The organism is Marinobacterium nitratireducens, from assembly GCF_014645375.1.
Taxonomy (GTDB): Bacteria; Pseudomonadota; Gammaproteobacteria; order Pseudomonadales; family Balneatricaceae; genus Marinobacterium_A; species Marinobacterium_A nitratireducens.
Genome location: NZ_BMLT01000010.1, coordinates 1 through 112615, shown reverse-complemented (window position 1 = coordinate 112615; position 112615 = coordinate 1). Strand labels below are relative to the sequence as shown.

Here is a 112615-nt window from a genome sequence, read left to right as displayed (position 1 = left end):
AGGAGACTTGCGCGAGTTGTTGTCAGCACCCTAAAGTACATCGATGACAGTTGGCATCTAGATGAATTTCGAGAAAAGCTGCTTCGTCATGATCTAGATGAACTTGAGGGACTACATGGATTGCCGTCTTTAGAACAACGTCAGCCCTTTCATGTTTGTGTGCGGGTATATACCACAAACCCTAATCCACTTCTCGTCGATATAGCAGCAATACAGGCAGATCTCACTGCTCACTACTTTAATAACGACTGCTCTTTCGACTTGCGAGTTTTGCTCGTAAGGGAAGTAGGTGTAGTTGACGCATTTTTATTTCCGTGGGCCGTCTTTTCGGGCGCGAATACGAACTGGACCCTAAATATCAACGCCGAGCAATACAGAGCTGCCATACCAAATGACATTAGGCCAGAGGATCTACGTCATGTGTAAGGCTAACAAGGCCGTGAACGAACAGGCACTTCGTGCCTTGGACCTCGCTTCGCGAGGCCCGTTACGGCAGCGTTCGGCCGGACACTAGGAGATCACGATGGAGTTACAAGCCGGAGTAAGAAAAAGATACAGCAAGAACTTTGTCCTAGATGCAATGAGTAACGGGTCAGGTCTTGTCTTTTGACTTTGCTTCTAAACTGAAAGGCAAAAATAAAGACCTGACCCCGTTAACTTTTTCGTAGTCGAAAAGTAATTCTCCCGGTTACTTTTTGGTTGTTTTAAATGGGGGCATTGGAGCTCATTATGATGAGAATATTCATGGTATTTCTTTGTGCCTTATTTGTCACCTCTTGCTCGAGCATAAAATCAATTGAAGACCCAAAGGCTGAGGATGTTGATGGCTTGACATATTACATGCCTAAAAAAGACTTTGTCGTTACGGTTAATGTAGAAAGCAATAAAATAACAAGAGTATCTTTTGGAACAACACCTGCGTATCCTGACTTGTCTAAACAATATGTCTTGAATCATGGGAGTAACTTATTAGGTAAAAATACGTTAGATGTTGCCGTAAACGAAAAAGGATTATTAACTTCTAGCAAGTCAACTACTGTAAGTAACGTAACAGATGCATTTAAAAATTTAGCTACTACATATGGGCAGTTACGAACTTATAGCTTAGTAGGGCAACCTGCGCCAGCAGGAAACTGTACTACTGATGGGGAGCATATTTTTACATACTCCAATACAGGGTCGTATAATCCCTGTCGCTTGATAGTTACTATTAGCAAAGCTGCGTTGGCCAATGGAACTAAGGCTCATGCTAAAAAGCCAGAAGAATCATACTCAGGCATCTTTTATCGTCAAAATGAGCCATATAAAGTGGCTGCTACTGGCCTGGGCTTGAATGTGTCCTCAATAGTCTTTTCACCGTCAGAATCAAGAATTCTATTTCTTCCTGTTTCCAAAACATTTTTTGCTAACAACGAAGCAGACTTTGCATTTGTGGACGGTGTCCCAACAAAATACAAGCAAGACACTGATGGCGAGGCTATAGCCTTGTTGAAGCTCCCTGCTGATATTCTGGGTGCTTATTTTAGTGCTGTTGGCAATATTTTCGAGAGCTTTAAGTCTAATGATACTAGTGAAGCTGAAGCGCTGAATAGCTCTCTTTCGCTTGAACTTGCGAAAAAGAAATATGCTGCTTGTATTGAAGCAATAGAGACGGAAGATGAAGATCTAATCAAGGAGCTAGAGTGTAAATAGCTTAACAAAATGCTGCTGCAGCAGACCTACGCTACGCTTAGGTTTGCCCCAGCGCATGATGACGTTAACTTTCGAAGGAGGAACCAACGGGTTCAAACCAACGGGGTCATGTCTTTGATCCCATTGCTTCGGAAATAATTATACTGCCACAAGGCTCCCCATGAGCCTTATAAACTACCATAACAGCTTGAATCGGAAAGGAGATTAATTTGAGAATATCATTACGTACCGGAATTTCTGTTTTATTCGTGGTTCTCTTGTCAGGTTGTGGAATTATGCCAGCAAACTGGGGGAAACTTGAAGGGCGTGCTTGGTGCGATGTTCGTTATCTTGATGTAGTTAAAAAGTATCAAGACTACAATACAGCAGGTCCGAAATTTAGAAAGAGGCTGCAGCTTTCTAAATCAGGCTATATCTATGCTATAGCAGCTGTATTACCACTTCAAAGAGCTAATAAAGAGCTAGATTTTCATTTTGACAAACCTGAAAGGCTAAAGGAAGTAGTGGAGTTGCGAGAAAATCTGGAGAATGGCTTTGATGCAATGACTTTTGTTCTGCATGACGAATTTGGGACTCCAATTAATATAATAATATCTTTTGGTGGATCTAATCAGTTTAGGGACTATTTATTGCACAATTTTTGGATATTTCCAGTTCAGTTTGATGATGCTCGCGCTTATGTTGATAAAGTCAAACAGAGTGCAATTGCAGAGCGACTCCCCATCATTGCGGTAGGCGCATCCCTTGGGGGCGGGCTTGCGGTGCATGTTAAAAATCACGACGATACTAAGAAAGTTATTGCTGAGGCATGGGCATTTAATCCTAGCCCTCGCATAGGTGTAGAACACAAAGACGACGATAACAAAATATTTATGCTTGCAAATAAATATGAAATACTTAATTACTTTAGGCGCGATAATCTAGGTGCATTAGAAAAGAACGTGGCTAAAGATTATAAACTAATTAAATCAAGCTCAATTTATGCTCACTACCGATGGGTTCTAACTAGGCAGGTTTTACATTTTGCTGACTTGGCCTTATATTTTGAGTCTGGAAAGTCAAGAAAACTTACAGAGCCAATGAGAATTCTAAAGTCCCAGAATATTTCCTCGAAAATTTGCACAGATGAAATGAAGAAAGGGATAATTAAAGATAGAAGTAAAACTCAAAGTATGAATATTATTTAAAAATAGAAAAAGGGTTTAGGTCTTGCCTTTTGCTCATTAAGTAGAGGCGAAAATAAAGACCTGTTCTTTCTGCTAAGCTGTGCTCCTGATTTGCCGCAGATCGCGGCATTATGTGTTACTGCCAAGGGGATAATGTCATTGCCTGAATTGAAAACAGTTGGTCTTTTCCTGGTGACCGCATTGGCAGAGATCGTTGGTTGTTACTTGCCTTACCTCTGGCTTCGTGAGGGCAAAACTATCTGGCTTCTGGTGCCAGGCGCGTTGAGTCTTGCAGCATTTGCATGGTTACTGTCGCTGCATCCAACTGCTGCTGGCAGAGTCTATGCTGCGTACGGTGGTGTGTATATTTTCATGGCGATCATTTGGCTTTGGATCGTTGATGGTATTCGGCCAACTGTGTGGGATTTGGCTGGTTCGGCCGTCGCGTTGTTGGGTATGGCAATCATCATGTTTGCACCGCGCACCGCATAACCAACTGTTGTCGTTCGTTCCTGGCTAAAGAGGTCACCCATTACGTAAGCGTATCACTGTCAGCAGTTGGTTACCTCTCGCCGCTCAACCATCGGAATTTCGGGGACAGTATACCTAACTCTGCATTATTCTGTCCAAGAGAGTCATTGGGTGTGTGCGAATAGGGTATTTTCTTCCGGTTTTCCCGGTTGAAAGCTCACAGTCCTGCGCTACGCTTGGCGTTATGGCTCACAAGGCGAGTGTTTACTGAAAACTGAGGAAAGTTATATTGAATTTAAGGTATAATGCGCAAATTGACCAATTAGTAGTTGCTCATGAATATACCAATTAAAAGCTCTTCTTCCTCAGACATATCTTGTTCAAACTGCAAAGCCTGTTGTTGCCGTCTTGAAGTTCTGATTATTTCAGACACAGGCGTTCCAGAAGAGTTTATCGAACGTGACCAGTACGGCGGTGAGACAATGTTGCGATTAAGCGATGGTTGGTGTGCTGCCTTGGATAGAGAAACATTCATGTGCACAATCTACGAAAACCGGCCTTGGGTATGTCGCGAGTTCGAAATGGGTTCTTATGAATGCATGGATGAGCGAGTGAAATTTATATAAAACAAGGCGGACGGGATTTCCGTGGACAGTATACCGAACTCGAGTGGCTGGCGGATCCTGTCTCTTTCCCCTGTTTCTAAAAGTCGTCTGAGGTGGGTCTTGTATAACTTCTATACTTTATTATCTATACCAGGTAACAAACCCGCTACCGCCAGACCCTGACGGCGGGTGACAGGTGTAAGGTGAATGACTGTTACCCCTCAGCATGACCTCCACAGTTCACTTTTTCAGATATGTGCTAGATTGATCATTTCGAGGAGGGCAAAAGCATGATTCGAAATAACAGTTGGTTGCTGGGCATTTGTGCGCTGTTACTGACGGCTTGCAGTAACCTGGAGACTCCTATGGCTGAACAGTCGCAGAAGCCTGACAACTCGCTCATGCGCGTCATCAGCGGTGACGTCTGGTACCGCGAGCGCATTGCCTTGCCGCCGGGCGCCGAAGTTTTGGTGACGCTGGAAGATCAGTCGCGTATGGATGCGCCTGCCACCGTCATTACCAGGTACACCCATATCGTTGATGGGCCGGGACCCTATTCATTCAGACTGGTGTACGATCCGGCGGCCATCGACGAGCGCATGCGCTACGGGCTGAGGGCTCGAATCGAGCACAACGGTGAGCTGCTGTTCACTAGTACCGAGCATATAGATCCCTTCGCTCTTGAGCCTGGTGAGCCTGTGCGCATTATGGTGGTACGACAATAAGCAGGCATATGGGTGCGGGGTCAGATCTTGTTCCTCACTGGTCTCTCTCGAGCGAATAACAAATAGCAAGATCTGCCCCGGTTACTTGAAGCCGTTACTGTTCATGTCAGAAAAGACAGTCAATGACCAAGCACCTCCTGCCGTATCTCCCCGCCAGTGGGTCAGGTTGGTTATCGCATATCTCCTGATCCCGCTGGTTTTATTTCTCTGCGGTGGGGACCTGGTTTGGTGGCCGGCGTGGCTTTACTCCGTGCTGATTCTGGCCGCCGGTATTGGTGGGCGTATCTGGGCGGAACAACGGCATCCCGGGTTAATCTCTGAAAGACAAAATAGAAAGAATTTTCAGAACGCAAAAGCCTGGGACAAGGTGCTGGCTCCGCTGATGGCGCTGAGCATCGGCTTTCCTGTGGTCATCGTGGCGGGGCTGGATCACCGCTATCGCTGGAGCCCCGAATTTGAGCTGTGGCTCGTCGTTGTCGGCTTCGTTCTGATTGCGTTCGGATACGCTTTCGCTGCCTGGGCGTTGGCGGAGAACCGCTTTTTCTCCAGCGTGGTAAGGATTCAGACGGATCGCGGCCATGCGGTGTGTGACAGTGGCCCGTATCGGTTTGTCCGCCATCCGGGGTATGCCGGAAATATTTTGGCTCTGTTCGGTATTGTTCTTGCACTCGGGTCGGTATGGACGCTGATTCCTGCAGCGGTGGCAACCATCATCGGGGTGATCCGAACCGCGCTGGAGGACCGGACGTTACAGCTGGAGTTGCCGGGCTATCGGGACTACGCAAGACGTGTGCGTTATCGCTTGATTCCCGGAATATACTGAGAGACCGGAATTCCCGGGTTAAAAACAGAGCCTCCAACAGCAGATGTGCCATTGAAAAGTTCAGAACAATTCTGGGACGGGATCGCGTCCCGCTACGCCGGCATGGCGGTGAAGGACGAAGAGAGTTACCGGAAGAAGCTGGAGGTCACGCGGCGCTATTTCCGGCCCGACTGGGAGGTACTGGAGTTCGGGTGTGGCACCGGGGGCACGGCAATTGTCCACGCCCCCCACGTCAAACATATACTCGCAATCGATATCTCGGCCAGGATGCTGGAGTTCGCAAGGTCTAAGGCAGGGCAGGCCGGTGTCCAAAACATCTGCTTCCAGCAGGGCACGCTGGACAGCCTGCAGTGCAATGCCGAAAGCTTTGATGCCGTGCTGGGGCTGAACATTTTGCATTTGCTCGAGGATGTCGATGCGGCCGTTACCCGGGTGTACGAGCTGCTGAAGCCGGGAGGAATCTTCGTATCGAGTACCGCACTGATTGCCGACGCCAAGCTCCACTGGCGGCTACTGATACCGATTATGCAGTGCCTGGGGTTCGCGCCCTACGTCAACCGCTTCGACAAACCGCAACTGCTCGCCATGCTGACCGGCGCCGGTTTCCGTATCGACTACGAATGGCAACCGTCACGGGAGTCGGTTTTCATCGTTGCGAAGAAGGGGGATGCAAACGGTGTCAGCGATTAGCCCGGTTCGGGCTGATGGGTGACCCCGTCCGTGGCAGAAGCTGAGAAACTGCCGCTGGAGCCGGTATCCTGGGCATTCTCGCGGCGGAACGCCCTTGGCGAGTGGCCGGTGTGGCGGCGGAAGAAGCGGGTGAAGTAGGCCGGGTCGGAAAAGCCCAGCTCATAGGCGATTTCACTGACGCGCAGGGCGGTGTAGATGAGGCTGCGCCGGGCCTCGATGACCAGGCGTTCATGTATGATCTGCAGCGCATTGCGGCCGGTCAGTTCACGGCATAGCTGGTTCAGGTAAGGGGCGGTGATCCCCAGCTCTTCGGCGTAGCTTTCCACGGTGCGCTGCTGCACATAATCCCGGTTTACCCCATCCAGAAAACGCTTGAGGTGCAGTTGGCCGCGATGCTGGCGGTCCTTGCCATGGCGTTCCTCTTCAAGTCTTTCCTGCTCCAGCCGATCCACTCGCACCGCAAGCAGGTTCACGAACGCCTGCAGGGCGCCATCACGGGCGCTGTCCGGTGGCCGGCGATATTCTGCAAGCAGCATCTCGAACAGCAGGTCCAGTTCCCGGTCCTGCTGCTTCAGCCTGACCAATGACGTGTGCGACAGAGGCGCGGGGTCGTCCTGGGAGCGGCGTGCTCGTTCAAGTCGCGCCGTGGCTACCGACAGCACCGTGCCGGAGACATCGGCGGACCAGGCAAAGTCATGCACGGTCATGGGGGAAATCAGAATCAGCGAGGGCGCCCTGACCTCCAGCCGGCGGCCGTCGATCTTGGCGTCGCCCTGCCCTCGACGCAGATGAAACACCTGGGTGATGCCCGGGTGGCGGTGCGGACGTATCTGAAAGCGGTGCTCCCGGGAACGGGTGATCAAGGGTTCGCAGTGAAGGTAATCGGGCGTCTGCTGCCAGATCTCTTCCCCGTAGAGCTGCACGGTAGGGATGTTCTGCGGCATGGGGTTCTCCAGTTCTCCGGGCGCTTTTCGCGACACTGTGGATCTTCGAAATGTACAAGTTTTTCCGTTAAATGTCCCTTCTTGTTATAGGGGTAAAGAGCGACGATGGGCTTCGTTCGATAACGCGATCCCAAAGCGCAAGACCGGTTGATCCGGTCGGCGACCCTATATCCCATAACAAAAGAGAGGAGATTCATCATGGCGTGGCGTCGACACGATTACGATGAGATTCCCGGTACCTATGTCTTCGATGGCAAACGTTCCCACTCCGGCTATGCCCTGAACCGCATGGCGTTTTCTTTCAACTGCGAAGCGAACCGCCGGGAGTTTGCCGCCGACATGGACGCCTACTGCCGCAAATACGGGCTCAGCGATGAGCAGCGGGAAGCTGTGCTCAATGGTGAATTTCTGAAACTTCTGCAGATGGGAGGCAATATCTACTATCTGGCCAAGATTGCCGTCTTCCACGGTATGACCGTGCAGGATGCGGGTGCCGCCTTTCACGGCATCAGCACCGACGAGTTCAAGCAGATCCTGCTGAACAATGCATCCGGTTTTGAAGAGCGACTGAAGCAGGAAGGAGGGTTCTGGCATGGCTAAGATTATCGGTGGCCTGACCACCTCCCATATCCCGGCGATCGGTAACGCCATGCACGGCAAACTGGAGCAGGAGCCGTACTGGAAACGTTTCTTCGACGGTTACGAGCCGGTCAGACAGTGGCTCGATGAGGTGCAGCCGGATCTGGCCATCGTCGTTTACAACGACCACGGCCTGAATTTCTTCCTCAACCAGGTACCGACCTTTGCCCTGGGGTGTGCCGACAGCTACCAGAACGACGATGAAGGCTGGGGTATTCCGGCCAGCGCCGACGTGAAGGGCGACGCCGAACTGTCCTGGCACATCGCCGAAAGCATGATCCGTGACGAGTTCGATATCACCACCTGTCAGGAGATGAAGGTGGATCACGGCTTCATGGTGCCGATGAACCTGTTCTGGCGCGACAAGCCGGCGGCTAACTGGCCGAAAGCGATTCCGCTGGCGGTGAACACCGTGCAGCACCCGCTGACCAGCGCCAAACGCTGCTACGACCTGGGCAAGTCCCTGCGCAAGGCGATCGACGCCTACCCGGAGGATATGAAAGTGGTGGTGATCGGCACCGGCGGTCTTTCCCATCAGCTGCAGGGCGAGCGTGCCGGCATCATCGATGTGGATTTCGACCTGCAGTGCATGGACAGGATCATCAACGATCCGAGCTGGATGACCGGCCTGAGCAACGACTACATCATGGAAAAAGCCGGCACCGAAGGGATCGAAGTGATCATGTGGATGGTGATGCGCGGTGCCCTGAACGACAGGGTCAACGTGCTGCACAAGCACTACCACGCGCCGATCTCCAACACCGGTGCAGGTGTGCTGCTGCTGACCGACGCTGAATAGTCGAGTTCGTCGACAACAACAAGCCCGGGACGCAGGTCTCGGGCTTTTTTGTATTCGTTGTTGGGTTTCATGGGCTTTTGTTGCCCTGGCTTCACAGGAAGCCGAAGGTTTTGACGTCGTGCCGGGTCTGAATGTTTTGCCTCTGTCCGAGGGTGTCGATACGGAGGTTGCCCGGGTATGCGAGCGGCTGAAGCCCGGTGGCAGTTTAGTGGACTAAATGAGCATTTTGAGCCTGCTTTTAACGACGCATCCGGCAACGCAGATAGATTTTCAACAGCCTGTTAAACCAGGCCCTTGATCGTCAGGAACACGCCCGAAAACAGCAGTATGCCGAATGCGATGCGCCGCAGCGCCTCGTTCGAAAGCGGCGGCGGAAAGCGGCGGGCCACCAGGGCACCCAGCCACACGACCGGTGCCCCGGTTACGCTCAGGGCGATCATGCTTTCGTTGACGGACCCAATCGCCGCGACAGCGCCGATACGCAGAACGGCGGCGACACTGAACAGGCACAGCAGGGTGGCCCTGATGGCGGCAATCGAGTCCGGCTGGCGGTACATCATGAAACTGATGGGTGGCCCGGCGGTCGAGAACAGGCCGCCCATCAGGCCCGCCAGTACTCCGCTGGCGGCAAAGGCCGTCACCGGCGACGGCCGTTCCAGCTGAGTCACCCGATACATCATCATCAGGCTGCTGCCGACCAGGCTGACCCCGAGGATGATCTGCAGAAGTCCTTTCTGACCGTCGCTCGAGTAGTCGAGCAGCCAGAGGCCGGCAAAGGTTGCCGGGGCCGATCCGAGCAGTATCCAGCCGAAGGCACGTTTGTTCAGTTGTCGCCAGAGGCCGCCCTTGAGTGTTGTGACGGTATTCACCAGGCTGAGTACGCTGATGATAAAAGCCGTCGTTTCGATCGAGGCGAGGCCCAGTGCCGTGACCGAGGCCATGACAATCAGGCCGAAGGCAAAGCCGGTGGTAGCCTGGATATAGCTGGCCAGTGCAAGAAAGAGCAGCAGGGTCAGGTTCAAGTCGCCAAAAGCCATCATCGTTCCTCTGGATTGCCCGGGACGCGCCGTACTCCCGGGCGCAAAGATTGTGCCCGTCATCCGGAGGGGGCTCAAGTCAGTGCGGATTTTCTTCACTACACTTCTGTGAGTCGGTATGGCGGAGATGGCAGATGGCGTTGATCAAGTGTCAGGATTGCGGGCAGGAAATCTCGGACCAGTCCGCCGCCTGTATCGGTTGCGGCCGTCCTGTCGGTGCCGGCAGCGAAAACCCCGGCGCTCTGCAGGGAGTCTGGGGGGCGGTGACGCGCTCGAAAACGCCGATCAATCTTTTCGCCCTGGCGATGATGGCCTGTGCCGCGGTCCTCGGGGTCAGCGCCACGAAAGTGGGGGATACCTGTGCGCTGATTGCCTTCACCTACACCCTCCACACCTTTCTGGCCGTTGCCGGCATGTTCTTCGTCACGCTCCTGTTCTGCCGCCGCGGCATATACCACCCCGACGATCTGGCCAGAGCCCGGCGTGACGGCCTGCCGGACCTGGGGCAGGACAAGCCGCTGATGGCCGCGGCGCTGATCTCCCTGATGTTTCTCGCCTATGGCCTGTATCAGCTGAAACAGGGCGTCGAGGGAGCCTATTCCTGTGGATAACCGGGTACTGCGCAGATGCCGCCAGCCGGCCGCTCGGCGCGCCTGAGGTTGCGGGGAGCGGTCGTTGCTGGCGCGGTTTCTGGCCGATGCGGTGCTGATTCTGCATCTGCTGTTCATTGTCTTCGTGCTCGCCGGCGGTCTGTTGCTGCTGTGGCGGCGTGCGCTGGGACTTTTGCATCTGCCGGCGGTCGTCTGGGCGGTGCTGCTGGAACTCAATGGCTGGATCTGCCCGCTGACCCCGCTGGAAAACCGTTTGCTGCGGGCGGCGGGTGAGGCGGGTTACGAAGGTGGTTTCGTCGAGCGCTATCTGCTGGCGCTGATTTACCCACAGGGACTGACGCCGGAGATCCAGCACTGGCTGGGGATTCTGGTGCTGGCGGTGAATCTGGCGGTTTACGCATGGGTGTTTCTGGGCCGACAGCCGCGTTGATACAGGGACGCCAGAGCCAATGAATGGTAGCGCGCGATGCGTGACAGAACGTAACAGCTATTCGCGGCGAGGAAGTGCCCGTAAGTTTGGGTACGCGGCTTGTACGGGTATCGGGCACCCGTGGGAGCCGCGCCTCGCGGCGAAGCTTTTATGCCGGACGCCAGGCTATTCGCGGCGGGGAAGTGCCCGTAAGTTTGGGTACGCCGCTCCCACTTTTTTCGTAACCCGTAACCCGTAACCCGTAACGCGTGCCACTTGACATACGCCGCTCCTGCGCATCCATGCGCTCGCGGCATGACCGACAGGGACGTCGGAAATACTGATCTTGCAGGAGCAAAAATCAGTGACCGTACATCCTGTACATAAAAAGGCCCGCGATATCGCGGGCCTGTGGGAGTTGATCGCTCGGACTCGGTTTTCGCCGCAGAGGGGGCGCGGCGACTGGCTCGCCCGGGGCGACAACGAAACTCTCTCAGTTGCTCATCTTCAGCTCGATCTGGCGGCGTTCGCGTTCCTCGTCAGCCAGGGTCTTTTGCGGCAGCAACAGGTTGAGCGTGAAGGACACGAAGGCTGCGATCACGATCGGCGAACCGCCTACGACCAGCTGGAACATTTCCGGAAACTTCTCGATCGAGTCCGGCACGGCGTAGATGCCCATGCTCAGGGCCAGCGACAGACTGACGATGGTGACGTTGCGCGACGACATTTCGTCCTTGGTGATCAGCTTGATACCGGTCATGGTGATCATGCCGAAGACGATGATGGTGGCGCCGCCCAGCACCGGGTAGGGGATGGTGGTCATCAGGGCGCCGAATTTGGGGATGAAGCCGGCCACGAGCAGGAACACCGCTGCCAGCGCCAGCACGAAGCGGCTGATCACCCGGGTCATCGCGACGATGCCGACGTTCTGGCTGAAGGATGCGGTCGGCAGGGCGCCGAAGATCGATCCCACTGTGGTGCAGAAGCCGTTGCCCAGCAGGCCGCCGAACAGTTCCCTGTCGCTCAGCTCACGGTTCATGCCGCCGACGGTGGTGGCGGAGAGGTCGCCGATGGTCTGCACCGAGTTGATCACGCAGATGATCACCATCGAGATAATGGCGGCGCCGTGGAACTCCATGCCGAACTCCAGCGGCTTGGGTACGGTGAGCCAGTGAGCATCGCTCACCGCACCGAAGTCGACCATGCCGTAGAACATCGCCAGCAGGTAGCCGACACCGATGCCGCAGATGATCGAGGCCAGCTGCAGGAAACCACGGGCGAACTGGGATACCAGCAGCACCACCGTCAGGGTGACGATGGCGACGGTCCAGTTCTCCACCGAGCCGTGGTCGGGGCTGCCGACACCGCCGGCCATGTAGTTGATGGCGATATCATAGAGTGACAGTCCGATCACCAGCACCACGGTGCCTGCCACCACCGGCGGGAACAGGTGTCGTATGCGCTTGATGAAAAGACCCACCACTATCATCGCGATCCCGCCGATCACCTGTGCGCCCAGAATGCCGGCAATGCCGAACTGGGCGCCAACGGCGGTCAGGGTCGGGACATAGGCGAAGCCGACGCCGAAAATGGTGGGCAGTTTCGCGCCCATCCTGCCGATTGCATACAGTTGCAGCAGAGTCGACAGGGCTGACGCGATCAGCGCGACCTGGATCAGCGCCATTTTTTCATCGAGGGTGGCGTCCACGGCACCCACCACGATGATCGGTACCGTCACGGTACCCATGATCATTGCCAGGATATGTTGCAGGGAAAGCGGCAGGGCCTTCAGCACCGGCGGCCGGCCGTAGAAATCGAATACGGATTTGCTCTGGTTGTTTTTGTTCATCGTTCAGAATCCTGAAATGGCAAGCGATAGGTTTGGCGCCGGGTGGCGCCGCGCAAACGGCTGTCGATTCAGCTTCTGGTCGATTGACGGGCTGTTGTCGTTATCATTTCGATCCTCAGCGACCGTGCAGCGCAGTGCCGGCCGTCATTGTTATTGACCTTGCCGTCGTCGAGACCGGGTTCGCCTCCGGTGCCTCTTGTCCGGAGTTTAATCGGTTTCTTGTGAACGACGCGGGGCTGTATTGTATACATTTTTATTGATGGGTTTTCAAACGGTACATCGAATTTTGTGCGCCTTTCTGCGTTCAGTGTGCTGTCTGGACTGGTAACATTTCGGCAACAGAGCGTTGCCGCGGTTATCCGGTGAACGGGAACAATCTTCATCGGCTGCAGCCTGGTGGAGTGATACAATCCTGAACCCATTTCGGGCGATCCCCGAAACATATCGATCCAGATTCGAGAACGCCATGAATCCGACTGCCAAAAGCGGCGCCCTGTTCGCCATTACGGCCTATAGCCTCTGGGGTGTCGCCCCGGTTTACTTCAAGCTGCTGCAACACGTGCCGGCCACCGAGATTCTGGCGCATCGGGTGGTCTGGTCCTTCGTGCTGACACTGGGGCTGATCGGGCTGTTGCGCCGGCGTGACGAACTGATGACGGCGCTGCGCTCCGGCCGGGTGCGCCTGGCGCTGCTGCTGTCCACCTCCCTGATCGCGCTCAACTGGGGAGTCTTTATCTGGGCGGTGAACAACGACTATATGCTCAGTGCGAGCCTCGGCTATTACATCAACCCGCTGATCAACATCCTGCTCGGGATGATGTTCTTCCGGGAGCGGCTGGATCGGGTCAGCACCATCGCCGCGGCGCTCTGCGTCGCCGCGGTGCTGTTCGAGCTGGTGCAATTCGGGCGTCTGCCCTGGATTGCGCTGGTGCTGGCGACCACCTTCGGTCTGTACGGGCTGGTGCGCAAGAAAATCGGCGTCAGCAGCTTCACCGGCATGGCGCTGGAAACCGGCATTCTGCTGCCGCTGGCGGCAGGCTACCTCTTGTTCAGCAGCAGCCCGGCGGCCGGGCCGGCGGACGACTCTGGCTGGACCCAGCTAATGCTGTTCGCCGCGGGACCGGTGACCATGGTGCCACTGATGTGCTTCGCCGCCGCGGCCAACCGCATCAGCCTTACCGCACTGGGTTTCTTCCAGTACATCGGGCCCAGCGGCATCTTCCTGCTGGCGGTTTTCGCCTATGGCGAACCCCTGAGCCCGGAAAAGCTGGTGACCTTTGGCCTGATCTGGAGTGCGCTGGCGCTGCTGACCCTGGACTCGCTGATCAAGCTGCGCAGGGCCCCGGTGGTTCCCGCGCCCTGAGCCGTCAGGGGGCGGGGTAGCCCCGTTGCGGGATTCTGCTCCGTTGCCGGCAGGCTTTATGGGGCGTTATCACCGCCCGCGCAATACCTTGTAACCCCATGCGTTTGATTTTATTGTGGCTATCGGCTGTTTGCGTATCACATAAGAAGGATGTCGTGCATGGGTTACCTCAAGAATCACCCCAACCGGGAAGGCTACTTCGGTGAGTTCGGCGGAGCCTTTCTGCCGCCGGAGCTGGAGCCGCAGTTCGCCGAGATCAACCGGGCCTATCTCGCCCTCGGCCGCTCCGCGGATTTCCTCAACGAGCTGCGTTATATCCGCAAGCACTACCAGGGGCGACCGACACCTGTCTACTACGCCCACAACCTGAGTCGCGAGGTTGGTGCCCACATCTACCTCAAGCGCGAAGATCTGAACCATTCCGGTGCCCACAAGCTGAACCACTGCATGGCCGAGGCGCTGCTGGCCAAGCACATGGGCAAGACCAGGCTGATCGCCGAAACCGGCGCCGGCCAGCATGGCGTCGCGCTGGCGACCGCCGCGGCCTATTTCGGCATGGAGTGCGAGATCCACATGGGCGAAATCGATATCGCCAAGGAGTCGCCCAACGTCACCCGCATGAAGCTGCTTGGCGCCGAGGTGGTGCCGGTCGGGTTCGGTGGTCGCAGCCTCAAGGAAGCGGTCGACTCGGCGTTCCAGTCCTACCTTGGCCAGGCCGACACGGCGCTGTTCGCCATCGGCTCGGTGGTCGGGCCGCACCCCTTCCCGCTGATGGTGCGCGATTTCCAGTCGGTGGTGGGCTTCGAGGCCAGGGAGCAGTTCCTGGAAATGGTCGGCGAGCTGCCGGACCAGGTCGGTGCCTGCATCGGTGGCGGCTCCAACGCCATGGGCCTGTTCAGCGCCTTCCTGGACGATGAGGGTGTGGGCCTGAACGGCGTCGAGCCGCTGGGCAAGGGCACCAAGCTCGGCGAGCACTCGGCCACCATGACCTTCGGCAAGCCGGGCATGATCCATGGCTTCAAGTGCCTGCTGCTGAGCGATGACGAGGGCAATCCGGCGCCGGTGCACTCCATTGCATCCGGACTCGATTACCCGGGTGTGGGACCCGAGCACTCCTTCCTCAAGACAGAGGGCAAGGTGAACTATCACGCCGTCAGCGACGACGATACCCTGGACGCCTTCTACAAGCTGTCGCGCACGGAAGGCATCATTCCGGCGCTGGAGAGCGCCCATGCCGTCGCCTGGGCGATGCAGTACGGTCGCGACAACCCAGGAGAGACCATTCTGATCAACCTCTCCGGCCGCGGCGACAAGGATATCGATTACGTCACCGAGAACTTCGGCTTCGGGGCGTAGGATGGGTAGAGCGATGCATCCGCAGGGATTTTAACGTCACCCCAATTTGCGGGCATCGCGAAACCCATCATATCGATCGCATTGCAGATCGATTGGCGTCGGGCGGAACGAAAGGTTGTTGGGTTACGTGGCTGCGCCACTTCACCCAACCAATCCGAACGCCATATCGCGAAACCCATCATATCGATCGCATTGCAGATCGATGGGAGTCGGGCGGCACCAAGCGCTGTTGGGTTACGTGGCTGCGCCACTTCACCCAACCTACGAAAAGCCCACAAAAAAGCCCGCACTCCTTTCGGAATGCGGGCTTTTTCGCAAGGAACTGCTTCCAGCGGTGATTGCTGTTGGATCCGCTACTGCGTCGCTACGACCGGCAGGGCAGGAGTCAATGACACCGGAGCCAACACCCGCGGTGACCGGGATCAATCGATCTGTACGGCGATCGATATGATGGGTCCGCGATGCCCGGTTGACGAGGTAGCCGAACCCCCGTGCCAATGCATCGCTTGACCCATCCTACGGTTGATACCGCTTACAGCGCTTCGATCTTGGCGTACTGCTCGGTCAGTTTGGCGTGGGCGGACTGGGCGTCGGCGATCTTTTCGCGCTCCTTGGCGACCACGGCTTCGGGGGCGTTGGCGACGAACTTCTCGTTCGACAGCTTGCCCTCGACGCGCTTGATCTCGCCCTGCAGGCGGTCGAGTTCCTTCTGCAGTCGCGCGAGTTCGGCGTCCTTGTCGATCAGGCCGGCCATCGGCACCAGCACTTCCATCTCCCCGACCAGCTGGGTTGCCGCCATCGGCGCCTCGTCACCCGGGTTGAGCCAGGTGATGGAGCTCAGCTTGGCCAGCTTCTTCAGGAAGGCGGCGTTCTGATCCAGGCAGCGCTTGTCGTCGGCGCCGCCGTTGGCGAACAGCAGGTCGAGATCCTGCGACGGCGGAATCTTCATCTCGCCGCGGATATTGCGCACGCCGTTGATCACGCCCTTGAGCCACTCGATATCCGCTTCCGCCTGGGCATCGATCCTGCTCTCGTCGGCGACCGGGTAGGGCGCGAGCATCAGGGTGTCGCCCTCGATGCCGGCCAGGCCCTTGACCTGCTGCCAGATCTCCTCGGTGATGAACGGCATCAGCGGGTGGGTCAGGCGCAGGACAGCCTCGAGCACGCGCACCAGGGTGCGACGGGTGCCGCGCTTGGCTTCGGCGCTGGCGTTTTCGTCCCACAGCACGGGCTTGGACAGCTCGAGGTACCAGTCGCAGTACTGGTTCCAGATGAAGTCGTAGAGGCTGTGCGCCGCCAGATCGAAACGGTACTCGTCGAGGTGTTTGGTGACGGTCGCCTCGGTGCGCTGCAGCGCGCTGATGATCCAGCGATCCGCCAGCGACAGTTCCACGTCACCACCGTCTTTTTCGGTGGAGAGCTGGCCGCAGTCCTCGCCCTCGGTGTTCATCAGCACGTAGCGGGCGGCGTTCCAGATCTTGTTGCAGAAGTTGCGGTAGCCTTCCAGGCGCTTCATGTCCCAGTTGATGTCGCGGCCGGTGGTGGCCAGCGCCGCCAGGGTGTAGCGCAGGGCATCGGTGCCGTGGGCGGAAATGCCCTCCGGGAACTGCTTCTCGGTACGCTTGCCGATCTTCTCGGCCAGCTGCGGCTGCATCATGTTGCCGCAGCGCTTCTCCAGCAGGTCCGGCAGGCTGATGCCGTCGATCATGTCCAGCGGGTCGAGCACGTTGCCCTTGGACTTCGACATCTTGTCGCCGCTCTCGTCGCGGATCAGGCCGGTGACGTAGACGGTCTTGAAGGGCACCTGCGGCTTGCCGTCTTCGTCCTTCATGAAGTGCATGGTCATCATGATCATGCGCGCGACCCAGAAGAAGATGATGTCGAAGCCGGTGACCAGGGTATCGGTCGGGTGGAAGGTCTTCAGACGCTCGGTGTTCTCGGGCCAGCCCAGGGTGCCGAAGGTCCAGAGCGCGGAGCTGAACCAGGTGTCGAGGACGTCGTCGTCCTGGCGCAGTTCGAGCTCGAGGTCCAGACCGTACTTCTCGCGCGCGGCTTCCGCCGACGCCGCGACATAGACGTTGCCGTCGTTGTCGTACCAGGCCGGGATGCGGTGACCCCACCACAGCTGACGGGAGATGCACCAGTCCTGAATATCGCGCATCCAGGCGAAGTACATGTTTTCGTACTGCTTGGGCACGAACTTGATGTCGCCGTTCTCCACCGCCTCTACCGCGGGCTTGGCCAGGGTCTTGGCGTCGCAGAACCACTGGTCGGTGAGCATCGGCTCGATGACCACGCCGCCACGGTCGCCGTAGGGCACCGTCATGGCGTTTTCCTCGATTTTCTCCAGCAGGCCCAGTGCCTCGAAGTCGGCGATGATCTGCCTGCGCGCGGCGAAGCGTTCCATGCCGCGGTATTTTTCCGGCAGTGTCGGGTCGAGTTCATCGTTGACGCTGCCGTCGGCGTTGAATACCTGGGCCTGTTCGCGGATATCAGCGTTCAGCGTCAGGACGTTGATCATCGGCAGGTTCTGGCGCTTGCCGACTTCGTTGTCGTTGAAGTCGTGGGCCGGGGTGATCTTGACGCAGCCGGTGCCCTTTTCCATGTTGGCGTATTCGTCGGCGACGATCGGAATGCGGCGGCCGACCAGTGGCAGCTCCACGAACTTGCCGATCAGGTCCTGGTAGCGCTCGTCTTCCGGGTTCACCGCCACGCCGGTATCGCCCAGCATGGTTTCCGGGCGGGTGGTGCCGACGATGATATGATCCAGACCGTCGCGGGTTCTGACGCCGTCCGCCAGCGGATAGCGCAGATACCACATCTTGCCCTTGACCTCGCGGTTCTCGACCTCGAGGTCGGAGATCGCGGTGTGCAGCTTCGGATCCCAGTTGACCAGGCGCTTGCCGCGGTAGATCAGGCCCTCGTCATGCAGACGGATAAAGACTTCCTGCACCGCGTGGTAGAAGCCGGAATCCATGGTGAAGCGTTCGGTGTCCCAGTCCACCGAGTTGCCGAGACGGCGCATCTGCTGGGTGATGGTGCCGCCGGACTGCTCCTTCCACTCCCAGACTTTCTCGATGAAGGCGTCGCGACCGAGGTCGTAGCGGCTCTCGCCGGTTTCGGCGGCCAGCTTGCGCTCGACGACCATCTGGGTGGCAATACCGGCGTGGTCGGTGCCGACCTGCCACAGGGTATTGCGGCCCTGCATGCGGCGATAGCGGATCAGCGCGTCCATGATGGTGTGCTGGAAGGCGTGGCCCATGTGCAGGCTGCCGGTGACGTTGGGCGGCGGAATCATGATGCTGTAGGCATCGCCCTGACCCGAGGGCGCGAAGTAGTCGCGCTCTTCCCAGGTCTTGTACCAGGATTTTTCGATTTCGTGCGGCTGGTAAGTCTTGTCCATTAGGGTCGGTGTCTCTGGGGTTTCCGGGCACCTCTGGACAGGGGGCCGGCTTGGCCGCTACCTGTGCACAGGCGCACTGAATCTGAACGAATTGGCAGATTATACAGGTTGACCTGCACGCCCGGTAGGGCAGTGCGTTTGTCCGGAAGGCGATGAGGCCGAGGGCCGCACCGCTCCGAATGACGGCTTGCATAATACGATCTGCGCCAACCGCGACCGCGGTGCCTGCGGTGCCTGCGGGGACTGCGATGGGTTACGCCGCCCGCAGCTTCCTGCCAGGTGGAAAGTGAGTACAGACCGCGGCTCCACCCATCCTACATTTGATAGCTTTCCCGCTTCGGCGCGACGAACCTTTTTTCTGCGAGGTACAGGGACGTATCGAATGCAGTCAATGCAGGAGCAATTTACTGTCTAGACTTGCAGTACTTCAGATAAGGAAGGGGAGGTGAGCGATGACCGAGTGTCTGCGTACCCGTGGCTTTCTGCCCTGCGAGGATCCGGAAACCGAGCTGCGCGTCGGTGCGTCCTTCGCGATGCTCGACGAACTCGGGGCGGAACTGCCGAGCCTGCTGCTCGAGGCCGACTGCAGGGCCTATCTTGCCGGCCGGCAGATTCCGGACTGGCCCTACGAAACCGTCCCGAACCGTCTGCTGGGTCAGGCCCGGCTCTACTATCTGAGGCTGGCTTTTCTGGCGTCCGGTTACATCAACCAGATCGGCCAGCCAGCCTGCCATCTGCTACCGGCCAATATCGCCAGACCCCTGGCACGTATCTGCCATCTGCTGCACCGTCCGCCGATCCTCAGCTACGATGGCTACGCCCTCTACAACTGGAAACGCTTCGACCGCGACCTGCCCGTGGCGCTCGGCAATATCGATACCCTGCAGAACTTCGTGCATCTCTACGACGAGCACTGGTTCATCCTGGTTCACGTCGAGATCGAGGCGATCGCCGCAAATATTCTCGATGCCATCATTGCGCTGGAGGAGAGCGATGGCTTCGCCGACGAGGCCCGGGTCAACGCGGCGCTGAGCCAGATCGCCGAAACGCTGGACCGGTTGCTGGTGGTGCTGAAGCGCATTCCCGAGAAAATGTCGGACGAGCTCTATTTCAGCCGCTTCCGTCCCTACATCGGCATGTTCCATGACGTCGAGTACGAAGGCGTCGACCTGCCGCGACAGGACCACCGCGGGGAAACCGGCGCCCAGAGCTCGATCATGCCGACGCTGATCGGCTTTATGAAAATTCCCCATCAGCCCAACAAGCTGACCCGCCACCTTATCGACATGCGTCAGTACATGCCCGAGTCGCACCGGCGCTGGGTCGAGTACGCCGAGACGCTGCCCGACGTCAAACCGCTGGCCGAGCCCGAGGTCTGGAACCGGGTGCTCGAGGGCATGGCGGCCTTTCGCGAGGTCCACTATCACTGGGCCATCAAGTACATCGCAAGGCGCAGCAACGATCCCCACGGCACCGGCGGCACGCCTTACCTCAAGTGGCTCAAGTATCTGATCGACGAGACACGCGCGCACATGAAGTAGGAGCCCACTCCGTGGGCGAATGGCGGCGGCATCGAGTTTGATCGCCCGCAGAGCGAGCTCCTGCACAAGCCGGAGGCTGCACGATCCGTGGGCGAACCGGTCCGGCACCGCAGTGGATCGCTCGCGGAGCGAGCTCTTAGATAAAAACCCGCGGGTTGCAGGATCCGCGGCGATTCCGTTCTAACCCCGGTGCGCCAGCACCCAGCGGGCGGCGAAGGTTCCCACCACGAAGGCGGCGAAGGTGACGAGGATATCGCTGTTGGCAAAGCTCAGCGAGGTGATGAGAGGACCAGGGCAGTAACCCGCGATTCCCCAGCCGGCGCCGAAGATGATGCCACCGACGATAATGCGCGCATCGATCTGCAGTTTGCCGGGCAGGCGGAAAAACTCGGCAAACAGCGGTTTGTCGCGCTTGAGGATAAACGGCGTCACCAGAGCGTTCACCGCTAGGCCGCCGGCCATGACCAGCGCCAGCGACGGGTCCCAGGTGCCGGTCAGATCGAGAAAGTTCAGCACCTTGGCGGGGTCGATCATCTGGGCGACCGAGAGGCCGAAGCCGAACAGAATACCGGCGAAGAGGGCCGGGAACAGACGGATAAAGGCGCTCACAGGCTGGCTCCAAGCAGATGACGAACGATGTAGACGGTGACAATGGCGCTGCCCATGAAACACAGGGTGGCGACCAGTGAGCGGGGGCTGCGTCGCGCCAGCCCGCAGATGCCGTGTCCGCTGGTGCAGCCGGTGCCGACCTGGGTGCCGATACCGACCAGCAGACCGGCCAGGATCAGCATGGGTTTGCCCACCTGGGCCTGAATCTGCTCGACGCCGGCGCCGAGTCCAAGCCACTGGTAGATGAAGCCGCCGAGCACCAGGCCCGCAATGAACAGTACCCGCCAGCCGATATCGCCGCGCTGCTCGGGATAGATGACGCCTCCCGCAATCCCCGAAATGCCGGCAATACGTCCCTTGGCAAGTAACAGGAAAGCGGCCGCAAGGCCGATCAGGGCGCCGCCGATCAGAGCGGGCACCGGCGTGAAGTTGACGATGGTCATGCGTCTTCTGAACCTCTGGATACAGGCAAAAAACCGGTTTTCCGGGAATGTCGAAACTCTATATTAGTTATAACTTAATTACTATTGGTTCGTTAATTAAAATATTTAGATGTTCTAATATGCGCGTCCTGAACCCGTATTCAATGAGTAACTTTCAAGATGATGCCCAAAACCCGCACAACGCTGACGCTCGCGCTGGCAGCACTGCCGCTGACCGCTCAGGCCACCAATGGTTACTTTATGCATGGCAGCAGCGTGAAGGCACAGGGTATGGCGGGCGTCAGCTTCGCGCTGGCACACGACAGCGTCAAGGCGGCCAGCAACCCCGCGTCCCTGATCGCCCTGGGCAGCCAGTACGATATGGGTCTGACCTGGTTCAAGCCCGAGCGCGACGCGGCGATCGGCGGCAACGGCTTTGGCCTCGATGGTCATTACGATGGCAATGCCGAGCGCGATTTCTGGATGCCGGAAGCGGGGTTCGCCCGCATGCACAACGATCGTCTCGCCTATGGTCTGGCGGTCTACGGCAACGGCGGCATGAACACCTCCTATAAACGAACGCCTTTTGCCGCTTTTGGTTCCAGCGGCCGTGGCGGTGTCGACCTGTCGCAGGTGTTTCTGACCGGTTCCCTGGCCTACAAACTGAACGAGCGCCACAGCCTGGGGCTTGGCGTGACCTACGTCTACCAGCGCTTCAGCGCCGAAGGCATTCAGAGTTTCGCCGGCATGAGCAGTCAGCCGGATGCGGTCAGCAACAACGGCGACGACAGCAGCAGGGGTTGGGGTCTGAAGCTGGGCTGGCAGGGCAGGGTGACGGACTCCCTGAGCCTCGGCGCCAGCTGGTCGTCCCGTATCCATACCGACGAGTTCGATCGTTACAGCGGCCTCTTTGCCGAGCAGGGCGGCTTCGATGTACCGGAAAGCTACGGGCTGGGTTTTGCCTGGAAGCTCGACCCGCGGTGGACGCTGGCCGGTGACTGGGAGCGCATCGAGTACAGCGAAGTGCGATCGGTGGGCAACCCGCTGTCCATGGCGGCTCCTCTGGGCGCAGATCAGGGCGCGGGCTTTGGCTGGGACGATATCGACGTTTACAAGCTCGGGGTGATCTTCCAGGTCAGCCCCCGCCTGACCCTGAGGGCGGGTGTCAGCCACGCCGAGCAGCCGATTCCGGCAAGCCAGACATTTCTCAATATCCTCGCGCCGGGCGTGATCCAGGATCATGCAAGCCTGGGGGCAAGCTGGCAGTTCAGGCCGCAGCAGACCCTCACCGTCTCCTACACCCGCGCGCTGGAAGAAACCCGGAAGGGCAAGAACTCGATCGCGGCTGCCTTTGGCGGTGGCGAGACCGATCTGACGATGTCGCAGGATATCGTCGGTGTCGCCTGGCAGTACCGCTACTGATCCGGTCACTCCTGCTGCAGCGCCGTCACCGGGTCGAGTCCTGCGGCGCGCCAGGCCGGCGAGACGCCTGCCAGCAGGCCGACGATGGCGGCGAGCAGCAGCGACAGCAGCAGATAGAAGGGGCTGAGGCTGATCGGCAGGGCCGGGATCGCCAGTGCCAGTACGCCGAGCATCAGCCCCATCAGCAGCAGTCCGAACAGCCCGCCGGCTATCGCCAGCAGCAGTGCTTCGCCAAGGAACAGCAGCAGAATCTGGCGCTGGGTGGCGCCCAGCGCGCGCAGCAGTCCGATTTCCGCGGTGCGCTCCTGAACCGTCGTCACCATGATGGTGACGATACCGATAGCGCCGACCAGCAGCGATATGCCACCGATGGCGCCGATGGCGACGGTCAGCAGGCCGAGGATGCGGTCCAGCGTCGACAGCATTTCGTCCTGGGTGGTGATGGTAAAGTCCTCGACACCATGTCGCTGCAGCAACCGCTGGCGAATACGCCCGGCCATGGCTTGCGCCTCGATACCGGCACGGTAGGTGACGTCGATTTCCATCAGTCCGGCGCGGTTGAACAGCGCCAGCGCCCGGTCGATGGGGATATAGACGATGTCGTCGAGGTCAAAGCCCAGCATCTGCCCCTTCGGCGCCATGACTCCGATAACACGGTAGCGTTCGCCGCCGACTCGTATGAACTGGCCGAGCGCAGGGGTTTCGCCGAACAGCTCGCGCCTGACCTTGGCGCCGAGTACCGCGAACGGCTGGGAGTTGCCGCTGACCACCGGCAGGAAACGCCCCTGGGCCACCGCGAAACGCCAGGCCGCGGCCATCTCGCCATTGCCGCCGATGATATCGGTGTGCCGGACCCGCCGGCCAAACTCGATGGCGCCAGCTCCCTGAATCACCGGGACCACCTTCTCGACGAACGGCAGGGGTCTCAGGCTTTCGGCGTCGGCCAGCGACAGCGGCCGGGTACTCGACAGCAATCCGCCGATACCGCCGGTCTGAACCTTGCCCGGATTGATGGCGACGATCCGGCTGCCGAACTGGGAAAAATTTTCCAGTACGTAGAGCTGCAGGCCGGTGCCAATGGTGGTCAGCAGGCTCACCGCAGCGATGCCGATGGCGATGCCGAGCACCGTGAGAAAGGTACGCAGCCGTGAGGTCAGCAGCGCCCGGGCGACCAGTCGGGTGGCGTCTGACAGGCGCATCAGTGAAGCTGCCCCTGCAGCGCCAGCACCGGGGGAAGGCCTGCGGCACGCGAGGCAGGTACCCAGGCAAACAGCAGCGCGGTGCCTGTGGCAATGATCAGGGCGGCGACCAGCGCCCAGAACGAGACCACGAACGGCAGAACCGGCCAGAGCCAGTGCCCGAGCGCCAGCAGCCCGTAGCCGGTGACGGCCCCGAGCAGTGATCCCAGCAACGCCAGCTGCAGCGCCTCGCTGATGAACAGCCGTCTGACCGTGGCGGCGCTGGCACCCAGGGCCTTGAGCAGGCCGATTTCGCGGGTGCGCTGGCTGACGCTGATCAGGGTGATGTTCATGATCAGGATGCCGGCGACCAGCAGGCTGATCGCGGCGATGGCGCCGACGCCGAGCGTCAGCAGCTTCAGAATGTCGTCGAAGGCTCCAAGCAGCGCGTCCTGGGTGATCAGCGTAACGTCGCGCTCACCGCCATGGCGCTCCTGCATCAGCGCCAGTATCGCCTCCCGGGTGTGCTCCGTCGGCGTCCCGGTCCCGACCCGCACGAAGACCCGGAACATGCCCTCGACATCGAACACCTGCTGCGCCGAGGCCACCGGTATCAGGATCGCATCGTTCATTTTCATGCCCATGGATTCGCCGCGGTCATCGAGTACGCCGATCACCCGGAACCGGCGGTCGCCGATGCGCAGCCACTCCCCCAGGACCGGCCCTGAGCCGAACAGTTCGTGGCGGGCATCGGTGCCGAGCACGCAGACGGGTTCCGCGCGTTGCAGCGGTATCGCCGGCAACGGCTGTCCCTGCAGCACGCCCAGCCGGCGTATGGCGAAGAATTCGGCACTGGTGCCCAGGGTCAGCAGTTCTCGGCTGCGACCGCCGCTGTGGGTCTGGGCGTTGCCGACGATCAGCGGCGCGACCTGGCGCACCGATGGCAGCCGGCGCAGCGACTCGACGTCCTCCAGGGTGATGTCCCTGGTGCCTTCCCCGGTGAGCGGCGGCATGCCGCCGGTCGTTTCCTTGCGCCCGGGCAGCATGATCAGCACGTCGCTGCCGAGCAGCGAGAACTCGCTGAGCACGAACTGCCGCGCGCCTTCGCCAAGCCCGGTCAGCAGCAGGACCGCGGCGACGCCCACTGCCATCGCCAAAAGACTCATGGCGCTGCGAAAGCGCTGCCGCAGCAACAGCCGCAGGTTGAACTGCAGCAGGTCAGAGATGCGCACGGACACCTCCGCAGTACTTCAAGGTGCGAAGGCGACGCCCACCGGCCTTTATGGCCAACAGACTCATGGCGCGGCGAAAGCGCTGCCGCAGCAACAGCCGCAGGTTGAACTGCAGCAGGTCAGGCAGGCGCATCGCCGGGCTCCGGGCTGCAGTCGTCTGCGGTTATGCAGCCGTCTTCCATGCGCAGGCGCCGGCCGGCGCGCCGGCCGATGTTGGGGTCGTGGGTAACGATCAGCAGCGTGATGCCCTGTGCGTTGAGTTCTTCCAGCAGCCGGATTACCTCGGTGCCTGAATGGCTGTCGAGATTGCCGGTCGGTTCGTCGGCCAGCAGCAGCGCAGGTTTGCGAATCACCGCCCGGGCAATGGCGACGCGCTGGCGCTGCCCGCCCGAGAGCTGGCGCGGCAGATGGTCGGCGCGGTCGGCCAGATCGAGGCGACCGATCATGTCGTCGACCAGCGGGGCGCGCTCCGCCGGCGCCATGCCGGCCAGCACCAGCGGCAGCTCGATATTCTCGCGGGCACTGAGACGGTCGATCAGGTGATAGGCCTGGAACACGAAACCGACATGGCGATTTCGCTCGGCGGCCCGGGCCTCCTCATCGAGCGTCGTCGTCTCGCGCCCGTTCAGTTGGTAGTGGCCGCTGTCGGGGGTGTCCAGCAGGCCGATGACGTTGAGCAGCGTCGACTTGCCGGAGCCCGAGGGACCCATCACCGAAACATAGGCGCCGGCGTCGACCGCGAGGTCAACATGATCGAGCGCCTTCACCGGCTGATCACCGAGCCGGTAGGTGCGGCAGACCGACTCGAGCCGGATCATTCCGGCATCACCCGGGCTCCCGCACTGGCGCCTTCACGGTCGAGCGAGCGCAGAATCGGTGTGCCGGGATCGATACCGCCGCTGACCTCGGTCCAGGTCCAGTTGGCCAGCCCCGTGGACACCGGCGTGTCGATCAGGGTGCCGCTGTCCGGATCGTATCGCAGCACGCGCTCGCCCTCGAGCAGAGTTTCGGTGGGAATGCGGGGCACCTGATCGCGGCGTTCCAGCACCACCTCGATATCGGCGCTGTAGCCGACCAGCAGGCTTGCGTCCGTGGGCACGGGCGTGAACAGGACATCGACGTCGACGGTGCGGGCCTGCTTTTCGACTTCGGACACGAAGGGGGCGATGCGGTTGAGCCGCCCCTCGAAGACGCGGCCGCGAAAGGCGTCGAGCGTGATGCGCGCCGGCTGGCCGACCTTGAGCCGGGCGGCCTCGATTTCGTCGATTGGCGCGCGTACGTAGAGGCAGCTGTCATCGATCAGGTCGACCGCCGGTGGCGTCGGTATGCCCGGCGGGGAGGGTGTGACGAATTCGCCGCGCTCGCCGTTGATCTCCGCCACGATGCCGGCGAAAGGGGCGCGCAGACGCGTATCGTCGAGCAGCACCCGTTCCAGTTTCAGCGCCGCGGCCGCCTGGTCGCTCTGGGCGCTGGCTTCATCGCAGCTCAGCGCCGCGAGCCGGGCTTCGGTGCGGCGCTGGTCCAGCTGCTCGTCCGATGCCAGTCGGCGCGCCGCCAGCGATTCGGTACGGTGGAAATCCCGCTGGGCAAGCTCGGCGTTGTCGCAGGCCCGGTTCTGCTCGATCTGACGCCCCCGCAGCGTCGCCTCGGCCTGCTCCACGCGCACTTTGCGGTCGTCGCTCCAGAGTTCGAGCAGCACCTGCCCGGCCTTGACGCGATCGCCTTCCTCGACCAGCAGCTGCTCGACGCGTCCACCCTGGGGCATCGACAGCCGCGAACGCCGGCAGGCGCGGATCGAACCGGCGCGGCTGTTGGCGGCGATCAGCTCGACCGGCCCGCGGCCGACCTCGGTGAGCGTCACCGGCACAGGTTCCTCCCGTTGCAGCCAGTAAATGCCCGCGGCAACAAGCAGTGCGGCCGGAATCAGCAGCAGGCTTTTGTTCATCTCGGCGTTACGCTCCCTGTTCGGTGATGTAGGCTGTACTGAGCGAAGCAACCGCCATGGATGGCGGGAAGCCTGGCGTTGCAGGAGCCTTCGTCAGCGAACTGCACCGGAATTAGCAAGTTTCGCCGATATTGGCTGCTGCAATACCCATGGTCCCGCCCTTCATGGCGTTTGCACGCTCAAGGTGCTCTACGAGCCTCTCAGTATAGGAACCATAAAAGCAGGGAACGGCGTGCTCGGTGTTGATCTGGGGCAGGTTGGGGGATGGGTGTAGCGATGCGCCGGCGGTATATTCACCGGTTTCAGTGTGTGTTGGGCATCGCGAAACCCGTCAAATCGATCGTAGGAATGTAGGATGGGTGGAGCCGCCATTGGCAGATTCGTGCCGTGTGGCATAGTGTCTATGGCGGCGTAACCCATCACAGGCGCCGCAGGCGTATTGGTTGCGGTTGGCACGGGCTCAAGTGCCGGCACCGTAAAATCCATTGACGGGTTACGGTGCGCGCCAAACGCGGCAGGGGCCGAAACCTGGGGCTGAGCGCACCTCCACCCATCCTGCCCGCGAAGGTGCTGGGCAGGACGTGGGAGCGGCGCCTCGCCGCGAATAGCCAAGGTGCCGGCAATCTTCGCGGCGGGGAAGTGTCCGTAAGTTTGGGTGCGCCACTCCTACGGGTTACCCCCGCATATCGGTGCGGTGCATTTCCAGGCCGTGCTGCTGGCACAGTCGCCAGTTGTGGCGGCTGGCGTCGAGCAGGTCCTGCTGCTGCACCACGATCTCGACGATGCGCTGGAAATCGAGCGCTTCGGCGGGGAGGTTAAGACCGAGATTGACGAACACCTCACGATGTTCCGGCAGGGCGTCGCCCCAGCCGATGGTGATGGGAGCCTCGGGTGTCTGGCCCATCAGGGCGTGGGGCACGAAGCTGTCCGGGCGCCAGGACCAGAGCCGCTCGTCGAGACGGGCGGCGCCGGTTTCGTCCGGCACCCGCACGAATACCTTCAGGCCCATGGCGAGAATCTTCTCGCTCAGCCGGCAGAGGAAGTGCTGGCGACTGTCCTCGTCGGGAGCCGCCAGTATATAGAAGTCCGCCCGACTCAATGGTCGTGTTCGCTCTCTTCCACCTGGTCCAGCAGGTACTGGCTCAGCAGCGGCACGCAGCGGCCGGAAGCGCCCTTGTCCTTGCCCTTGCTGTTCCAGGCGACGCCGGCAATGTCCAGATGCGCCCAGGGGTACTTCTTGGTGAAGCGCGACAGGAAGCAGGCGGCGGTGATGGTGCCGGCGGGCGGTCCGCCGATATTGGCGATATCGGCGAAGTTGGAGTCCAGCTGTTCCTGGTACTCGTCCCAGAGCGGCAGACGCCAGGCGCGATCGGCGGCGAACTCGCCGGCTTCCAGCAGTTCGCCGGCCAGACTGTCGTCGTTGGCGAGCAGGCCGGAGGCGTGGTTGCCCAGTGCGACGATACAGGCGCCGGTCAGGGTAGCGATGTCGACCACGGATTTGGGGTTGAAGCGTTCGGCGTAGGTTAGGGCGTCGCACAGCACCAGACGGCCTTCGGCGTCGGTGTTGAGAACCTCGACCGTCTGGCCGGACATGGTGGTGACGATATCCCCCGGCTTGGTGGCGCGCCCGCTGGGCATGTTCTCCGCCGCGGCGATGATACCGACGACGTTGATCGGCAGCGCCATTTCGGCCACCGCGTTGAGTGTGCCGAGCACGCTGGCGGCGCCGCACATGTCGAACTTCATTTCGTCCATGCCGGCGCCCGGCTTGAGGCTGATGCCGCCGGTGTCGAAGGTAATGCCCTTGCCGACCAGCACGAATGGCTGTTCGTCGGTCGCTTCGCTGCCGTTGTACTGCATGACGATCAGTTTCGACGGCTGGTCGGAGCCGTTGCCGACGCAGAGCAGCGAGTGCATGCCGAGCTTTTCCATCTCGCTTTCGTCGAGTACCTGGGTGCTGATGGCGTCGTATTCGTCGCCCAGGCGAATGGCCTGCTGCGCCAGGTAGGTCGGGGTGCAGATATTGCCCGGCAGGTTGCCGACGTCGCGCGCCACCGATACGCCGTTGGCGATGGCAACGCCGTCGACCAGGGCATGCTCGCCGGTCTCGACATCGTCTTCGGGCAGCAGGATATGGACGTGGGCCAGCTGCAGCGGATCGGCCTTCTTGCTTTTGGTTTCGTCGTACTGATAGAGCTCGGCGGTGCCCCATTCGACCAGCATGCGGGTCTGGCGGTAGAGGTCGTCATCGGCGATGCAGGGCACGTCCAGTGCGAACAGCGCGCTGCCGGCCCGAATGCTCTTGATGGCGGCGAAGGCGGTCTTGATCAGCTTGCGGTAATTGCGGTCGTGGCGCTCGTCGGCCTTGCCGAGTCCCAGCAGCAGCACGCGTCGGGCCTTGATGTTGGGAACCCGGTGCAGCATCAGGCTTTCGGCGACCTTGCCCTGGATGTCGCCACCGCCGAGGATGTCGGACAGGTAGCCGTTGCTGGCGCTGTCGAGCGTGCGCGCCGCGGGTGTCAGGTTGCCATCGGCCTCGACACCGACGATGAGCAGTTCCGTTTCGAGCGCCTCTATGGCGCCGCTTACTATTTCAAAATCCATGATGGCTCCAGGCAAGACTTTAATTCCACTTTCGGCGATAATGCCGCATCCCGAGTGCCATGCACTATAAACTATTCCAGAGCCTCTGAATAAGTCCCGGTCGAGGTGAATGCCCGAGGGCACGACGCTTTCGCTGCGCGGGACGTTTTCATGGACGCCAATTCGACAGGGTAGTGCGACTTGATCGTTTTCCGATACCTGACCCGCGAGGTACTGATCAGCACGGCCGCCGTCAGCGGCATTCTGCTGATGATCATCGTCAGCGGGCGCTTTATCAAATACCTCGGCAATGCCGCCGCCGGCAAACTGGATCCGGACCTTTTAGCGCAGATGCTGCTGTTCAGGCTGCCGGGATTTCTCGAACTGATCCTGCCGCTGGGGCTGTTTCTCGGCATTCTGCTTTCGTTCGGCCGGCTCTATCTCGAGAGCGAGATGGTGGTGCTGCGAGCCTGCGGTTTCAGCCAGCGACGCCTGGTGCTCTACGCACTGGGGCCTGCGCTGCTGGTAGCGGTACTGGTGGGTTTGCTGAGTACCTGGGTGTCGCCGCTGGGTGCCCGGATGATCGACCGGGCTTACGAAAGCCAGCAGGGCGTGAGTGAGTTCGACACCCTTCTGCCGGGGCGCTTCCAGCCGCTGCCTGGCGGAAACAGGGTGTCCTACACCGAGGGCCAGGGGAACAGCCAGGGCAGCCTGGAAAACCTGTTCATTTCCGACAGCACCGGCAACGGCCGGCCGGTCGTGGTGCTGGCGGAGCAGGGCTATCGCTACGACAGCGACAACCGCAACCGTTACCTGGTGCTGCGCAACGGCGTGCGCTACGAGGGCATTCCCGGTCAGGCCGACTACCGGCGCATCGACTACGGCGAATACGGCGTGCGCCTGCCGGCCTCGAGCGAAACCCGCGACGACGACAACCCGGAGTCCTACAGTACCCTCAGGCTGCTGTCCGATGCCCGCCCCGAGGCCAAGGCGCAGTTGCACTGGCGGCTGTCGCTGCCGGTGCTGGCGCTGGTGGTGGCGCTGATCGCGGTGCCGATGAGCCGTACCAACCCCCGCCAGGGGCGCTTCGCCAAGCTGATTCCCTCGATTCTGCTTTACCTGGCGTACCTGACGCTGCTTGGGGCGGCGCGTACCCGGGTCGAGGATGCCCAGGCCCCGGTCGCGCTGATCTGGCTGGTGCACGGCGCCTTCCTGCTGCTGGCGGCCAATCTGGTATTTGCCGAGCATTTCTGGGAGCGGCTGTTTGCACGTCTGCCGTCGCTGCCGGGCCGGAAAAGGACGGGATGATGAACAAGCTGGATATCTACATCGGCAAGCATGTGCTGGGCGCCATCCTGGTGGTGATGCTGATCGTGGTCGGCCTGGACCTGCTGTTCTCGCTGATCGACGAGCTGGACTCGGTCAACGAGCGCTACGACCTCTTCGAAGTGGTGATTTATCTCGCCATGACCACGCCGCGCCGCCTTTACGAGTTCCTGCCGCTGAGCTGTCTGGTGGGATGCCTGGTGGGGCTCGGCATGCTGGCCTCCCACAGCGAGCTGACGGTGATGCGGGCCGCCGGGGTGTCCACCCGCCGTATCGTCGGCGGCGTCATGAAACCGGTTCTGGTGCTGGTGATCGGCGCGCTGCTGCTGGGCGAGTTCGTGGTACCCCAGACCGAGCAGGTCGCCCAGAGCCGTCGCGCGCTGGTGCAGTCCGGTGGCGAGGCGCTGAAATCGCGCCACGGTGTCTGGCACCGCGAGGGCGATACCTTCATTCATATCAATGCCGTGCAACCGGACGGCCGGGTATTCGGCGTTACCCGCTATCGTGTGGATGGCGCACGCGACCTGCAATCGGCCAGCTACGCCCGCGAGGGGAAATTCCGCGACGGCGCCTGGCAGCTCTCGGAGATCAGCGAAACGCTGTTTCACGGTGACCGGACCGAGGTCGTGCATCGGCAGAGCGAAGTCTGGCATTCCGGATTGACGCCAACGCTGCTGTCGGTGGTGGTGGTTGAGCCGGTGGACCTTTCGATCAGCGGTCTGCGGGCCTTCTCGCAGTATCTGGCAGAGCAGGGGCTCGACAACGTCAGCTATCAGCTGGCGTTCTGGAAGAAGCTGCTGCAGCCGCTGGGGATACTGGCGCTGGTGCTGATCGGCATTTCCTTCATTTTCGGGCCGCTGCGCAGCGTCACGGTCGGCCAGCGGCTGATCGTCGGCATCATGGTCGGCCTGGTGTTCAAGTTCGCCCAGGACATGCTGGGGCCGGCCAGCAGCGTGTACGGTTTCACGCCACTGCTGGCGGTGCTGCTGCCGATTGTGGTCTGCTTTCTGGTTGGCGGCTGGATGCTCAAGCGGGCGAAGTGACATTGCAGGAGCGGCGCCTCGCCGCGAATCTGCTGCGGTGAATAAAAGCTTCGCCGCGGGGAAGCGCCCTTAAGTTTGGCTGCGCGGCTCCCACGACAGGTGGCAAGTGCCGGGATTCGCAGGAGCCCGCTCCGCCGGCGAATGATCTTTGGTGCCAGACCGGTTCGCCCACAGAGTGGGCTCCTACGAACAGAAGTCTTGGATTCTCGCAGGAGCCCGCGCAGCGGGCTCTACGCCTTCTTTTTCTTTTCCAGCTGCACGATGCGGGTGCCGGAAGCCCGGTCGCCCCAGGTGAGCTTCTCGTCGCCGAGCAGCATCCACCAGTAGCCGAGGCCGGCCAGGGCCAGCGAGGGGCCGGCGACGATAAAGCGGATCAGGCTCTGGGTCCAGCTGATATGGCCACCGGCGGTGCTTTGCACCCGAAGGTTCCAGGCCAGCATGCCGAGGGTCTGTCCCGAGCGCGTCCAGAAATAGGCGAAAAACAGATAGGTTGCGACGAACAGCAGCGTTTTCCACTGCGGCCCGGTGACCGCTTCGCCGCCGTTCAGGCCAACGGCAACAGCGCCCAGTACCATCCAGAGGGCGACTACCAGGAGGGTGTCGTAGATCATCGCCAGCAGGCGCCGGGCCAGGCTGGCCGGGCGCAGCACCCGCGGGCTGTCGGGGAAAGGTATATGCATGGTGATGAGTGAACGGTTATAAGTTGACAGGTAACAGTTAACAGCCGACAGGTCGCGGAGTGCGGTTTGCGCTGTCGTCTGTTAACTGTTTGCTGTGGTCTGTTATTTAAAGGGTGTGACGTACTTGGCGAGATAGTCGGCTGCCAGCGCTTCGGCGGCTGTCGTTTTCTCCGGGTCCAGCTTCATCAGCAAACGCTTTTCGATCGCGGCGGCGGTGGGGTTGCCGAGCTGCGCCGAGTTGTGCATCCAGGCGTAGGCGATGACATCGGCGTCGGCGCTGTTGTCGCTGCCGTGGTGGTTGGAATACAGGGTGCCGAGAAAGAACATCGCGTCCATATGTCCCTGCTCCGCGGCGCGGCGATACCAGCGCTCGGCTTCACTGTAGTCCTGCTCGACGCCGGTGCCGAAATTGTAGCAGCGGCCGATGTTGTGCATCGCGCTCACCAGTCCCTGATCGGCGGCCCGGCGATACCAGTTGTAGGCCTCCAGCGGGTTGCGATCGACGCCATAGCCGAATTCGTACATTTCACCCAGACGATTCTGGGCGCGGGCGTCTCCCTCGCTGGCGCGGGGCTCGACCGTCTCGAGTTCCTTGCGGTACTCGACGTTTTTCATCCGGCGCAGGTTGTTCACGCTCTCGAGGTGTCCCTGGTTGGCGCCGCGCTTGTAGAGCTCCATCGCCCGCGCTTTATCCTCGGAAACCCCCCAGCCATTCTCGTACATCTGGCCGAGCATGTTCAGGGCGTCGGGATTGCCCTCACGGCTCAGGGACTCCAGTTCATCGAGCGCAGCCTTGTAGTCCTTGCCTTCGAAAGCCCGGGTTGCCTTGCCGAGATCGGCGGCCAGCAGCGGGGCTGTATGCAGGCTCATCAGCAGGCCGGCAGTCGCCAGCAGTACTTTCTTGCTCATCGGATCGGATGCTCCCTTGCGCCTTTGTGTGGGCTCGTCTGAGTTCGGTTCGGCGCCCATTATAGCGGTGTGGCCAGGGTGAGAAAACGCAACGGAGCGAACCCCGGTGAAAGGGGGGCTCCGTCAGATCGCCTGGTGTCAGTCGTTGCGGGTCTTGTCGAGCAGCTCGATCATGTAGCCGTCCGGGTCCTTGACGAAGGCCAGTACGGTGGTGCCGCCCTTCATCGGGCCGGCTTCCCGGACGACCTGGCCACCCTTGGTCTTGATGGTGTCGCAGGCCTGATAGACATCGTCGACCTCGATGGCGATATGGCCATAGCCGTTGCCGAGATCGTAGCTGGAGGTGTCCCAGTTGTGGGTCAGCTCCAGCACGGCGTCTTCCGATTCCTCGCCGTATCCGAGGAACGCCAGGGTGAAGCGGCCTTCCGGGTAGTCCTTGCGGCGCAACAGGCGCATCCCCAACAGGTCGGTGTAGAAGGAAATCGACTTCTGCAGGTCCGAGACCCGCAGCATGGTGTGCAGAATACGCATAATCGCAGCTCCGTAAGCATTGATACTGGTCAGCGATTGGGCACGGCGACCTTGCCCAAACTCGATTAGAGTGCTGTATTATAGGGACTTATCGCAGAGGGTGAGCGTCATGTTTCAAGAGTTTTCCAAACAGTTCTCCAAGCAGTTCGGCGATTCCATGGAGCCTTTCAAGGATCTGGTCAACATCCAGACCAAAATGCTCGAGGAATTGACCCGGCAGCAGATGGAGTGCACCAAGTCCTGCGTCGAAGCGACGATTCAGCAAACCCGCGAACTGCAGAAATGCAACAGCCCGAGCGACCTGATGGAACTGCAGAAAGCGTACGCCAAGGAGCTCGAGGAAACCCTGCGGCAGGCCGGCGAGCAGAACATGAAAGCGCTGCAGGAGGCCAGGGCAGCCATCGAGAAGATTACCCAGGATCAGTTCGACGCCTTCAACAAGAAGTAATCGCCCGCCTCAATACTGGTGCCGGAGCCGTCCGCTCCGGCCTCGTTTTTCCCCTGTTTTTCGATTCCGAGCACTATGACCGCCCCTATTGGCCTTTTCTTCGGATCGACCACCGGCAATACCGCCGATGTGGCCGAACGCATCGCCCGCGTCATCGGATCCGACCTTGTCGACCTGCACGACATCATCGACAGCGGTCCCGCCGCAATGACGGGCTATGACTGCCTGATCGTCGGCATACCCACCTGGGATTTCGGTGAGCAGCAGGAAGACTGGCTCGAAGTCTGGCCCGAGCTCGACGACCTGCAGCTGAGCGGGCGCTTTGCGCTGTTCGGCCTGGGCGATCAGATCGGTTACGGGGAGTGGTATCTGGATGCGATGGGAATGCTGCACGACAAGCTGCGTGACGCCGGCGCCGAGCCTGTGGGTTACTGGCCGGTGGACGGGTACGACTTCGAGTCATCCCGGGCGCTGACGGCGGATCGCCGTCATTTCGTTGGCCTGGCGCTGGATGAAGACAGCCAGCGCGCTGAAACCGACGGCCGGATCGCGATCTGGGTGCCTCAGGTGCTGGACGCCTTCGGTCTTAGCTGAGTACGCAGCGCACTCAGGCCGTACCAGGCGAGACCGCTGGCGGGAATCAGGGCCGCCAGCGCGAAGGCCACCCGGTAAGCCTCGGCCGGGTAGCGGCCGGTGCTGTCAGGAGGCCACAGCTCGACGATACCACCCAGTCCCCACTGTATCAGGAATGCGGACACGAAAATGCCGAGGTTCAGGCTGGTGCTGACGCGGCCGCTCTGGTGACGGGGGAACTGCTGCGCGAGGCTGGCGAACATCAGCGAGCCCGAGGTGCTGAAGAAGCCCAGCATGGCCCAGAGCAACGGGCTCGGGGTGCCGCTGTCGAACTGCAGCAGCACCAGCAGCGCGACGAAGGCCAGGATTCCGGCCAGGCTCAGGGCTCTGGGAGGAATGCCCAGGTGCTGCAGCCGGTCGGCGATCATGCCCATCAGCAGAAAGCCGGAAGTGACGCCGCAGGCACAGACGAACAGCATGTCCGCCGCGGCGGACGGGGACAGTTGCATCACCTGCCGCAGCCAGTCGCCGGCCCAGAGCGACTGCACCGATATAAAGGTGGAACTTTGCAACAGGCTGGCGGGCGCCACCCGATAGAAGCGAGGGTCGCGAACGATGGTGAAAACGGTGCGTAGCGGGTGCTCCGGCGTCCCTGGATGGGGCTCGACAGCGCGCCGCGGGACCATGAACCACTGCAGCAGCGCGGCCAGCGCACAGAGAACGGCCGTTGCCATGAACAGTCCGCGCCAGTCGGTGACGCCGAGGGCCAGTTCCACCGGCTTGGTTGCCAGCAGGGCGCCTAAACCGCCGGAAGCGAGCTGGATGCCGTTGACCAGCGGCAGGCGCGCGGGCTCGAGCCAGATCACGTAGGCCTTGAAGGCGCCCATCAGGCAGGCAGAGACCCCGACGCCGATCAGCACGCGACCGAGCAGCAGCTCCGATGCCGTCCCGGCAAAGGCAAAGACGAGGCTGCCGGCCCCGGCGATGAGCAGCAGTATCGCGTTCAGCTTGCGGGCTTCAATGCGGTCCAGCAGTACGCCAAGCGGCAGCTGGCAGGCGGCAAAGGCGAGGAAGTAGCTGCTCGAGATCAGACCCAGGGTGGCGGCGCTCAGGCCCAGTTCGTCGACCAGCGCCGGCGATACCACGGCACCGACCACGCGAAACAGGTACGACAGCATGTAGCCGAAGGCGAATGGCAGGATCAGGCGCAGCAGCACGCTCATCGGTGTCGGGAGGCTGCAGCGGCGGTGGAGGCCGGCAGATGGTTATCGTGGCGCTGCATCCCTGCACTCATGCTGTTCACTACCCAAGCTATTATTTAAAGCCACGGGCGGATCGGTTAAAATACCGCCCTTTTTCTAATTTGCGAGGCCCGACGCCAGCGATGGAAATCAACCCGATCATCAACGCCCTCAAGGACATCGGCGAGCGCGCCGGTACCCTGCGCGTGTACCTCGATTATGACGGCAAGAAAGAGCGTCTGGAAGAGGTCGAACGCGAACTCGAATCCCCCTCCGTCTGGGACGATCCGGACAATGCCCAGAAACTGGGTCGCGAGCGCGCCCAGCTCGAAGAGGTGGTCAGCACGCTGGAGGCGCTGGAGAGCGGAGCGGCCGACGCGCGCGAACTGCTCGACATGGCGGTCGAGGAAGACGATGCCGATACCGTCGCCGAGGTCGAAAAGGAAGTCGAAGGACTGACCGGCCGGCTCGAGAAGCTGGAGTTCCGCCGCATGTTCGCCGGCGAAGCCGATCCCAACAACGCCTTTCTCGACATTCAGGCCGGTTCCGGCGGTACCGAGGCGCAGGACTGGGCCAACATGATGCTGCGCATGTATCTGCGCTGGGGCGAGGACAAGGGTTTCAAGACCGAGCTGGTGGAAGTCTCCGAGGGTGAAGTCGCCGGCATCAAGAGTGCGACCATCCGTTTCGAGGGCGACTACGCCTTCGGCTGGCTGCGCACGGAAACCGGCGTGCACCGCCTGGTGCGCAAGTCGCCGTTCGACTCCGGTGGTCGTCGTCACACCTCCTTCGCGTCGGTCTTCGTGTCGCCCGAAATCGACGATAACGTCGAGATCGAGATCAACCCGGCGGACCTGCGTATCGACGTTTACCGCGCCTCCGGCGCCGGCGGTCAGCACGTCAACCGGACCGAGTCGGCGGTGCGTATCACCCACGTACCGACCAATACCGTGGTGCAGTGCCAGAGCCAGCGTTCGCAGCATCAGAACAAGGACTTCTGTATGAAGCAGCTGCGCTCCAAACTGTACGAGCTGGAAATGCTCAAGCGCAGCGAGGCGGCGCAGAAGCTGGAAGACTCCAAGGCCGATATCGGCTGGGGCAGCCAGATCCGCTCCTACGTGCTCGACGACAGTCGCATCAAGGATCTGCGCACCAATGTCCAGACCTCCAACTGCGACCGTGTGCTGGACGGCGATCTGGACATGTTTATCGAGGCCAGCCTCAAGGCCGGCCTCTGATCCGGCGCCGCTGTCCGGCGCTCTGAACCAAGCGAGCCCTTGAGCATCAAGGGGTTATACGAAATTCTGCCCCCCGGTGGTGGGGGCGACGCGCAGCCGTGTGGCTGCGCTGCCAGGTAAAAGGTTATCCGATGTCCGACAACATCCAGCAGCCGCAAGACGAAAACCGCCTGATCGCCGAACGGCGCGAGAAGCTCAGTGCGCTGCGCGAGCAGGGCAATGCCTTCCCCAACAGCTTCCGGCGCGACAGCTATGCCGCCGATCTGGTCGCCGCCCACGGCGACAAGAGCAAGGAAGAGCTGGCCGAGGCCGCTATCGAGGTCGCGGTCGCGGGCAGGCTGATGCTCAACCGCGGCGCCTTCATGGTGCTGCAGGACATGAGCGGCCGCATCCAGCTGTACGTCAACAAGGAAGCGCGCGCCTTCGCCAAGTCGCTGGATCTCGGTGACATCATCGCGGTTCGCGGCAAGCTGCAGAAATCCGGCAAGGGCGACCTCTACGTCGACATGGCGCAGTTCGAGCTGCTGACCAAGAGCCTGCGCCCGCTGCCGGACAAGCACAAGGGGCTGCAGGACACCGAGATGCGTTATCGCCAGCGCTACGTTGACCTGATCACCAACGAAGACTCGCGCAGGGTGTTCGAGGTGCGCTCCGGCATCGTTTCGGCGATCCGCCGCTACCTCGCCGAGCGTCGCTTCCTCGAGGTCGAAACGCCGATGCTGCAGGCGATTCCGGGCGGCGCCTCGGCGCGTCCGTTCGTCACTCACCACAATGCGCTGGATATCGACATGTACCTGCGCATCGCGCCCGAGCTCTATCTCAAGCGCCTGGTGGTGGGCGGTTTCGAGCGCGTGTTCGAGATCAACCGCAACTTCCGCAACGAAGGGTTGTCGACGCGTCACAACCCCGAGTTCACCATGATCGAGTTCTACCAGGCCTACGCGGACTACCGTGACCTGATGGACCTGACCGAGGATATGCTGCGCACCGTGGCGCGGGAAGTGCTGGGCACCACCACCATCGTCAATACCGTGCGCAACGAAGAGGGTGAGGTGCTGGAGCGCTTCGAGTACGACCTGTCCCAGCCGTTCCAGCGCCTGTCGGTGTTCGACTCCATCCTCAAGTACAACCCGGACATCAGCGCCCAGGCGCTGGCCGACGAGCACGCCGCGCGCCAGATCGCCGAGCGTCTGGATATCGAACTCAAGGATGGCTGGGGCCTTGGCAAGGTGCAGATCGAGATCTTCGAGAAGACCGTCGAGCACCGTCTCGATCAGCCGACCTTCATCACCGAGTACCCGACCGAGGTCAGCCCGCTGGCGCGCCGCAGCGACGACAATCCCTTCGTCACCGACCGCTTCGAGTTCTTCGTCGGCGGCCGCGAGCTGGCCAACGGCTTCTCCGAGCTCAACGATGCCGAAGATCAGGCCGAGCGTTTCCGTCAGCAGGTAGCCGAGAAGGAAGCCGGTGACGACGAGGCGATGCACTACGATGCCGACTTCGTCAACGCGCTGGAGTACGGTCTGCCGCCGACGGCCGGCGAGGGCATCGGCATCGACCGTCTGGTGATGCTGTTCACCGACTCGCCGTCGATCCGCGACGTTATCCTGTTCCCGGCGATGCGGCCGCGCGTCTGAGCCGCTTGAGCGACCGGGATAAAGAGCGCCGGGGACTCCCGGCGCTGCTGTTTCCGGCATCGTCGCGCCGGGTGCCGGGCAAGCGTGGTATCAATCTGGCGCTGCGCAGCCTGCATCTGGTCGGTATTGCGGGCCTGGCTGGCCACTTTCTCTACCGGCTTCCGCCCGAGCACTGGCTGGGGTTTCTGTGGCTTGGCTTTGGCGCGGGGCTGGCGATGGTACTGCTCGAGCTGTACTGCGACGGTGTCTGGCTGCTGCAGCTGCGCGGGCAGGCCATCCTCGGCAAACTGGTGCTGCTGGGGCTGGTGATTCCATTTCCGCAGTTACTGGCGCCGATGTTCGTGCTGGCGATTCTGATTTCCGGGTTCTTCGCCCACGCCCCGGGCCGGGTCCGGTATTATTCGCTCTACCACGGACGGGTGGTGAAGGCGTTGCGTGACGCCGACGGCGGCATAAAGAACTCGGGGCAGCCATAAAGCAGACTGAGTCGAGCACGCAGCGTCGGATGGGTGCAGCGATTCACCGCAGCGGGCTGTACGCTGACTGCGGATCACGGGCATCGCGAAACCCGTCATATCGATCGTCGTGCAGATCGATCGGTTTCAACCGGCATCAGCGGGTGTTGTCGCCGAATGACAGCTTGCAGTTTGGACGTTTCAAAGGAGTATGCAGACGATGGCACTGGATCAGGCCCCCAGCTGGCAGCCGGCGCTGGCCGGCGAGTTCGAGCAGCCTTATATGCAGGCACTGAAGCAGTTCCTGCGGGATGAGAAAGACAGTCAGAAGACCATTTATCCTCACTCCAGTCACTGGTTTCATGCCCTCGAAGCGACCCCGCTGGATCAGGTGCGGGTGGTGATTCTGGGGCAGGACCCCTACCATCAGCCGGATCAGGCCCATGGCCTGTGCTTTTCGGTACGGCCCGGCGTGCGGGTGCCGCCGTCGCTCAGGAATATCTACAAGGAGCTGCAAAGCGATCTCGGCATCGAGCCGGTGCAGCACGGATACCTCGAGAGCTGGACGCGCCAGGGCGTACTGCTGCTCAACAGTGTGCTGACGGTCGAACAGAGCCGCGCCGGTTCGCACCAGGGCAAGGGCTGGGAGCAGTTCACCGACCGCGTGATTCACGCCGTCAACGACCGTTGCGAGCACGTGGTGTTCCTGCTCTGGGGCAGTTACGCCCAGAAGAAGGGCGCCTTCATCGATCGTCAGCGCCACCTGGTGCTGCAGGCGCCGCATCCGTCGCCGCTGGCGGCGCACCGCGGCTTTTTCGGCTGCCGGCATTTCAGTCAGGCCAACGCCTACCTCGAGGCCCATGGCCGCGGGGCCATCGACTGGCAGTTGCCGGCACAGCCTTAACAGCGCCGTAGGGCATGGCTGCAACATTGCGCGATGCCCTATAATTGGGCGTTGTTAATGATTTCGGTGACCCGATGGTTGCCATTGTCCGCCGCGCTATGATCCGGGTGCGGCTTTTGGCCCGCAGAAGGAAACGATGACCAAGACCAAGCGCAAACCCAGCGATGACGAGGTGTACAATCGCATCTGGAGCGCCATTATGGAGCGCAAGCTGCAGCCGGGGACCCGCCTCAAGGAGGAGGACCTGTGCGAGGTATTCGAGACCAGTCGCGGCGGTATCCGCAAGGTGTTGCAGCGCCTTGCGCACCACAACCTGATCAATCTGGTGCCCAACAGCGGCGCCTATGTCGCCAAGGCGACGGTCAAGGAGGCGCGGGAAGTGTTCCAGGCCCGACGGCTGATCGAGACCGAACTGGTGCGGGAGCTCGTCCGTACCTTCACGCCAGCGAAGAGGCAGGCGCTCGAGGAGCATGTGGCCCTGGAGGAGCAGGCTCATCGCGATGGCGACCTCAACCGCCGCATACGCCTGTCGGGCGAGTTTCACCTGAAGATCGGCGAGCTGGCCGACAAGCAGGTGCTGACTCATTTTCTGCGCGAAATCGTCTCCCGCACCTCGCTGATCATCGCCCAGTATCAGCTGGCCAGCGCCCGTCACGCCGAGGAAACGGCGGCCCATCCCTGCTGCGAGCATCGTGGCCTGATCGAGGCTTTCGAGAAACGAGATGCCGACGGGGCGATCAGCCTGATGATGGAGCACCTCTGCCATCTCGAGGAGCAGCTGGATCTGGCGTCCGGCATCAACGGTGCCATCGACCTCAAGTCTATCTTCTCCTGATGCCCCTGGGTTGCTCGCCTTCGCGGGGGCGAGCCGCCCGGACCCTGTTCACGTCACTTAAGCCCACCTTTGTGTGGGCTTTTTCATTATGGACCGCCAGGCGCGACGGTGATCGGTTGTTATCGGACAGGTACTCTGAATTAAATAATATTGAATTATAAATTCAGTCGTGACAGTATCGATAAAAACACCCCCAGAAGGGCCGCTCAATGAAAATACTGCTTCTGAACCCCAATACCTCCGAAGTGATTACCGACCAGCTGGCCGAGGTGGCGCGCAGGTACGCAGCAGCCGGCACCGAAATCATTCCGGCTACCGGGGCTTTCGGGGTTCCCTACATAGCCAACCGTGCCGAAGCCGTGATCGGCGCCAGTGCGGCACTCGAGATACTGGCGGCGCAGCACCGTAACGTCGATGGCGCCATTCTGGCGGCCTTCGGCGATCCGGGGCTCGGGGCCGCGCGGGAGCTTTTCGATATTCCGATCGTCGGTCTTGCCGAAGCCGGCATGCTGACCGCATGCATGCTGGGCAAGAAGTTCGCGATCGTGACCTTTTCCACCGCACTCGGCGCCTGGTACCAGGAATGCGTCGAGTGGAATCAGCTGCAGGACCGCTGCTGCGCCATCCGCATGCTGGATCAGTCTTTCCAGTCCATCGGCTCGGTGCGCGACGAGAAAGAGGAACTGCTGGCGGAGCTTGCTCTGACCGCAGTCAACGAGGATGGCGCCGACGTCATCGTGCTGGCGGGCGCACCGTTGTCGGGACTGGCCGACCGTATCCGCGATCGGGTGCCGGTACCGATGATCGATTGCGCGGCGGCCGCCACGAAGCAGATCGAGGGTCTGGTATCGCTGGGACTGAAAACGCCGGAGGTGGGTACGTTCCGCCGTCCGGTGGCCAAGCCGACGACCGGCGTCAGCGAGGTGCTGGCCGCGCGTATCGAGCACCGCAGCTGAACTGTCCAGTCACCTGGTCTGCAGTTTGCATCTATAAATGCATCAGCACCCGGTGGTGCAAGGGCCTCAATGCAGAACCCGAAAGGGAGGACTCATGGGCGAGATCAAGCGAACCCTGGCGGAGATGGATCTGATAACCCTCCGCGATGCCATTGCCGGCGGGGATCTCGGTATTGCCGAGGTGGCCGCGAGTTTTATCGAGGTGGTAGCCGAACGCAATCCGCAACTCAATGCCATCGTTCGCTTCGATGAGCACTGGGTGCAGGCGCAGGTGCGGGAGCTGGAGCAGCGCCGGCGTGCAGGCGAAACCCTGCCGTTGCTCGGTGTTCCCTTTACGGTCAAGGACACCCTCTGGATAAAGGGGCGCACTGCGACCCAGGGCTCCCGGCTGTTCGCGGATTTCGTGGCGCCGGAGGATGCCGTGGCGGTGCAGCGACTGAAGCAGGCGGGCGCTCTGATTCTCGGCCACAGCAACAGCTCGGAGTTCGCCTGCAAGGGGGTGACGACCAACCGGTTGTACGGTGCCACCCGCAACCCCTGGAACCTTGAGATGACCCCGGGCGGCTCCTCGGGCGGTGCGGCGGCGGCGGTTTCGGCGGGACTCGGCGCCTTTGCGCTCTGTACCGATGGCGGCGGCTCCACCCGGCGTCCCGCGGCCCATAGCGGTGTCGTCGGCCTGAAGCCTTCCTGCGGATTGATTCCCCATCCGACCGGTTTTCAGGAACCGCTGTTCGGTAACGGCGTGATCGGACTGATGACACGCCGAATCGCCGATCTCGAGCCGCTGCTGGCTACGCTGGCGGGAGCCCATCCCTGCGATGCCGATACCCCGGTGGGGCTGGCGCGGGAGTCGGATCCCATCGCCTCGGTGGCCGGTGCCCGGATTGCTTTCAGCCCCCGTTTCGGACTCGATGTGCCGGTCGAAGAAGACCAGCTCGAGGCGATCGCTGGGGTGGCCAGTGCGCTCGAGCATGCCGGCGCCATCGTCGAGCCGCGCGATCCGGTGTGGCCGCAGGGCGCCGGGGAGGCGGCTTTCGCGACGCTGCAGTTCGCCGGACTCGCGGCGCTCTACGGCGACGCGTTCCAGCGGGATGCCGGCCCGTTCGACCCCGATATCGCTGCGCAGATAGAAAAGGGGCTGGGGCTCAGTGGCGCGGACGTCGCGCGCGCCTATTTCGACCGCGCCGAGCTTTACCGCGCCATGGCGGATCTGTTCAGCCACTGCGATGCGGTACTGACGCCGACAACGCCGTGCACCGCCTGGCCCCACTCTGAGCTGGGGCCGGCGACGATCGCAGGCCAGCCGGTATCGCCACGCGGACACGCGGTTTTTACCCCGATCATCAATCACAGCTTCCACGCGGCGGTTTCGGTGCCTTGCGGTATCGCATCGAACGGCCTGCCGATGGGCGCGCAGATCATCGTGCCTCGATTCAGGGATGCGCGGGCGCTGAAAATAGGGCGGGTCGTCGAAGAGACATTCGGTGCCCCGTTCGCCCGGCCAAGATGGCCACTGACCTGAACGGGTGGCGGTTGCCGCCGGATTGCAGTACCCACTCAAACTCTGATGGAGTGAACCATGAAGAATAGAATGAAGACGCTGCTGGCATCCGCTGTCATAACCGCGGGCCTTGTCGCCGGTACCGCCGGCGCCGATACCATTCGGCTCAGCACCACCGTTTCCGACTCGTCCAACTGGGTCAAGGCCGCGAACAGGTTCAAGGAGCTGGTCGAGGAGCGAAGCGAAGGCGGTCACAAGGTCGAGGTGTACGCGAACGGCACCCTGGTCAGCGGCAACGACCGCGTCGAGCTGGAAATGGCCCAGGCCGGTGCCGTCGACATCATCATGAAATCGACGCCCTGGCTGAGCCAGATGAACCCGGATTTCATCGTCGTCTCGATGCCCTGGATCTTCCCGGATGCCGACGCCGCGATGGCGGTGATGGACGGCCCGGTGGGGGACGAGCTGGGCGCCAAGCTGGAATCCCAGGGCATCCGCCCGCTGGCCTGGGGCTCGGGCGGCTTCTTCCAGCTTTACAGCAACCCGGGACCGATCGATACGGTCGACGATATCTCCGGTGTCAAGATTCGCACCCCGGGCCTGGAACTCTACCTGGATTCCTGGAAGTCGGTTGGCGCCGTACCGGTGGCAATGAGCTTCGCCGAGGTGTTCAGCGCACTGCAGGCCGGCGCCATCGACGGCGGTATCTCGCCCATTCCGCTGATCTATTCGTCGCGCTTCTACGAGGTCAGCAAGAACATTGCCAAGGTCAACTTCTCCTTCGAGGCGGTCGGCATGCTGGCGAGCAATGTGTTCTGGGGGCGTCTCTCCGACGAGGACAAGGCGCTGGTTGCCCAGGCCGCGAAGGACGCCATGATCTATCAGCGTGAAGTCGCCGCCGGCGAGGAAGCGGAGCTGGCGAAAAAGATGGAAGAAGCCGGCGTGACTATCCAGGTGCCTTCCGAGGAAGCGCTCGAGGGCTTCAAGTCCAGGGTGTCGCCGGTCTACGCCGAGTACAAGAGCAAGGTTGGCGAGGAACTGGTCACCAAGGTGGAAGACGCCGTTGCCGCGTTGAACAACTGAACCCCGGTCCCTTTCCCTGGCGCCGGTGAGAATCCCGGCCGCCAGGCGGACCGGAGGAGAGCCATCATGCGTAATGTCACCGCCGCATCGGGAGGGGGGACGGGATCATGAGAAAGATCGCAGTCAAGGCGCTGCTCTGGCTTGACCGGCTGGAGAAGATCACGGTGGTCAGCTTATGCGGTTCCATCGTCCTGCTGGTGTTCATGGGAGTGCTCTCGCGCTATCTGTTTCACTACTCGATCGCCTGGTCCGAGGAGCTCGCCCGCTTCATGTTTCTCTGGGGCGCGCTGTTTGGCGCCGCCTCCGCCTGCAAGACCGGGCAGCACGGCGGCATCCCGCTGCTGGTCGACAAGTTCCCGCCCTGGCTGCAACGGGCGACCGAGGTCTTTATCGGCGTTTGCATGCTGACTTTCATCGGTTATCTCGCCTGGCAGGCCTATGGCACCACCATGCGCGCCATGGCCTCGGGGCAGTCGAGCATGACCACCGGCATACCGGTCTGGGTCATCAATTTCGGCATGTTCCTGTCCTTCTGTCTGGCGATATTCCGCACCATTCAGGGATTCCTGATCGGGTCCTACCGTATCGACAAGCCAGTGGTGGAATAAGTTATGACACTTCTCGCTAATCCGGCCGTGATCGGGCTGCTGGTGTTCTTTGCGTTTCTCGCTATGAACGTACCGGTATTCGTCTCCATCGGCCTGGCGGGCCTCATGGCCTTCGTGGTATTCGAGATCGCGCCACTGAGCGTGATTCCCTATGTCTTTTCCGGCTCGCTGGACTCCTTTCCTCTGCTGGCGACGCCGTTGTTCATCATCGCCGGCAACTTCATTACCCGAACAGGGATCGCCACCCGGCTGGTGCGGCTGGCGGAGCTGATCCTGGGACCGGTACCCGGGGGGCTTGCGCTGACCGTGCTGGTCACCGGTGCGGTGCTGGGCTCGATGTCCGGCTCCAATATCGCCACCGTGGCGGCGCTGAGCTTCCTGGTGCAACCGATGGTGGATCGCGGCTATGACCGCGGCTTTGCGGTTGCCGTGGTGGCGGCCGGCTGCACCTTCGGCGTGGTCATTCCGCCGAGTATCGGTTTCATCATCTACGGCGTCATTACCGAATCGTCGATTCCGAAGCTGTTCGCCGCGGGCATCGGCCCGGGACTGACCATGCTTCTGCTGCTCGGTGGCTATACCCTCTATATCTCGAAAAAGCGCGGCTACCGGGGGGCTGATCCCGAGGCGCGAAACTGGGCGACGCTGTTCGCGGCCTTCAAGGACGCCTTCTGGGGCCTGATGGCGCCGGTGATCATTCTGGGCGGAATCTACTCCGGAGTTTTCACGGCCACCGAGGCCGCGGCGGTGGCGGTGGTTTACCTGTTCGTGATCGATCGGCTGGTCTACAAGCAGATCTCCTTCGCACAGCTGCCGGACGTGATCTTCGATTCCGGCCGGACCATCGGTGTCATCGTGCTGATCATCGCCACCTCGGCGGTATACGGCTGGGTGATGCAGACCCAGGGACTGGCGAGCATGCTGAACGACTTCATTCTGGATATCAGTGGCGGCAATGCCATCCTGATCCTGCTGTTCTTCAATATCGTGCTGCTGGTGGCCGGCGCTTTCCTCGAGCCGATCGCGGCCATGTACCTGCTGGTGCCGCTGTTCAAGCCTACGCTCGAGGCGATCGGTTTCGACCTGGTGCACTTCGGTGCGGTGCTGACGGTGAACCTGTCGATGGCGCACCTGACACCGCCGGTGGGCGTGGGCCTGTTTCTGGCCTCGCAGCTGGGCAAGGTGCCGTTCGCCACCGCGGCGCGCTTTGCCATCCCGTTCGTGATCTGCGAGATCATCGCCATACTGCTGGTGACCTACGTCAAGCCGATCGCGATGTTCCTGCCGTCGCTGCTGGGTTAGGATCCGCATCCGGCCGGCCCGAATCCATCAAGCCCTCAGGTTTATGCCGGGGGCTTTTTTGTGGTTTAAGCGGGAAAGCTATCAATCGATGGGTGGGGCCGCTGACCGTACTCACCTGCCACCTGGCAGGAGGCTGTGGGCGGCGTAACCCATCGCTGTTCCCGCAAGCGCCTTGGTCGCGTTTGGCGCAGACGGTATTCGGAGCTGTGCGGACCTTGGCGAAGCGATAATGATGTACCGAGGAAGCCGTAGCTGCTTCAGGCGAAAGCTGTACTTTCGGGTCACGATAACGCTGACTCCACACGAATGAGACCCGGTGCGCTTCGTTGCACTCAGGGCACCCTACATGCGCTTCCCGCCAATCTGCGAAGAACCTTTTTTGGGTGCGCAGGTTGGCGTGAAGGTGAGAAAAAACTGGATCGGAGCGCGGCGCAATCCGGGACCGGGGCCTGTGGGGGATAGGCCCGGGTCTATGGGGGACTGTAACCGAAGGTGGGGGTTATTTCGCCTTGTGGATCGTTCCGCCGGTCTTGAGCACGTGGTCGCGCATGATGCGCCCGGCGAGCTGGCTGTCCCGGTCTTTGAGTGCCTGGAGCAGGGCGCGGTGTTCGTGGACCGAGCCTTCCCAGTGGGTATGGGTGTGGGTGGTGAGGTAACGACCGCGCCGGGTTCTTCCGCTGAGGCGTCGGTGCACCTGCTGCAGCTCGCGATTGCCGCAAAGGTCGATGATCCACTGGTGCGCCCGCTGATTGAGCTCGAAGTAGGCCTGGGGTTCGGCGTTGCGATAGTGCCGTTCCATTTGCTCGTGGAGTGCTTCGAACTCCGCCAGCTCCTCGTCACTGGCCGTCAGCGCGGTCATTTCGACCGCCTGGCGCTCGAGACCGGCCAGAACTTCGAACAGCTCGGCCAGCTCTTCTTCGCTGGTGATGGCGACCCTGGCGCCCCGGTGCGGCTCGATCAGAATCAGCCCCTCGCTTTGCAGTACCTTGAGCGCTTCACGTAGCGGCGTGCGGGAGATATCGAGCAACTGACACAGCTCGACTTCGTCGATGCGACTGCCCTCGGGCAAGGCCTCTTCCGTGATCATGCGGCGCAGATGCTCGGCCACCTCCTCGTGCAGCAGGCGGCGCCTTACGCCGCCGGGGGCTGTGAAATGGACAGGCTTGTTCATGTTCGATTTTCCTCGGTTTGCTGCGGGAGGGTGGGCCGGTCGTCCGGTGTTGTCGGCAGCCTCGCAATCGAGGCGGGTGAATTCTAGATAATATAATTACAAATAAAAGATCCTTAATTAAATAAGTTATCGATAACAGTCAGCCGGCGGGTTTTCGTTACTGCCACGGCCGCTGGTGTCGATAGTCGCAGCCGCACAGTTGCTGAAGCTCTGCAGGGCAGTGTCGGTACCATCGCGTTTCAGCCTTTCAGCGGCGGCTTCGATTGCTCTCGTCCTCGCCATGATGGGCCTCTTGCTAGAGGTAAACAAATATATAATTCATAATTATATCGTGCCGTTCGATTGTAGCTGTCGCTCCGACTGGAAGTCAATAAACGGAGTGAATGTTCAATCTTTGGCCAGTTAAATGAAAAATAATCCTTTAATATCAATATCATGTGTTTTAATCGTTCATGAGTAATAAATAATTATGAATTAAAGTGTTGATTTTTTTCCGTGCCGTCGCTAGCTTGATGACAGGGTTGGACAGAGATCGGATGCTCTCTACGGGTGAGGAGTCCTCGTCGCAAACGGCGGTCGGGGCTCCGCGAGGCCACACGAAGAGAATGCCGGTCTGTTGCCCGCCCCGGTGCCGTTCTTCCGCTTCGTATTCTGGCGAGCATTCAGGAAGGCGGCACCACGCCATTGCCAATGTTGAGGAACCTGTGCCGGCCTTCTGTTGTTTGCAGGGGAGCCGGTCCGGGAACGCGATTACAACTTTAATAAAGCACTAAACGCCAAGGGTACCCACCGTGGGCCGGTCCTGCGCAGTGGAAACGGCGGTCAACTTGGAAACCAGAGGAATACACATGCAGAGCAACAAGATGTCATCCCGTATAGACTCGCTGACCAGCGGTTGCGTCAAGGCGACGCTGGCGGTCGCGCTGTCGGCAACGCTGTTTTCGGGAACGGTTGCGGCGGACAACCTTCGACTGGCGGGCAATTTCGCCACCACGCATTCCAGCAGCATGGCCATGGAGCGCTTCAAGGAGCGCCTGCCGGAGGTTTCGGGCGGTGAACTGACAGTGGATGTTTTCCCGGCGATGCAGCTCGGCGGTGCGAAGGAGAACATCGATCAGGTGCGCTCCGGCGTACTGGAGATGACCTGGGTCGGCACCTCCTACCTTTCCCGCATCGTGCCGGAGCTGGAGGCGCTCAGTCTGCCGTTCGCCTATGCCAGTCGTGAGGAGGCGTTCAGGGTCGTCGACGGTCCGGTTGGCGAGATGATCAACGAAAAGCTGGCGGAAAAAGGCTTCGTCGCGCTGGGCTTCATGGAGCTGGGATCGCGTCAGGTGACCAACAGCCAGCGTCCGATCAAGACGATCGCCGATTTCGACGGCTTGAAGATTCGTCTGCAGCCCAACGAGACCCATCTGGCGACCTTTCGTGCGCTGGGCGCAAGCCCGGTGTCGATGGGGATCAATGAAGTCTATTCGGCGCTGCAGCAGGGCGTGATCGACGGTCAGGAAAACCCCTACAGCGTGATCGAGACGAACAAGTTCAATGAAGTGCAGAGCTATCTGAGCGACACCTCGCATTTCTTCGACTTCATCGCCGTGGTCGCCAATAAGCGCAAGTTCGAGAAGCTCGAGCCGGGCGAGCAGCAGGCGCTGCGCGATGCGATGAACGAGGCAGTAGCCTGGCAGCGCGCCAAGGCGGCCGAAGAGGATACCGTCGCGCGTCAGAAGCTGGTCGACGCCAACATGCAGCTGGTCGAAGTCAGCCCCGAGCTGCGCCAGCAGATGCGCGAGCGCACCGCACCGGTGGTCGCGGAACTGAAGGAGCGCCTGGGCGCCGATCTCATCGACGCGGTTCTGGCGGAAGTGCAGTGATGAACGGCCGGGTTCTCGACGGAGCCCCGGTGGCGGACGAGGCCGTTTCGGCCTCTCCGCTGGTCCGGCGCTACCGGCAGTTTCTCAACGCCGCGGACCAGTTGTCCTATTGGGGCATTGCCGTGCTGATGACGCTGATGACCGGACTGGTCACCGCGCAGGTGGTGTTGCGTTATTTCTTCGGCGATTCCATCGACTGGGCCGACGAAATGTCCCGGCTGGCGTTTGTCTGGTCGATTTTCCTGGCGCTGCCTCACGGTATCAAGCGCGGCATCCACGTCGGTATCGATATCCTGATCAACCGCTTCGGCTCGCGGGTTCGCGAAGGCCTGATGCGCCTGATGCTGGCGCTGAGCGCTGCCCTGATGCTGATCGTGATGTGGCAGGCGACGCTGGTGGCGCGTGATGCCTGGAGCGAGATGATGCCCACGGTCGAGCTGAGTGTGTCCGCCTTCTATATAGCGGTGATTCTGTCGATGGCACACGCCTTTGCGCATCTGCTGTTCCTGGTCTGGCAGGGTACCGATGCCTGGGGGGATGAATGATGGTTCTCGTTTCGATTGGAATCTTTTTCGTGTTGGCATTGATGGGAATGCCGCTGGCATTCGCCCTGGGCTTTTCCGCCCTGGGCGCCTTCGCCTTCGGCGACATCGACATGGCCGTCATGCCGCAGAGCATGATGCACGCCGTCGACTCCTTCCCGCTGATGGCCATTCCACTGTTCATGCTGGCGGGCGAGTTCATGGTCGGCGGCCGGATAATGCAGCGCGTCGTCGACTTCGCCAATGCCGTGGTCGGCCGGGTGCAGGGCGGCCTCGCGCACGTCACCATCCTCTCGGGGCTGGGTCTGGCTTCGGTCACCGGCGCGGCTGTGGCCGGTGCCAGCGCGCTGGGGACTACCATGATGCCGTCGATGCGCAAGCACTACGACAACGGCTTCGGCTCCGCGGTGGTGGCGTCGGCATCGAATCTCGGACCCATCATTCCGCCCAGCGCGGCGATGATCGTCTATGCGCTGATGGCTGGCTCCAGCGTTTCGGTCGGCGGCCTGTTCATGGCCGGTGTCGTGCCCGGCATCCTGCTCACCGTCGGTATGATGGCGCTGTGTACCTGGCTTTCCTACAAGCGCGGCTACGAGCCGACCGGCGAGCCTTTTTGCTGGCGCAACGTTCTGGTGCAGTGCCGGCGTGCCGGCGCCATCCTGCTGATGCCGGTACTGGTGATAGGCGGTATCGTCGGCGGTGTCTTTACCGCCACCGAAGGCGCGGCGATCGCAGTGGTGTACTCGCTTTTGGTGGGCATGTTCGTGACCCGCAAGCTGAAAGTGGACGCCATTCCCGGCTGCATGTTCCGCGCAGCCGTGACCTCGGCTGTGGTCGGCGCGCTGATCGCTTTCGCCAAGCCGGTGACCTTCGTGTTCACGCTCGATCTGCTGCCGCTGCACCTGTCGCAGTTCGTCCAGGGGTTCACCTCGGACCCGATGGTGTTCATGGCACTGGTCATGGGCATGCTGCTGATCGTCGGCATGTTCCTGGAGTCCAACGCCGCTTACATCATGCTGGCGCCGCTGTTCGCGCCGATCGCGGTCGCCTACGGCATCGACCCGCTGTATTTCGGCTTCCTCTTCGTGTTCAACCTGGTGGTGGGCATGATGACGCCGCCGGTCGGGGTGCTGTTGTTCGTGATGTGCGGCATCTCACGGATCTCGATCGGCGAGCTGCTGAAGTCGGTCTGGCCCTTCATCGCGCTGCAGTATGCCGTGCTGGCGTTGTGCTGGATTTTCCCCGATATCGTCACGGCGCTTCCGCGCGCGCTGGGGTACTGACGGGGACCTGCTGTTTGCAACCCCCGGTGTGCCGGGGGACCTTTCCGCAATGATTGAACAAGGATAAGAATATGACAGAGCGTACCTTGCTCGGCGTGCTGACGCCGTCATCGAATACCGTACTGGAACCGCTCACCGCGGAGATCCTGCACGAACTTCCCGACGTCAGCGCGCACTTCGGCCGTTTACGGGTCACCGAAATCTCTCTGCGCGACCAGGCACTGAGCCAGTTCGACAATGAGCCCTTCCTCGCGGCGGCGAGGCTGGTGGCGGATGCCAGGGTGCAGTCGATAACCTGGAGCGGTACCTCGTCCGGGTGGCGCGGCTTCCAGGATGACATTGCGCTCTGCGAGGCGATCGAGGCCGAGACCGGAATCCCCGCAACCACTTCGGTGCTGGCGCTGAACGAGATCTTCGAGAAGACCCGGGTGAAGAACTTCGGCCTGGTCACGCCCTATCTGGACGATGTGCAGGAAAAGATCGTCGAGAACTACCGTGAAGCGGGTTTCAACTGCGTGGCGGAGCGGCACCTGGGTGACAAGGGAAACTTCTCCTTCTCCGAATACGACGAGCTCTGCATCGCCGAGATGGTGCGTGCCGTTGCCGCGGAGCAGAAAGTCGACGCCATCACCATTTTCTGCACCAACCTGCGCGGGCCGCGGGTGGCTGCAGAACTGGAAAAGGAACTGGGTATCCCGATCTACGACACCATCGCCACCGGGGTCTGGAAAGGCATGCGCCTGGCCGGCGCCGACACCTCCCGTATCAGGGGCTGGGGCTCGGTGTTCGATCTGGAGTAACCTGAAGTAGGATGGGTGAAACGGCGCATCCCGCCTGAAATCAGCGGCGTAGCACGAAATATGGGCGCCGTGGAACCCATCATAAAAGCTTCGAACACCCGAAGCGATCCGAACGTTGGATGGGTTACGCGGCGCAGCGGGTTGGCGGTTATCGGGGTTTCAGGAGCGTAAAATGCCGACCGGAAACCAATCAATCTGTAATACGATCAATATGACGGGTTCGCCGCCGCAGGCCGGGTGCAATATTGAACGCAGGTGCCGATGGCGGCTTAACCCATCCCACAAGGAGCTTCATCATCGCCTGGTTTCTGCCGCTCGGTCTCTGTGTTGCCATCGCCACGGCGCTGTTGTGGCCGGTGCCCGGTCTCTGGCTCAACGAGCTGGACCTGTTGCCGGCGCTGGTGGCGCTGATCTTCCTGATCAACGGTCTGCAGACGCGGACAGCAAGCCTGCGCCTGGAGCCGCGTTTCGGTCGCACCTTCCTCGCCGCGGCGCTGATCAACCTGCTGCTGTCGCCACTGCTTGGCTGGCTCCTCATGCGCTTTGGCGGGCTCGATACCAGTCTTGCCCTTGGCCTGCTGGTGATGGCCCTGGTGCCACCGACCCTGTCATCCTGCATCGTGCTGACCGGCGTGGCGGGCGGCAAGACGCTCTGGGCCCTGCTGATGACCCTGGGGCTCAATTTCCTCGGCATACTCACGGTGCCGTTGCTGCTCGGGCTGCTGGCGGGCGGCACCATCGAACTGTCACCCTGGCCGTTGCTGTTCAAGCTGCTGCAGATCGTGCTGCTGCCGTTCGTGCTCGGGCTGCTGTTAAGGCCCCTGTTCGGTGCTCTGGTGGCGGTGCGCTGGCTTGGTCTGGTGCCGACGGTCTGTGTCATTGTCAGCGTCTGGGTGACGCTGTCGGCCAGTCGGCAGTCGCTGCTTCAGCTGTCCGTACCGGAGCTGTTGTACCTGGCGCTGCTGGTGCTGGTCCTGCATGGCAGTCTGCTGTTGCTGGCGATGCTGACGTCACCCTTGCTGCGGCTTGCCACGGAGGAGCGTAGCGCGCTGCTGCTGACTGCATCGCAGAAGACGCTGCCGGTTGCGGTCAGTGTTCTGGTCGGCATGGGCTCCTCGACCGGTGTGGCGGTAATCAGCTGCATCCTCTTCCACTTTCTGCAGTTGCTGCTCGACTCCTTCCTGGCGCCACGGCTGCGCAGGGACTGACGGAAGTCGGCCCCGTTTTGGCGCTTTTTTCGCGTCATTTGCCCCGATTTTGTGCGGTTTTTGGTTGATAAAGGCTGTCATATTTGGCGGCTTTTCTAATTTATTTCCATATAAAACAGTTGGTTAACTTTAGGTTGCTGACTAATAGATAAAATATTATTGCATTCATAATTATATCGAGAGTAGGATGATTTCATGCTCGAGGTTCCGGACGCCCAGTGCCCGAACGGGGCGCCAGAGGCGAGCTGCTCCGGACAACCGCTTTCGAATGAGGATGCAACGATGTCTGATCTTTCCCAGCCCCAGTTCGACCTGGTCATTCGCAACGGCTGCGTCGTGACCGCGGCAGACACCTCCTGCTGCGACATCGGTATTCGCGATGGTCGCATCGTCGCCCTGGGTGAAAATCTCGGCGCCGGCCACGACGAAATCGACGCCAGCGGCAAGCTGGTGCTGCCGGGGGGCGTCGATGCCCACTGCCACCTGGATCAGCCGATGCCGGAAGGGCTCAAGATGTCGGATGACTTCACCAGCGGCACCCGCTCCGCGGCCTGCGGCGGCACCACCACGGTGATTCCGTTTGCCGCCCAGGAAAAAGGGCAGTCTCTGCGCGAGGCGGTGCGCGACTACCACAGCCGAGCCGAAGGCAAGGCGCTGATCGACTACGCCTTCCACCTGATCGTCACCGACCCGACCGAGAAGGTGCTGCACGAGGAACTGCCGGAGCTGATCCGCGAAGGCTGCACCTCGTTCAAGATCTACATGACCTACGACGATCTCAAGCTCAATGACGGCGAGATTCTGGACGTGCTGGCGGTGGCGCGACAGGAGGGGGCGCTGGCGATGATCCACGCCGAGAACTCCGACTGCATCAACTGGCTGACCAAGCGGCTGCTGGCGGCCGGCCATACGGCGCCGCGCTTCCATGCCGACTCCCGGCCGATGCTGGTGGAGCGCGAGGCCACGCATCGTGCCATCGCGCTGTCGGAGCTGGTCGACGTGCCGATCCTGATCGTGCACGTATCCGGCTCCGAGGCGGTGGAACAGATCCGCTGGGCGCGCAGCCACGGCCTCAGCATCTATGCCGAAACCTGCCCGCAGTACCTGTTCCTGACCGCCGAGGACCTGGGGCTCGACGGCTACGAGGGCGCCAAGTGCGTCTGCAGCCCGCCACCGCGTGACCAGTCCAACCAGCAGGTGATCTGGGACGGCCTGATCGACGGTCTGTTCACCATCTTCTCGTCCGACCATGCGCCGTTCAACTACGACGACCCGCAGGGCAAGAAGCCGGGTGGCCAAGAAGTGGACTTCCACTACATCCCCAACGGCATTCCGGGCCTCGAAACCCGCCTGCCGCTGCTGTTCTCCGAAGGTGTCAACAAGGGGCGCATCAGCGTCAACCGCTTCGTCGAGCTGACTTCGACCGACCCGGCCAAGCTCTACGGTCTCTATCCGCGCAAGGGCAGCATCGCCGTCGGTGCCGATGCGGACCTGGTGATCTGGGACGCCGAGCGCGAGGTCACCATCCGCAACGAGATGCTGCATCACGATACCGATTACACCCCCTACGAAGGCATGACCATCAAGGGCTGGCCGGAGCTGACGCTGTCCCGCGGCGAAGTCGTCTGGGGCAACGGCGAACCGAGTCAGGCCGTCGGCCGCGGACGCTTCCTGCCCTGCGGCAAGCCGGACATGGCCAAGCCGCGGGTGCGCTGATCGTCCTTCAGTCGATGGCCGGTTGCCGGTCACCCGGCAGCCTGTTTCCACCACCAGGCAGTGCAAGACCGGAGCCGTTCGGGCCCGACCGGCCTGATTCACTCCGATATTCATAAAAACAAGGAGTTTGCGAATGACCTACAAGAGTGGCCGCCATTTTCTGCAGATCCCGGGCCCGAGCAACGTGCCTGATCGAATCCTGCGCGCGATGGATCGTCCGACCATCGATCACCGGGGACCCGAGTTCGCCGAGCTGGGCAAGTCGGTGCTGTCCGGCATCAAGCAGATCTTCAAGACCGATAACCCGGTGGTGATCTATCCGGCATCGGGCACCGGCGCCTGGGAGGCGGCGCTGGTCAACACCCTCTGCAGCGGCGACCGGGTACTGATGTACGAAACCGGGCAGTTCGCGACGCTCTGGCACGGCATGACGAAAAAGCTGGGCCTCGAGGCGGAATTCATCGCCGGTGACTGGCGTCACGGCGTCGATGCCGGAGCCATCGGCCGGCGCCTCGCCGAGGACAGCGCCCACGAGATCAAGGCGGTCTGCGTGGTGCACCATGAAACCTCCACCGGCGTCACCAGCGATATCGCGTCGGTGCGCCGCGCCATCGATGCCGCCGGGCATCCGGCGCTGCTGCTGGTCGATACCATTTCCGGTCTCGGCTCGGTCGACTTCCGCACCGACGAGTGGGGCGTGGATGTCGCGATCACTTGCTCGCAGAAGGGGCTGATGATGCCGCCGGGGCTGAGCTTCAATGCCATCAGTCCGAAGGCGCTTGAAGCCTCCAGACGTGCGACGCTGCCGCGCTCCTACTGGGGCTGGGATGAAATGCTGCAGCACAACGCCAACGGCTACTTCCCGTACTCGCCGGCCACCAACCTGCTGTATGGCCTGAAAGAGGCGATCGCGATGCTGCTGGAGGAGGGGCTGGACAACGTCTTCGCCCGCCATGCGCGCTTCAGCGAGGCGACGCGCCGTGCGGTGCGTGCCTGGGGGCTGGAGGTGCTGAGTCTGGTGCCGTCCGAGCACAGCAACGTGCTGACCACGGTACTGGTGCCCGAGGGGCATAGTGCGGACGGGCTGCGTCAGGTGATTCTGGACAACTTCGACATGTCTCTCGGCACCGGCCTCAACAAGCTGCAGGACCGGGCCTTCCGCATCGGCCACCTCGGCGACTTCAACGACCTCAGTCTGCTCGGCACCCTGGCCGGTGTCGAGATGGGACTGGCGATTGCCGGCGTCCCCCACAGCAAGGGAGGCGTACAGGCGGCGATCGACTATCTGGCCGAAACCGCGCCGCAGACGCAATCCCGGGACAAGGCCGCCTGATGACCAAAGGGCGGGGACTCCGAACTCCGCCCGCTGTTTCCCTGCCGCTTGCGGCAACCACTGCAATACAAGTCTCGATTATAAAAATAAGGAGTTTTGCCATGAAAAAGACACTTCTGGCTGCAGTACTGGGTGCTTCCGTTCTCGCCGCACCGGCGATGGCGGAGGATGTCGTCAAGCTCCGGGTCGTCGGTCAGCCGCTGGCGACCGGTCTGATCCAGAAAAACAAGGAACAGCCGTTCTTCGAAACCCTGCAGGAAACGGCCGGCCTGCCGCTCGAGGTCAACTACAAGCCGCTCGATACCACCGGTATCAAGGATGTCGAAGAGCTACGGGTGCTGAAATCCGGCATGTTCGATCTGGTGTCGCTGCGCATGTCCCAGGTTTCCCGCGACGAGCCGACCATACTTGGTCTTGACCTGGTGGGCCTGAGCCCGGACTACAAGTCCGGTCGCGAAGTGGCGGACAAGTACAGCGAAGTGGTCGACAAGCGACTGCAGGAGCGCTTCAACACCAAGCTGCTGGGCGTCTGGCCCTTCGGCCCGCAGGTGCTTTTCTGCAAGCATCCGATCGCCAGTCTGTCCGACGTCAAGGGGCTGAAGGTGCGGGTCTACGACCAGAATCTGGCCCAGTTCGTCGAGTCGGTCGGGGGGATTCCGGTGCCGCTGGGCTTCGGCGATGTGCATCAGAGCCTGGCGCTCGGCGTGGTGGACTGCGCCATCACGGGTCCGAGCTCGGCCAACTCCGCCGGCTGGCCCGAAGTGACCACCCACGTCCTGCCGCTGGGCTTCCAGATGGCGCTGAACGGGTACGGCATCAACCTCAAGACTTGGAACAAGTTCACGCCGGAGCAGCAGGAGAAGCTGCAGGGGGCATTCGACGAGCTGGTCGATGATATCTGGGCCTACTCCGAAGAGCTGTTCGAGGATGCCAAGAACTGCAACGTTGGCAGAGAGTGCAAGACCGGTACACAGTTCGACCTGACCGAAGTGCAGGTGACCGATGAGGATCTGGCGATCCTGCGCAACGGCGTCAGGGAAATCTCCTATCCGACCTGGTCCGAGGTCTGCAACAAGACCAACCCGAGCTGCGCCGAGGACTGGAAGGCGGCACTGGGCGAGTCCGTCGGGCTGTAACGGAGGGGGAGGCGGCAGGAGCCGCCTCGCGTTCCGCGGTCTCGTGGTTGCCATCGGCAATCGCGCATACCGCTGCAATCTTCTGTTAAAGCCGGTGGATGGTGCCTGCGGGCAACCCGGGCGCCATTCGCTGCGAAAAGAGGTGTTTCCATGAAACGTATCGAGGCGCTTGCCAGCTGGCTGTTCGGTGGCATCTTCCTGCTGCTGTCGGTGCTGGTCTCGGTCGAGACCGTGCTGCGCAAATTCTTCAGCATGTCGCTGCAGGGGGCGGACGAGCTGGGCGGTTACGCCCTTGCCGTTGGCGGTACCCTGGCTTTCTCGCTGGCCCTGCTGGGCCGTACCCATATCCGGATCGACCTGTTTCACGAACTGCTGCCGCGCCGGATGCAGTCGCTGATGAACTGGCTGTCGGCGACGCTGATGGCGGCGTTCGCCGGCATCCTGGTGTGGATTACCTGGCGCGTGGTCAGCGAGACCGTCGATTACGGAAGTACCGCGGCCACGCCCTGGGCCACGCCGCTGATCTATCCGCAGAGTGTCTGGTTCGTCAGCCTCTGCATCTTCGCGCTGGTGGCACTGGGGTTCGCGCTGCGCGCCACCTGGCTGCTGCTGCGCGGTAACAGCGAGACTCTGAACGTGGAGTTCCATCCGCGCGGGGTTTCCGACGAGGTCAAGGAGGAGCTGGACGATTTCGAGCAGCGCGCCCAACGGGGCGGAAACCAGAGCCACCAGGCGCAACGCAGCGAGGACCGCGATGGCAACCGCATCGCGGCCGGGGGGATGGCAAAATGAGCGTTTCGATCGTTTTTCTGGCGTTTTTCTCGATGCTCGGGCTGCTGCTGCTCGGGCTGCCGATTGCCGTGACCATGGCGCTGGTCGGCATGATCGGCGGCGTCGCCGTATTCGGCTGGCCCTTCCTCGAATCGACCGGCGCCGTGGTCTGGTCGGTACAGAATGAAAATATCCTCACCGCTATTCCGCTGTTTATCCTCCTGGGCGAGCTGATGCTGCGCAGCGGTATCGCCGATCGCATGTACGTTGCGATGGCGGCCTGGCTCGGACGGCTTCCGGGCGGTCTGGTGCACACCAACATCGGCTGTTGCGCGCTGTTCGCGGCGACGTCCGGTTCGTCGGTCGCCACCGCCGCCACCATCGGCACCGTGGCGCTGCCGTCGCTGAACGAGCGCAAGTACTCGATGAAGCAGGCGCTTGGCAGCCTCGCCGCCGGCGGCACGCTGGGGATACTGATCCCGCCCAGCGTCAACATGCTGATCTATGGCTCCCTGACCAACAACTCCATCGGCAAGCTGTTCATCGCCGGCCTTCTGCCCGGCATCGCGCTGAGCCTGCTGTTCATGTTCTACATCGGCGTGACCAATATGGGCGAGGATGGCAAGCGCGAAGAGCGGGTATCGCTGCGCGATCGCATCCGTCTGTCGGCCAATCTGATACCGCCGGCGGTGATCTTCGGCATCGTCATGGGCAGCATCTATGCCGGTATCGCCACCGCGACCGAGTCGGCGGCACTGGGCGTGATGGCCGCGCTGTACTTCGCCTGGCGCTCCGGGCGGCTGAACCTGGCCTTCCTGCAGGGCTGCTTCGTCCAGACCGCCCGCATCACCGGCATGATCCTGCTGATCATCACCGCCGCCTTCGTGCTCAACCTGACCATCAGCCTGACCGGCGTGGTCGACGACCTGACCGCCTGGGTCACTTCGCTCGGCCTGACGCCGACCATGCTGCTGCTGGTGCTGATCGTCTTCTACCTCTGCCTGGGCATGTTCATGGATGTGCTGTCGATGCAGGTGGTGACCATTCCGATCACCTACCCGATCGTGGTGGCGCTGGGGGTGGATCCGATCTGGTACGGCGTCTTCGTGGTGCTGATGTGCGAGCTTGGCATGATCACGCCGCCGGTGGGCATGAACCTTTTCGTGGTGCAGAGCGTGCGCAAGGACGGCGGCAATATCCAGGATGTCATGTGGGGCGTCATGCCGTACATGCTGATGATGCTGGTATTTGCGTTGCTGCTGATGGCGTTCCCGCAGATTGCCCTCTGGCTACCCAACATGATGCACTGACGATGGAGAAGCAGAATGAGGTTTGAATCAGGCCCGGACACCGGGGAGCTCTGGCGACTGGGTGCCGCCGAGCTCAGTGCCGGCTACCGGCGTGGCGACTTCAGTCCGGTCGAGGTGCTGGAGTCGGTCGAAGCGCGCATTGCCGCTCAGAATCCGCAACTCAACGCCATCGTCGCGCCGAACCCGGCGCGGCGTGAAGATGCCGAGGCGAGCGCCCGGCGCTGGGCTGCAGGGCAGCCGCTCAGCGGGCTCGACGGCGTGCCGGTCAGCGTCAAGGACAATATTCTGGTGCGTGACCTGCCGGCCACCTGGGGCTCGGAGCTGTACCGGCATTTCGTGCCGGATGCCGACGAGCTGCCCGTGGCGAGGCTGCGGGAGGCGGGGCTGGTGATTCTGGGCAAGACCAACGTGCCGGAGTTCACCCTCGAAGGCTACACCGACAACCCCCTGTTCGGCGTGACCCGTAACCCCTGGAACACCGGGCTTACGCCGGGCGGATCCAGCGGCGGTGCGGTGGCGGCGGTGGCGGCGGGTCTGGGGCCGCTGGCGATCGGTACCGACGGCGGGGGCTCGATCCGCCGGCCGGCGTCCCACACCGGCCTGCTGGGCCTGAAACCGTCGATCGGCGCCGTGCCTCGGCACAACAGCCTGCCGCAGATCCTGCTCGATTTCGAGGTGGTGGGGCCGATCGCCCGCAGTGTTGCCGATGTCCGGCTGTTGTTCGAGCTGCTGTCGGGCCCGGATGGTCGCGATCGCAAGTCGCTGGCAGCGGCGGCGGCAGCCACGGGGGATGATGCCGAGGCGCTGAATATCCTGTACGTGCCGGATTTTGGCGGCAACGCCCTGGATCCGCAGATCGCCGCCAGTGTCGAGGCGGCGACGGCGCAGCTGCGCCAGCTTGGTCATCGGGTCGAAACCGGACCGCTGCCGTTCAGCCTCGATTTCGTCAACGCCTTCTGGCCGAAGCTGGGACAGGTGGGCGTTGCCTCGCTGTTCGAACGTCATCCACAGGCGCAGGAGCAGGTCTCTGAACGCTTCGTGAAGATGGCTGCCGAGGGCGCGAAGGTCGGCGCGTCCGAGTACCTGCGCGCGCTGGAGTCGGTAGACGCCTTCCGACGCGAGGTGGGAGCCGCGTTCGACGACATCGACATCATCATGACGCCATCCGCGGCGGCACTGCCCTGGCCGGCCGCCACGCCTTATCCGCAGCGAATCGACGGGCGCGAGGTGGGGCCGCGCGGCCATGCCGTTTACACCGGGTGGGTCAACGCCTGCGGCCATCCCGCGATCAACCTGCCCTCGGCACCGTCGCGCGAGGGGCTGCCGATCGGCTTCCAGCTGGTGGGGCGCTTCGGCGCCGATCGTCAGTTGCTGACACTGGCGGCCCGGTACGAGGCGTGCGCGCCCTGGTCCGACCGCTGGCCCGAATGAGTGGATAGCGCAATTCAATCCAGAACCCATCTGCAGGAATCTAAGATGCCGCTGAACCAGAACCAGATAGAGAGTGCCACGTCATTGCTGCTGAATGCCTACCGGGAGGGGCGGCAGATCGAGGCGTTGCCGACCGGGCTCGAGCCCCGCACGGTCGATGACGCCTATGCCATTCAGGACCGGGTGGCCGGCGAGTTGTCCCGCGGTCGCATCCGCGCCTGGAAGACCGGTGCTCCGAACCCGGAAACCACGCCCTATGGCGCGCCGATTTTCGATCAGGTGGTGCTCGAATCCCCGGCCCGCATCCCGGCGGATCAGTTGCACATGATCGGCGTCGAGGTCGAACTGTGCTATCGCCTCGGCCGGGATCTGCCGGCCCGGGACGAGCCCTACAGCGACGAGGAAGTGAGGGCGGCCGTTGCCGGCGTGCAGGTGGCGATCGAGGTGGTCGATACCCGGCTGCGGCAGTGGCAGGAGTGCGCCGAGTTGTGGAGGCTTGCGGACAACCAGATCAACGCCGCGCTGGTGCTCGGAAGCGGTACCGACGACTGGCGCGACCTCGATCCGTCAACGCTGGCGGGGCAGCTGATCGTGAACGGCGAGCTGCAGGTCGAGGGCGTTGGCTGCCATTCGGTCGGCAATCCGGTCCGGCTGCTGCCCTGGCTGGCCAACCATCTGACCGGCCGAAACGGAGGCCTGCGCGAGGGCGATCTGGTCACCACCGGTACCTGGACCGGCATGGTGTTCGTCAAGCCGGGCGACGAAATCATCGGCCGCTTCCCCGGTGTCGGCGAGGCAAGGGTGAGCTTTCCTGAATAACAAAACAAGGTTTTCGAACGCACGGATCGGAGGGTGGGTCTAGGCGCGGCTGTGGAAGGTTTTTCCGCTTTCCGCGGACTTGAAAGGCGCCGTAACCCGCCATATCGATCGTAGTGCAGATCGATGGCTGCCGCTGGCAGAGCGGTTGTTGGGTTGCGCGGCTGCGCCGCTCCACCCAACCTACGAGGGCGCGCATCGCGTAACCCGCCATATCGATCGTAGTGCAGATCGATGGCTGTCGGCTGGCAGAGCGGTTGTTGGGTTCCGCGGCTGCGCCGCTCCACCCAACCTACGAGGACGCGCATCGCGCAACCCGCCTTATCGATCGTAGTGCAGATCGATGGCTGCCGGCTGGCAGAGCGGTTGTTGGGTTGCGCGGCTGCGCCGCTGCACCCAACCTACGAGGGCGCGCATCGCGTAACCCGCCATATCGATCGTAGTGCAGATCGATGGCTGCCGGTTGGCAGAGCGGTTGTTGGGTTCCGCGGCTGCGCCGCTGCACCCAACCTACGAGGGCGCGCATCGCGTAACCCGCCATATCGATCGTAGTGCAGATCGATGGCTGTCGGCTGGCAGAGCGGTTGTTGGGTTGCGCGGCTGCGCCGCTCCACCCAACCTACGATCTGTTAACTGTCTTACCGACCTTCAGGGCTTCGACGGCGGAGTCGCCGGTGTGGCGCACATGCTCGCGCAGGATGGCGCCGGCTCTGTCGCTGTCGTGGGCCTGCAGGGCCTCGAGCAGGGCCTGATGCTCCTGCACCGATTCCTCCCAGCGATGTTCGGTGCCGATGGCCATGTAACGGCCGCGACTGGCGCGCATCAGCAACTGCTCGTGCAGTGCCGCGAGGGTTTCGTTGCCGGCCATCTCCACGATCATGCGGTGGATGTCCTGATTGATCTGGAAGTAGTGGTGGCGGTCGCCGCTGCCGAAATGCTTCTCCATCCGCTGCTGCATCTGCGCCAGCTTTTTCAGTTCGGCATCGGAAGCGCGTTCGGCGGCAAGCTCCGCGGCCATCCGCTCGAGGCCGCTGATCAGTTCGAACAATTCGGCAAACTCCTCCGCCGTCAATGTCGATACCCGTGCGCCCCGGTTCGGCTCGATGGTCACGAGGCCTTCCGAATGCAATACCTTCAGGGCTTCGCGCAGTGGCGTCCGGGATATCTCCAGCAGTTCGCAGAGGGCGCTTTCATCGATGCGCTCGCCTTCCGGCAGCTCTCCTTCGATAATCATCGACCGCAGGTGCTCGGCGATCTCCTCATGCAGCGAGCGCCGCTTCATCGAGGGTTTTTTGCGGGTGGAGTAACTACTGGCCATCTCGTCCTGTCTCTCGTGTCGGTGCGGCTCCCGGACGGTCCGGGCAAACGGGGGCAGCCGGTCGTCGGGCTCCGGCCATGCTGTTATCACGAATAAAGAATTATAGCGATTTCGCTAGCGGATGACAGCGCTACAGCGACGGGGGAAGGGTGCCGGCCCCGAGTGGGTGAGGTCCCGGGGCCGGCTGGGTGCTCGAATGGACGCCCCCGGTTGGGGGCGCCGAATCAGGTCAGACGGCGATGGCGGTGAACAGCAGCTTGAGCACGCTGGTCACCAGCAGCAGGCCGCCGAGGCCGGTGCCGTAGAGAAGGGCGAAGTTGCGCCAGTTGCGTTCTGGAGCCATCAGTAGCCCTCCTCGAAGTCTTCCACCTTACCGCTGAAGATGCGATAGCCCCAGAGGGTGTAGGCGCAGATCAGCGGTACGAAAATCAGCACACCGGGCAGCATGAATTCTAGGCTGGAAGCCGGTGCCTGGGCCTGCCAGATCGTCAGCTGGCGCGGTACCAGATAGGGGAATAGTCCCACCACCAGACCGGCCAATCCGAGGACGAACAGTGCTGCGGCGAGGAAAAACGAAAGCTGTTCGTTGCGGTGCCGTCCGAGATCGCGCAGCAGTCTCTGCCCTACCCAGAGGCTCATCAGCGGCAGCGGGCTGAGCAGCAGCAGGTTGTAGCCGCTGAACCAGCGCGCGCGGATCTCGGGCTCTGCGGCCAGGGTCCAGACACTCACCAGGAACATGGCCACCATGACCGCCACGACCAGCACGCGTCCGAGCTTGGCGGCCCGAAAACGGATGGCGCCGCGGCTTTTCATGTGCAGGTAGCAGCAGGCAAGAAGGGCGTAGCCGACCATGACCGAGAAAGCGGTCAGGATGGCGAACGGCGACAACCAGTTCAGACTCGAAGCCTCGATGGCGTCTGCGGGTACACCCTGCACCACCGCGCCCAGCATCAGGCCCTGACAGAAGGCCGCGACGGTGGAGCCGATCGCGAAGGCGCGGTCCCACCAGACCTTGGAGCGGTGCGCCTTGAAGCGATACTCGAAAGCGACGCCACGAAAGATCAGTGCGATCAGCATGATCATGATCGGCACGTAGAGTGTCGAGAGGATCGCGCTATAGGCGGCCGGGAAGGCGCCGAACAGTATGACACCACCGAACACCAGCCAGGTCTCGTTGCCGTCCCAGACGTGGGAGATCGAGCGCATCATCTGGTCGCGCTGCTGCTCCTGCTCGAACCAGGGATAGAGGATGCCGATGCCAAGGTCGAAGCCATCGAGTACCACGTACATCAGGATGGCGAAGCCCAGCAGCAGAAAATAAAAGAATGCCAGTTCCATCAGTGTGCCTTCTCAAGCTGTTCGAAGCGTTTGACCCAGGCCTTGGCGTAGCCGGGCGTTTGGGTTCCGAAGACCTGATCCTTCAGGGTCGAGGCGTCGGGCGCCCCCTTGCGGATCAGTTTGGCCATGAAGTAGAGGTAGACGCACAGCAGCAGGCTGTAGGTGACTGCGAACAGCGTCAGCGAGAACAGCACACGTTCGGCCGGCAGTGGCGACACCACATCCACCGTACGGATCAGGCCGTTGACCAGCCAGGGCTGGCGGCCGACCTCGACCACGTACCAGCCGGAGACGGTGGCGATGACGCCGGCCGGTGTCAGCGCGACGCAGGCCCGCAGCAGCCGCCGGTCGGTGAACATCCTGTCTTTGCGCCGCAGCCAGTAAGCGTAGAACGCCAGCGCGATCATCAGTACGCCGATGCCGACCATGATCCGGAAGCTGAAGAAGACGACCGGTACCGGCGGACGGTCTTCGGGCGCGACCGATTTCAGGCCCTGCAGTTCGCCATTGAACTCGTGGGCCAGGATCAGACTGGCCAGGTGCGGGATGCCGATTTCGAAGTGGTTGGTTTCGTTTTCCATGTCCGGAATGGCAAACACCAGCAGCGGGGCGCCTTTTTCGGTTTCCGGCCAGATGCCTTCCATCGCCGCGACCTTGATCGGCTGGTGTTCCTTGACGTTGAGACCGTGGAAGTCGCCTACCAGCGCCTGCAGCGGTGCCAGTGCCAGTGCCGCCCAGAGCGCCATCGACAGTCCCTTGCGCGCCATCGGCTGATGACGCTGCCTGAGCAGGTACCAGGCGCAGATACCGGCGATCAGGAACGTCGCGGTCAGCAGTGTCGCCAGCAGCATGTGTGCAAGGCGGTACGGCATCGACGGGTTGAAGATCACCTCGCTCCAGCTGGCGACCTGGTAGACGCCGTCGACGACCTCGTAGCCGGCCGGAGTCTGCATCCAGGAGTTGGCGACGATGATCCAGAACGCGGACAGCCAGGTTCCCAGCGCCACCACCACGGTGGCGAAGAAGTGTAGCTTCTCGCTGACCCGCTGCCAGCCGAACAGCATGACGCCGAGGAAGCCGGCTTCGAGGAAGAAGGCGGTCAGCACCTCGTAGGCCATCAGGGGGCCGAGTACCGGGCCCGTGATGCGCGAGAACTCGGAGAAGTTGGTGCCGAACTCGTACGACAGCACGATTCCGGAGACCACGCCCATGCCGAAGGTGATGGCGAAGGGCTTGATCCAGAACTTCGCCAGCTGCAGATAGACCGGGTTGCGGGTCTTGAGCCAGAGGCCTTCCCAGACGGCGATAAAGGTCGCAAGACCGATGGTCACCGAGGGGAAGAGAATATGGAAGCTGACCGTGAGCGCGAACTGCACCCGGGACAGCAGGGCTGCATCCAGTTCCATGGTGGTGGCCTCAGCGCTGACGCAGTTTCTGGATCAGTGCCGGCGAATAGGCGATAGCGAGTACCGATGCCAGCATTACGAATTCCGAAAGCAGGATGGACAGGTTCATGGTTGGGTTTCCTGTTAAAGTTTTTCCTAGTTAATGCAGGATGCGTGCCAGATATAAAATCCCCGTCAGACGCCTTGATTTCGGTCAAGGCGCTGTGAAAAACTGCGCAGAGTGTAAACAAGGTGGACAGTAATGCTGTCCGGTGTGTAAACGAAGTTGACGGTTGTGCCGATGATTGCGTTCGAACTGATGATGCTGGTCACCAGCATCTGCGCGCTGGTGGTGTCCGGCTGGCTCTGGCAGCAGGCCCGGCGCCGGCGCAGCCTGCAGGCACTGAGCGGCTTCGGTGTCATGATGGCGCTCTGGTGCGGCGGTCATATCGCCATCCTGCAGGGCTGGCACCGACTCGGTATTCTGCTGATACTGGCCAACCCGCTGATGCCGACCTTCTTTCTGCACTTCGCCACCCGTTTCGTCTATCCGGGACGGGCGAGCGCACCGCCCTGGCTGGAGTGGCTGAGCCGGCATATCAGCCTCATTTACGTGGTGAGCAGCATCATCGTCGTGCTGAGCTGGCTCGGCACCGGGGGGCGCACGGTCGCGCTGGGACCCTTCGAGGCGTTTTTCGTGTTCCAGGGCCTGGGCTGGTTCAACGTTGCCTATACCGTGGTGATAGGCGTGATCGCGCACCTGGTGCTGGTCTGGGGTCTGAGCGTCCACAAGGGCAACCTGCGCCGGTCGATCGTGGCGATGTTCGCAGCCGGGGGCTGGGGGCTGCTGCTGGCCTCGAGCTTCATCTTTCCGTCCATTGGTATCGACTGGTATCCGTACCCGATGCTGCTGATGCCAAGCTACGTGGTGCTGCTGGTCTACGGTGTGGTGCGCTACCAGATTCTCGAGGCAAACGCCTTCGCCAAGGGGGCCTTGCCCTGGTTGGTGCTGATGCTGGTGCTGCTGGGGGTGGTGGCGCTGATACGGGCCCTGAGCGCGGCGCTGGGGGCGGGATCGCTGGCCGCGGTGCCGGTGTGGCAGCTGTGGCTCTGCAGCCTGGTCGCGCTGGCCGTGGCATTGCTGCTCAAGCGCCCCCTCAATGAGCTTTCAGACCAGCTGATCTACCCCGGCGTCGACCTTAACGAGGCGCTGCTCGAGCGCTGGCTCAACCGCCTCAAGTCGGCCGCCGGCTGGGATGCGCTGGAACGCATGGCGGCGGACCTGATCGGTCAGCAGGTCGGGCAGCCGGTGCGAATTCTGCTGCAGCGGGAGGGTGACCCCATGCCGGTCATTGCCCGCAACGGCCTGCATATTCTCTGTCAACACCGGGCCAGCGGCTGGCGTTTCCGGCTTGAAGGCTGGGAAGACGTCAAGCCCGGCCAGCGCCTCACCGGAGAGGTTTTCGGGTCGCTGCTGGCGACCAGTTGCGGGCTGCTGGAACGGTCGCTGCAGCTGGCCGAAGCGGAACGCCGTCGCCTGGCGAGCGAGCATCTGGTGGAGCTGGGCAGCCTGTCGGCGGTGATGGCGCACGAGCTGCGCAATCCGCTCAACGTCATTTCGATGGCGACCGCGGACCTGCCCAGCGACCGCCGCGCGCTGATCCAGGCGCAGCTCAAGCGGGCGGACCGGCAGATCTCCGATCTGCTGCTCTATTCCGGTCGTATCGAACCGCAGCCGCAGCCGGTGCAGCTTGCGGCGATGCTGGACAGTCTGAGGCCGCTCTTCGACTGGCAGCAGACCGAATTCGAAACCGCGGTGCCGCCCGGATTGTGGCTGCACGCCGATCCGCACCGGTTGCAGCAGGTGTTTACCAACCTGATCGACAATGCTCTGGGATTCGTGCGCAACAACCCGGGGAGCCGGATACGCATCGATACGGACGAGTGCGGTCGCCGTGTCCGCATTCACAACAACGGGCCGGCAATCGATCCCTCGCTGCACGACAGTCTGTTCCAGCCATTCGTCAGTCGCCGCGCCGGCGGCAGCGGGCTGGGGCTGGCAATCGTGCGGCGGATTATGGATGCGCATGGTGGCGATGTCCGGCTGCGTACCGATCTGGGGTGGCCGGTGACTTTCGAGCTCAGTTTTCCTGAAGAGGTGAAACCATGAATCCGCCGAGAATTCTGCTGATCGACGACGAGCCGGCGTTCCGCTCGCTGTGCGAGCAGTGGCTGACCAGCGCCGGTTACGAAGTGCGCGGTGGCGCCAGCCTCGACGAGGCGAGAGCTCTGCTGGGGCCCTTCGACCCCGACCTGCTGCTGCTGGACCTGTCGTTGCCGCCGCACTTCGATCCCGCCCGCACGTTGCAGGCGGTGCCCGAATTCGCCAGTCGGCCGGTGATCATTCTCACCGGTCACGCGGACCGTGAGCTGGCCCTGCAGGCCATGCAGCAGGGCGCCTGGGACTTCATCGCCAAACCGCTGGATCCGGATATGCTGGCGGTGGTGGTCAAGCGGGCCGTAACCAAGCATCAGCTGAGCCGCGAACTGCAGCAGTTGCGCAAGGGGCAGGGGAGCGGCACGCCGCTGGACCGGCTGATCGGCGTTTCGCCGTCGATGACCGGGGTGCGTGCGCTGGTGGAGCGGATCGCGCCGACCGATGCCCGGGTGCTGGTGATGGGGCCCTCGGGTACCGGCAAGGAGGTGATTTCCCGCGCGCTGCACGACCTCAGTCTGCGCGCCGAGGGGCCTTTTATCTCGGTGCACTGCGGTGCCATCCCGGCGGACCTGCTCGAGAGCGAGCTGTTCGGGTACGTCAAGGGCGCCTTTACCGGCGCCGACCGCGACCGGGACGGCTTGCTGAAGCTGGCGGACGGCGGCACCCTGTTTCTCGACGAAATCGGCGAAATGCCGCTGCCGATGCAGGTCAAACTGCTGCGGGTGCTGCAGGAGGGCAGCTTTTACCCGGTCGGCGGGCGCAGTCTGCAGCAGATCAATGTGCGGGTGGTCTCGGCCACCAATGCGAACCTGCCGGATATGGTCGCCCGTGGCGAGTTTCGCGAGGATCTCTACTACCGGATCAAGGGCGTCACGATCGAAACCCGGCCGCTGTGTGAAAGACCCGAGGACATTCCGTTGCTGGTGCGGCATTTCATTGCGCAACTGGCGCAGGAAAGTGGTCAGCCATCGTTGCACCTCGAACCGGAGGTGCTCGACTGGGTGCTGCGGCGTGGCTGGCCCGGCAACGTCAGGGAGCTGCGCAACAGCCTGGAAAGCATCTGTGCCCTGAGCCGGGGCGGCCGGGTAACGCTGGACGACGTCGCGTTGCTGCACCCCGGTGCCCAGGGCGGCGCTGACCAGGACGACGGCGCCCTCTCCGATGCCCCGCTGGAGGAGCAGGTGCGGGCGCTGGAAATTCGTCTGATCCGGCGCGCGCTGGCGCAACACGAGGACAACCGGACCCGGGCTGCCGCGGCGCTGGGGCTGTCGCGTCAGGGATTATTGAAGAAGATCGAGCGTTACGGGCTTTAAAATAAGGTTCATCGTGCTCCGGCGGGAAGCACGTAAATCGTAGGATGGGTGGGGCGACGCTTCGGTACGGCGTATCCGACACCGATGCAGCCCGGGCGTCGTGCAACCCATCTTGGACGTCGGTTCGGCAGCCGGCTCAGATGGGTTGCGCCGCGTCAACGTCGCTGAAAGCGTTAAACACTGTGCCAATGCGGCTCCACCCATCCTACTTTTGGCCCCGGAATACAGGCTAATCTGCGATCAGCCTTAAACAATCTATTCATAACATGGAGAAATGAATGCCGATGAACGGACACAGCAAAATTATAGGGTATCTGCTCTGGATCTTCGGATTCATGGGCGCGCACCGCTTTTACTACGGGCGCCCGGTCAGCGGGACAATTTACTTCTTCACGCTGGGGCTTTTTCTGATTGGCTGGATCGTCGATCTGTTCCTGATCCCGGCGATGGACCGGGACGCCGAGTTCAGCTTTCGGCCAGGTCCCACCGATTACAATATCGCCTGGATTCTGCTGACCTTCCTCGGTATTTTTGGCGTGCACCGCTTTTACATGGGCAAGTGGCTCAGCGGCCTGCTGTACCTGCTCACCGGCGGTCTTTTCCTGATCGGCGTCATCTACGACTACTGGACGCTGAACGATCAGGTCAGTGAACTGAACGGCGAATCCCTGGCCCGGGGATGACTCAGGGGCACCGCGTCCCCTCTGCCGGCTGTCGCCGGCGTTGGCGGACTCTGAACTGGTAATAGGGAATACTTGGCTAATGGATACGAAATACTCCGAACATCCGGCAATGTTCAAAAACAATCCGCTGGGATTTTTACTGTCGATTCTGCTGATACCGGTGGGTATCGGCATCATCATCCTGCTGATCTGGTACCTCAAGTGCAAGTCGACGTTGCTGGAGGTGACCGATCGCGAGCTGGTTGTCGAGCGCGGGCTGCTAAGCAAGGACCGCACCGAGCTGTCGCTCTCGGGGGTTCGTACGGTCAACGTCTATCAGTCGTTCTTCAACCGCATTTTCGGTGTCGGCAAGATCGCCATTTTTACCGCCGGTGACGATGCCGAGGTGGAAGTGGCCGGCCTGCCGGACCCGCACCGGCTGCGCGAACTTATCAAGCAGGGGCAGGAAGCGGCCTGATCGCTCTCGGGAGGTAGCAAGATGTCGGGAACCCCGGATTCGAGGGACAAGCGTCAGGCTCGGTTGGCGCTGCTGGCGATTGTGGTGCTGCTGGTGGTGCTCGGAGCGGCAGCGTTGCTGCTGTTGCCGCAGCTGGCGCAGATCGTCGAAACCAGTCTCGAGCCGGGGCTCGGGCTCAAGAATGCGGCCGTGATCTCCTTTTTCGTCACGGTGGCGCTGATGCTGGTATTCGCCATTGCCGCCGGAGACGGCTTTATCGGCGAGATCCAGTTCATGCTGGCGGGTTTCGGCTCTTTTTTCGTCGTTATCTGGCTGATGCTGGCATGGATTTTTTAACGATCACAACTCCAGTCCAAAGGTTGGCGCTTCGCGGTCAAGTCGGGTGACGAAGTCGCTGACCAGTTCCCGTACCCGGAGTATCTCCGGGCGCTCGCCGTTTTCGCTCCGGGACCAGAGCGCAATATCGCGTCGCGGGCCCTGCTGTCCTTCGGTTTCGATCAGCTGTTCGGGGGCAATTTCCCCTGTCATCAGCGCCAGTCGCGCTGGCAGACGCACCAGCATATCGCTGGTGTCGAGCAGATGCAGTACCGAGCGGATGCTGCCGGTAAAGGCGATACGTGCCGCTGAGGGGCCTGCCAGCTCGCCCTGACCGTCCAGAAAGCCGGCGCTGGCGCCGGCGATCATCCAGCTCTGCTGCTCCAGCACGTCCCGCGGTATCGGCTTTCCTGCGCCGGCCAGTTTCGAACGCCTGCCGGCGAAAATCCCCGAGCGGTCACGGAACAGCAGTTCGCGGTCCAGCGTACCCTGGGCGACGGAGAGGTGCGCCGGGGCCAGCAGAAAGTCCAGCTTTTCTTCCTGCATAAGGCGTATCTGCGCCGCCGCCGATCCGGTGCGGAAATGGAACACGTAGCGAGATTCCGACAGAAAGTTTGCGGTCATTTCACGAAAGGCGGCGAACTCCCACAGCGGGTCGATGCCGATCGCGAACTCGCTGTGATAGCCGCTGTGCCACTGCCGTATCACCTCCTCGCCGTGTTCGGAGTCGGCGAGAATTCGCTCGCCGATCTGTGCCAGGCGCGCGCCGATTTCCGTCGGCGCCACCCCGTAGCGTGTCCGCTTGAGAAGTGGCGCGCCGACCTTCGCCTCCAGTTGCTGCACGCTGCGGCTCAGGGTCGGCTGAGTCACGAACAGCTGCTCCGAGGCGCGACTGAGCGATCCCTGCTTCACGATGATCGCCAGTTGTTTCAACAGGTTGGGATTCATGTATGCGTTTTCTTTTAGTCTTAAATTAAAAACTCATTTTTCCTTATATTTGAGTTTGGATAAAGTGGCGCCATCGAGCAACATCAAGAGAGGCCGACCCCATGCAGTTTCATATCGATGGTTTCTACCCCGGCGACCCGCGTTTTTCCGATCCCCAGGATCGCGTGATCGCGCCGCCGCTCAAGCGCCCGCTGCCGGCCGAAGTCGATGTGCTGATCGTCGGTTGTGGCCCGGCGGGCCTGAACCTGGCGGCACAGCTGTCTAGGTTCCGTGACATCAGGGTCGCTATCGTCGACCAGAAGGATGACCGTCTGCTGGTGGGGCAGGCGGACGGTATCGCCTGTCGTACCGTTGAAATGTTCCAGGCGTACGGCTTCGCCGATCAGATCATTCAGGAAGCCTACCAGGTGAACGAAGCGGCTTTCTGGAAACCGGACGCCGACAAGCCCAACCAGATCGCGCGCAGCGGCAAGGTGCAGGACGTGGCGGACGATCTGTCCGAGATGCCGCACCTGATCATCAATCAGGCGCGTGTTCACGATATGTTTCTGGATGTGATGCGCCAGGGTCCGGGCAAGATCGAGCCGCACTACCAGCGCAGGATGCTCGGTCTTGAAGTAGACCCCGAGGGCGGGGAGTACCCCGTGACCGTACGCTTCGAGCGGCTGGTGAACTACTCGCAGTACACGCAGGAAGTCGAAACCGTCAAGGCCAGGTACGTGGTGGGCTGTGACGGTGCCCGTTCCAGCGTGCGCAAGGCGATCGGCCAGGAGCTGGTGGGTGATGCGCTGAACCAGGCCTGGGGCGTGATGGACGTGCTGCTGAACACGGACTTTCCGGATATCCGCCTGAAGGCGCTGATTCACTCCAACAACGAAGGCAACATGCTGATCATCCCGCGCGAGGGTGGCTACATGGTGCGTCTGTACATCGAGCTCGACAAGCTCAGGGAAAACGAGCGCGTCGCCCGCGACCAGATGACGCCACAGGTGCTGGTGGCCGGCGCCAACCGTATACTCAAGCCGTACTCCATCGACGTGAAGCAGGTGGCCTGGTGGAGCGTGTACGAAATCGGACAGCGTATCACCACGGCCTTCGATGATTCCGCCGAAGGGCGCCCGGCCCGTGTCTTCCTGGCCGGGGATGCCTGCCACACCCATAGCCCGAAGGCGGGTCAGGGCCTCAATACCTCGGTGATGGATACCTGGAACCTGGGCTGGAAGCTGGCGCATGTACTGACCGGCCGTGCCGCGCCTGAGTTGCTGGAAACCTACTCGGCCGAGCGGCGCGAGTACGGGCAGGCGCTGATCGACTTCGATCGCGAGTTCTCGGCCATGTTCAGTGCCAAGCCGAAGTCGGCGGAAAACCCGGACGGAGTCGATCCGGCCGAGTTCCAGCGCTACTTCCAGCTGTTCGGGCAGTACACCGCCGGCGTTTCGATCCAGTACCGTCCCTCGAGCGTGGTGGGTAAGGGCGAGCACCAGGATCTGGCGAAGGGCTTGACCGTCGGCAAGCGTTTCCACTCGGCGCCGGTGGTGCGTCAGGCCGACGCCAAGCCGATGCAGCTCGGTCACTGCATCGTCGCCGACGGCGCCTACCGTATCTTCGCCTTTGCCGGCAATGCGACGCCGATGTCGGATCAGTGCGGCGTCAGGGCGCTGTGCGCGTTCCTACAGAACGATGTCAATTCACCGCTGAAGAAGTACACCCCCGCCGGTGCGGATCCCGACGCCGTGATCGATGTGCGTGCCGTTTTCCAGCCGCACCACCAGTCGGTCGAGACGTCCGACATCCACCCGGTTCTGGCTCCGCAGAAAGGCAAGTTCGGTCTGCGTGACTACGAGAAGGTGTTCTGTGTCGATAACCGTCCGGAATCCTCCGGCGGCGGCAAGAATATCTACGACATGCGTGGCATCGACAAGGAGAAGGGCTGTATCGTCATCGTGCGTCCCGACCAGTACGTCGCCGAGGTGCTGCCGCTGGATGATCATGCCGGTCTCAGCCGCTTCTTCCAGCAGGTTCTGATCGAAGCCTGAGTCATCAGGAAGTCGTCTTGGTCGCAAAAAAAACCGGCATTGGAACGCCGGTTTTTTTGTGTCGGGATGGTTCGTGGCGGGGATGGGCCCGTGAGTTTGGGGCGGGGCTACTGTCCGTGAGCCGCGTAGCCGAAGGGCGCTTCCCCGCTGCGAATTGTGCTGGCATGGCGGTTATTCGCTCGCGGAGCGAGCTCCTACACAAGCCAGGCTGTAGGAGCCCACTCCGTGGGCGAAGCGGGTATGGCATTGTGCCGGATGGATTTGCGGCGAGGCACCGCCCACGATTTTCAGTATCTCTACGCCTTACGCCTTACGCCTCACGCGGTGCGCATCACCGGCAGATGCTCCCCACCACTCACCACTCACCAGTCACCAGTCACAAGGCTTACCGCTTGCTCTGGAACAGCTCCGGGTCCAGCTGGTAGGGCAGGTCGAGGATTTCCAGCGCCGGACCGCGCTGGCTGCCAAGCAGCACCGGCGTGGTTTCCGCCAGGTCCTTGACGATTACCGCCAGCAGTTCGAACTCGCCGTCGCCCGCCGGGGCGGCGATCACCACCTGGCCGATATTTTCCTTGTCCGCGCTGTGCAGGGCAGTGCCTGGCATAGGAGCGGTATCGGCGGCGACCCTGGCGCGGTACATGGGGCGCTTGAGCTGGCCGCGGTGCTGCAGCCGGGTAACGATCTCCTGCCCGGTGTAGCAGCCCTTGGTGAAGCTGACGCCGTGCAGCGCCTGCAGGTTGGTCATCTGCGGAATGAAGGTCTCGACGGTTTCCGGGCGCAGGTCCGGCACGCCGGCGCGGATCTCGCCGAGTTCCCAGTCGTCGCTGGTGCCCAGCGGCGCGAACTCGACCAGCTCCGGCAGCTTCTTCAGCGCGTCTTCACGCGGCAGCCAGATTTCGAAGCGCTTGCCCGGCACCCGGACCGCCAGCATGCCTTCGCTGGCGTAGGTGCCGTCGACTTCGCTCGGCACCTGTCCCAGTACCTTCTCGACCAGTACTGCGGCGCCGGGGCCGCTGCAGCCGAGACCGACGATGTCGTCGCGCAGGTCCTTCGCCTCGGCCTTGGAGAAGATCATGTATTTCTGCAACAGCGCCGCCGATCCCGACAGCAGATCACGCTGGCAACGCAGCCAGAAACCGTCCTGCACCCGCATCAGGCGGAACAGGCTGTGCATATGGCCTTTGATATTGCAGTGCGCGCCGAGGCGGCTGCCGAGCGCGCTGACATCCTGCATGTCGCAGCTGATCTGACCCTGCAGGAACTTTTCCGCATCGGGGCCTGTGATGCTCATCAGCCCCAGGTGCAGCAGCGGGGTCACCCGGGTTTCCGACTCGCGGTCGTCGACGCCGATCACGCGGGTACCCTCGTCATTCAGGGTCGCGCCCAGCGCCTGTACTTTGTCCAGCCAGTCACTCATCTTTCGGATTCTCTTCGTGTGCCGCAGCGGGCAGGCGGGTGCCCATGGCTTCCCCCTGCCGCAGCGGGCTTTCGGCGCCGAGCGATTCGCTCCAGCGCATAACATCGGGACCGAACAGCAGGATTACCGTGGAACCGAGCTTGAAGCGCCCCATTTCCTCGCCGCGCGACAGCCGGATATCCTGGTCAGGACGGGCATCGAAGCGGTGGCGTACCGGCTGACGCGGCACCGGTGCCACCTGTCCCGCCCAGACGGTTTCGATACCGGCGACGATCATCGCGCCGACCAGTACCATCGCCATCGGACCGTATTCGGTATCGAAGATGGCTACCAGGCGCTCGTTGCGGGCGAACAGCTGATCGACGTTGGCGGCGGTGGTCTGGTTGACCGAGTAGAGGTCGCCCGGCACGTAGATGGTTTCGCGCAGCTTGCCGTCCACCGGCATGTGCACCCGGTGATAGTCCTTCGGTGATAGATAGATGGTGGCGAACTTGCCGTTTTTAAAGGGTTCGGCAAGGTCGATGTCGCCGCCGAGCAGGGTGCTGAGGCCATAGCCACGCCCCTTGGCCTGAAAGATGCGGCCGTGTTCGATATCGCCAAGCTGGCTGATGGCGCCGTCCGCCGGGCTCAGAATGCTGTCCGGAGAGGATGCCAGTGGGCGGGCGTCCGGCTTCAGTTTACGGGTGAAGAAGGCGTTGAAGTTCTCGTAGGCCCGCAGCTCCTCGATCTCCGCCTCCTGCATGTCGACGCCGTAGCGTTTGGCGAACCAGCGGATGAAGGTGTTCTTGACCCAGGGGTCACGGCACTCTGCCAGTCGTCCCACCAGGCGGGACAGACAGTGCTGTGGCGCCAGTTGCTGAAGCAATATGAAAAGCTTGTCTTTCAAGGCGTATTGATCCTTTTGCAGGCTGAATCAGGTTTCCACCGGGGTGTCGTCGCGGTTTCCCCACTCGAACCAGGAGCCGTCGTAACAGCGTACACGCTCGAACCCGAGATGGCGCGCCACCAGGTAGGTTAAGCCGGAGCGTCGATGCGTCTGACAGTGAGTAATGATCTCCTGTTCCGGCGTCAGGCCGCGGGACGCGAGTTCCGCCAGCAATTCCCCGGCCGGTCGCAGGCGGCTGTCGCCGGAACCGATCAGGGTGTCGGTCCACTCGTACCAGACGGCGCCGGGGATATGGCCGCCCTTTTTGGCGTTGACGACTTTCTCGCCGCGGTACTCGTCGAGGCCGCGGGCGTCCCAGATTTTCACGCCGGGGCTGTTCAGGTGTTCGAGGATGTAGTCGACGTCGGCCAGGTAGCGCGGGTCCGGCCGGGCCTCGAAATGGCTGGGTGTTGGGGTATTGATGCCCGCTTCAAGCGGCAGCCCTGCCTGCTGCCACGCCGGCAGCTGGCCGTCGAGGAACGAGCAGCGCTGGTGGCCGACGCAGTGCAGGGTCCAGATCATGCGTCCGGCCAGCGGACCCATCTGGTCGTCGTAGACGACGACATGGCGTTCGGGACCAAGGCCCAGCTCGGAAAACAGCGCGCTGAGCTGCTCGGCGCTGGGCAGCTTGTTCGGTACCGGCCCCTGGCCGCACAGCAGTCGCGCCGGGTCCAGGTGGACGGCATGGGGAACATGGGCCTGACGATAGCTGTCGGCCCTGGACAGATCGAGAATCAGCAGGGACGGATCGTCCAGGTGGCGGGCCAGTTCGGCCGCCTCGATCACGAGCGGGAGCTGAGTCATCGGAGCCTCCGTTAAATACAGGAACAGGCGATAATACTATCCCGTCGATGAAACCGTAACCTGTTGATGAAGCAGGGTTAGATCCGGTGTCGTCCTTAGCGGGCCGCGCCGGTGCCGGGATCGGGCGCTGCCTTGAGCATCCGTTGCAGGGCCTCGCTGGCGCCGTCGCAGAGTTCGCGAAAACGATCGCGTTGCGGCGCGGACAGCGGCCCGCTATCGCCGGCATCGGCGTAGACGATGGCAACGGCGCGGTCGCGCATGAAAACCGACATCAGCAGGCCGTCGCGTTCGGCGAGCGCGGCCCGCAAGGCTTCCGGCAGCAGCGGCAGCATGCGTTCCCGGGTGTCGCGGTTGATCCAGATGCACCCCGGGCGATTGCAAAGCTGGTGGTACAGCGCCGAACTGTCCAGCTCCAGGCTAAAGCCCGCCAGCGGGTCTGTGGCGTCGATGCCGATGACCTGGGCGGTCCTGACCGTGCGTTGAGGGTGTTGCACCAGTTGCAGCGCGATGCGCGGCAGTCCCAGCCCGTCGGAGAGTCCCTTGAGCAGGGCCTGCAGAATATGGGCCGGGCGGCGGTAGATTTCGTGCCCGTCGCGCAGGCGCCCGGTAATCCGCTCGAAGCTCCGGGCATCGGCGACCCCGGTGTCGTCGTCGGCTGTTTCCGAGTCCCGCTCCAGCGGCGCCGGCTCGGGAAAGCGACCGCGGTACAGTTCCAGCTCGCGCGCACTCAGGTGCTCGGCGGCGAGGGTGCTGTCCGGCATCATCAGCATTTCGGCAGCCGGGGCGAGTGTGCCGGGAACGTGGTAAAGCTGGGACGAGAGCGCGCAGTTGCGATGGATCTGGCTGGCGGTCTCGGGCAGTTCCTGGTCAAGGTAATCGCCGATGATGGCGAAGATGCGCAGCACCCGGGTGCCGCTCCACTGGCGGTTCAGCGTCAGCGTCAGCCAGTTGGCCAGCTTGACCGGAAAGAAGTGCTGCTGGACCAGGTGGCTCAGTTCCTTCAGCTCGTCCCGCGTCAGGCCGGGCTCGCTGAGCGTGCGCTGGTGCAGCTTGTCGAGGGTGCGCAGCGAGGGCGAGGTGTCATGGTCCAGCGCTGCGACCGCCAGCGGCGGCAGTTGCCAGCTGCGGGCGAGACCCAGGGAAATCTGCTGCGTGGTGCAGCCCAGGGTTTCGATCTCCGCCCGTACCGGGTCGAGGCCGTCGTCGGCAACGCGGCGCTGGATGCGGTCCATGTGCAGCGGAGCGTGCAGCCAGAGACTCCAGATGCCGATGCCGTAGCACAGGGCCGCGGCCCAGGCCTTCTCGGCGTAGGTCGCGTGGCGGCTACGCAGCCACTGGGCGCACTGCGTTGCGGCATGGTGACTGTTGGCGATGGCGCGGAAGTACTGCAGGTGGGCGACACGGGCGGGGTGAAGCCGCAATCCCTTGCTCTGCCGCGCCAGCTGGCCGAGGCGATCGAGCCCGAGCGAGCCGATGGCGTGGTCGATGCCGGTGACGTCGGAGCCCTTGGCCGCGTGCAGTTCCTGGGCGGCGCGAATCACCAGTATGCACAATACCGGGTCCGACTTGACGATCGGGGTGACGCTCATCAGGGTGCTGCTGTCGGCTTCGGTTTCCTTTCGCAGCCGCTCCAGGCTCGAGAGCCGGGTTGGCAACGGTCGCCCGGCCAGGTAGGCGACCCAGGCGTCGGCGTCCGCGAGTTCGGGAAAGGGGCGTGCTGGGGTGTCCGTCATGCCTGTGCCTGGCTCAGTGGGGGCTTTTCTCGGTCAGCAGCGACTGGCGGATGTGCTGGTAGCTTCTGACACGTGAGGCGCTGATTTCGTTCTGCTCGATCGCGGCCTTGATGGCGCAGCCCGGCTCCTGCTCGTGACGGCAGTCGCGAAAGCGGCAGTGCCCGAGGTAGGGCCGGAATTCCCGAAACCCTTCGATCAGCCGCTCCGGCTCCAGGTGCCAGAGTCCGAACTCGCGGATGCCCGGCGAGTCGATCAGGTCGCCGCCATCCGGGAAATGGAACAGGCGCGCGGTGGTGGTGGTGTGCCGCCCCTTGCGGGTCTGGGCCGAGAGCTCGCCTACGCGCAGATCGACGCCCGGCAGCAGGGCGTTGATCAGTGAGGACTTGCCGACGCCGGACTGGCCGACGAAGACGCTGATACGGTCGTTGAGCAGCTGCTTCAGCGCATCCAGTCCGTGGGTGCTGGCGGTCGATGCGTGCAGGACCCGGTAACCGATGCGCTGGTACTGGTCCAGCATGCCGAGGATCTCGTCACGGTTGGCGTCGGTCAAAAGGTCGGTCTTGTTGAGCAGGATCACAGGTTCGATGCCGCTGAGCTCGGCAGCCACCAGATAACGGTCGATCAGGTTGGCATAGGGTGTCGGCTCCACCGCAACGGTGACGACGATGAAATCGATATTGGCCGCCACCGGCCGCAGTTCGCCCTGGGGGTTGGGGCGCATCAGTTCGGAGTGACGCTCCAGTTGCGCGACCACCACGCCACCCTCGCTGGCGGGGCGCCAGATGACGCGGTCGCCGGTGACCAGCTGGCCGAGGTTGGTGCGCATGTGGCAGCGATGCAGGCTGCCGGGTTCGTCGCCATCGAGCGATTCGACATCCACCTGACGTCCGAAGTGCGAGATGATCAGACCGTGCTGCTCGTGCCCCAGGTCGCCGCCCTCGAGCTGCTCGTCGACCGCCTGGTCGCGGCGTGAGGCACGCTCGGCGCGCTCCTGCTGAATTTTTTCCACGCGCCAGGCCTGGCGGCGCGTCAGTTTACGCTTGGACATCGAGCTCCCGGGGTTGAGGTATTCGGACGGCACCTAAGGTATTCTATTCAAGCACAAATTAGTAGGCTGCGTTGACGCGCACGGATCGGGCCCCGGTGGCCGGTCGCTGTCGTCAAGGGAGCCTGTTGGACGCCAATGGAGACGGCAATGAACGACAACGACACAGCCGGCGCGGAAGCCAGGGCCCGCAGTACCAACCTGATCTGGATCGACCTGGAGATGACCGGGCTCGATCCGGACCGCGACCTGATCATCGAGATCGCCACCATCGTCACGGACGCACAGCTCAATATCATCGAGGAAGGTCCGTCCCTGGCCGTTCATCAGGCCGACGCGGCCCTCGACGGCATGGATGAATGGTGTACCCGTCAGCACGGCCAGTCGGGGCTTACGCAACGGGTGCGCGAGAGCCGCATCGACGACCGCGAAGCCGAGCGGCGCACGCTCGAATTTCTGGCGCGCCACGTCGACAAGGGCGCCTCACCGATGTGTGGCAACAGCATCTGCCAGGATCGCCGCTTCCTGTACCGTTACATGCCGGAGCTCGAAGCCTATTTTCACTATCGCAACCTCGATGTCAGTACCCTTAAGGAGCTGGCGCGGCGCTGGAAACCGGAGCTGTTGTCGGGGTTCCGGAAAAAGGGTTCGCACCTGGCGCTGGACGATATCCGCGACTCGATCGACGAGCTGCGTCACTACCGCGAGCATTTCATGAAGCTGTGACGGGTGACGGGTGACGGGTGACGGGAAAGGCGTAAGGTGTAGGGTGTGGTGCCTCCTGTAGGAGCCCGCTCCGCGGGCGAATGGCGCCTTGTCGAACCTGCGCGGTTGTTCGCTCACGGAGTGAGCTCCTACGGGTGGTACCGGGCCGGCTATGGGGCTTATTCGGGCAGTTTTTTGGCGCGCGGATGCTCGAGGATCGGCAGCAGCTTGGCTTCGTCACCCCGGCGCAGCCGCTGCAGCGCCCAGTCGATATGCTCGCGCACCAGTTCCGTCGCCGCTGCCCGCCGGGCTTCAAGCGCCTGCTCCACGCGCCTGCCGCCGCTGCCGTTGCCCAGCGCCACCGCCAGGTTGCGTTGCCAGCCGTCGAAGCCGGTACGGCGAATCGCCGAGCCCTCGGTGCGTTGCAGAAACTCGTCCTCGCTCCACTCGAAGAGCTCGATCAGTTCGATGTCGTCCAGGTTGTGGCGGGGCTGGAAGTCGGTCTCGTCACTGCGGCGCGCAAAGCGGTTCCAGGGGCAAATCAGCTGGCAGTCGTCGCAGCCGAAGACGCGGTTGCCCATCAGCGGGCGCAGTTCAGTGGGGATGCTGCCGCGGTACTCGATGGTCAGGTACGAAATGCAGCGACGGGCATCCAGTACATGGGGTGCGGGAAAGGCGTTGGTGGGGCAGATGTCGAGACAGGCGCTGCAGCGCCCGCAATGGTCTTCGCCGAAGGGCGGGTCGGTCGGCAGCGGCAGGTCGACGAAGAGTTCACCGAGCAGGAACCAGGAGCCGGCCTCGCGGTTGAGGATCAGGGTATGTTTGCCCTGCCAGCCGATGCCGGCCTCGCGGGCGAGTGGCCGCTCCAGCACGGGTGCGCTGTCGACGAAGGCGCGATAGCCCAGTTCCGAGCAGGCCGCTTCGATACGCTTGCCGAGCCGGGTCAGACGCTTGCGCATCGTCTTGTGGTAGTCCCGGCCCAGGGTATAGCGCGCGATGTAGGCCTTGTCCGCCTGCTTCAGTACCGCCAGGGTGCGGACCTTGGGCGGCAGGTAATCCATGCGTACCGAAATGATGCGGCGGGTGCCGGGGACCAGCAGTGCCGGATCCAGACGCTTGTCGATGTGGTTTTCGAGATAGCTCATCTCGCCCTGATAGCCGTGTCCAAGCCATTCGCGCAGGTGCCCCTCCTCGATGGCGACACCGTCGGTGGCGGCGATACCGCATTGCGCAAAACCGAGCTCCGCGGCCCAGTCCTTGATCTGGCGGGCGAGGGTCTCGAGCTGTGGTGTCGAAAGGGTGCTCATGTTGATCTGCGGGCGGCCTTGCCGGTGCTCAGAGCAAGGGACTGGGCCGGGTCGATCCTCTATAATGGACGAAAATCATCAGTTAACAGAGTCGAGTTGACAGTGGACAGAATCGAGTTATCGGCGGCACCGGCTGCTTTTACAGTTAACGGTTCACTGTCTACTCCAATCCAGGGATTGTTATGCCTGTCGTGAGAACGGAACTGCCGGCGACATTATACACAGCAGAGCAGAGTCGCGCGCTCGATCGCACCGCCATCGAACAGTACGGACTGCCCGGCTTCAAACTGATGCAGCGAGCCGGCCATGCCGCTTTTGCGGCGTTACAGAGCCGCTGGCCGGCGGCGCGCTCGATCAGCGTGCTCTGCGGCAGCGGCAACAATGGCGGCGACGGCTTCGTGGTGGCGGGACTGGCGCACCAGCACGGGATGTCGGTGCAGATGCTCTGCATCGGCGATGCCGGTTTCGAGAGCCGGCTCGGCGGCGAGGCACTGGATGCCTGGCGTTGGGCGCAGGGTCTGGGCCTGACGCCGGAATACTTCGACCAGGACTGCGAGTTTCGCGGTGAAGTACTGATCGATGCGATGCTGGGCACGGGGCTGGGCGGTCCGGTCCGGGGGCTGTTCGAACGCGCCATCGTGCAGTGCAACCGCAGCCCGCAACCGGTACTGGCGGTGGATATTCCATCTGGCTTGTGCAGTGATACCGGCGCTGTACAGGGCGTGGCGGTGCGGGCCGATCTGACCGTTACCTTTATCGGTCTGAAACAGGGGCTTTTCACCCATGAGGCGGTGGATTACTGCGGCGATATCCAGTTCGACGGCCTGCTGGTACCCGAGGCGGTCTACGAGGATGTGCCGGTCAGTGCCTTCCGCACCCAGGGGGAGGACCTCGAGGCTGCACTGGGGAGAAGACCGCGCAGCAGTCACAAGGGCCACTTCGGCCATGTCATGGTCATTGGCGGGGACCGCGGCTTCGGCGGCGCCGCGATCATGGCGGCGCAGGCTGCACTGCGGGCCGGCGCCGGTCTGGTATCGCTGGCCACCCGGCCGGAGCACGTATCCGCTGCGTTGACGCGACAGCCGGAGCTGATGGTCAGCGGCGTGGACTCCGGTCAGGACCTCGAACCCTTGCTGACCCGGCCGGATATCCTGGTGCTCGGCCCCGGGCTCGGGCGCGGCGCCTGGGGCGACCAGCTGCTGCAGCAGGCGCTGGCCACGGGCAAGCCGATGGTGGTCGACGCCGACGCTCTGAATCTGCTGAATGACAAGGGCTGGCTGGGCGGTGCCCGGCGCGACAACTGGATACTGACGCCGCATCCGGGGGAGGCGGCGCGGCTGCTCGGCGACGACGCTGCCGGCATCAACAGCGATCGCTTCGAGTCGGTGCAGCGACTGCAGGCCCGCTGCGGCGGAGTGGCGGTGCTCAAGGGGGCGGGCACGCTCACCTGTGACGGCGATGCGTTGCATCTCTGTTCCGCCGGCAACCCGGGCATGGCCGGTGGCGGCATGGGTGATGTTCTCTCGGGCGTGATCGGCGGCCTCTGGGCGCAACGGCTCAAAGCGGTTGATGCGGCGCGCCTGGGGGTATTCGTGCATGCCAGTGCCGCGGATCACCGGGCTCGGCTGCGCGGTGAGCGCGGCCTGTTGGCGACGGACCTGCTGACGTCGATTCCGCTGGTGATCGGTGGGAACAAACCTTAATTTCCGGCGTCGATGGACGATAATACAACGAGATGACAGATAAAATGGAACATGTCGCCAATGGCGAGACGGCCATGGTGGCGTTTGGCGAGGCTCTGGGCCGGGCCTGCGAGGGGCGCGGGGTGATTTTTCTGGAAGGCGACCTCGGCATGGGCAAGACCACGCTGTGTCGTGGCGTGCTGAGGGCCTATGGGCATCGGGGGGCGGTCAAGAGTCCGACCTATACGCTGGTCGAGCCCTATGAACTCGGGGATAACCGGCTGTATCATTTCGACCTGTATCGTCTTGCCGACCCCGAAGAACTGGAATATCTCGGGATTCGGGATTATTTTGCTGAACAGGAGCTCTGCCTGGTGGAGTGGCCGGCCCGGGGAGCTGGCATGCTGCCGGTACCTGATCTGACAATTCAGATCCAGGTTGAGGGTGAAGGCCGGCGTATCTGCTGCCAGGCGATGACGCAGCGTGGGCGCCGGATGATCGCCCTGTTGCAGGCCGAAAGCTGACGCGGTGGGTGGTGTTTCACCGGCCTGCCCGCGGTGAGCCGGTCGTGACGGAGTACGAGAAGGGGAGTAGAACGTTGGGCGGTTTCGCGAAGGGGATCCTTTGTCTGCTGGCGGGGCTGTGGTTCTGCTGGCAGCCTGCGATGGCGGCCGAGATTCAGAACGTCAGGGTCTGGCTCGCGCCTGATCATACTCGGCTGGTGTTCGACCTGTCGGGTCCGGTCAAGCACAAGGTGTTCAGTCTGGACAATCCGAATCGGCTGGTGGTCGATATGGCCTCGTCGCGTCTCGATGCCAGGCTGGACGGTCTGGGGCTGGACGACAGCCCGGTCAGCGGTATTCGCCATTCGCGGCAGCCCGACGGCACGCAGCGAATCGTGCTGGATCTGCGTCGCAAAATCGAGCAGCGCAGTTTCGAACTGGCACCCAACGCCCAGTACGGCCACAGGCTGGTGGTGGATCTGCTTGAAACCGGCGCAGGCGGCAGGCAGGCGAGCGTTGAACTCAGCCCCGAGCCTGAGGCGCTGCCCGCCATCGATACCGGCGCGCTGCGGGATATCGTGGTGGTGATCGATGCCGGTCACGGCGGCGAGGACCCCGGCGCCCTCGGACCCGGCGGTCTGCGGGAAAAGGACGTGGTGCTGTCCATCGCCCGCGAGGTGTACCGTCGTCTGGAAAAAACGCCGGGCTACAAGCCGGTGCTGGTGCGTGATGGCGACTACTACGTCAGCCTGCGCGGGCGCACCAAGCTGGCGCGGCGCCATAACGCCGACCTCTTCGTCTCGATCCATGCCGATGCCTTCAAGGACAAGCGCGCACGCGGCGCTTCGGTCTGGATCATCTCCGATCGCGGCGCTACCAGCGAGGTCGGTCGCTGGCTGGCGCAGAAGGAAAACAGCGCCGACGCCATCGGCGGCGTGCTCAGCCTCGGCGACAAGGACGAGGTGCTGGCGGGCGTGCTGCTGGACATGTCGATGACCTACAGCAAGGAAGGCAGCCGTCAGGTCGCCGACCGGGTACACGGCAATATCGGCAAGTTTGCCCGCATGCACAAGCCCTTCGTCGAGCAGGCGGGTTTCGTGGTGCTGAAGTCGCCGGGCATTCCGTCGATCCTGGTCGAAACCGGTTTCATCTCCAACCCCGACGAAGCCCGCAAGCTGCGCTCGAAGAGCTACCAGCGCGAGATGGCGGCGGCGATCGCCGACGGTATTCAGGACTACTTCTGGCAGCGGCCGCCGGCGATGACCCATGTCGCCCACCGCAAGAACGGCGGGGCACTGCCGTCGCTGGGAGGGCGTACCTACAAGGTGGCGCGGGGCGATACGCTGTCGGTGATCGCGGTGCGCAACGGTGTGTCGCTGTCGACGCTGCGTGCCGCCAACGGCCTTTCCGGCGACACCATCCGTGTCGGTCAGGTGCTGAAGATACCGTCCAGCTGATCGTCAACCCTTAGCCGCTGCCCGCATTCACAGGCGCGCCAGAGATGGCGCGCCTGTGTTACATTGGGGCGCTTTCCAATCACTCCCGGATTTTGCTGCGTTTTTATGTCACGAATTCATCTGCTGTCGCCGCGGCTGGCCAACCAGATCGCGGCCGGCGAGGTTGTCGAACGTCCCGCATCGGTGGTCAAGGAACTGCTGGAAAACAGCCTGGATTCCGGCGCGTCCCAGGTCGAAATCGATGTCGAACAGGGCGGTATCAAGCTGATCCGTTTGCGTGATAACGGTGATGGTATCGAGCGCGATGATCTGCCGCTGGCGCTCAGTCGTCACGCCACCTCCAAGATACTGGCGCTGGAAGATCTGGAAGCGGTGGGCAGTCTTGGCTTTCGCGGCGAGGCGCTGGCCAGTATCAGCTCGGTATCGCGCCTGACGCTGACCTCGCGCCACAGCGGTGCCGAAAATGCCTGGCAGGTGCAGACCGAAGGGCGTGATATGGAGACCAGCGTGACGCCGGCGGCGCATCCGCAGGGCACCAGCGTCGAAGTGCGCGATCTGTTTTTCAATACACCCGCCCGTCGCAAGTTTCTGCGCACGGAGCAGACCGAATTCAAGCACCTGGAGGAGGTGGTCAAGCGTCTGGCGCTGAGCCGCTCCGACGTCGCTTTCTCGCTGCGCCACAACGGTCGTGTGATTCACCAGCTGCGGCCGGCCCGAACCGAAGCCGAGCACGAACGCCGGATCGCCACGGTATGCGGCCCGGCGTTCATCGACCAGTCGCTGTCGCTGGATATCGCGGCCGAAGCCAGCGGTCTGCGGCTTTGGGGCTGGATAGGCCTGCCGACCTTTTCCCGCAGTCAGGCGGATTTGCAGTATTTCTTCGTCAACGGCCGGATTATCCGTGACAAGCTGGTGGCGCACGCCATTCGTCAGGCCTATCAGGACGTGCTGTTCCACGGTCGTCATCCGGCGTTCGTGCTCTATCTCGAGCTCGACCCGAAGCTGGTCGACGTCAATGTGCATCCCACCAAGCACGAGGTGCGCTTTCGCGAGGGGCGACTGGTGCACGATTTCATCTTCCGTACGCTGCACCGCGTGATTGCGGATGTTCGTCCCGAGGCGGCGGCGGGAGAGACCGCCCCCGCGGCGATGAGCCCGTCGCCGGGTGCTACGTTCAGTGAGCCGCGCTACGAGCAGGGCCGCATGGCGCTTGGAAACAGCGCGCCGGCGGCGACGGCCGTGCGTGATCAGATCAACGGCTACGGGGCCCTGCATCAGCCCTCCCGGCCCGCGGCTCCGTCGGGCAGCGTTGATGCCGCCTGGCAGGGCGGGCGGGGCGCCGCGGTACCTTTCGCTGCGGCGGCGCCGGTCATCCGCGAAGCGGCGGATGACAAGGCGCCGCCGCTGGGTTATGCCATCGCCCAGCTGCACGGGGTCTACATCCTGGCGCAGAACGAGCAGGGGCTGGTGCTGGTGGATATGCACGCGGCCCACGAGCGCATTGTCTACGAACGCATGAAACAGGCCTACGAGACCGAGGTGGTGCGCTCTCAGCCGCTGCTGGTGCCGGTCAACCTGGCGGTGAGCCAGCGTGAAGCCGACTGCGCGCAGGAGCAGGAAGCGGTATTCCGGCGACTGGGTTTCGAACTGTCGCGCATGGCAGAGGAGAGCCTGGTCATCCGCCAGGTGCCGGTGGCGCTGGCGAAGGGCAATGTCGAGCAGCTGGTGCGGGATGTACTTTCCGACATGCTGACCTACGGCAGCAGTCAGCGCATCGAGCAGCATATCAACGAACTGCTGGCGACCATGGCCTGTCACGGTGCCGTGCGCGCGAACCGGCAGTTGACGATTCCGGAGATGAATGCCCTGCTCAGGGATATGGAGATCACCGAGCGCAGCGGTCAGTGCAATCATGGTCGCCCGACCTGGACGCAGCTGAGCATGACTGAACTCGACAAGCTGTTTCTGCGGGGGCGCTGAGATGAACGAATCCCGACGGCCACCGGCGATTTTCCTGATGGGGCCTACCGCTGCGGGCAAGACGGCACTGGCGATGGCGCTGCACGACCACTTGCCCTGCGAGATCGTCAGCGTCGACTCGGCGCTGATCTATCGTGGTATGGATATTGGCACGGCCAAACCCAGCGCCTCGGAGCTGGCGCAGTATCCGCACCGCTTGATCGATATCTGCGATCCGGCGCAAAGCTATTCCGCGGCCCGCTTCCGGGAGGATGCACTGCGGGAAATGGAGCAGATCGCGGCCGCCGGTCGCATCCCGCTGCTGGTCGGCGGCACCATGCTGTATTTCAATGCGCTGCAGCATGGTCTGGCGGATCTGCCGCAGGCCGATCCCGAGGTGCGGGCGCGGCTGGAGCGGGAGGCGGCGCGTCACGGCTGGCCGCATATGCATCGCCGCCTGGCCGAAGTGGATCCGGAATCGGCGCAGCGTCTCAAACCCATGGACTCGCAGCGTATCCAGCGGGCGCTCGAGGTCCATGAACTCAGTGGTCGCGCCATGAGTGACATCTGGCGCGAGCAGCAACGCATCGCGCTGCCTTACAACCTGGTGTCGATGGCGGTAATGCCGCCGCAGCGCGCGGAGCTGCACCGGCGCATCGAGTTGCGCTTCGACCAGATGCTGGAGCAGGGGTTTGTCGACGAAGTCGAGCAGGTGCTGTTCGCGCGCGGTGATCTCGATCCGTCCTTCCCGTCCGTGCGCTGTGTCGGGTACCGCCAGGTGTGGGATTATCTGGAAGGTCGTCAGGACTATGCGGCGATGAGGTACAAGGGTATCGTAGCCACCCGCCAGCTCGCCAAGCGCCAGATTACCTGGCTCAGAGGCTGGGAAAACCTCCATTGGCTGGATACGGATGACGGCGAACTGTTGCCTAAAGCCTTGAAGTTGGTGGACTCTGTCATTATATAATGGACGGCTGGCAGAACTTCGCCGGTTGGCGGCTGTCATTAATGCGTCGGGATACCCGAAGGGGTTGGCACAGGGGCCCGGTCGCATAACCTATAACGATTCTTTCAGGAAGGAGTTTGCAATGTCAAAAGGGCAGTCTTTACAAGACCCTTACCTTAACGTGCTGCGCAAGGAGCGCGTACCCGTTTCCATCTTTCTCGTGAACGGCATCAAGCTGCAGGGGCAGATCGAATCTTTCGATCAGTTTGTCATCCTGCTGAAGAACACCGTCAGTCAGATGGTGTACAAGCACGCCATTTCTACCGTCGTTCCGTCGCGTCCGGTCAAACTGCCGCAGGGCGACGACAAGCAGCCGGAATAAAGACATCTTGTTTTTCGAACGACCGGAGTCTGGAGAAAAAGCGGTCCTCGTTCACATCGATTTCGGTGATGAAAGCGAGGCCGAAAGTCCCCAGGAGCTCGAGGAGCTCGCACTCTCGGCAGGCGCGGACCCGGTGGATTTCCTCATCGGGTCCCGTGCCCATCCGAGCCCCAAATTCTTTCTCGGCAGCGGCAAACTTGAAGAGTTGCGTACGCTGGTGAACCTTCACGGTGCCGAGCTTGTCATATTCAACCACGCGCTGTCACCCGGCCAGGAACGCAACATCGAACGCGAGATCAAGTGCCGTGTGCTCGACCGTACCGGTCTGATTCTCGATATCTTCGCTCAGCGTGCCCGCACCCACGAGGGCAAACTGCAGGTGGAGCTGGCGCAGCTGGATCATATGTCGACGCGCCTGGTGCGCGGCTGGACCCACCTGGAGCGCCAGAAGGGCGGTATCGGCCTGCGCGGTCCCGGTGAAACCCAGCTCGAGACCGACCGTCGTCTGTTGCGTGCGCGGATGAAAAGCATCCACAAGCGACTGGAAAAAGTGCGTCGTCAGCGCGATCAGGGACGCCGGGCGCGTCAGCGTGCGGAGGTGCCGACGGTATCGCTGGTGGGTTATACCAACGCCGGCAAGTCGACGCTGTTCAATCGCCTGACGACGGCCGAGGTCTACGCCGCCGACCAGTTGTTCGCGACCCTGGACCCGACCCTGCGCAAGGTGCAACTGGCAGACGTCGGGCCGGCGATACTGGCCGATACGGTCGGGTTTATCCGTCACCTGCCACACAAACTGGTGGAGGCGTTCCGCGCCACCTTGCAGGAGACGTCCGAGGCGACTTTGCTGTTGCATGTGATCGACTGTCATGACGATGAGCGTACAGAGCATATACAGCAGGTGAAGTACGTACTCGAGGAAATCGGCGCCGCCGACATCCCGGTGCTGGAGGTCTACAACAAAATCGACCTGCTGGATGGTCAGGAGGCGCGCATAGACAGGGACGAGGACGGCCACCCGTGGCGCGTGTGGCTGTCGGCGGTGACGGGTGAGGGAACCGATCTGCTGTTTCAGGCGGTGAGCGAGCGGCTGAGCGACGATCTTTTCCACGATACCCTGTGTCTGCAGCCCAGCGAGGGTCAGTTGCGCGCCCATCTTTATGCACAGGGAGCGGTGGTGCGGGAGCGCATCGACGAGGCGGGGCGGATGCTGGTCGAGGTGCGATTACAGAAAAAGGATCTGCTGCAGCTGCTGAGTCGGCTCGGCATTCCGACGGAGCGCTACCTGGAGCAGGCGGCCTCCTTAAACGGGTGACGACGAAGGTTGCAGCTGCTAGTGTGGCTACCTACAATTTTTTGAGTTGAATCAAGCATTTTCTAACGGAGAACGGTATGGCTTGGAACGAGCCCGGCGGGAACGGAAATGGTAACAACCATGATCCCTGGAGCGGCGATAACCGCGGCGGCGACAAGCGTGGCGGAAACCGCGGAGGCGGCGGCGATCAGGGGCCGCCCGACCTGGACGAGGCTCTGCGCAAGCTCCAGGAACGTCTCAACAGTATCTTCGGCAAGTCCGGCGGCGGTGGCAGCGGCAGCGGCAGCGGTGGCTCCGGCTCCGGCTTCGTCTGGGTGTTGCTGGTCGTGGTCGCGCTGGCCTGGGCGGCGATGGGCTTCTACACCGTCGATCAGCAGGAGCGTGGCGTGGTGCTTCGGCTCGGCAAGTACTACGAGACCGTCAATCCCGGTTTGCAGTGGAACCCGCCGCTGATCGACGAGGTCACCAAGGTCAACACCACCCGCGTCAGGACCCACGATCATCGGGCGCTGATGCTGACCGAAGACGAGAACATCGTCGATATCGACATGACGGTGCAGTATCTCGTTATCGATCCCAAGGCCTACCGCCTGAACGTACGCGATCCGGAAAACAGTCTGGCTCACGCCGCCGAGTCCGCGCTGCGTCAGGTGGTCGGCAGCTCGGAAATGCATTCACTGCTGACCGAGGGGCGTGAAGCCCTGGCGATCGCTGTTCAGCAGCGTCTGCAGGGCTACATGCAGACCTACTCGACAGGCCTCAGCATCTCCAAGATCAACGTCAAGAACGCCCAGGCGCCCACCCAGGTGCAGGATGCCTTCGATGACGTGATCAAGGCGCGCGAGGACGAGCAGCGGGTCAAGAACGAAGCCGAATCCTACGCCAACGGCATAGTGCCGGAAGCGCGAGGCGAGGCGCAGCGCATGCTGGAGGAGGCCAACGCCTATCGCGAAGAGGTTACCGCGCGGGCCGAGGGTGAAACCAAGCGTTTCCTGGCGCTGCTCAACGAGTACCAGAAGGCGCCGGGCGTGACACGCGAGCGACTCTATCTCGATACCATGCAGTCGGTGTACGAGAAAAATCCCAAGGTGCTGGTCGATGTTCAGGGGGGCAACAACATGTTGTACCTGCCGCTGGACAAGCTGATGGAAAAATCCACCGAGCGACGTGAGGCGACGCGCAGCGGTCAGCAGCTGAATGATCAATCGATGAGAGAATTAACGGACAGGGTGGTAAATGAGCTGCGTCAGCGCCAGAGCACCACGACGCGTAGGGAGGGCCGGTAATGAAGCCTAGATCGATGATGGTGCTGGTGGTATTGCTGCTGGTCTTCATGGTGGGGTCCAAGTCGGTCTACATCGTCAAGGAAACCGAGCGTGCGGTGCTGCTGCGCTTCGGCGAAATCGTCGACGATGACGTCAAGCCCGGCCTGCACTTCAAAATACCGTTCGTCAACACGGTACGTACCTTCGACGGCCGCGTGCTGACCCTGGATGCCCGTCCCCAGTCGTTCCTGACGCTGGAGAAGAAGCGTCTGGTGGTCGATGCCTTCATCAAGTGGCGCATCCAGAACGTTGGCAAGTACTACACCGCCACCTCGGGTGAAGAGTTCCGTGCCGGCGACGTGCTTTCCACCCGTGTCGAGGACGCGCTGCGTAACCAGTTCGGTGCCCGTACCCTGAACCAGGTGGTGTCCGGCGAGCGCGAAGAGCTGATGGAGCAGGTGATTCAGGATCTGAGCAAGGTGGCGCAGGATGAGCTCGGCATCAACATTGTCGATGTCCGGGTCAAGCGCGTGGAGCTGCCGGCGGAGGTTTCCGAATCGGTCTACGAGCGTATGCGCACCGAGCGTCAGCGCGAGGCGCGCGAGCTGCGTGCCCGTGGTCGCGAGCTGGCCGAAGGTATTCGCGCCGACGCCGACCGTCAGGTCACGGTCATCAAGGCCGAGGCCTACCGGGAGGCGGAAGAGATTCGCGGTGAAGGTGACGCCACCGCTGCGAATGTCTATTCCAGCGCCTACAGTCGCGACCCGGAGTTTTACTCCTTCCACCGCAGCCTCAACGCCTACCGCAACTCCTTCGGTGGCGAGGGTGGTGATGTGCTGTTGCTGGATCCGAGCAGCGAGTTCTTCAAGTACCTGTCGGAGCCGGCGGGGGCGCGATAAGGCTGCAGGTCTGACAGCTCAATGCCGCGGAATCGGGTGCACCTTTGCAGCCGATCCGTGGTAGTATAGGCAAACCGGGTCCCGACCCGGTTTTTTTGTGGCAGCGGCGTGCCGGGGAGCGGATGGTCGATGGCTTCGGGTTTCTGGCGAGAGCTTCTGATCGGCTTGTGTCTGATGCTGGTGATGGAAGGGGTTCTGCCGTTTCTTTATCCGCAGCGCTGGCGCCGAATGGTGGCGCAGCTGTCGCAGATCGACGATGGTGCGCTGCGTTTCTTCGGTTTGCTGAGTATGCTGGCCGGGGTCGCGCTGCTGTACTGGATCAATTGAACAGAACATCGGGATAGTGTGGAGTTACTGCATGGCATTGGCAGATCGCTGGTTGTTGCCGGATGGCGTAAAAGACATATTGCCGCCCCGGGCGCACCAGATAGAGGCGCTGCGCCGTCGACTGCTGGATCTCTATGACAGCTGGGGCTACGAGCTGGTGATGCCGCCGCTGATGGAGCATCTCGAGTCGCTGCTGACCGGTGTCGGTCGCGACCTCGACCTCGATACCTACAAGCTGACCGACCAGGTCAGCGGTCATCTGCTGGGCATTCGCGCAGACATCACGCCGCAGGTGGCGCGCATCGACGCCCATCGCATGCGCAACAAGGGCGCCAGCCGGTTCTGTTACTGCGGCTCGGTGCTGCATACGCGGCCGGCGAACATGCTGGCGTCGCGCAACCCGCTTCAGGTGGGGGCGGAGCTCTACGGTCACGCAGGACTCGACAGCGACGTCGAAGTGATCTCTTTGATGCTGGAAACGCTGCTGGCGTCCGGTATCGAGGCGCCGCTGAGTCTTGATCTCGGTCATGTGGGAATTTTCCGCAACCTGATGGCGGACGCCGGGCTCACCGCCGCCGAGGAAACCGAGTATCTCGAAAAGCTTCAGCTCAAGGCGCTGCCGGAGATCGAAGTTTTTCTCAACGAGCTTGAGGCGGATGCGCGGCTGCTGGACCGGCTCGCCGAACTGCCGCGACTGCATGGCGGTGCCGATGTACTGGCGCGGGCCCGCAGCCTCTTTGCCGATGCGTCGCCAGCCGTCAACGAGGCAATCGACTATCTCGAGAAAATCGCCGAACAGCTGGCGCAGCGCTTCCCCGGAGTGCGGCAGTATTTCGACCTGGGTGAGCTGCGCGGCTACAACTATCATACCGGTATTGTCTTTGCCGCCTATGCCGACGGTTTCGGTCAGGCGATCGCCAAGGGCGGTCGCTATGACGAGATCGGCCGTGATTTCGGTCTCGCCCGGCCGGCGACGGGCTTTAGTTCCGACCTCAAGACCCTGGCCGACCTGTCGGCAGGGCCGCTCGATTCCCGCGGCGGGGCGATTCTCGCGCCGGCCGGCCAGGAGTCGGTATTGATCGAGCAGATCAACAAGCTGCGTGCTCAGGGTGAGCGCGTCATTCAGCAGCTACCGGACGTGACGCTGGCAAACCTGGCCAGTTGTGACCGTCGCTTGCTGCGCCAGGGAGAAGACTGGGTCCTCGAGGCCCTGTAAGCGAAACTTTCGATTAACGCTATATAGAGACAGCAATGGGCAGAAACGTAGTTGTTTTGGGCACCCAGTGGGGCGACGAGGGCAAAGGTAAAATCGTCGACCTGCTGACCGAGCGTGTAGCCGCGGTTGCGCGCTTTCAGGGCGGTCACAATGCCGGTCACACCCTGGTAATCGATGGCAAGAAAACAGTCCTGCACCTGATTCCGTCCGGTATCCTGCGTGAGGGCGTACAGTGTCTGATCGGCAACGGCGTGGTGCTCTCGCCGGAGGCGCTGCTCAAGGAAATTGCCGGCCTCGAGCAGGCCGGTGTCGCGGTGCGTGACAGCCTGCGTCTGAGCCCGGCCTGTCCGCTGATCCTGCCATATCACGTGGCGCTGGATCAGGCGCGCGAGCAGGCGCGTGGCGAAAGCAAGATCGGCACTACCGGACGTGGAATCGGCCCGGCTTATGAGGACAAGGTAGCCCGTCGCGGGCTTCGTCTGGACGATCTGATGCATCCGGAGCGCTTCGCGGCCAAGCTCAGGGAAGTGATGGATTACCACAACTTCGCGCTGGTGAACTACTACAAGGCCGAAGCCATCGATTACGACAAGGTGCTCGAAGAGGCGCTGGCGATGGGTGAGCAGCTGCGGCCCATGGTTGCCGACGTGACCGCGATCCTGCATGACCTGCGCAAGCAGGGCAAGAGCATCATGTTCGAAGGGGCTCAGGGGTCGCTGCTGGATATCGACCATGGCACCTACCCGTTCGTGACCTCGTCGAACACCACGGCCGGCGGTACCTCAACCGGTTCCGGCTTCGGTCCGCTGTATCTGGATTACATTCTCGGCATCACCAAGGCCTACACCACCCGTGTCGGCGGCGGTCCCTTCCCGACCGAGCTGGGCTGCGAGGTCGGGCGTCGTCTGGCTGAGCGCGGTCACGAGTTCGGTGCCACCACCGGTCGCGCCCGCCGTTGTGGCTGGTTCGATGCCGTCGCGCTCAAGCATGCCATCCAGATCAACTCGATCTCCGGTATCTGTCTGACCAAGCTGGACGTTCTCGACGGCCTCGAGACCATCCGGATCTGCACCGGCTACCGCGACAGCGAGGGTAACCTGGTCGCGTCCCTCAGCGGCAGCGAGGATTACGAGCGTGTCGAGCCGATCTACGAAGAGATGCCGGGCTGGCAGGAGTCGACAGTTGGCGCCAAGTCTATCGAAGCGCTGCCGGCCAATGCCGTGGCCTACATCAAGCGTCTGGAAGAGCTGATCGAAGCGCCTGTGGATATCGTCTCCACCGGTCCCGATCGTGCAGAGACCATCGTGCTGCGCGACCCCTACGAGGGCTGATCGCAGCAGCAATAAAAAAACCGGCTTCGGCCGGTTTTTTTATGTCCAACGATGCGGCACGTTTCGCTTCGCTCAAGGTGCCCTGCATTGGTTGCTGCCTGCTTTATTTAAGCTGTTCGCTGAGCGCCGGGCGCAGGGTCTGCAGCAGGGCCTTGAACATCTTAGGGTTGCCGGCGACGATGTTGCCGTTGCTGCGGTATGCGGTGCCGCCACTGAAGTCGCCGACCAGGCCGCCCGCTTCCTGCAGCAGCAGAATGCCGGCTTCCATTTCCCACTGGGACAGGCCGGTCTGATAAAAGCCGTCGAGGCGGCCGGCCGCGGTGTAGGCCAGGTTGAGTACCGGGGATCCGCCGTTGAAGATGCTGCCGCCTGCCAGGTTGATGTTTTTGAACATCTCCAGATATTCGTTCAGGTACGGCTTGTCGCTGCTGCGGCCGAAGAAGCCGCTGCCGATCAGCGCGCCGTCGATCGAGCGGCGGTTGCTGACGCGCAGGCGCTTGCCGTTGAAGTGTGCGCCGTTGCCGCGGCTGGCGGTGAATTCTTCGCCGGCAATCGGGTTGAGAACGACGGCGTGCTCAATGCGGTTGTTGTGATGCCCGGCGATGCTGATGGCGAAAACCGGCAGTCCGTTGGCGAAGTTGAGGATGCTGTCGACCGGGTTGATATTCCAGGTGAAAGCGGGGCCCTCGCGCAGCGGGGCGTGCTCGCCGGTGTACTCGCCGACCAGGGTGTGGCTCGGGTATGCCTTCTGAATAGTGTGAACGATGGTCTGCTCGGCGTGCTGGCAGGTCTCGTTGAGGAATTCCGCGACGCTGCTCTGCTCGGATTTGATCAAATCCAGGCGCTCAACGGCGCGGGCGATCTGTTCTCCTGCGAGGCGCGCAGCGCGCAGGGCAATGTTAACCATCGGTTGCATCAGTAGGAACCTAAAATCTCATCGAACCAAACGCGGCATTATACAGAAGCGAGGGCGCTGGCAGAATAGGCAGGTTGTGAATACTGGTGTTTCGGGAAGCAATATCGCACTCAGCCGCACTGAGGCTGACATGGCTTCCTGACGCGTCAGTAAGTTCCCCTCATCGTTTCGTGCGGGTGACGGAGTTCTGTTAAAATATGCGACCCTTGAATTCACAGGCATGGAAGATGCTCGAAAACATCCGCATCGTACTCGTCAATACCACGCATCCCGGCAATATCGGCGGCGTGGCCCGCGCCATGAAGAATATGGGGCTGAGCGACCTTTGTCTGGTGGCGCCGAAGAGCTTTCCCAGCGAGGTTGCGGTTGCCCGTTCATCCGGCGCCACCGACCTGCTCGACGCCGCCCGGGTTACCGAGACGCTCGAGGAAGCGGTGGCGGACTGTCATCTGGTGGTGGGTACCAGCGCGCGCGGCCGGCATATCCCCTGGCCGGTTATCGATCCGCGCGAGTTGGCCGGCATCGTTTCCGAAGTGCGGCCAGAGCTGCGGGTGGCTGTGGTATTCGGTCGCGAGGACCGGGGACTGACCAACGAGGAGCTGCAGCTCTGTCATCACCATGTACACATACCGGCGAATGCGGAATTCAGTTCCCTCAACCTGGCGGCTGCGGTGCAGGTGATTGCCTACGAGCTGCGCATGATGGCGTTGTCCGCGCAGCGGGCCGAAGCGCCGCGCTGGGGAACGTCCTGGGATATCGAACTCGCCGAAAGCGGGGAGGTCGAGCGCATGTTCGAGCATCTGGAGCGCACCCTGGTCGAGGTCGAGTTTCTGGATCCGGATAATCCGCGCCAGCTGATGCCGCGTCTGCGCCGGTTGCTGCTGCGCGCGGTGCCGGACAAGGTCGAGGTGAATGTGCTGCGGGGAATTTTGACGGCGGTCAACAAGAAGACCCGCAGCTGACGCTGTCGTTTTCGGCAATGCCGCTGACGCGGGGTTTTTCTCCGTGGCGGCGGGGCGTGTTAAGATGGCGCCGCCGCTGTGCGATTAGCTGACTGTTTTACTTGGTTAAATAGTTGATCGTTTTTGTGGGTTATTGCATAATGAGCCCAAGAATCGCCCGGTGTCGAGAGGAAGCTTATGCGATTGACCACCAAAGGCCGCTATGCCGTCACCGCCATGCTGGACCTGGCGCTGCATGAGGGCAGAGGGCCGATCAGCCTGGCTGATATTTCGGAGAGACAGGGGATTTCACTGTCGTATCTGGAGCAGCTGTTCGCCAAGCTGCGGCGCAATGACCTGGTACGCAGTGTTCGCGGACCGGGCGGTGGTTATCAGCTGAGTCGCGAGCAGGGACGTATCAATGTGGCCGAGGTTATCGATGCGGTCAACGAGTCCGTCGACGCCACCGGATGTCACGGCAAGGGAGATTGTCAGTCGGGGCAGACCTGTCTGACGCATCACCTGTGGTGCGACCTGAGCGACCAGATTCACGCATTTTTGAGCAGTATCAGCCTGTGCGACCTTGTCAAGCGCAAGGATGTGCAGGAGGTCGCGCTGCGACAGGACCGCGAAAGAGCGGACCAGCTTATCATGAGTACGGGCGAGCCAGCTTCTGCCGAGCGCAAGGCGGCGGTGTAACCGATTTGTACCGGAGATAGAAAATGAAGTTGCCGATTTACCTGGATTATTCTGCCACCACGCCTGTCGATCCCCGTGTGGCGGAGAAAATGATTGAATGCCTGACGATGGAAGGGAATTTCGGTAACCCGGCGTCGCGTTCCCACCTGTTCGGCTGGAAGGCCGAGGAGGCGGTCGAGAACGCCCGTCGCCAGGTCGCGGACCTGGTCAATGCCGACCCGCGCGAGATTGTCTGGACATCCGGTGCGACCGAGTCCGACAACCTGGCCATCAAAGGTGCCGCTCACTTCTATCAGAAGAAGGGCAAGCACATCATTACGTCCAAAATCGAGCACAAGGCCGTTCTGGATACTACCCGTCAGCTCGAGCGTGAAGGCTTCGAGGTGACCTACCTGGAACCGAACAAGGAAGGCATTATCGAGCCTTCCGCCGTTGCCGAGGCGATCCGTGAAGACACCATTCTGGTATCGCTGATGCACGTCAACAACGAGATCGGCACCATTACCGATATTGCCGCTATCGGCGAAATTACCCGCCCGAAGGGCATTATCTTCCACGTCGATGGCGCTCAGAGCGCCGGCAAGGTCGATATCGACCTGAGCGAGCTGAAGGTCGACCTGATGTCGTTCTCTGCGCATAAGGTATACGGTCCCAAGGGGATCGGCGCGCTTTACGTACGCCGCAAGCCGCGTGTGCGTATCGAGGCGCAGATGCATGGCGGCGGTCACGAACGCGGTATGCGTTCGGGTACCCTGGCGACGCATCAGATCGTCGGCATGGGCGAGGCATTTCGCATTGCCAAAGAGGAGATGGCAAAGGAGAACGAGCGCCTGATCGCGCTGCGCGACCGTCTGCTCGAAGGCGTCAAGGACATGGAAGAGGTTTATGTCAACGGCTCGCTGACGCAGCGGGTGCCGGGCAATCTCAATATCAGCTTCGCTTTCGTTGAAGGCGAGTCGTTGCTGATGTCGCTCAAGGATCTGGCCGTTTCCTCGGGCTCTGCCTGTACTTCGGCAAGCCTGGAGCCGTCCTATGTACTGCGGGCGCTGGGCCTGAACGACGAACTGGCCCACAGCTCCATCCGTTTCTCGATCGGCCGTTTCACCACCGAGGAAGAAATCGATCACGTGGTGGCGGAAATCCGGGGCGCGGTTGGCAAGCTTCGCGAGCTGTCCCCGCTCTGGGACATGTTCCAGGACGGCGTTGATTTGAGCAAGGTCGAGTGGGTTCACCACTGATAGACATCTGCGGACGATTAGAGGAACGCAATCATGGCATACAGCGAAAAAGTTATAGATCACTACGAGAACCCGCGTAACGTCGGCAAGATGGACGCGGGTGATACCAGCGTCGGGACCGGCATGGTCGGCGCACCGGCCTGCGGCGACGTTATGCGACTGCAGATCAAGGTCGGCAACAACGGTGTCATTGAGGATGCCAAGTTCAAGACCTATGGCTGCGGTTCCGCCATCGCCTCCAGTTCCCTGGTGACCGAGTGGGTCAAGGGCATGACGCTGGATCAGGCGGCGGATCTGAAAAACACCCAGATCGCAGACGAGCTGGCGCTGCCGCCGGTGAAGATACACTGCTCGGTGCTGGCTGAGGACGCCATCAAGGCGGCCATCGAAGATTATCGCAAGAAGCAGGGCAGCTAAGCCTGCACTGAATACTTATCTGCAGCATCGCCAGCCGGCGGTGCGGGGGCGAGTTGAACTATGGCAATTTCCATGACGCCGGCTGCTGTGAAGCACGTGGTCGGCTATCTCGAAAAGCGGGGTCACGGCAAGGGCATTCGTCTGGGTGTGCGTACGACGGGGTGTTCCGGCATGGCCTACGTGCTTGAGTTCGTCGATGATATTCAGGACGAGGATCAGGTGTTCGAGACCGAAGGCGTCAAGGTCGTGGTGGACCCCAAGAGCCTGATCTATCTGGACGGAACGGAACTAGACTATGTGCGTGAGGGGCTGAACGAGGGTTTCCAGTTCAATAACCCCAATGTGCGCAATGAGTGCGGGTGTGGCGAAAGCTTCAACATCTGACCTAAATTCCGACCGTCCGGAGCCGCATGGACATCAAGCAGAACTATTTCGAGTTTTACGGCCTGCCCGAGGCCTACGAGCTGGATCTCGGGCAGCTTGCCGATCGTCACCTCGAGCTGCAGAAGCAGCTTCATCCCGATCGCTTTGCCCACCTGTCGGATCAGGAACGGCGCATGTCCGCCCAGTACACCGCCTATCTCAACGAAGGCTACGCGACGTTGCGTTCGCCTCTGCTGCGGGCTCAGTATCTGCTGAAGCTGCGGGGGATCGATACCCATAACGAAAGCAGCGCGCAGATCGATCCGATGTTCCTGATGCAGCAGATGGAGCTGCGGGAGCGGGTCGAGGAGGCGCCACAGCATACCGACCCCGATGGTGAACTGGCGGCTCTCGATCAGGAAGTCGCGCAGGCGATGGCCGAACTTCAGGCGGAGTTCCGGCGCATGATCGGCGAGCCTTCGCAGGAAGCGCTCGACGCGGCGGCATCGGCGGTGCGCAAGATGCAGTTCCTGGACAAGCTGAGTCGCGAAATCGAGCGTCTCGAAGACGAGTTGTACTGAATACCGAGTTGAATACATGGCATTGTTGCAAATAGCAGAACCCGGACAGAGCCCCGATCCCCACAAGCGCAAACTCGCGGTGGGAATTGATCTGGGTACCACGAATTCGCTGGTTGCGACGGTGCGCAGCGGTGAGTCGGTGACCCTGCCGGACGAGCAGGGCCGTCATACGCTGCCGTCTGTGGTGCGCTACAGCGCAGAGGCGCAGCCGGAGGTGGGTTACGACGCGCACGCCAGTGCCGTCGCAGATCCGCATAACACCATTCAGTCGGTCAAGCGTCTGATGGGGCGCGGCATCGCCGATGTCCGCAAGCTGGGCGAGGAGTTGCCGTACCGGTTCGAGCGCACCGAAGAGGGGATGCCCTATCTGGTGACGGCCGCCGGTGCCAAGAGCCCGGTCGAGGTGTCCGCCGACATTCTGCGCACCTTGCAGTATCGCGCCGAGCAGTCGCTGGGTGGTGAGCTGAGCGGCGCGGTGATCACCGTGCCTGCGTATTTCGACGATGCGCAGCGTCAGGCCACCAAGGATGCCGCCACGCTGGCGGGTCTCAAGGTGCTGCGACTTTTGAGCGAGCCTACGGCGGCTGCGGTCGCCTATGGTCTCGATGAGGGCGCAGAGGGCGTGATCGCGGTCTACGATCTCGGTGGCGGTACCTTCGATATCTCCATCCTGCGCCTGAGCAAGGGCGTGTTCGAAGTGCTGGCCACGGGCGGCGACAGCGCCCTGGGCGGTGATGACCTGGATCTGGCGCTGGCCAACTGGCTGATCGCGGAGCTGGGTCTTGGGCAGAATCTCAGCGCCAGCGAGGCTCGCTATCTGACCGAGCAGTCCCGCGCCATCAAGGAGCGCCTGACCGACGAGCCTTCGGTTGAAGTTGAGCTGGCGGTGGCCGGGGCGCAGAAAACCGTCACTGTGACGCGCGAGACCTTCGGCGAGCTGATCAAGCACCTGGTGACGCACACCATTCGCGCCTGCCGCCGGGCTCTGAAGGACGCCGGTATCGCCGTTGAGGACGTCAAGGATGTGGTCATGGTGGGCGGATCCACGCGTGTGCCCCAGGTTCGCGCGGCGGTAGCGGATTTCTTCGGTCGTGCACCCCATATCGATATCGACCCGGATCGCGTAGTGGCGCTCGGCGCAGCGCTGCAGGCCGATGTGCTGGCGGGTAACAAGCCCGACAGCGAAATGCTGCTGCTGGATGTGATTCCTCTGTCCCTCGGGCTTGAAACCATGGGCGGGCTGGTCGAGAAGCTGGTGCATCGAAATACCGCTATCCCGGTTGCCAAGGCGCAGGAGTTCACCACTTTCCAGGACGGTCAGACCGCGATGGCGATTCATGTCGTCCAGGGCGAGCGCGAGCTCGTCGACGACTGCCGTTCGCTGGCGCGTTTCGTGCTGCGAGGCATTCCGCCGATGGCGGCGGGAGCGGCCAAGATTCGCGTGACCTTCCAGGTCGACGCTGACGGCCTGCTCAGCGTCGCGGCGCAGGAGCTGTCGACAGGGGTGCAGAGCAGCATTCAGGTCAAACCCTCCTACGGCCTCAGCGACGGCGAGATCGAGCGCATGCTCAAGGACTCCTACAGCCATGCGCAGGAGGATCTGGCATTGCGCAACCTGCGCGAGCAGCAGGTGGAAGCCGACCGGTTGCTGCAGTCGCTGGAGCAGGCCATCGCCGTCGATGGTGATGCTCTGCTCGAGGCCGCAGAGCGCCAGAGCCTGGAAGCGTCGATGCAGACCTTGCGTGAGCTTCGCGAGGGTGGTGACTACAAGGCAATCGAGGCGGGCGTCAAGGCGCTGGCCCAGGCCAGTGACGAATTTGCCGCGCGGCGTATGGATGCCGGAATTCAGCGTGCGCTGCGCGGTCACAGTGTTGATGAAATCGAGGAGGGTCGTTGATGCCGCAGATTATTTTCCTGCCCCACGAGGAGCTTTGTCCGGACGGCAAGGTCATCGAGGTGGAGCCGGGTGTATCGATCTGTGACGCGGCGCTGGCCAATGGTGTGGATATCGAGCATGCCTGCGAAAAATCCTGCGCCTGCACCACCTGCCACGTCATCGTGCGTGAAGGTTTCGACTCGCTCGACGAGGCGGACGAGCTGGAAGAGGATATGCTCGACAAGGCCTGGGGGCTGGAGCCGGAGTCGCGTCTGAGCTGTCAGGCGCTGGTCGACGAGGAAGACCTGGTCGTCGAGATTCCGAAATACACCATCAATCAGGTGTCCGAACGGCACTGACGCGGAGGCGGCAATGGGATTGAAATGGGTCGATGTCAACGATATCGCCATCGAGCTGTGCGAACGTTTTCCTGATGTGGATCCGATGCGGGTCAGCTTTCCGGATCTCTATCGCTGGGTCATGGAACTCGAGGAGTTCGACGATGACCCCGATCACTGCGGTGAGAAGATTCTCGAGGCCATTCAGATGGCCTGGATCGAAGAGATGGATTGACGAGAATGCCCGGCGGATGCCGGGCTTTTCGTACCTGGATGTACTTCACCAGTGCTCGCTCCTGCGACATTGGTATTTCCGCCCTCCATGGCGGTCATCCTGTGAGCACTTGGATGTGTACGACTGCAGGGGCGCAGGAGGTAGGGCGAGACAGGATGCCAAAGCCGGAGAGCAGGGCTCGATTGCAGGCTGTACTGTTTTTGTGTTGGCCTTCGCGTATAATGCCGCGTCTATTTTTTGAACTGCCGTTAATTGGGGAAGTTACCATGGCTATCGAACGTACTCTGTCCATCATCAAGCCGGACGCTGTTGCCAAGAACGTAATCGGTGAAATCGAAAGCCGTTTCGAAAAAGCGGGCCTCAAGCTCGTCGAAATGCAGATGAAGCAGCTGTCCCGCGAAGAAGCCGAAGGCTTCTACGCTGAACACAAAGAGCGCCCCTTCTTCGGCGATCTGGTCAGCTTCATGATCTCCGGTCCGGTTGTCGTTCAGGTACTGGAAGGCGAAAACGCCATCGCTCTGAACCGTGACCTGATGGGCGCGACCAACCCGAAAGAAGCTGCCGAAGGCACGATTCGCCGCGACTTCGCCGAGTCCATCGACGCGAACGCCGTCCACGGCTCCGACTCCCCGGCTTCCGCCGAGCGTGAAATCGCCTATTTCTTCGGCAAGTAAGCTTCGGCAACCAAGATCGACCCCGTGCCCGGCGCGCCTCCGCGCCCGGGCACAACAGAATACCGAGTGACTCCGATGACCGAATCCGTGACCAAGACCAATCTGCTGGGCCTGTCGCCTGCCAAGCTGGAAGCCTTTTTCGCCGAACTGGGCGAGAAGCGTTTTCGCGCCACCCAGGTGATGAAATGGATCCATCAGTTGGGCGCCGAAAGCTTCGACGATATGACCAACATCAGCAAGGCGTTGCGTCAGAAGCTGAGCGAAGTCGCGGAAATACGGCCGCCGGAAGTCGTGACCCAGGATATCTCCCGCGATGGTACCCGCAAGTGGGTCATCCGCGTGGACGGTGGTTCCTGTGTCGAGACCGTGCTGATTCCCGACGGCGACCGCAAGACACTCTGTATCTCGTCACAGGTTGGCTGCTCGCTCGACTGCAGCTTCTGCTCCACCGGGAAGCAGGGTTTCAACCGCAACCTGACCGCCGCAGAGGTGATCGGTCAGGTGTATATCGCCATCAAGTCCTACGGCCCCATGGATCCGAGCGCCGAGCGCCGGGTTACCAATGTGGTGCTGATGGGCATGGGCGAGCCTCTGATGAATTTCGATAACGTCGTCGACGCCACCGAGCTGATGCTCGACGATAACGCCTACGGTTTGTCGAAGCGTCGCGTCACCCTGAGCACCTCCGGCGTGGTGCCCGCGCTGGACCGCCTCGGCGAAGTCAGCGACGTGTCCCTGGCGGTTTCGCTGCACGCGCCCAATGACGAACTGCGCAACGAGCTGGTGCCGATCAACAAGCGCTACCCGATCAGCATGCTGATCGATTCGTGCAATCGCTACCTCGCCAGCCTCAGCGACAAGCGCGTGGTGACCGTCGAGTACACTCTGATTGCCGGCGTCAACGATCAGCCCCAGCATGCGCGGGAGCTGGTCAAGGTGCTGCGCAAGCTGCCGTGCAAGCTTAACCTGATTCCGTTCAATCCCTTCCCGAATTCGGGCTACGACCGTCCGTCGGAAGAAGCCATTCAGACATTCAAGCAGATCATGCTGAATGCCAATTTCATCACCACGGTGCGCCGCACCCGGGGCGACGAAATCGATGCTGCCTGCGGTCAGCTGGTCGGACAGGTTATGGACCGTACCCGTCGTAGTAAAAAAATGATCCCTGTGGTACAAGAGGAGGCCGGTCACACGTCTGACCGCAGAGTCTAGGAACAGACCGGGAGGTGTAGTTTGAGCGGGATGCGCAAGGCTGTAGGTTTGGCACTGGTGCTGGCGTTGGCGGGTTGTTCGAGTAACTCCACACAGCAGCAGGGCATGCAGAGCGCATCGAAGGATGACACCCTTGAAGCCTATACCCAGCTCGGACTGCAGTACCTGCGTGCCGGGGACACCCTGAGCGCCAAGGACGCGCTGCAGCGTGCGCTCGAGATCGATGACGACTACGCCGGCATCTACAACGGGCTGGCACTGATTTTTCAGGTCGAGCAGGAGTTCGACCTGGCGGAAAAGAATTTTCGCAAGGCCGTATCCCTGGATTCCGACTCAGCCATCTTTCACAATAACTTCGGTGCCTTCCTGTACGCCCGCGGGCGCTACGAGGAGGCTTGCACCGAGCTGGCCCGGGCTACCGAAGATCCCTTTTATCCGCGTCGTGCCCAGTCGTTCGAAAACCTGGGGCGCTGTTATCGCACTTTAGGCCGTTCGGAAGCGGCGCAGCATGCGTTCGAGCGTGCGCTGCACCTGGGGCCGGTGCGCTCGCTGGCACTGCTTGAACTGACTGATCTGCATCTGAGGGCTGGGCGTGTATCCGAGGCTCAGAGCTACTATGACCGCTTCTCGGAGCTGATCGACAGTCGTCAGGTGGAGCACAGCGCGCAGAGCCTTTGGCTCGGTATTCAGTTGTCGCGCCTCAATGGTAACGGCACCCGCGCCGCTACCTATTCACTATTGCTGAAAAGCCTTTATCCGCAGTCGCCGGAATTCGCTTTGTATAAGGAGTCGATGCAGTGACCCAGGAACCCACTTCCGAGCTGGATTCTCAGATATCGGGCTTTCCAGGGAAGAGTCTGGTCAGAGCGCGGGAGCAGCTGGGCATGTCATCGGCGCAGGTCGCATCGGAACTGCGGCTATCGGTGCAGCAGGTGGATGCAATCGAGGCCGCCGATTTCAGCAAACTGCCCAACGTCGTCTTCACCCGCGGTTATATCCGCGCTTACGCGCGCCTGGTGAAACTGGACGGCGACGAGCTGGTGCGCCAGTACGATCAGCATGTCGGCGGCGAGCGCCAGACGGCACCGATTCGCACCGTTACCCGGATCAGGCCCTCGGGCTCCAGCGGTCCTGTGACCTTCGGTTCGCTGCTGTTGCTGGTGCTGGTCGTTGTCGGCGCCACCTTCTGGTGGTGGCAGACACAATACGGCCATGACGTTTCGGCGGAGGTGTCGCCGGAGCCGATGGTGGCGGTGGATACGGCCGACGGCGAGACGCTGGTCTTCAACTCGGCCGAGATGGAGCAGCCGCAAGTCTCCGAACCGCTGCTGGCCGAGTCTGTACAGGCGACGGGCGTTGCCAGTGCCGCGCAGGTCGCAGTGACCGGTGAAGCCCCTGTGGGGCTGACCGAAGGGGCCGCGACTGCCGTTGACGAGGCCCAGGCTACCGAGGCTGAGCCGGCGGTTACCCAGGCTGCCACCGCAGAGCAGACGCCGCAGCCGGAGCAAACGACGCAGCCGGAGCAGGGCCCGTCCGAATCCGTGATTGCCACCAGTGAGGGGCTCTATCTGCGCTTTAGCGACGACTGCTGGGTCACCATCAAGGATGCCAGCGGCAAGACGCTGTTCAACAACCTGCGTAAAGCGGGTCAGGAACTGCATCTGAAGCAGAACGGGCCGCTGAACGTTCTGCTTGGCAGGGTTTCGGCGATCAGCGAATTCACTTTCGACGGTGCTACGGTTGACCTTGCGCCGTTCAGCAACAAGAATGTTGCCCGTCTCAGGGTACCGGTCGCCCAGTAATCCGCACAGGGTGCCGCAATCAGGTTATTAGAGCAGGTTTAGATTTTGGCCAAGATTAAAGCCATTCGTGGAATGAATGACATTCTGCCGGAGCAGACACCGGTCTGGCAGTACTTCGAGCAGCAGGTGCAGGCGGTATTGTCGAGCTACGGCTACAGCGAGATCCGCACGCCCATCGTCGAGCAGACCGATCTGTTCAAGCGCTCCATCGGTGAAGTGACTGATATCGTTGAAAAGGAAATGTACACCTTCGAAGACCGCAATGGCGACAGCCTGACCCTGCGGCCCGAAGGCACGGCGAGCTGCGTGCGAGCCGCCGAAGAACATGGGCTTCTGTACAATCAGGTGCAGCGTCTATGGTACCGCGGGCAGATGTTCCGTCACGAACGGCCGCAGAAAGGGCGCTATCGTCAGTTCCATCAGATTGGCGTCGAAGCCTTTGGCATGCAGGGGCCGGATATCGATGCCGAGGTGATTCTGCTGACCGCGCGTCTGTGGCGGCAGCTGGGGCTATTGGACTCGGTCACGCTGCAGCTGAACACTCTCGGCAGCAGCGAGGCACGGGCAAGGTTCAAGCATGATCTGGTTGTCTACCTCAGTGAGCGCAAGGAGCAACTGGATGAAGACAGCCTGAGGCGCCTGGACAGCAATCCGCTGCGTATTCTCGACAGCAAGGATGCCGCGACCCAGGCGCTGCTGGACGATGCGCCACATTTTCACGACTATCTCGATGACGAGTCGCGCGAGCACTTCGAGACGCTCAAGGCGCTGCTCGACAAGGCCGGAGTGGCTTATGAAGTCAATCCGCGCCTGGTGCGCGGGCTCGATTACTACTGCAAGACCGTCTTCGAATGGGTCACCCTGGAGCTGGGCTCACAGGGAACGGTCTGCGCCGGCGGGCGTTACGATGGTCTGGTCGAGCAACTCGGAGGCAAGTCCACGCCTGCGGTTGGCTTCGCGATGGGCATCGAGCGCCTCGTGCTGCTGCTGGAGACCCTCGGCGCCATTCCGGCTTCCGTGCACCGGACTGTCGATGTTTACATCGCTTCGATGGGTGACGCGGCCGCCGCCGAGGCGCTGTTGCTGGCCGAAGAGCTGCGCGCGGACAATGCCTTTCGCGTTCAGCTGCACTGCGGTGGCGGCAGCTTCAAGAGTCAGATGAAAAAGGCGGATCGCAGTGGTGCTGCGGTGGCGCTGATTCTGGGTGATAACGAAGTCGCTCGGGGAGAGGTGACCCTCAAGCCGCTGCGGATCGATGCGGAGCAGCAGCAGTTGCCACGCGACCGGCTGGCCGAGAGCCTGGCCGGTTTTATCAACGCTTAAGCACGGAAATAGGAGTCGCACGTGGCGGAGCTGCGTACTGAGGAAGAACAGGTAGAAGCGCTGAAACGCTGGTGGCAGAGCAACGGCAAGTCGTTGCTGCTGACGATCGCGGTCGCGCTGGCGCTGGTCATGGGCTGGAGAGCCTGGCAGGAACGGCAGGCCGCGGAAGCGGCCAATGCTTCGGTTGTATATCAGAATCTGCTGGAAGCTGTGAACGTGGCGCTGGGGCCGGAGCGTAGCGACGCTCAGCTCAGTACCGCCGACCACCTGGCCGGCACGCTGAAGTCGGAGTACGAAGACAGCGCCTACGCGCGTCTCGGCGCTCTGCTGATGGCCCGCCTGGCGGTCGAGCAGGACAAGCCCGAGCAGGCGCTGGCGGAGCTGGACTGGGTGCTCGATCACGACCCCGAGGCACCGCAGCGGGTGTTGACGCTGCTGCGCAAGGCGCGCCTGCTGGGCGATCAGGGCGACTTCTCGCAGGCGCTTACGGTGCTCGAGGGGCTTGACGCCGGTGAGTTCGAGGCCAGTTATCACGAACTCAGGGGGGATCTGCTGCAGGGTGATGGTCGCCTCGACGAGGCGCGGGATGCGTACCTCCAGGCGATGCAGGCCGCCGAAGCCGGAGGCGCACGCCCGCTGCTGAAAATGAAACTGGACGATCTCGCAGTCGAGGAAGGTTGAATGAACACACTGTTCCGTGTGCTGACGGCCGGGATGCTGGCGGCTTCACTTACCGGCTGCAGTCTCTGGGGTTCAAACGATGAAATCGAGCCGGCGGAGCTGGTCGACTTCGAGCCGGAGCGCTCGGTCGAGGTTCTGTGGCGTGCCTCGGTTGGCTCCGGGCTTGGCGATAAGTACCACGAGTTCGTGCCCGCTAGTGATGGCGTGCACATCTATGCCAATGACGTCGAGGGTACCGTTGCCGCGTTCAATCTGAACGACGGTCGCGAGGTCTGGGAAACCGATCTCGACACGGTCATCGGCGCCGGTGTCGGCGCCGGCCTGTCGCAGGTGGTGGTGGTTGCGGAGTCCGGCGAGGTGATCGCGCTGGACAGCGCCAGCGGTGACGAGCTCTGGCGTTACCAGCTCAGCTCCGAGGCCGTTGCCGCGCCACAGCTCAATCGGGAGCTGGTAGTGGTGCAGCAGGTCAACGGCAAGCTGACCGCACTCGATGCGCTGACCGGTGAGCATCGCTGGACTTACGACAGCCAGGTGCCGGCGCTTAGCCTGCGCGGTACCTCGGCGCCGCTGGTGGTCTCGGACGTCACCTTTGCCGGCTTCGCCAATGGTAAGTTTGTCGCGGTTTCCAACAGTAACGGCAAGATGCTTTGGGAGCAGCTGATTGCGGAGCCCCAGGGGCGTTCGGAACTGGAGCGGATGGTGGATGTCGACGGTCGTCCGCTGCTGGCGAACAATATGCTGTACGTTACCAGCTATCAGGGGCGGGTCGTTGCCATCAATCCGTTCAACGCCCAGATCCAGTGGGCCAAGGAAAGCTCGAGCTACCGTACGCCGGCGGCTGGGTTCGGCAATATTTACGTCGTCGAGTCCGACGACAGCGTGCAGGCATACGATGCCGGCAGCAGCGCCAGTGTCTGGAGCCAGCCACAGCTGGAAAATCGCCGCGTTACCGCGCCGGCAATGCTCGGCAACTACCTGGTCGTAGGCGATGCAGAGGGTTATCTGCACTTCCTGTCGCAGGTGGACGGGCACTTCGTGGCCCGCTATCGGGCCGATTCGAAAGGCCTGGTCGGTGATATGCTGGCGGTGAATGACGTGCTCTATGTTTTGGGTAATGACGGCCGCCTGCTGGCATTAAGGCTCAACTGAGCTCGGATGAATTCAACAGGCGGCTATTCGCGCAGGCGAGTAGCCGCCGTTTTTGTTTTGGTAAATAAAAGATGCTGCCGGTTATAGCGCTCGTAGGCCGACCCAATGTCGGAAAATCAACCCTTTTCAATCGTCTCACCCGAAGCCGTGACGCGCTGGTCGCCGACCTGCCCGGGCTGACCCGCGACCGCAAGTACGGCGAGGGTCGTGTGGGTGAGCGCGACTATCTGGTGGTCGACACCGGCGGAATCAGCGGCGACGAGCAGGGTATCGACTCGGTCATGGCGAAGCAGTCGTTGCTGGCGATCGAGGAAGCCGACATCGTGCTGTTCCTGGTGGATGGTCGCGCCGGCCTCAATCCCGCCGATGAAATGATCGCCGATCACCTGCGTCGCAGCGACAAGGCCTGCCATCTGGTGGTCAACAAAACCGACGGGCTCGATCCTGAGGTGGCGATGTCCGAGTTCCACGGTCTTGGCCTTGGACAGCCGCTGCCGATAGCGGCATCGCAAAACCGCGGTGTGCGCCTGCTGATCGAAGAGGTGCTCGGCGAGCTTCACGAAGAGGAAGTCGAGGAGCTCCCGGACGAGGTCGAGAACAGTATCCGGATCGCGGTGGTGGGCCGCCCCAACGTCGGCAAGTCGACACTGGTCAACCGTATGCTCGGCGAAGAACGCGTGGTGGTGTTCGACGAGGCCGGCACCACGCGTGACAGCATCTACATTCCCTACGAGCGTGAAGGTCAGGCTTATACCCTTATCGATACCGCTGGGGTGCGCCGGCGCAAGAACATCAAGGAAGCGGTCGAGAAGTTTTCGATCATCAAGACGCTGCAGGCGATCGAAGATGCCAACGTCGTGGTGTGCGTCATCGATGCCCGCCAGGGTGTCACCGACCAGGATCTGCATATGCTCGGCTTCGTGCTTGATTCCGGCCGTGCCCTGGTTGTCGCACTGAACAAGTGGGACGGCATGAGCGAGGAACAGAAGCTCAAGGTCAAGGAGCAGATTCAGCGACGCCTCGAGTTCGTCAGCTTCGCTCGCTTCCACTTCATCTCGGCGCTGCATGGCAGCGGGGTGGGGGAGATGTATCGCTCCGTGGACGAAGCCTATGACTGCGCGATGGCGAAGTGGCCGACTAATCGCCTTACACGACTGCTCGAGGACGTGGTGGCGGATCACCAGCCGCCGATGGTGCGCGGCCGCCGCATCAAGATGCGTTATGCGCACCAGGGTGGCTCGAACCCGCCGATCATCGTGGTGCACGGCAATCAGCTCGACGAGCTGCCCAAATCCTACAAACGCTATCTGCAGAACAAGTTTACCGAGGTGCTGGGCATTCGCGGCACGCCGATGCGTTTCGAGTTCCGTGTCGGCGAGAACCCCTATGAGGGGCGCAAGAATCAGCTGACCGCACGCCAGTTGGCGAAGAAGCAGCGCTTCAAGCTTCACGTCCAGGATCTCAAGAAGCAGTCCCGCCGCAAGGCCCGCAAGAAATGACAGACCTCGCCAAGCGTCGCCGTCTGCCTATCGGGGTGTTCGACTCGGGTGTCGGGGGGCTGACGGTGCTCAATGAGCTGCGGCGACTGCTGCCCCATGAAAATCTGATCTATCTTGGCGATACCGCACGGGTACCCTACGGTACCAAGAGTTCCCTGTCGGTGACGCGGTACGCCGAGCAGGCGGCGATGTTGCTGGTCGAGCGTCAGGTCAAGCTTATCGTCATCGCCTGCAATACGGCGTCCGCAGTTGCGGTGGAGCCGCTGCGGCTGAGATTTCCCGGAGTGCCCGTTGTCGGCGTTGTCGAACCCGGGGCCGAGGCCTGCTGTGCCCAGACACGCAATGGCAACGTCGGGGTGATCGCCACCGAAAGCACGGTCAATAACCTGGCTTATCAGAAGGCGATCATGGCGCTGCGGCCTGATGTGCGCATACGTGCCCAGGGCTGCTCGCTGTTTGTCTCGCTTGCCGAAGAGGGCTGGCACGAAGGAGAGCTGGTCGAGCAGATTGTCGCGCGTTGCATGGCGCCGCTGCTGGATGAAGCCGAAGGCGACGAGGGAATCGACACCCTTGTGCTTGGCTGTACCCATTTTCCGGCCCTCAAAGGTGCTATTGCCCGGGTCGTTGGCGACGGGGTGCAGCTGGTCGATTCCGCATTGACGACTTCAAGGGTTGTGCAGCAGCAACTGGCTGACACAGGGCTTGGCTGTGATCGCGAAGAGACCGGACACGTCTCTTTTCTGGTCACCGACGGGCCGGAGCGTTTTGCCCGGGTCGCGTCATACTTCTTTGCCGAAAAGGTGAATGCGGCTCAGGTCGAGCTTGTTGACCTGCAGCATTTTGCAACTGTCTGAGCAGTCTTGTCGCTGTCGGCGGGACTATACTGACAGGTGAAAGACCGGATCGTCGCCACGAGCGTACAGTAAAGATTTTTTAAAAAGCTGTTGACTCTCCCGCTCATGGCTGTAGAATTCGCCTCCTCGCTTGGGGAGACAGCCGGAAACGGCGGTCGGGACCAGCGGGAAGGTTGGAAACAAGTTGTTGATTTTCATAAGAAAATGACGATAATGACCGGCCTTCGAAGCAGCTCTGATTCACAGTCGCCACGGTGACGGAAGTTGAAAAAAAGAGTTGACTTCGAAACTGGGTGCGATAAGATATGCGCCCGCTTGAGACGAAAGGCCAGCACATCGGCCTCGCTCAGCACGCTCTTTAACAGATTGATCAGGTAATTCGTGTGGGCGCTTGTCGGGATAGGGCAAACAAAAGC

General features: G+C 62.0%; 109 protein-coding genes (1 of these 109 cut by a window edge). 79 read left to right on the top strand and 30 right to left on the bottom strand.

The genetic code is table 11. From position 1 onward, the window contains the following. From IEX85_RS18330 to IEX85_RS18295, 8 genes are all read left to right on the top strand, one after another. A protein-coding gene (locus tag IEX85_RS18330; protein WP_229722004.1) for a hypothetical protein crosses the window boundary here: on the top strand, positions 1 to 426 show its 3' portion. Its footprint begins 561 nt before the window's first position; the window shows 426 of its 987 coding nt (coding positions 562–987); its start codon lies off the left edge, out of view; its stop codon occupies positions 424 to 426. 303 nt (positions 427 to 729) lie between these two features. Further along, a complete protein-coding gene (locus IEX85_RS18325; protein WP_229722003.1) occupies positions 730 to 1692 on the top strand; it encodes a hypothetical protein in 963 nt (320 codons plus the stop codon). Between the two features lie 209 nt (positions 1693 to 1901). Then, positions 1902 to 2879 (top strand): hypothetical protein, encoded by a 978-nt coding sequence (locus IEX85_RS18320; RefSeq protein WP_188862072.1) that lies wholly within the window; start codon positions 1902 to 1904, stop codon positions 2877 to 2879. A 138-nt stretch (positions 2880 to 3017) separates the two neighbouring features. Then, a complete protein-coding gene (locus IEX85_RS18315) occupies positions 3018 to 3350 on the top strand; it encodes a YnfA family protein (RefSeq protein WP_188862071.1) in 333 nt (110 codons plus the stop codon). 314 nt (positions 3351 to 3664) lie between these two features. After that, positions 3665 to 3955, top strand: a complete 291-nt coding sequence (locus IEX85_RS18310; RefSeq protein WP_188862070.1) for a YkgJ family cysteine cluster protein — start codon at positions 3665 to 3667, stop codon at positions 3953 to 3955. A gap of 269 nt (positions 3956 to 4224) precedes the next feature. Further along, on the top strand, positions 4225 to 4659 hold the full coding sequence (locus IEX85_RS18305; RefSeq protein ID WP_188862069.1) for a YbaY family lipoprotein: 435 nt from the start codon (positions 4225 to 4227) through the stop codon (positions 4657 to 4659). 103 nt (positions 4660 to 4762) lie between these two features. Next, positions 4763 to 5482, top strand: coding sequence for a methyltransferase family protein (locus IEX85_RS18300; RefSeq protein WP_188862068.1), 720 nt, complete (start codon positions 4763 to 4765; stop codon positions 5480 to 5482). Positions 5483 to 5533: 51 nt separating this feature from the next. Next, entirely contained in the window at positions 5534 to 6172 is a 639-nt protein-coding gene (locus IEX85_RS18295; protein WP_188862067.1) for a class I SAM-dependent methyltransferase, read from the top strand. Here the strand turns inward: IEX85_RS18295 and IEX85_RS18290 are convergent. Further along, positions 6169 to 7116, bottom strand: a complete 948-nt coding sequence (locus IEX85_RS18290) for a helix-turn-helix domain-containing protein (RefSeq protein WP_188862066.1) — start codon at positions 7114 to 7116, stop codon at positions 6169 to 6171. The genes IEX85_RS18295 and IEX85_RS18290 overlap by 4 nt on opposite strands. 198 nt (positions 7117 to 7314) lie before the next feature. On the opposite strand from IEX85_RS18290, the gene IEX85_RS18285 reads away from it, so the two are divergent. Beyond that, entirely contained in the window at positions 7315 to 7716 is a 402-nt protein-coding gene (locus IEX85_RS18285; RefSeq protein WP_188862065.1) for a protocatechuate 3,4-dioxygenase, read from the top strand. Then, positions 7709 to 8554, top strand: a complete 846-nt coding sequence (locus IEX85_RS18280; RefSeq protein ID WP_188862064.1) for a class III extradiol dioxygenase family protein — start codon at positions 7709 to 7711, stop codon at positions 8552 to 8554. Before IEX85_RS18285 ends, IEX85_RS18280 begins: the two co-directional genes overlap by 8 nt. A gap of 281 nt (positions 8555 to 8835) precedes the next feature. On the opposite strand, the gene IEX85_RS18275 is transcribed toward IEX85_RS18280, so the two are convergent. Next, on the bottom strand, positions 8836 to 9504 hold the full coding sequence (locus IEX85_RS18275; RefSeq protein ID WP_373290931.1) for a TSUP family transporter: 669 nt from the start codon (positions 9502 to 9504) through the stop codon (positions 8836 to 8838). 221 nt (positions 9505 to 9725) lie between these two features. Between IEX85_RS18275 and IEX85_RS18270 the strand changes: the two genes are divergently transcribed. Both IEX85_RS18270 and IEX85_RS18265 read left to right on the top strand, forming a co-directional pair. Next, positions 9726 to 10202: a hypothetical protein gene (locus tag IEX85_RS18270; RefSeq protein WP_188862063.1), complete on the top strand. Its 477-nt coding sequence runs from the start codon at positions 9726 to 9728 to the stop codon at positions 10200 to 10202. A 64-nt stretch (positions 10203 to 10266) separates the two neighbouring features. Continuing rightward, complete coding sequence (locus IEX85_RS18265) at positions 10267 to 10632, top strand: DUF2784 domain-containing protein (RefSeq protein WP_188862062.1); 366 nt, start codon at positions 10267 to 10269, stop codon at positions 10630 to 10632. Positions 10633 to 11104: 472 nt separating this feature from the next. Here IEX85_RS18265 and IEX85_RS18260 read toward each other — a convergent pair whose 3' ends face one another. After that, complete coding sequence (locus IEX85_RS18260) at positions 11105 to 12460, bottom strand: uracil-xanthine permease family protein (protein WP_188862061.1); 1356 nt, start codon at positions 12458 to 12460, stop codon at positions 11105 to 11107. Positions 12461 to 12926: 466 nt separating this feature from the next. Here IEX85_RS18260 and rarD point away from each other — a divergent pair, with 466 nt between their 5' ends. Continuing rightward, on the top strand, positions 12927 to 13823 hold the full coding sequence (gene rarD / locus IEX85_RS18255) for an EamA family transporter RarD (protein WP_188862060.1): 897 nt from the start codon (positions 12927 to 12929) through the stop codon (positions 13821 to 13823). A 159-nt stretch (positions 13824 to 13982) separates the two neighbouring features. Further along, complete coding sequence (gene trpB, locus IEX85_RS18250; protein ID WP_188862059.1) at positions 13983 to 15179, top strand: tryptophan synthase subunit beta; 1197 nt, start codon at positions 13983 to 13985, stop codon at positions 15177 to 15179. 532 nt (positions 15180 to 15711) lie between these two features. Here trpB and IEX85_RS18245 read toward each other — a convergent pair. Beyond that, positions 15712 to 18582 carry a valine--tRNA ligase gene (locus IEX85_RS18245; protein ID WP_188862058.1) on the bottom strand — a complete coding sequence of 957 codons (2871 nt, stop codon included), beginning with the start codon at positions 18580 to 18582 and terminating at the stop codon, positions 15712 to 15714. Positions 18583 to 19034: 452 nt separating this feature from the next. Between IEX85_RS18245 and IEX85_RS18240 the strand changes: the two genes are divergently transcribed. Then, positions 19035 to 20123 (top strand): PrnB family protein, encoded by a 1089-nt coding sequence (locus IEX85_RS18240; protein ID WP_188862057.1) that lies wholly within the window; start codon positions 19035 to 19037, stop codon positions 20121 to 20123. 180 nt (positions 20124 to 20303) lie between these two features. Here IEX85_RS18240 and IEX85_RS18235 read toward each other — a convergent pair whose 3' ends face one another. Together IEX85_RS18235 and IEX85_RS18230 are read right to left on the bottom strand one after the other, a co-directional pair. Further along, complete coding sequence (locus tag IEX85_RS18235; protein ID WP_188862056.1) at positions 20304 to 20732, bottom strand: DUF6691 family protein; 429 nt, start codon at positions 20730 to 20732, stop codon at positions 20304 to 20306. Then, positions 20729 to 21175: a YeeE/YedE family protein gene (locus IEX85_RS18230; RefSeq protein WP_188862055.1), complete on the bottom strand. Its 447-nt coding sequence runs from the start codon at positions 21173 to 21175 to the stop codon at positions 20729 to 20731. The genes IEX85_RS18235 and IEX85_RS18230 overlap by 4 nt, the downstream gene beginning before the upstream one ends. 159 nt (positions 21176 to 21334) lie before the next feature. On the opposite strand from IEX85_RS18230, the gene IEX85_RS18225 reads away from it, so the two are divergent. After that, the gene (locus tag IEX85_RS18225) at positions 21335 to 22576 is read left to right on the top strand and encodes an OmpP1/FadL family transporter (RefSeq protein WP_188862054.1); all 1242 of its coding nucleotides are present in this window, start codon (positions 21335 to 21337) and stop codon (positions 22574 to 22576) included. Between the two features lie 5 nt (positions 22577 to 22581). On the opposite strand, the gene IEX85_RS18220 is transcribed toward IEX85_RS18225, so the two are convergent. The 7 genes from IEX85_RS18220 to IEX85_RS18190 form a co-directional block, all read right to left on the bottom strand. Next, positions 22582 to 23775, bottom strand: coding sequence for an ABC transporter permease (locus tag IEX85_RS18220; RefSeq protein ID WP_188862053.1), 1194 nt, complete (start codon positions 23773 to 23775; stop codon positions 22582 to 22584). Continuing rightward, positions 23775 to 24986, bottom strand: a complete 1212-nt coding sequence (locus IEX85_RS18215) for an ABC transporter permease (protein ID WP_188862052.1) — start codon at positions 24984 to 24986, stop codon at positions 23775 to 23777. Before IEX85_RS18215 ends, IEX85_RS18220 begins: the two co-directional genes overlap by 1 nt. Further along, positions 24973 to 25119, bottom strand: a complete 147-nt coding sequence (locus IEX85_RS18210; RefSeq protein ID WP_188862051.1) for a hypothetical protein — start codon at positions 25117 to 25119, stop codon at positions 24973 to 24975. Before IEX85_RS18210 ends, IEX85_RS18215 begins: the two co-directional genes overlap by 14 nt. After that, complete coding sequence (locus IEX85_RS18205) at positions 25106 to 25804, bottom strand: ABC transporter ATP-binding protein (RefSeq protein WP_188862050.1); 699 nt, start codon at positions 25802 to 25804, stop codon at positions 25106 to 25108. Before IEX85_RS18205 ends, IEX85_RS18210 begins: the two co-directional genes overlap by 14 nt. Next, complete coding sequence (locus IEX85_RS18200) at positions 25801 to 26931, bottom strand: efflux RND transporter periplasmic adaptor subunit (RefSeq protein WP_188862049.1); 1131 nt, start codon at positions 26929 to 26931, stop codon at positions 25801 to 25803. The genes IEX85_RS18205 and IEX85_RS18200 overlap by 4 nt, the downstream gene beginning before the upstream one ends. Positions 26932 to 27604: 673 nt before the next feature. Further along, complete coding sequence (locus tag IEX85_RS18195; protein ID WP_188862048.1) at positions 27605 to 28030, bottom strand: DNA polymerase III subunit chi; 426 nt, start codon at positions 28028 to 28030, stop codon at positions 27605 to 27607. Beyond that, positions 28027 to 29535, bottom strand: a complete 1509-nt coding sequence (locus tag IEX85_RS18190) for a leucyl aminopeptidase (RefSeq protein WP_188862047.1) — start codon at positions 29533 to 29535, stop codon at positions 28027 to 28029. Before IEX85_RS18190 ends, IEX85_RS18195 begins: the two co-directional genes overlap by 4 nt. 180 nt (positions 29536 to 29715) lie before the next feature. On the opposite strand from IEX85_RS18190, the gene lptF reads away from it, so the two are divergent. Both lptF and lptG read left to right on the top strand, forming a co-directional pair. Then, positions 29716 to 30822 (top strand): LPS export ABC transporter permease LptF, encoded by a 1107-nt coding sequence (gene lptF / locus IEX85_RS18185; RefSeq protein ID WP_188862046.1) that lies wholly within the window; start codon positions 29716 to 29718, stop codon positions 30820 to 30822. After that, positions 30819 to 31883 (top strand): LPS export ABC transporter permease LptG, encoded by a 1065-nt coding sequence (gene lptG / locus IEX85_RS18180; protein WP_308425661.1) that lies wholly within the window; start codon positions 30819 to 30821, stop codon positions 31881 to 31883. The genes lptF and lptG overlap by 4 nt, the downstream gene beginning before the upstream one ends. Before the next feature lie 230 nt (positions 31884 to 32113). Here lptG and IEX85_RS18175 read toward each other — a convergent pair whose 3' ends face one another. From IEX85_RS18175 to gloA, 3 genes are all read right to left on the bottom strand, one after another. Then, positions 32114 to 32563: an RDD family protein gene (locus tag IEX85_RS18175; protein WP_188862045.1), complete on the bottom strand. Its 450-nt coding sequence runs from the start codon at positions 32561 to 32563 to the stop codon at positions 32114 to 32116. 102 nt (positions 32564 to 32665) lie between these two features. Beyond that, positions 32666 to 33472, bottom strand: a complete 807-nt coding sequence (locus IEX85_RS18170; RefSeq protein WP_188862044.1) for a tetratricopeptide repeat protein — start codon at positions 33470 to 33472, stop codon at positions 32666 to 32668. A 138-nt stretch (positions 33473 to 33610) separates the two neighbouring features. Continuing rightward, complete coding sequence (gene gloA / locus IEX85_RS18165) at positions 33611 to 34003, bottom strand: lactoylglutathione lyase (RefSeq protein WP_188862043.1); 393 nt, start codon at positions 34001 to 34003, stop codon at positions 33611 to 33613. Between the two features lie 109 nt (positions 34004 to 34112). Here gloA and IEX85_RS18160 point away from each other — a divergent pair, with 109 nt between their 5' ends. After that, on the top strand, positions 34113 to 34451 hold the full coding sequence (locus tag IEX85_RS18160) for a phasin family protein (protein WP_188862042.1): 339 nt from the start codon (positions 34113 to 34115) through the stop codon (positions 34449 to 34451). A gap of 75 nt (positions 34452 to 34526) precedes the next feature. After that, positions 34527 to 35045 (top strand): flavodoxin FldB, encoded by a 519-nt coding sequence (gene fldB / locus IEX85_RS18155; RefSeq protein WP_188862041.1) that lies wholly within the window; start codon positions 34527 to 34529, stop codon positions 35043 to 35045. On the opposite strand, the gene IEX85_RS18150 is transcribed toward fldB, so the two are convergent. Beyond that, positions 35015 to 36247 carry an MFS transporter gene (locus tag IEX85_RS18150; protein WP_188862040.1) on the bottom strand — a complete coding sequence of 411 codons (1233 nt, stop codon included), beginning with the start codon at positions 36245 to 36247 and terminating at the stop codon, positions 35015 to 35017. The two genes, fldB and IEX85_RS18150, sit on opposite strands and share 31 nt — an antisense overlap. A 161-nt stretch (positions 36248 to 36408) precedes the next feature. Between IEX85_RS18150 and prfB the strand changes: the two genes are divergently transcribed. The 10 genes from prfB to IEX85_RS18100 all read left to right on the top strand — a co-directional run bounded on the left by prfB (position 36409) and on the right by IEX85_RS18100 (position 46784). Beyond that, positions 36409 to 37503, top strand: a complete 1095-nt coding sequence (gene prfB / locus IEX85_RS18145; protein ID WP_188862039.1) for a peptide chain release factor 2 — start codon at positions 36409 to 36411, stop codon at positions 37501 to 37503. A 131-nt stretch (positions 37504 to 37634) separates the two neighbouring features. After that, positions 37635 to 39140, top strand: coding sequence for a lysine--tRNA ligase (gene lysS / locus IEX85_RS18140; RefSeq protein ID WP_188862038.1), 1506 nt, complete (start codon positions 37635 to 37637; stop codon positions 39138 to 39140). A 5-nt stretch (positions 39141 to 39145) separates the two neighbouring features. Next, on the top strand, positions 39146 to 39616 hold the full coding sequence (locus tag IEX85_RS18135; RefSeq protein ID WP_188862037.1) for a hypothetical protein: 471 nt from the start codon (positions 39146 to 39148) through the stop codon (positions 39614 to 39616). A gap of 199 nt (positions 39617 to 39815) precedes the next feature. Further along, the gene (gene ung, locus IEX85_RS18130) at positions 39816 to 40499 is read left to right on the top strand and encodes a uracil-DNA glycosylase (protein ID WP_188862036.1); all 684 of its coding nucleotides are present in this window, start codon (positions 39816 to 39818) and stop codon (positions 40497 to 40499) included. A gap of 136 nt (positions 40500 to 40635) precedes the next feature. After that, on the top strand, positions 40636 to 41334 hold the full coding sequence (locus IEX85_RS18125; protein WP_188862035.1) for a GntR family transcriptional regulator: 699 nt from the start codon (positions 40636 to 40638) through the stop codon (positions 41332 to 41334). A 209-nt stretch (positions 41335 to 41543) separates the two neighbouring features. Further along, a complete protein-coding gene (locus IEX85_RS18120) occupies positions 41544 to 42290 on the top strand; it encodes an aspartate/glutamate racemase family protein (RefSeq protein ID WP_188862034.1) in 747 nt (248 codons plus the stop codon). 94 nt (positions 42291 to 42384) lie between these two features. Then, complete coding sequence (locus IEX85_RS18115; RefSeq protein ID WP_188862033.1) at positions 42385 to 43812, top strand: amidase; 1428 nt, start codon at positions 42385 to 42387, stop codon at positions 43810 to 43812. Positions 43813 to 43869: 57 nt separating this feature from the next. After that, on the top strand, positions 43870 to 44874 hold the full coding sequence (locus IEX85_RS18110; protein ID WP_188862032.1) for a TRAP transporter substrate-binding protein: 1005 nt from the start codon (positions 43870 to 43872) through the stop codon (positions 44872 to 44874). A gap of 107 nt (positions 44875 to 44981) precedes the next feature. Further along, on the top strand, positions 44982 to 45482 hold the full coding sequence (locus tag IEX85_RS18105) for a TRAP transporter small permease (RefSeq protein WP_188862031.1): 501 nt from the start codon (positions 44982 to 44984) through the stop codon (positions 45480 to 45482). Between the two features lie 3 nt (positions 45483 to 45485). After that, the gene (locus IEX85_RS18100) at positions 45486 to 46784 is read left to right on the top strand and encodes a TRAP transporter large permease (RefSeq protein ID WP_188862030.1); all 1299 of its coding nucleotides are present in this window, start codon (positions 45486 to 45488) and stop codon (positions 46782 to 46784) included. Positions 46785 to 47283: 499 nt separating this feature from the next. Here IEX85_RS18100 and IEX85_RS18095 read toward each other — a convergent pair whose 3' ends face one another. Further along, the gene (locus tag IEX85_RS18095; RefSeq protein WP_188862029.1) at positions 47284 to 47955 is read right to left on the bottom strand and encodes a GntR family transcriptional regulator; all 672 of its coding nucleotides are present in this window, start codon (positions 47953 to 47955) and stop codon (positions 47284 to 47286) included. A gap of 848 nt (positions 47956 to 48803) precedes the next feature. Here IEX85_RS18095 and IEX85_RS18090 point away from each other — a divergent pair. From IEX85_RS18090 to IEX85_RS18035, 12 genes are all read left to right on the top strand, one after another. Further along, the gene (locus tag IEX85_RS18090; RefSeq protein WP_188862028.1) at positions 48804 to 49826 is read left to right on the top strand and encodes a TRAP transporter substrate-binding protein; all 1023 of its coding nucleotides are present in this window, start codon (positions 48804 to 48806) and stop codon (positions 49824 to 49826) included. Further along, entirely contained in the window at positions 49826 to 50371 is a 546-nt protein-coding gene (locus IEX85_RS18085; RefSeq protein ID WP_188862027.1) for a TRAP transporter small permease, read from the top strand. Before IEX85_RS18090 ends, IEX85_RS18085 begins: the two co-directional genes overlap by 1 nt. After that, a complete protein-coding gene (locus IEX85_RS18080; protein ID WP_229722001.1) occupies positions 50368 to 51651 on the top strand; it encodes a TRAP transporter large permease in 1284 nt (427 codons plus the stop codon). The genes IEX85_RS18085 and IEX85_RS18080 overlap by 4 nt, the downstream gene beginning before the upstream one ends. A 71-nt stretch (positions 51652 to 51722) precedes the next feature. Continuing rightward, entirely contained in the window at positions 51723 to 52451 is a 729-nt protein-coding gene (locus IEX85_RS18075; RefSeq protein ID WP_188862026.1) for a maleate cis-trans isomerase family protein, read from the top strand. A 245-nt stretch (positions 52452 to 52696) separates the two neighbouring features. Then, on the top strand, positions 52697 to 53659 hold the full coding sequence (locus IEX85_RS18070) for a bile acid:sodium symporter (protein WP_229722000.1): 963 nt from the start codon (positions 52697 to 52699) through the stop codon (positions 53657 to 53659). Between the two features lie 282 nt (positions 53660 to 53941). Continuing rightward, positions 53942 to 55375: a dihydropyrimidinase gene (hydA, locus tag IEX85_RS18065; protein ID WP_188862025.1), complete on the top strand. Its 1434-nt coding sequence runs from the start codon at positions 53942 to 53944 to the stop codon at positions 55373 to 55375. 133 nt (positions 55376 to 55508) lie between these two features. Continuing rightward, on the top strand, positions 55509 to 56708 hold the full coding sequence (locus IEX85_RS18060) for a pyridoxal-phosphate-dependent aminotransferase family protein (protein ID WP_188862024.1): 1200 nt from the start codon (positions 55509 to 55511) through the stop codon (positions 56706 to 56708). A gap of 101 nt (positions 56709 to 56809) precedes the next feature. After that, positions 56810 to 57844, top strand: coding sequence for a TRAP transporter substrate-binding protein (locus IEX85_RS18055; protein ID WP_188862023.1), 1035 nt, complete (start codon positions 56810 to 56812; stop codon positions 57842 to 57844). A gap of 150 nt (positions 57845 to 57994) precedes the next feature. Then, the gene (locus tag IEX85_RS18050; RefSeq protein WP_188862022.1) at positions 57995 to 58636 is read left to right on the top strand and encodes a TRAP transporter small permease subunit; all 642 of its coding nucleotides are present in this window, start codon (positions 57995 to 57997) and stop codon (positions 58634 to 58636) included. Next, on the top strand, positions 58633 to 59925 hold the full coding sequence (locus tag IEX85_RS18045; protein WP_188862021.1) for a TRAP transporter large permease: 1293 nt from the start codon (positions 58633 to 58635) through the stop codon (positions 59923 to 59925). The genes IEX85_RS18050 and IEX85_RS18045 overlap by 4 nt, the downstream gene beginning before the upstream one ends. 15 nt (positions 59926 to 59940) lie before the next feature. Continuing rightward, complete coding sequence (locus tag IEX85_RS18040; RefSeq protein ID WP_188862020.1) at positions 59941 to 61356, top strand: amidase; 1416 nt, start codon at positions 59941 to 59943, stop codon at positions 61354 to 61356. 45 nt (positions 61357 to 61401) lie between these two features. Next, positions 61402 to 62175 carry a 2-keto-4-pentenoate hydratase gene (locus tag IEX85_RS18035; protein ID WP_188862019.1) on the top strand — a complete coding sequence of 258 codons (774 nt, stop codon included), beginning with the start codon at positions 61402 to 61404 and terminating at the stop codon, positions 62173 to 62175. A gap of 616 nt (positions 62176 to 62791) precedes the next feature. On the opposite strand, the gene IEX85_RS18030 is transcribed toward IEX85_RS18035, so the two are convergent. The 3 genes from IEX85_RS18030 to IEX85_RS18020 form a co-directional block, all read right to left on the bottom strand. Further along, on the bottom strand, positions 62792 to 63490 hold the full coding sequence (locus IEX85_RS18030) for a GntR family transcriptional regulator (protein ID WP_188862018.1): 699 nt from the start codon (positions 63488 to 63490) through the stop codon (positions 62792 to 62794). Positions 63491 to 63832: 342 nt separating this feature from the next. After that, entirely contained in the window at positions 63833 to 64828 is a 996-nt protein-coding gene (gene cydB / locus IEX85_RS18025) for a cytochrome d ubiquinol oxidase subunit II (protein ID WP_188862017.1), read from the bottom strand. After that, a complete protein-coding gene (locus IEX85_RS18020; RefSeq protein WP_188862016.1) occupies positions 64828 to 66234 on the bottom strand; it encodes a cytochrome ubiquinol oxidase subunit I in 1407 nt (468 codons plus the stop codon). The genes cydB and IEX85_RS18020 overlap by 1 nt, the downstream gene beginning before the upstream one ends. A 280-nt stretch (positions 66235 to 66514) precedes the next feature. Here IEX85_RS18020 and IEX85_RS18015 point away from each other — a divergent pair, with 280 nt between their 5' ends. The 5 genes from IEX85_RS18015 (at position 66515) to IEX85_RS17995 (ending at position 71220) form a co-directional block, all read left to right on the top strand. Beyond that, positions 66515 to 68383: a sensor histidine kinase gene (locus tag IEX85_RS18015; RefSeq protein WP_229721999.1), complete on the top strand. Its 1869-nt coding sequence runs from the start codon at positions 66515 to 66517 to the stop codon at positions 68381 to 68383. Next, positions 68380 to 69744: a sigma-54-dependent transcriptional regulator gene (locus IEX85_RS18010; protein WP_188862015.1), complete on the top strand. Its 1365-nt coding sequence runs from the start codon at positions 68380 to 68382 to the stop codon at positions 69742 to 69744. Before IEX85_RS18015 ends, IEX85_RS18010 begins: the two co-directional genes overlap by 4 nt. 278 nt (positions 69745 to 70022) lie before the next feature. After that, complete coding sequence (locus IEX85_RS18005; RefSeq protein ID WP_188862014.1) at positions 70023 to 70427, top strand: NINE protein; 405 nt, start codon at positions 70023 to 70025, stop codon at positions 70425 to 70427. Between the two features lie 79 nt (positions 70428 to 70506). Next, complete coding sequence (locus tag IEX85_RS18000; protein WP_188862013.1) at positions 70507 to 70884, top strand: PH domain-containing protein; 378 nt, start codon at positions 70507 to 70509, stop codon at positions 70882 to 70884. A 21-nt stretch (positions 70885 to 70905) separates the two neighbouring features. Continuing rightward, positions 70906 to 71220 (top strand): hypothetical protein, encoded by a 315-nt coding sequence (locus tag IEX85_RS17995; protein ID WP_188862012.1) that lies wholly within the window; start codon positions 70906 to 70908, stop codon positions 71218 to 71220. Between the two features lie 3 nt (positions 71221 to 71223). On the opposite strand, the gene IEX85_RS17990 is transcribed toward IEX85_RS17995, so the two are convergent. Next, positions 71224 to 72147 (bottom strand): LysR family transcriptional regulator, encoded by a 924-nt coding sequence (locus IEX85_RS17990; RefSeq protein WP_188862011.1) that lies wholly within the window; start codon positions 72145 to 72147, stop codon positions 71224 to 71226. Between the two features lie 101 nt (positions 72148 to 72248). Between IEX85_RS17990 and IEX85_RS17985 the strand changes: the two genes are divergently transcribed. Beyond that, complete coding sequence (locus IEX85_RS17985; RefSeq protein WP_188862010.1) at positions 72249 to 74183, top strand: FAD-binding monooxygenase; 1935 nt, start codon at positions 72249 to 72251, stop codon at positions 74181 to 74183. Between the two features lie 385 nt (positions 74184 to 74568). On the opposite strand, the gene ygfZ is transcribed toward IEX85_RS17985, so the two are convergent. From ygfZ to rsgA, 5 genes are all read right to left on the bottom strand, one after another. After that, complete coding sequence (ygfZ, locus tag IEX85_RS17980; RefSeq protein ID WP_188862009.1) at positions 74569 to 75600, bottom strand: CAF17-like 4Fe-4S cluster assembly/insertion protein YgfZ; 1032 nt, start codon at positions 75598 to 75600, stop codon at positions 74569 to 74571. Further along, on the bottom strand, positions 75593 to 76486 hold the full coding sequence (gene asd, locus IEX85_RS17975) for an archaetidylserine decarboxylase (RefSeq protein WP_188862008.1): 894 nt from the start codon (positions 76484 to 76486) through the stop codon (positions 75593 to 75595). Before asd ends, ygfZ begins: the two co-directional genes overlap by 8 nt. A gap of 27 nt (positions 76487 to 76513) precedes the next feature. Continuing rightward, positions 76514 to 77329, bottom strand: coding sequence for a sulfurtransferase (locus tag IEX85_RS17970; RefSeq protein ID WP_188862007.1), 816 nt, complete (start codon positions 77327 to 77329; stop codon positions 76514 to 76516). Between the two features lie 95 nt (positions 77330 to 77424). Continuing rightward, the gene (locus tag IEX85_RS17965; protein ID WP_188862006.1) at positions 77425 to 79062 is read right to left on the bottom strand and encodes an HDOD domain-containing protein; all 1638 of its coding nucleotides are present in this window, start codon (positions 79060 to 79062) and stop codon (positions 77425 to 77427) included. A 13-nt stretch (positions 79063 to 79075) separates the two neighbouring features. Then, a complete protein-coding gene (rsgA, locus tag IEX85_RS17960; protein WP_188862005.1) occupies positions 79076 to 80110 on the bottom strand; it encodes a small ribosomal subunit biogenesis GTPase RsgA in 1035 nt (344 codons plus the stop codon). Positions 80111 to 80257: 147 nt separating this feature from the next. Here rsgA and orn point away from each other — a divergent pair, with 147 nt between their 5' ends. Then, positions 80258 to 80833 (top strand): oligoribonuclease, encoded by a 576-nt coding sequence (orn, locus tag IEX85_RS17955; protein WP_188862004.1) that lies wholly within the window; start codon positions 80258 to 80260, stop codon positions 80831 to 80833. A 158-nt stretch (positions 80834 to 80991) separates the two neighbouring features. Here the strand turns inward: orn and queG are convergent, their stop codons facing one another. Continuing rightward, entirely contained in the window at positions 80992 to 82119 is a 1128-nt protein-coding gene (gene queG / locus IEX85_RS17950) for a tRNA epoxyqueuosine(34) reductase QueG (protein ID WP_188862003.1), read from the bottom strand. A gap of 182 nt (positions 82120 to 82301) precedes the next feature. Between queG and IEX85_RS17945 the strand changes: the two genes are divergently transcribed. From IEX85_RS17945 to IEX85_RS17890, 12 genes are all read left to right on the top strand, one after another. Further along, a complete protein-coding gene (locus IEX85_RS17945; protein ID WP_188862002.1) occupies positions 82302 to 83822 on the top strand; it encodes an NAD(P)H-hydrate dehydratase in 1521 nt (506 codons plus the stop codon). 32 nt (positions 83823 to 83854) lie between these two features. Further along, on the top strand, positions 83855 to 84325 hold the full coding sequence (gene tsaE, locus IEX85_RS17940; RefSeq protein ID WP_188862001.1) for a tRNA (adenosine(37)-N6)-threonylcarbamoyltransferase complex ATPase subunit type 1 TsaE: 471 nt from the start codon (positions 83855 to 83857) through the stop codon (positions 84323 to 84325). Positions 84326 to 84465: 140 nt separating this feature from the next. Then, positions 84466 to 85761, top strand: coding sequence for an N-acetylmuramoyl-L-alanine amidase (locus IEX85_RS17935; RefSeq protein WP_188862144.1), 1296 nt, complete (start codon positions 84466 to 84468; stop codon positions 85759 to 85761). 105 nt (positions 85762 to 85866) lie between these two features. After that, positions 85867 to 87741, top strand: coding sequence for a DNA mismatch repair endonuclease MutL (gene mutL, locus IEX85_RS17930; protein WP_188862000.1), 1875 nt, complete (start codon positions 85867 to 85869; stop codon positions 87739 to 87741). 1 nt (position 87742) lies between these two features. Beyond that, the gene (gene miaA / locus IEX85_RS17925; protein WP_188861999.1) at positions 87743 to 88687 is read left to right on the top strand and encodes a tRNA (adenosine(37)-N6)-dimethylallyltransferase MiaA; all 945 of its coding nucleotides are present in this window, start codon (positions 87743 to 87745) and stop codon (positions 88685 to 88687) included. Between the two features lie 121 nt (positions 88688 to 88808). Beyond that, positions 88809 to 89048 carry an RNA chaperone Hfq gene (gene hfq / locus IEX85_RS17920; RefSeq protein WP_188861998.1) on the top strand — a complete coding sequence of 80 codons (240 nt, stop codon included), beginning with the start codon at positions 88809 to 88811 and terminating at the stop codon, positions 89046 to 89048. 7 nt (positions 89049 to 89055) lie between these two features. Beyond that, entirely contained in the window at positions 89056 to 90363 is a 1308-nt protein-coding gene (gene hflX / locus IEX85_RS17915) for a ribosome rescue GTPase HflX (RefSeq protein ID WP_188861997.1), read from the top strand. Between the two features lie 77 nt (positions 90364 to 90440). Further along, positions 90441 to 91649 carry an FtsH protease activity modulator HflK gene (gene hflK / locus IEX85_RS17910; protein ID WP_188861996.1) on the top strand — a complete coding sequence of 403 codons (1209 nt, stop codon included), beginning with the start codon at positions 90441 to 90443 and terminating at the stop codon, positions 91647 to 91649. Beyond that, complete coding sequence (hflC, locus tag IEX85_RS17905) at positions 91649 to 92527, top strand: protease modulator HflC (RefSeq protein ID WP_188861995.1); 879 nt, start codon at positions 91649 to 91651, stop codon at positions 92525 to 92527. The genes hflK and hflC overlap by 1 nt, the downstream gene beginning before the upstream one ends. A 129-nt stretch (positions 92528 to 92656) precedes the next feature. Next, positions 92657 to 92854 (top strand): DUF2065 domain-containing protein, encoded by a 198-nt coding sequence (locus IEX85_RS17900; RefSeq protein WP_188861994.1) that lies wholly within the window; start codon positions 92657 to 92659, stop codon positions 92852 to 92854. 31 nt (positions 92855 to 92885) lie between these two features. After that, positions 92886 to 94070 (top strand): ATP phosphoribosyltransferase regulatory subunit, encoded by a 1185-nt coding sequence (locus tag IEX85_RS17895; protein ID WP_188861993.1) that lies wholly within the window; start codon positions 92886 to 92888, stop codon positions 94068 to 94070. Positions 94071 to 94105: 35 nt separating this feature from the next. After that, positions 94106 to 95401: an adenylosuccinate synthase gene (locus IEX85_RS17890; RefSeq protein ID WP_188861992.1), complete on the top strand. Its 1296-nt coding sequence runs from the start codon at positions 94106 to 94108 to the stop codon at positions 95399 to 95401. Between the two features lie 103 nt (positions 95402 to 95504). Here the strand turns inward: IEX85_RS17890 and IEX85_RS17885 are convergent, their stop codons facing one another. Beyond that, positions 95505 to 96317 carry an inositol monophosphatase family protein gene (locus IEX85_RS17885; protein ID WP_188861991.1) on the bottom strand — a complete coding sequence of 271 codons (813 nt, stop codon included), beginning with the start codon at positions 96315 to 96317 and terminating at the stop codon, positions 95505 to 95507. 227 nt (positions 96318 to 96544) lie between these two features. On the opposite strand from IEX85_RS17885, the gene trmJ reads away from it, so the two are divergent. The 18 genes from trmJ to murI all read left to right on the top strand — a co-directional run bounded on the left by trmJ (position 96545) and on the right by murI (position 112199). Continuing rightward, the gene (trmJ, locus tag IEX85_RS17880; RefSeq protein ID WP_188861990.1) at positions 96545 to 97279 is read left to right on the top strand and encodes a tRNA (cytosine(32)/uridine(32)-2'-O)-methyltransferase TrmJ; all 735 of its coding nucleotides are present in this window, start codon (positions 96545 to 96547) and stop codon (positions 97277 to 97279) included. Between the two features lie 177 nt (positions 97280 to 97456). Next, positions 97457 to 97957: a Fe-S cluster assembly transcriptional regulator IscR gene (gene iscR, locus IEX85_RS17875; RefSeq protein WP_188861989.1), complete on the top strand. Its 501-nt coding sequence runs from the start codon at positions 97457 to 97459 to the stop codon at positions 97955 to 97957. 23 nt (positions 97958 to 97980) lie between these two features. Beyond that, on the top strand, positions 97981 to 99195 hold the full coding sequence (locus IEX85_RS17870) for an IscS subfamily cysteine desulfurase (protein WP_188861988.1): 1215 nt from the start codon (positions 97981 to 97983) through the stop codon (positions 99193 to 99195). 33 nt (positions 99196 to 99228) lie between these two features. Continuing rightward, the gene (iscU, locus tag IEX85_RS17865) at positions 99229 to 99612 is read left to right on the top strand and encodes a Fe-S cluster assembly scaffold IscU (protein ID WP_188861987.1); all 384 of its coding nucleotides are present in this window, start codon (positions 99229 to 99231) and stop codon (positions 99610 to 99612) included. 60 nt (positions 99613 to 99672) lie between these two features. After that, a complete protein-coding gene (gene iscA, locus IEX85_RS17860) occupies positions 99673 to 99996 on the top strand; it encodes an iron-sulfur cluster assembly protein IscA (RefSeq protein WP_188861986.1) in 324 nt (107 codons plus the stop codon). A 26-nt stretch (positions 99997 to 100022) separates the two neighbouring features. Beyond that, positions 100023 to 100556 (top strand): Fe-S protein assembly co-chaperone HscB, encoded by a 534-nt coding sequence (gene hscB, locus IEX85_RS17855; protein WP_188861985.1) that lies wholly within the window; start codon positions 100023 to 100025, stop codon positions 100554 to 100556. 16 nt (positions 100557 to 100572) lie between these two features. Further along, positions 100573 to 102453 carry a Fe-S protein assembly chaperone HscA gene (gene hscA, locus IEX85_RS17850; protein WP_188861984.1) on the top strand — a complete coding sequence of 627 codons (1881 nt, stop codon included), beginning with the start codon at positions 100573 to 100575 and terminating at the stop codon, positions 102451 to 102453. Then, positions 102453 to 102791, top strand: a complete 339-nt coding sequence (gene fdx, locus IEX85_RS17845; RefSeq protein WP_188861983.1) for an ISC system 2Fe-2S type ferredoxin — start codon at positions 102453 to 102455, stop codon at positions 102789 to 102791. The genes hscA and fdx overlap by 1 nt, the downstream gene beginning before the upstream one ends. 13 nt (positions 102792 to 102804) lie before the next feature. Further along, complete coding sequence (gene iscX / locus IEX85_RS17840; protein ID WP_188861982.1) at positions 102805 to 103005, top strand: Fe-S cluster assembly protein IscX; 201 nt, start codon at positions 102805 to 102807, stop codon at positions 103003 to 103005. Between the two features lie 266 nt (positions 103006 to 103271). Beyond that, positions 103272 to 103679: a nucleoside-diphosphate kinase gene (gene ndk / locus IEX85_RS17835; RefSeq protein WP_188861981.1), complete on the top strand. Its 408-nt coding sequence runs from the start codon at positions 103272 to 103274 to the stop codon at positions 103677 to 103679. A gap of 75 nt (positions 103680 to 103754) precedes the next feature. Further along, positions 103755 to 104891 carry a dual-specificity RNA methyltransferase RlmN gene (gene rlmN, locus IEX85_RS17830; protein WP_188861980.1) on the top strand — a complete coding sequence of 379 codons (1137 nt, stop codon included), beginning with the start codon at positions 103755 to 103757 and terminating at the stop codon, positions 104889 to 104891. 30 nt (positions 104892 to 104921) lie between these two features. Continuing rightward, positions 104922 to 105692 carry a type IV pilus biogenesis/stability protein PilW gene (pilW, locus tag IEX85_RS17825; protein WP_188861979.1) on the top strand — a complete coding sequence of 257 codons (771 nt, stop codon included), beginning with the start codon at positions 104922 to 104924 and terminating at the stop codon, positions 105690 to 105692. After that, positions 105689 to 106693, top strand: coding sequence for a RodZ domain-containing protein (locus tag IEX85_RS17820; RefSeq protein ID WP_188861978.1), 1005 nt, complete (start codon positions 105689 to 105691; stop codon positions 106691 to 106693). The genes pilW and IEX85_RS17820 overlap by 4 nt, the downstream gene beginning before the upstream one ends. Positions 106694 to 106765: 72 nt before the next feature. Continuing rightward, a complete protein-coding gene (hisS, locus tag IEX85_RS17815; protein WP_229721997.1) occupies positions 106766 to 108016 on the top strand; it encodes a histidine--tRNA ligase in 1251 nt (416 codons plus the stop codon). A gap of 21 nt (positions 108017 to 108037) precedes the next feature. Then, the gene (locus IEX85_RS17810; protein WP_229721996.1) at positions 108038 to 108697 is read left to right on the top strand and encodes a YfgM family protein; all 660 of its coding nucleotides are present in this window, start codon (positions 108038 to 108040) and stop codon (positions 108695 to 108697) included. Next, entirely contained in the window at positions 108698 to 109846 is a 1149-nt protein-coding gene (gene bamB, locus IEX85_RS17805) for an outer membrane protein assembly factor BamB (RefSeq protein ID WP_188861976.1), read from the top strand. Between the two features lie 71 nt (positions 109847 to 109917). Next, the gene (gene der / locus IEX85_RS17800) at positions 109918 to 111345 is read left to right on the top strand and encodes a ribosome biogenesis GTPase Der (RefSeq protein ID WP_188861975.1); all 1428 of its coding nucleotides are present in this window, start codon (positions 109918 to 109920) and stop codon (positions 111343 to 111345) included. Beyond that, positions 111342 to 112199 carry a glutamate racemase gene (gene murI / locus IEX85_RS17795; RefSeq protein ID WP_188861974.1) on the top strand — a complete coding sequence of 286 codons (858 nt, stop codon included), beginning with the start codon at positions 111342 to 111344 and terminating at the stop codon, positions 112197 to 112199. The genes der and murI overlap by 4 nt, the downstream gene beginning before the upstream one ends. Before the next feature lie 194 nt (positions 112200 to 112393). Here the strand turns inward: murI and IEX85_RS24055 are convergent. After that, the coding region (locus IEX85_RS24055; RefSeq protein WP_229721995.1) for a hypothetical protein at positions 112394 to 112615 on the bottom strand (222 nt) is incomplete at its 5' end.

What these genes read in the sequence shown, in the direction of transcription:
- IEX85_RS18325 (WP_229722003.1), top strand. Translation starts at nt 730, where the DNA reads ATGATGAGAATATTCATGGTATTTCTTTGTGCCTTATTTGTCACCTCT.
- IEX85_RS18310 (WP_188862070.1), top strand. Translation starts at nt 3,665, where the DNA reads ATGAATATACCAATTAAAAGCTCTTCTTCCTCAGACATATCTTGTTCA.
- IEX85_RS18305 (WP_188862069.1), top strand. Translation starts at nt 4,225, where the DNA reads ATGATTCGAAATAACAGTTGGTTGCTGGGCATTTGTGCGCTGTTACTG.
- IEX85_RS18300 (WP_188862068.1), top strand. Translation starts at nt 4,763, where the DNA reads ATGTCAGAAAAGACAGTCAATGACCAAGCACCTCCTGCCGTATCTCCC.
- IEX85_RS18290 (WP_188862066.1), bottom strand. Translation starts at nt 7,116, where the DNA reads ATGCCGCAGAACATCCCTACCGTGCAGCTCTACGGGGAAGAGATCTGG.
- IEX85_RS18285 (WP_188862065.1), top strand. Translation starts at nt 7,315, where the DNA reads ATGGCGTGGCGTCGACACGATTACGATGAGATTCCCGGTACCTATGTC.
- IEX85_RS18280 (WP_188862064.1), top strand. Translation starts at nt 7,709, where the DNA reads ATGGCTAAGATTATCGGTGGCCTGACCACCTCCCATATCCCGGCGATC.
- IEX85_RS18270 (WP_188862063.1), top strand. Translation starts at nt 9,726, where the DNA reads ATGGCGTTGATCAAGTGTCAGGATTGCGGGCAGGAAATCTCGGACCAG.
- IEX85_RS18260 (WP_188862061.1), bottom strand. Translation starts at nt 12,460, where the DNA reads ATGAACAAAAACAACCAGAGCAAATCCGTATTCGATTTCTACGGCCGG.
- rarD (WP_188862060.1), top strand. Translation starts at nt 12,927, where the DNA reads ATGAATCCGACTGCCAAAAGCGGCGCCCTGTTCGCCATTACGGCCTAT.
- trpB (WP_188862059.1), top strand. Translation starts at nt 13,983, where the DNA reads ATGGGTTACCTCAAGAATCACCCCAACCGGGAAGGCTACTTCGGTGAG.
- IEX85_RS18245 (WP_188862058.1), bottom strand. Translation starts at nt 18,582, where the DNA reads ATGGACAAGACTTACCAGCCGCACGAAATCGAAAAATCCTGGTACAAG.
- IEX85_RS18240 (WP_188862057.1), top strand. Translation starts at nt 19,035, where the DNA reads ATGACCGAGTGTCTGCGTACCCGTGGCTTTCTGCCCTGCGAGGATCCG.
- IEX85_RS18230 (WP_188862055.1), bottom strand. Translation starts at nt 21,175, where the DNA reads ATGACCATCGTCAACTTCACGCCGGTGCCCGCTCTGATCGGCGGCGCC.
- IEX85_RS18225 (WP_188862054.1), top strand. Translation starts at nt 21,335, where the DNA reads ATGATGCCCAAAACCCGCACAACGCTGACGCTCGCGCTGGCAGCACTG.
- IEX85_RS18220 (WP_188862053.1), bottom strand. Translation starts at nt 23,775, where the DNA reads ATGCGCCTGTCAGACGCCACCCGACTGGTCGCCCGGGCGCTGCTGACC.
- IEX85_RS18210 (WP_188862051.1), bottom strand. Translation starts at nt 25,119, where the DNA reads ATGCGCCTGCCTGACCTGCTGCAGTTCAACCTGCGGCTGTTGCTGCGG.
- IEX85_RS18205 (WP_188862050.1), bottom strand. Translation starts at nt 25,804, where the DNA reads ATGATCCGGCTCGAGTCGGTCTGCCGCACCTACCGGCTCGGTGATCAG.
- IEX85_RS18200 (WP_188862049.1), bottom strand. Translation starts at nt 26,931, where the DNA reads ATGAACAAAAGCCTGCTGCTGATTCCGGCCGCACTGCTTGTTGCCGCG.
- IEX85_RS18190 (WP_188862047.1), bottom strand. Translation starts at nt 29,535, where the DNA reads ATGGATTTTGAAATAGTAAGCGGCGCCATAGAGGCGCTCGAAACGGAA.
- lptG (WP_308425661.1), top strand. Translation starts at nt 30,819, where the DNA reads ATGATGAACAAGCTGGATATCTACATCGGCAAGCATGTGCTGGGCGCC.
- IEX85_RS18175 (WP_188862045.1), bottom strand. Translation starts at nt 32,563, where the DNA reads ATGCATATACCTTTCCCCGACAGCCCGCGGGTGCTGCGCCCGGCCAGC.
- IEX85_RS18170 (WP_188862044.1), bottom strand. Translation starts at nt 33,472, where the DNA reads ATGAGCAAGAAAGTACTGCTGGCGACTGCCGGCCTGCTGATGAGCCTG.
- gloA (WP_188862043.1), bottom strand. Translation starts at nt 34,003, where the DNA reads ATGCGTATTCTGCACACCATGCTGCGGGTCTCGGACCTGCAGAAGTCG.
- IEX85_RS18160 (WP_188862042.1), top strand. Translation starts at nt 34,113, where the DNA reads ATGTTTCAAGAGTTTTCCAAACAGTTCTCCAAGCAGTTCGGCGATTCC.
- fldB (WP_188862041.1), top strand. Translation starts at nt 34,527, where the DNA reads ATGACCGCCCCTATTGGCCTTTTCTTCGGATCGACCACCGGCAATACC.
- IEX85_RS18150 (WP_188862040.1), bottom strand. Translation starts at nt 36,247, where the DNA reads ATGAGCGTGCTGCTGCGCCTGATCCTGCCATTCGCCTTCGGCTACATG.
- prfB (WP_188862039.1), top strand. Translation starts at nt 36,409, where the DNA reads ATGGAAATCAACCCGATCATCAACGCCCTCAAGGACATCGGCGAGCGC.
- lysS (WP_188862038.1), top strand. Translation starts at nt 37,635, where the DNA reads ATGTCCGACAACATCCAGCAGCCGCAAGACGAAAACCGCCTGATCGCC.
- ung (WP_188862036.1), top strand. Translation starts at nt 39,816, where the DNA reads ATGGCACTGGATCAGGCCCCCAGCTGGCAGCCGGCGCTGGCCGGCGAG.
- IEX85_RS18125 (WP_188862035.1), top strand. Translation starts at nt 40,636, where the DNA reads ATGACCAAGACCAAGCGCAAACCCAGCGATGACGAGGTGTACAATCGC.
- IEX85_RS18120 (WP_188862034.1), top strand. Translation starts at nt 41,544, where the DNA reads ATGAAAATACTGCTTCTGAACCCCAATACCTCCGAAGTGATTACCGAC.
- IEX85_RS18115 (WP_188862033.1), top strand. Translation starts at nt 42,385, where the DNA reads ATGGGCGAGATCAAGCGAACCCTGGCGGAGATGGATCTGATAACCCTC.
- IEX85_RS18110 (WP_188862032.1), top strand. Translation starts at nt 43,870, where the DNA reads ATGAAGAATAGAATGAAGACGCTGCTGGCATCCGCTGTCATAACCGCG.
- IEX85_RS18105 (WP_188862031.1), top strand. Translation starts at nt 44,982, where the DNA reads ATGAGAAAGATCGCAGTCAAGGCGCTGCTCTGGCTTGACCGGCTGGAG.
- IEX85_RS18100 (WP_188862030.1), top strand. Translation starts at nt 45,486, where the DNA reads ATGACACTTCTCGCTAATCCGGCCGTGATCGGGCTGCTGGTGTTCTTT.
- IEX85_RS18095 (WP_188862029.1), bottom strand. Translation starts at nt 47,955, where the DNA reads ATGAACAAGCCTGTCCATTTCACAGCCCCCGGCGGCGTAAGGCGCCGC.
- IEX85_RS18090 (WP_188862028.1), top strand. Translation starts at nt 48,804, where the DNA reads ATGCAGAGCAACAAGATGTCATCCCGTATAGACTCGCTGACCAGCGGT.
- IEX85_RS18085 (WP_188862027.1), top strand. Translation starts at nt 49,826, where the DNA reads ATGAACGGCCGGGTTCTCGACGGAGCCCCGGTGGCGGACGAGGCCGTT.
- IEX85_RS18080 (WP_229722001.1), top strand. Translation starts at nt 50,368, where the DNA reads ATGATGGTTCTCGTTTCGATTGGAATCTTTTTCGTGTTGGCATTGATG.
- IEX85_RS18075 (WP_188862026.1), top strand. Translation starts at nt 51,723, where the DNA reads ATGACAGAGCGTACCTTGCTCGGCGTGCTGACGCCGTCATCGAATACC.
- hydA (WP_188862025.1), top strand. Translation starts at nt 53,942, where the DNA reads ATGTCTGATCTTTCCCAGCCCCAGTTCGACCTGGTCATTCGCAACGGC.
- IEX85_RS18060 (WP_188862024.1), top strand. Translation starts at nt 55,509, where the DNA reads ATGACCTACAAGAGTGGCCGCCATTTTCTGCAGATCCCGGGCCCGAGC.
- IEX85_RS18055 (WP_188862023.1), top strand. Translation starts at nt 56,810, where the DNA reads ATGAAAAAGACACTTCTGGCTGCAGTACTGGGTGCTTCCGTTCTCGCC.
- IEX85_RS18050 (WP_188862022.1), top strand. Translation starts at nt 57,995, where the DNA reads ATGAAACGTATCGAGGCGCTTGCCAGCTGGCTGTTCGGTGGCATCTTC.
- IEX85_RS18045 (WP_188862021.1), top strand. Translation starts at nt 58,633, where the DNA reads ATGAGCGTTTCGATCGTTTTTCTGGCGTTTTTCTCGATGCTCGGGCTG.
- IEX85_RS18040 (WP_188862020.1), top strand. Translation starts at nt 59,941, where the DNA reads ATGAGGTTTGAATCAGGCCCGGACACCGGGGAGCTCTGGCGACTGGGT.
- IEX85_RS18035 (WP_188862019.1), top strand. Translation starts at nt 61,402, where the DNA reads ATGCCGCTGAACCAGAACCAGATAGAGAGTGCCACGTCATTGCTGCTG.
- IEX85_RS18030 (WP_188862018.1), bottom strand. Translation starts at nt 63,490, where the DNA reads ATGGCCAGTAGTTACTCCACCCGCAAAAAACCCTCGATGAAGCGGCGC.
- cydB (WP_188862017.1), bottom strand. Translation starts at nt 64,828, where the DNA reads ATGGAACTGGCATTCTTTTATTTTCTGCTGCTGGGCTTCGCCATCCTG.
- IEX85_RS18020 (WP_188862016.1), bottom strand. Translation starts at nt 66,234, where the DNA reads ATGGAACTGGATGCAGCCCTGCTGTCCCGGGTGCAGTTCGCGCTCACG.
- IEX85_RS18015 (WP_229721999.1), top strand. Translation starts at nt 66,515, where the DNA reads ATGATTGCGTTCGAACTGATGATGCTGGTCACCAGCATCTGCGCGCTG.
- IEX85_RS18010 (WP_188862015.1), top strand. Translation starts at nt 68,380, where the DNA reads ATGAATCCGCCGAGAATTCTGCTGATCGACGACGAGCCGGCGTTCCGC.
- IEX85_RS18005 (WP_188862014.1), top strand. Translation starts at nt 70,023, where the DNA reads ATGCCGATGAACGGACACAGCAAAATTATAGGGTATCTGCTCTGGATC.
- IEX85_RS18000 (WP_188862013.1), top strand. Translation starts at nt 70,507, where the DNA reads ATGGATACGAAATACTCCGAACATCCGGCAATGTTCAAAAACAATCCG.
- IEX85_RS17995 (WP_188862012.1), top strand. Translation starts at nt 70,906, where the DNA reads ATGTCGGGAACCCCGGATTCGAGGGACAAGCGTCAGGCTCGGTTGGCG.
- IEX85_RS17990 (WP_188862011.1), bottom strand. Translation starts at nt 72,147, where the DNA reads ATGAATCCCAACCTGTTGAAACAACTGGCGATCATCGTGAAGCAGGGA.
- IEX85_RS17985 (WP_188862010.1), top strand. Translation starts at nt 72,249, where the DNA reads ATGCAGTTTCATATCGATGGTTTCTACCCCGGCGACCCGCGTTTTTCC.
- ygfZ (WP_188862009.1), bottom strand. Translation starts at nt 75,600, where the DNA reads ATGAGTGACTGGCTGGACAAAGTACAGGCGCTGGGCGCGACCCTGAAT.
- IEX85_RS17970 (WP_188862007.1), bottom strand. Translation starts at nt 77,329, where the DNA reads ATGACTCAGCTCCCGCTCGTGATCGAGGCGGCCGAACTGGCCCGCCAC.
- IEX85_RS17965 (WP_188862006.1), bottom strand. Translation starts at nt 79,062, where the DNA reads ATGACGGACACCCCAGCACGCCCCTTTCCCGAACTCGCGGACGCCGAC.
- rsgA (WP_188862005.1), bottom strand. Translation starts at nt 80,110, where the DNA reads ATGTCCAAGCGTAAACTGACGCGCCGCCAGGCCTGGCGCGTGGAAAAA.
- orn (WP_188862004.1), top strand. Translation starts at nt 80,258, where the DNA reads ATGAACGACAACGACACAGCCGGCGCGGAAGCCAGGGCCCGCAGTACC.
- queG (WP_188862003.1), bottom strand. Translation starts at nt 82,119, where the DNA reads ATGAGCACCCTTTCGACACCACAGCTCGAGACCCTCGCCCGCCAGATC.
- IEX85_RS17945 (WP_188862002.1), top strand. Translation starts at nt 82,302, where the DNA reads ATGCCTGTCGTGAGAACGGAACTGCCGGCGACATTATACACAGCAGAG.
- tsaE (WP_188862001.1), top strand. Translation starts at nt 83,855, where the DNA reads ATGACAGATAAAATGGAACATGTCGCCAATGGCGAGACGGCCATGGTG.
- IEX85_RS17935 (WP_188862144.1), top strand. Translation starts at nt 84,466, where the DNA reads ATGGCGGCCGAGATTCAGAACGTCAGGGTCTGGCTCGCGCCTGATCAT.
- mutL (WP_188862000.1), top strand. Translation starts at nt 85,867, where the DNA reads ATGTCACGAATTCATCTGCTGTCGCCGCGGCTGGCCAACCAGATCGCG.
- miaA (WP_188861999.1), top strand. Translation starts at nt 87,743, where the DNA reads ATGAACGAATCCCGACGGCCACCGGCGATTTTCCTGATGGGGCCTACC.
- hfq (WP_188861998.1), top strand. Translation starts at nt 88,809, where the DNA reads ATGTCAAAAGGGCAGTCTTTACAAGACCCTTACCTTAACGTGCTGCGC.
- hflK (WP_188861996.1), top strand. Translation starts at nt 90,441, where the DNA reads ATGGCTTGGAACGAGCCCGGCGGGAACGGAAATGGTAACAACCATGAT.
- hflC (WP_188861995.1), top strand. Translation starts at nt 91,649, where the DNA reads ATGAAGCCTAGATCGATGATGGTGCTGGTGGTATTGCTGCTGGTCTTC.
- IEX85_RS17900 (WP_188861994.1), top strand. Translation starts at nt 92,657, where the DNA reads ATGGCTTCGGGTTTCTGGCGAGAGCTTCTGATCGGCTTGTGTCTGATG.
- IEX85_RS17895 (WP_188861993.1), top strand. Translation starts at nt 92,886, where the DNA reads ATGGCATTGGCAGATCGCTGGTTGTTGCCGGATGGCGTAAAAGACATA.
- IEX85_RS17890 (WP_188861992.1), top strand. Translation starts at nt 94,106, where the DNA reads ATGGGCAGAAACGTAGTTGTTTTGGGCACCCAGTGGGGCGACGAGGGC.
- IEX85_RS17885 (WP_188861991.1), bottom strand. Translation starts at nt 96,317, where the DNA reads ATGCAACCGATGGTTAACATTGCCCTGCGCGCTGCGCGCCTCGCAGGA.
- trmJ (WP_188861990.1), top strand. Translation starts at nt 96,545, where the DNA reads ATGCTCGAAAACATCCGCATCGTACTCGTCAATACCACGCATCCCGGC.
- iscR (WP_188861989.1), top strand. Translation starts at nt 97,457, where the DNA reads ATGCGATTGACCACCAAAGGCCGCTATGCCGTCACCGCCATGCTGGAC.
- IEX85_RS17870 (WP_188861988.1), top strand. Translation starts at nt 97,981, where the DNA reads ATGAAGTTGCCGATTTACCTGGATTATTCTGCCACCACGCCTGTCGAT.
- iscU (WP_188861987.1), top strand. Translation starts at nt 99,229, where the DNA reads ATGGCATACAGCGAAAAAGTTATAGATCACTACGAGAACCCGCGTAAC.
- iscA (WP_188861986.1), top strand. Translation starts at nt 99,673, where the DNA reads ATGGCAATTTCCATGACGCCGGCTGCTGTGAAGCACGTGGTCGGCTAT.
- hscB (WP_188861985.1), top strand. Translation starts at nt 100,023, where the DNA reads ATGGACATCAAGCAGAACTATTTCGAGTTTTACGGCCTGCCCGAGGCC.
- hscA (WP_188861984.1), top strand. Translation starts at nt 100,573, where the DNA reads ATGGCATTGTTGCAAATAGCAGAACCCGGACAGAGCCCCGATCCCCAC.
- fdx (WP_188861983.1), top strand. Translation starts at nt 102,453, where the DNA reads ATGCCGCAGATTATTTTCCTGCCCCACGAGGAGCTTTGTCCGGACGGC.
- iscX (WP_188861982.1), top strand. Translation starts at nt 102,805, where the DNA reads ATGGGATTGAAATGGGTCGATGTCAACGATATCGCCATCGAGCTGTGC.
- ndk (WP_188861981.1), top strand. Translation starts at nt 103,272, where the DNA reads ATGGCTATCGAACGTACTCTGTCCATCATCAAGCCGGACGCTGTTGCC.
- rlmN (WP_188861980.1), top strand. Translation starts at nt 103,755, where the DNA reads ATGACCGAATCCGTGACCAAGACCAATCTGCTGGGCCTGTCGCCTGCC.
- pilW (WP_188861979.1), top strand. Translation starts at nt 104,922, where the DNA reads ATGCGCAAGGCTGTAGGTTTGGCACTGGTGCTGGCGTTGGCGGGTTGT.
- hisS (WP_229721997.1), top strand. Translation starts at nt 106,766, where the DNA reads ATGAATGACATTCTGCCGGAGCAGACACCGGTCTGGCAGTACTTCGAG.
- bamB (WP_188861976.1), top strand. Translation starts at nt 108,698, where the DNA reads ATGAACACACTGTTCCGTGTGCTGACGGCCGGGATGCTGGCGGCTTCA.
- der (WP_188861975.1), top strand. Translation starts at nt 109,918, where the DNA reads ATGCTGCCGGTTATAGCGCTCGTAGGCCGACCCAATGTCGGAAAATCA.
- murI (WP_188861974.1), top strand. Translation starts at nt 111,342, where the DNA reads ATGACAGACCTCGCCAAGCGTCGCCGTCTGCCTATCGGGGTGTTCGAC.